This is a genomic window from Sphingobium sp. AP50, from assembly GCF_900109095.1.
Taxonomy (GTDB): Bacteria; Pseudomonadota; Alphaproteobacteria; order Sphingomonadales; family Sphingomonadaceae; genus Sphingobium.
Genome location: NZ_FNYZ01000006.1, coordinates 55,880 through 171,222 on the forward strand (window position 1 = coordinate 55,880; position 115,343 = coordinate 171,222).

The 115,343-nt window shown below is 63.0% G+C and carries 101 protein-coding genes and 4 tRNA genes (2 of these 105 running past the window's edge); 47 read left to right on the top strand and 58 right to left on the bottom strand.

Annotation, left to right across the window (positions count from 1 at the left end):
• From BMY84_RS12170 to mazG, 9 genes are all read left to right on the top strand, one after another.
• Nucleotides 1-38, top strand: partial view of a D-alanyl-D-alanine carboxypeptidase family protein gene (locus BMY84_RS12170; protein ID WP_093084170.1) — the final stretch only. It extends 1,126 nt beyond the left edge of the window; the window shows 38 of its 1,164 coding nt (coding positions 1,127-1,164); its start codon lies beyond the left edge, outside the window; the stop codon is at nucleotides 36-38.
• Nucleotides 35-676 carry a dTMP kinase gene (gene tmk / locus BMY84_RS12175; protein WP_093084171.1) on the top strand — a complete coding sequence of 214 codons (642 nt, stop codon included), beginning with the start codon at nucleotides 35-37 and terminating at the stop codon, nucleotides 674-676. Before BMY84_RS12170 ends, tmk begins: the two co-directional genes overlap by 4 nt.
• Nucleotides 673-1,641, top strand: a complete 969-nt coding sequence (locus BMY84_RS12180; protein WP_093084173.1) for an AAA family ATPase — start codon at nucleotides 673-675, stop codon at nucleotides 1,639-1,641. The genes tmk and BMY84_RS12180 overlap by 4 nt, the downstream gene beginning before the upstream one ends.
• A 102-nt stretch (nucleotides 1,642-1,743) precedes the next feature.
• Entirely contained in the window at nucleotides 1,744-3,312 is a 1,569-nt protein-coding gene (gene metG, locus BMY84_RS12185) for a methionine--tRNA ligase (RefSeq protein ID WP_093084175.1), read from the top strand.
• A gap of 4 nt (nucleotides 3,313-3,316) precedes the next feature.
• Nucleotides 3,317-4,090: a TatD family hydrolase gene (locus BMY84_RS12190; RefSeq protein WP_093084176.1), complete on the top strand. Its 774-nt coding sequence runs from the start codon at nucleotides 3,317-3,319 to the stop codon at nucleotides 4,088-4,090.
• Nucleotides 4,087-4,878: an MBL fold metallo-hydrolase gene (locus BMY84_RS12195; protein WP_093084178.1), complete on the top strand. Its 792-nt coding sequence runs from the start codon at nucleotides 4,087-4,089 to the stop codon at nucleotides 4,876-4,878. Before BMY84_RS12190 ends, BMY84_RS12195 begins: the two co-directional genes overlap by 4 nt.
• Complete coding sequence (locus tag BMY84_RS12200; RefSeq protein ID WP_093084179.1) at nucleotides 4,878-5,504, top strand: retropepsin-like aspartic protease family protein; 627 nt, start codon at nucleotides 4,878-4,880, stop codon at nucleotides 5,502-5,504. Before BMY84_RS12195 ends, BMY84_RS12200 begins: the two co-directional genes overlap by 1 nt.
• A complete protein-coding gene (locus BMY84_RS12205) occupies nucleotides 5,501-6,802 on the top strand; it encodes an MFS transporter (RefSeq protein WP_093084181.1) in 1,302 nt (433 codons plus the stop codon). Before BMY84_RS12200 ends, BMY84_RS12205 begins: the two co-directional genes overlap by 4 nt.
• Before the next feature lie 171 nt (nucleotides 6,803-6,973).
• Nucleotides 6,974-7,753 (top strand): nucleoside triphosphate pyrophosphohydrolase, encoded by a 780-nt coding sequence (gene mazG / locus BMY84_RS12210; protein ID WP_093084182.1) that lies wholly within the window; start codon nucleotides 6,974-6,976, stop codon nucleotides 7,751-7,753.
• Between the two features lies 1 nt (nucleotide 7,754).
• Here mazG and BMY84_RS12215 read toward each other — a convergent pair whose 3' ends face one another.
• From BMY84_RS12215 to dusB, 8 genes are all read right to left on the bottom strand, one after another.
• Complete coding sequence (locus tag BMY84_RS12215) at nucleotides 7,755-8,783, bottom strand: 2-hydroxyacid dehydrogenase (RefSeq protein WP_093084184.1); 1,029 nt, start codon at nucleotides 8,781-8,783, stop codon at nucleotides 7,755-7,757.
• A gap of 57 nt (nucleotides 8,784-8,840) precedes the next feature.
• Nucleotides 8,841-10,157 (bottom strand): GTPase HflX, encoded by a 1,317-nt coding sequence (gene hflX / locus BMY84_RS12220; RefSeq protein WP_093084185.1) that lies wholly within the window; start codon nucleotides 10,155-10,157, stop codon nucleotides 8,841-8,843.
• A 113-nt stretch (nucleotides 10,158-10,270) separates the two neighbouring features.
• Nucleotides 10,271-10,753: an RNA chaperone Hfq gene (hfq, locus tag BMY84_RS12225; RefSeq protein WP_093084187.1), complete on the bottom strand. Its 483-nt coding sequence runs from the start codon at nucleotides 10,751-10,753 to the stop codon at nucleotides 10,271-10,273.
• A gap of 210 nt (nucleotides 10,754-10,963) precedes the next feature.
• A complete protein-coding gene (locus tag BMY84_RS12230) occupies nucleotides 10,964-12,334 on the bottom strand; it encodes a nitrogen assimilation response regulator NtrX (protein ID WP_093011728.1) in 1,371 nt (456 codons plus the stop codon).
• The gene (locus tag BMY84_RS12235) at nucleotides 12,324-14,591 is read right to left on the bottom strand and encodes a sensor histidine kinase (RefSeq protein ID WP_093084188.1); all 2,268 of its coding nucleotides are present in this window, start codon (nucleotides 14,589-14,591) and stop codon (nucleotides 12,324-12,326) included. Before BMY84_RS12235 ends, BMY84_RS12230 begins: the two co-directional genes overlap by 11 nt.
• A 111-nt stretch (nucleotides 14,592-14,702) precedes the next feature.
• Entirely contained in the window at nucleotides 14,703-16,148 is a 1,446-nt protein-coding gene (gene ntrC, locus BMY84_RS12240; RefSeq protein ID WP_093084190.1) for a nitrogen regulation protein NR(I), read from the bottom strand.
• Entirely contained in the window at nucleotides 16,148-17,257 is a 1,110-nt protein-coding gene (locus BMY84_RS12245) for a two-component system sensor histidine kinase NtrB (protein ID WP_093084191.1), read from the bottom strand. The genes ntrC and BMY84_RS12245 overlap by 1 nt, the downstream gene beginning before the upstream one ends.
• Complete coding sequence (dusB, locus tag BMY84_RS12250) at nucleotides 17,254-18,276, bottom strand: tRNA dihydrouridine synthase DusB (protein WP_093084193.1); 1,023 nt, start codon at nucleotides 18,274-18,276, stop codon at nucleotides 17,254-17,256. Before dusB ends, BMY84_RS12245 begins: the two co-directional genes overlap by 4 nt.
• 97 nt (nucleotides 18,277-18,373) lie before the next feature.
• On the opposite strand from dusB, the gene BMY84_RS12255 reads away from it, so the two are divergent.
• Together BMY84_RS12255 and BMY84_RS12260 are read left to right on the top strand one after the other, a co-directional pair.
• Entirely contained in the window at nucleotides 18,374-19,558 is a 1,185-nt protein-coding gene (locus tag BMY84_RS12255) for a bifunctional 2-C-methyl-D-erythritol 4-phosphate cytidylyltransferase/2-C-methyl-D-erythritol 2,4-cyclodiphosphate synthase (RefSeq protein WP_093084194.1), read from the top strand.
• A 4-nt stretch (nucleotides 19,559-19,562) separates the two neighbouring features.
• A complete protein-coding gene (locus tag BMY84_RS12260; protein WP_093084196.1) occupies nucleotides 19,563-20,075 on the top strand; it encodes a CinA family protein in 513 nt (170 codons plus the stop codon).
• On the opposite strand, the gene BMY84_RS12265 is transcribed toward BMY84_RS12260, so the two are convergent.
• Together BMY84_RS12265 and lipA are read right to left on the bottom strand one after the other, a co-directional pair.
• On the bottom strand, nucleotides 20,027-20,497 hold the full coding sequence (locus tag BMY84_RS12265; protein WP_093084197.1) for a type II toxin-antitoxin system RatA family toxin: 471 nt from the start codon (nucleotides 20,495-20,497) through the stop codon (nucleotides 20,027-20,029). The genes BMY84_RS12260 and BMY84_RS12265 overlap by 49 nt on opposite strands.
• A gap of 7 nt (nucleotides 20,498-20,504) precedes the next feature.
• On the bottom strand, nucleotides 20,505-21,503 hold the full coding sequence (gene lipA, locus BMY84_RS12270; RefSeq protein ID WP_177203995.1) for a lipoyl synthase: 999 nt from the start codon (nucleotides 21,501-21,503) through the stop codon (nucleotides 20,505-20,507).
• 8 nt (nucleotides 21,504-21,511) lie between these two features.
• On the opposite strand from lipA, the gene BMY84_RS12275 reads away from it, so the two are divergent.
• The 11 genes from BMY84_RS12275 (at nucleotide 21,512) to BMY84_RS12325 (ending at nucleotide 31,872) form a co-directional block, all read left to right on the top strand.
• Nucleotides 21,512-22,150, top strand: a complete 639-nt coding sequence (locus tag BMY84_RS12275) for a carbonic anhydrase (protein WP_093084200.1) — start codon at nucleotides 21,512-21,514, stop codon at nucleotides 22,148-22,150.
• 17 nt (nucleotides 22,151-22,167) lie between these two features.
• Nucleotides 22,168-22,959 (top strand): NYN domain-containing protein, encoded by a 792-nt coding sequence (locus tag BMY84_RS12280; protein WP_093084201.1) that lies wholly within the window; start codon nucleotides 22,168-22,170, stop codon nucleotides 22,957-22,959.
• Between the two features lie 17 nt (nucleotides 22,960-22,976).
• Nucleotides 22,977-23,234 (top strand): acylphosphatase, encoded by a 258-nt coding sequence (locus BMY84_RS12285; RefSeq protein ID WP_093084392.1) that lies wholly within the window; start codon nucleotides 22,977-22,979, stop codon nucleotides 23,232-23,234.
• A gap of 54 nt (nucleotides 23,235-23,288) precedes the next feature.
• On the top strand, nucleotides 23,289-24,530 hold the full coding sequence (locus tag BMY84_RS12290) for a hydrolase (protein ID WP_093084203.1): 1,242 nt from the start codon (nucleotides 23,289-23,291) through the stop codon (nucleotides 24,528-24,530).
• Complete coding sequence (locus BMY84_RS12295; RefSeq protein WP_177203996.1) at nucleotides 24,527-25,546, top strand: arginine N-succinyltransferase; 1,020 nt, start codon at nucleotides 24,527-24,529, stop codon at nucleotides 25,544-25,546. Before BMY84_RS12290 ends, BMY84_RS12295 begins: the two co-directional genes overlap by 4 nt.
• Nucleotides 25,543-26,802 carry an N-succinylarginine dihydrolase gene (locus BMY84_RS12300; RefSeq protein ID WP_093084204.1) on the top strand — a complete coding sequence of 420 codons (1,260 nt, stop codon included), beginning with the start codon at nucleotides 25,543-25,545 and terminating at the stop codon, nucleotides 26,800-26,802. The genes BMY84_RS12295 and BMY84_RS12300 overlap by 4 nt, the downstream gene beginning before the upstream one ends.
• Before the next feature lie 28 nt (nucleotides 26,803-26,830).
• Entirely contained in the window at nucleotides 26,831-27,046 is a 216-nt protein-coding gene (locus BMY84_RS12305) for a hypothetical protein (protein WP_093084206.1), read from the top strand.
• 155 nt (nucleotides 27,047-27,201) lie between these two features.
• Complete coding sequence (locus BMY84_RS12310; protein WP_093084207.1) at nucleotides 27,202-28,110, top strand: PAS domain-containing protein; 909 nt, start codon at nucleotides 27,202-27,204, stop codon at nucleotides 28,108-28,110.
• Between the two features lie 274 nt (nucleotides 28,111-28,384).
• Entirely contained in the window at nucleotides 28,385-28,753 is a 369-nt protein-coding gene (locus BMY84_RS12315) for a TadE family protein (RefSeq protein WP_256215224.1), read from the top strand.
• Nucleotides 28,750-30,375 (top strand): pilus assembly protein TadG-related protein, encoded by a 1,626-nt coding sequence (locus BMY84_RS12320; RefSeq protein WP_093084210.1) that lies wholly within the window; start codon nucleotides 28,750-28,752, stop codon nucleotides 30,373-30,375. Before BMY84_RS12315 ends, BMY84_RS12320 begins: the two co-directional genes overlap by 4 nt.
• Before the next feature lie 48 nt (nucleotides 30,376-30,423).
• On the top strand, nucleotides 30,424-31,872 hold the full coding sequence (locus tag BMY84_RS12325; RefSeq protein ID WP_093084212.1) for a cobyric acid synthase: 1,449 nt from the start codon (nucleotides 30,424-30,426) through the stop codon (nucleotides 31,870-31,872).
• 57 nt (nucleotides 31,873-31,929) lie between these two features.
• Here the strand turns inward: BMY84_RS12325 and BMY84_RS12330 are convergent.
• The 3 genes from BMY84_RS12330 to BMY84_RS12340 all read right to left on the bottom strand — a co-directional run bounded on the left by BMY84_RS12330 (nucleotide 31,930) and on the right by BMY84_RS12340 (nucleotide 32,268).
• A tRNA-Arg gene (locus BMY84_RS12330) sits at nucleotides 31,930-32,006 on the bottom strand.
• A gap of 54 nt (nucleotides 32,007-32,060) precedes the next feature.
• A tRNA-Arg gene (locus BMY84_RS12335) sits at nucleotides 32,061-32,137 on the bottom strand.
• Nucleotides 32,138-32,191: 54 nt separating this feature from the next.
• Nucleotides 32,192-32,268 (bottom strand) — tRNA-Arg (locus tag BMY84_RS12340).
• A gap of 117 nt (nucleotides 32,269-32,385) precedes the next feature.
• Between BMY84_RS12340 and BMY84_RS12345 the strand changes: the two genes are divergently transcribed.
• Nucleotides 32,386-32,877 carry a hypothetical protein gene (locus tag BMY84_RS12345; RefSeq protein WP_093084213.1) on the top strand — a complete coding sequence of 164 codons (492 nt, stop codon included), beginning with the start codon at nucleotides 32,386-32,388 and terminating at the stop codon, nucleotides 32,875-32,877.
• 52 nt (nucleotides 32,878-32,929) lie between these two features.
• Here the strand turns inward: BMY84_RS12345 and ppdK are convergent, their stop codons facing one another.
• The 3 genes from ppdK to BMY84_RS12360 all read right to left on the bottom strand — a co-directional run bounded on the left by ppdK (nucleotide 32,930) and on the right by BMY84_RS12360 (nucleotide 38,801).
• The gene (ppdK, locus tag BMY84_RS12350; RefSeq protein WP_093084215.1) at nucleotides 32,930-35,629 is read right to left on the bottom strand and encodes a pyruvate, phosphate dikinase; all 2,700 of its coding nucleotides are present in this window, start codon (nucleotides 35,627-35,629) and stop codon (nucleotides 32,930-32,932) included.
• 140 nt (nucleotides 35,630-35,769) lie between these two features.
• Nucleotides 35,770-37,902 (bottom strand): glycine--tRNA ligase subunit beta, encoded by a 2,133-nt coding sequence (gene glyS / locus BMY84_RS12355; RefSeq protein WP_093084216.1) that lies wholly within the window; start codon nucleotides 37,900-37,902, stop codon nucleotides 35,770-35,772.
• Nucleotides 37,902-38,801, bottom strand: coding sequence for a glycine--tRNA ligase subunit alpha (locus BMY84_RS12360; protein WP_093084218.1), 900 nt, complete (start codon nucleotides 38,799-38,801; stop codon nucleotides 37,902-37,904). Before BMY84_RS12360 ends, glyS begins: the two co-directional genes overlap by 1 nt.
• Nucleotides 38,802-38,940: 139 nt before the next feature.
• On the opposite strand from BMY84_RS12360, the gene BMY84_RS12365 reads away from it, so the two are divergent.
• Nucleotides 38,941-39,846, top strand: coding sequence for a TraB/GumN family protein (locus BMY84_RS12365; protein WP_093084219.1), 906 nt, complete (start codon nucleotides 38,941-38,943; stop codon nucleotides 39,844-39,846).
• A gap of 5 nt (nucleotides 39,847-39,851) precedes the next feature.
• Nucleotides 39,852-40,733, top strand: coding sequence for a TraB/GumN family protein (locus BMY84_RS12370; RefSeq protein WP_093084221.1), 882 nt, complete (start codon nucleotides 39,852-39,854; stop codon nucleotides 40,731-40,733).
• Here the strand turns inward: BMY84_RS12370 and BMY84_RS12375 are convergent, their stop codons facing one another.
• Complete coding sequence (locus BMY84_RS12375) at nucleotides 40,734-41,795, bottom strand: hypothetical protein (protein ID WP_093084222.1); 1,062 nt, start codon at nucleotides 41,793-41,795, stop codon at nucleotides 40,734-40,736.
• Between the two features lie 117 nt (nucleotides 41,796-41,912).
• Nucleotides 41,913-42,872: a hypothetical protein gene (locus tag BMY84_RS29720; RefSeq protein WP_177203993.1), complete on the bottom strand. Its 960-nt coding sequence runs from the start codon at nucleotides 42,870-42,872 to the stop codon at nucleotides 41,913-41,915.
• Between the two features lie 183 nt (nucleotides 42,873-43,055).
• On the opposite strand from BMY84_RS29720, the gene argJ reads away from it, so the two are divergent.
• The 3 genes from argJ to BMY84_RS12395 are packed head-to-tail and all read left to right on the top strand — an operon-like array spanning nucleotide 43,056 to nucleotide 45,708.
• Nucleotides 43,056-44,279: a bifunctional glutamate N-acetyltransferase/amino-acid acetyltransferase ArgJ gene (gene argJ, locus BMY84_RS12385; protein ID WP_093084225.1), complete on the top strand. Its 1,224-nt coding sequence runs from the start codon at nucleotides 43,056-43,058 to the stop codon at nucleotides 44,277-44,279.
• A gap of 12 nt (nucleotides 44,280-44,291) precedes the next feature.
• Nucleotides 44,292-45,089, top strand: a complete 798-nt coding sequence (locus BMY84_RS12390) for an inositol monophosphatase family protein (RefSeq protein ID WP_093084227.1) — start codon at nucleotides 44,292-44,294, stop codon at nucleotides 45,087-45,089.
• Between the two features lie 10 nt (nucleotides 45,090-45,099).
• A complete protein-coding gene (locus BMY84_RS12395; protein ID WP_093084228.1) occupies nucleotides 45,100-45,708 on the top strand; it encodes a glutathione S-transferase family protein in 609 nt (202 codons plus the stop codon).
• Nucleotides 45,709-45,726: 18 nt separating this feature from the next.
• Here BMY84_RS12395 and trxA read toward each other — a convergent pair whose 3' ends face one another.
• The 9 genes from trxA to BMY84_RS12440 form a co-directional block, all read right to left on the bottom strand.
• Nucleotides 45,727-46,047, bottom strand: coding sequence for a thioredoxin (gene trxA, locus BMY84_RS12400; RefSeq protein WP_093011650.1), 321 nt, complete (start codon nucleotides 46,045-46,047; stop codon nucleotides 45,727-45,729).
• A gap of 56 nt (nucleotides 46,048-46,103) precedes the next feature.
• Complete coding sequence (gene addA, locus BMY84_RS12405; RefSeq protein ID WP_093084230.1) at nucleotides 46,104-49,505, bottom strand: double-strand break repair helicase AddA; 3,402 nt, start codon at nucleotides 49,503-49,505, stop codon at nucleotides 46,104-46,106.
• Nucleotides 49,486-52,455, bottom strand: coding sequence for a double-strand break repair protein AddB (gene addB, locus BMY84_RS12410; protein ID WP_093084231.1), 2,970 nt, complete (start codon nucleotides 52,453-52,455; stop codon nucleotides 49,486-49,488). Before addB ends, addA begins: the two co-directional genes overlap by 20 nt.
• Nucleotides 52,448-53,158 carry a nucleotidyltransferase family protein gene (locus tag BMY84_RS12415; protein WP_093084233.1) on the bottom strand — a complete coding sequence of 237 codons (711 nt, stop codon included), beginning with the start codon at nucleotides 53,156-53,158 and terminating at the stop codon, nucleotides 52,448-52,450. Before BMY84_RS12415 ends, addB begins: the two co-directional genes overlap by 8 nt.
• Nucleotides 53,155-54,141, bottom strand: coding sequence for an aminoglycoside phosphotransferase family protein (locus BMY84_RS12420; protein ID WP_093084234.1), 987 nt, complete (start codon nucleotides 54,139-54,141; stop codon nucleotides 53,155-53,157). The genes BMY84_RS12415 and BMY84_RS12420 overlap by 4 nt, the downstream gene beginning before the upstream one ends.
• Nucleotides 54,138-54,569 carry a tRNA (adenosine(37)-N6)-threonylcarbamoyltransferase complex ATPase subunit type 1 TsaE gene (tsaE, locus tag BMY84_RS12425; protein ID WP_371262416.1) on the bottom strand — a complete coding sequence of 144 codons (432 nt, stop codon included), beginning with the start codon at nucleotides 54,567-54,569 and terminating at the stop codon, nucleotides 54,138-54,140. The genes BMY84_RS12420 and tsaE overlap by 4 nt, the downstream gene beginning before the upstream one ends.
• 31 nt (nucleotides 54,570-54,600) lie before the next feature.
• Nucleotides 54,601-56,949: a PAS domain-containing sensor histidine kinase gene (locus BMY84_RS12430; protein WP_093084237.1), complete on the bottom strand. Its 2,349-nt coding sequence runs from the start codon at nucleotides 56,947-56,949 to the stop codon at nucleotides 54,601-54,603.
• 347 nt (nucleotides 56,950-57,296) lie between these two features.
• Nucleotides 57,297-58,715 carry an adenosylhomocysteinase gene (gene ahcY, locus BMY84_RS12435; RefSeq protein WP_093084239.1) on the bottom strand — a complete coding sequence of 473 codons (1,419 nt, stop codon included), beginning with the start codon at nucleotides 58,713-58,715 and terminating at the stop codon, nucleotides 57,297-57,299.
• A 133-nt stretch (nucleotides 58,716-58,848) separates the two neighbouring features.
• Entirely contained in the window at nucleotides 58,849-59,409 is a 561-nt protein-coding gene (locus BMY84_RS12440; protein WP_093084240.1) for a YqgE/AlgH family protein, read from the bottom strand.
• 144 nt (nucleotides 59,410-59,553) lie between these two features.
• On the opposite strand from BMY84_RS12440, the gene BMY84_RS12445 reads away from it, so the two are divergent.
• Nucleotides 59,554-60,036, top strand: coding sequence for a peroxiredoxin (locus BMY84_RS12445; protein WP_093084242.1), 483 nt, complete (start codon nucleotides 59,554-59,556; stop codon nucleotides 60,034-60,036).
• 91 nt (nucleotides 60,037-60,127) lie between these two features.
• Nucleotides 60,128-61,582, top strand: coding sequence for an AMP nucleosidase (locus BMY84_RS12450; protein WP_093084244.1), 1,455 nt, complete (start codon nucleotides 60,128-60,130; stop codon nucleotides 61,580-61,582).
• Between the two features lie 166 nt (nucleotides 61,583-61,748).
• Here the strand turns inward: BMY84_RS12450 and BMY84_RS12455 are convergent, their stop codons facing one another.
• From BMY84_RS12455 to BMY84_RS12475, 5 genes are read right to left on the bottom strand one after another with little or no spacing between them, the layout of a single operon-like run.
• Nucleotides 61,749-62,897 carry a GGDEF domain-containing protein gene (locus BMY84_RS12455; protein ID WP_093084245.1) on the bottom strand — a complete coding sequence of 383 codons (1,149 nt, stop codon included), beginning with the start codon at nucleotides 62,895-62,897 and terminating at the stop codon, nucleotides 61,749-61,751.
• A gap of 31 nt (nucleotides 62,898-62,928) precedes the next feature.
• Nucleotides 62,929-64,761, bottom strand: a complete 1,833-nt coding sequence (locus tag BMY84_RS12460; protein ID WP_093084247.1) for a M2 family metallopeptidase — start codon at nucleotides 64,759-64,761, stop codon at nucleotides 62,929-62,931.
• Between the two features lie 52 nt (nucleotides 64,762-64,813).
• Nucleotides 64,814-65,575 (bottom strand): alpha/beta fold hydrolase, encoded by a 762-nt coding sequence (locus BMY84_RS12465; protein ID WP_093084248.1) that lies wholly within the window; start codon nucleotides 65,573-65,575, stop codon nucleotides 64,814-64,816.
• Nucleotides 65,576-65,633: 58 nt separating this feature from the next.
• Nucleotides 65,634-66,272: a DUF2238 domain-containing protein gene (locus BMY84_RS12470; RefSeq protein WP_093084250.1), complete on the bottom strand. Its 639-nt coding sequence runs from the start codon at nucleotides 66,270-66,272 to the stop codon at nucleotides 65,634-65,636.
• Between the two features lie 8 nt (nucleotides 66,273-66,280).
• Nucleotides 66,281-67,306 (bottom strand): aspartate-semialdehyde dehydrogenase, encoded by a 1,026-nt coding sequence (locus tag BMY84_RS12475; protein ID WP_093084252.1) that lies wholly within the window; start codon nucleotides 67,304-67,306, stop codon nucleotides 66,281-66,283.
• Between the two features lie 170 nt (nucleotides 67,307-67,476).
• Between BMY84_RS12475 and BMY84_RS12480 the strand changes: the two genes are divergently transcribed.
• On the top strand, nucleotides 67,477-68,187 hold the full coding sequence (locus tag BMY84_RS12480) for a class I SAM-dependent methyltransferase (RefSeq protein ID WP_093084254.1): 711 nt from the start codon (nucleotides 67,477-67,479) through the stop codon (nucleotides 68,185-68,187).
• A 3-nt stretch (nucleotides 68,188-68,190) separates the two neighbouring features.
• On the opposite strand, the gene BMY84_RS12485 is transcribed toward BMY84_RS12480, so the two are convergent.
• The 3 genes from BMY84_RS12485 to BMY84_RS12495 all read right to left on the bottom strand — a co-directional run bounded on the left by BMY84_RS12485 (nucleotide 68,191) and on the right by BMY84_RS12495 (nucleotide 71,975).
• Nucleotides 68,191-69,513 (bottom strand): DUF418 domain-containing protein, encoded by a 1,323-nt coding sequence (locus BMY84_RS12485; RefSeq protein ID WP_093084256.1) that lies wholly within the window; start codon nucleotides 69,511-69,513, stop codon nucleotides 68,191-68,193.
• A 52-nt stretch (nucleotides 69,514-69,565) separates the two neighbouring features.
• Complete coding sequence (locus BMY84_RS12490; protein WP_093084258.1) at nucleotides 69,566-71,785, bottom strand: S9 family peptidase; 2,220 nt, start codon at nucleotides 71,783-71,785, stop codon at nucleotides 69,566-69,568.
• Nucleotides 71,786-71,900: 115 nt separating this feature from the next.
• Nucleotides 71,901-71,975, bottom strand: a tRNA-Val gene (locus BMY84_RS12495).
• Between the two features lie 136 nt (nucleotides 71,976-72,111).
• Here BMY84_RS12495 and BMY84_RS12500 point away from each other — a divergent pair.
• Nucleotides 72,112-72,240, top strand: coding sequence for an entericidin A/B family lipoprotein (locus tag BMY84_RS12500; protein WP_093011594.1), 129 nt, complete (start codon nucleotides 72,112-72,114; stop codon nucleotides 72,238-72,240).
• An 11-nt stretch (nucleotides 72,241-72,251) separates the two neighbouring features.
• On the opposite strand, the gene BMY84_RS12505 is transcribed toward BMY84_RS12500, so the two are convergent.
• Complete coding sequence (locus BMY84_RS12505) at nucleotides 72,252-72,440, bottom strand: hypothetical protein (RefSeq protein WP_093011591.1); 189 nt, start codon at nucleotides 72,438-72,440, stop codon at nucleotides 72,252-72,254.
• A gap of 202 nt (nucleotides 72,441-72,642) precedes the next feature.
• Here BMY84_RS12505 and hslV point away from each other — a divergent pair, with 202 nt between their 5' ends.
• The 3 genes from hslV to BMY84_RS12520 all read left to right on the top strand — a co-directional run bounded on the left by hslV (nucleotide 72,643) and on the right by BMY84_RS12520 (nucleotide 76,739).
• Nucleotides 72,643-73,185, top strand: coding sequence for an ATP-dependent protease subunit HslV (gene hslV / locus BMY84_RS12510; RefSeq protein WP_177204005.1), 543 nt, complete (start codon nucleotides 72,643-72,645; stop codon nucleotides 73,183-73,185).
• Between the two features lie 16 nt (nucleotides 73,186-73,201).
• Nucleotides 73,202-74,503: an ATP-dependent protease ATPase subunit HslU gene (gene hslU, locus BMY84_RS12515; protein WP_093084262.1), complete on the top strand. Its 1,302-nt coding sequence runs from the start codon at nucleotides 73,202-73,204 to the stop codon at nucleotides 74,501-74,503.
• 112 nt (nucleotides 74,504-74,615) lie between these two features.
• A complete protein-coding gene (locus BMY84_RS12520; RefSeq protein WP_093084263.1) occupies nucleotides 74,616-76,739 on the top strand; it encodes a S9 family peptidase in 2,124 nt (707 codons plus the stop codon).
• Between the two features lie 105 nt (nucleotides 76,740-76,844).
• Here the strand turns inward: BMY84_RS12520 and proS are convergent, their stop codons facing one another.
• The 3 genes from proS to phaR form a co-directional block, all read right to left on the bottom strand.
• Nucleotides 76,845-78,371, bottom strand: a complete 1,527-nt coding sequence (proS, locus tag BMY84_RS12525; protein WP_093084395.1) for a proline--tRNA ligase — start codon at nucleotides 78,369-78,371, stop codon at nucleotides 76,845-76,847.
• Nucleotides 78,372-78,478: 107 nt separating this feature from the next.
• Nucleotides 78,479-78,820, bottom strand: a complete 342-nt coding sequence (locus BMY84_RS12530) for a hypothetical protein (protein ID WP_093084265.1) — start codon at nucleotides 78,818-78,820, stop codon at nucleotides 78,479-78,481.
• A 5-nt stretch (nucleotides 78,821-78,825) separates the two neighbouring features.
• Entirely contained in the window at nucleotides 78,826-79,392 is a 567-nt protein-coding gene (phaR, locus tag BMY84_RS12535; RefSeq protein WP_093084266.1) for a polyhydroxyalkanoate synthesis repressor PhaR, read from the bottom strand.
• Between phaR and BMY84_RS12540 the strand changes: the two genes are divergently transcribed.
• Nucleotides 79,391-80,479: an alpha/beta hydrolase gene (locus BMY84_RS12540; RefSeq protein ID WP_256215225.1), complete on the top strand. Its 1,089-nt coding sequence runs from the start codon at nucleotides 79,391-79,393 to the stop codon at nucleotides 80,477-80,479. The two genes, phaR and BMY84_RS12540, sit on opposite strands and share 2 nt — an antisense overlap.
• Nucleotides 80,480-80,546: 67 nt before the next feature.
• Entirely contained in the window at nucleotides 80,547-81,719 is a 1,173-nt protein-coding gene (locus BMY84_RS12545) for an acetyl-CoA C-acetyltransferase (protein WP_093084398.1), read from the top strand.
• 56 nt (nucleotides 81,720-81,775) lie between these two features.
• On the opposite strand, the gene alr is transcribed toward BMY84_RS12545, so the two are convergent.
• The gene (alr, locus tag BMY84_RS12550; protein ID WP_093084268.1) at nucleotides 81,776-82,822 is read right to left on the bottom strand and encodes an alanine racemase; all 1,047 of its coding nucleotides are present in this window, start codon (nucleotides 82,820-82,822) and stop codon (nucleotides 81,776-81,778) included.
• A gap of 25 nt (nucleotides 82,823-82,847) precedes the next feature.
• On the bottom strand, nucleotides 82,848-84,437 hold the full coding sequence (locus tag BMY84_RS12555; RefSeq protein ID WP_093084269.1) for an MFS transporter: 1,590 nt from the start codon (nucleotides 84,435-84,437) through the stop codon (nucleotides 82,848-82,850).
• Between the two features lie 184 nt (nucleotides 84,438-84,621).
• Between BMY84_RS12555 and BMY84_RS12560 the strand changes: the two genes are divergently transcribed.
• Nucleotides 84,622-85,653, top strand: coding sequence for a M28 family peptidase (locus tag BMY84_RS12560; RefSeq protein ID WP_218146949.1), 1,032 nt, complete (start codon nucleotides 84,622-84,624; stop codon nucleotides 85,651-85,653).
• A gap of 2 nt (nucleotides 85,654-85,655) precedes the next feature.
• Here BMY84_RS12560 and BMY84_RS12565 read toward each other — a convergent pair whose 3' ends face one another.
• The 7 genes from BMY84_RS12565 to BMY84_RS12595 form a co-directional block, all read right to left on the bottom strand.
• The gene (locus tag BMY84_RS12565; RefSeq protein WP_093084271.1) at nucleotides 85,656-86,027 is read right to left on the bottom strand and encodes a tRNA-binding protein; all 372 of its coding nucleotides are present in this window, start codon (nucleotides 86,025-86,027) and stop codon (nucleotides 85,656-85,658) included.
• A gap of 116 nt (nucleotides 86,028-86,143) precedes the next feature.
• The gene (locus BMY84_RS12570; protein ID WP_093084272.1) at nucleotides 86,144-88,144 is read right to left on the bottom strand and encodes an acetyl-CoA carboxylase biotin carboxylase subunit; all 2,001 of its coding nucleotides are present in this window, start codon (nucleotides 88,142-88,144) and stop codon (nucleotides 86,144-86,146) included.
• 253 nt (nucleotides 88,145-88,397) lie between these two features.
• A complete protein-coding gene (bioB, locus tag BMY84_RS12575; RefSeq protein WP_093084274.1) occupies nucleotides 88,398-89,411 on the bottom strand; it encodes a biotin synthase BioB in 1,014 nt (337 codons plus the stop codon).
• The gene (gene scpA, locus BMY84_RS12580; RefSeq protein ID WP_093084275.1) at nucleotides 89,412-91,565 is read right to left on the bottom strand and encodes a methylmalonyl-CoA mutase; all 2,154 of its coding nucleotides are present in this window, start codon (nucleotides 91,563-91,565) and stop codon (nucleotides 89,412-89,414) included.
• A 166-nt stretch (nucleotides 91,566-91,731) separates the two neighbouring features.
• Nucleotides 91,732-92,184 carry a methylmalonyl-CoA epimerase gene (gene mce, locus BMY84_RS12585; protein ID WP_093084277.1) on the bottom strand — a complete coding sequence of 151 codons (453 nt, stop codon included), beginning with the start codon at nucleotides 92,182-92,184 and terminating at the stop codon, nucleotides 91,732-91,734.
• Nucleotides 92,181-92,426 carry a hypothetical protein gene (locus BMY84_RS29725; protein ID WP_093084278.1) on the bottom strand — a complete coding sequence of 82 codons (246 nt, stop codon included), beginning with the start codon at nucleotides 92,424-92,426 and terminating at the stop codon, nucleotides 92,181-92,183. The genes mce and BMY84_RS29725 overlap by 4 nt, the downstream gene beginning before the upstream one ends.
• Nucleotides 92,423-93,955: an acyl-CoA carboxylase subunit beta gene (locus BMY84_RS12595; RefSeq protein WP_093084280.1), complete on the bottom strand. Its 1,533-nt coding sequence runs from the start codon at nucleotides 93,953-93,955 to the stop codon at nucleotides 92,423-92,425. Before BMY84_RS12595 ends, BMY84_RS29725 begins: the two co-directional genes overlap by 4 nt.
• Before the next feature lie 186 nt (nucleotides 93,956-94,141).
• On the opposite strand from BMY84_RS12595, the gene BMY84_RS12600 reads away from it, so the two are divergent.
• Together BMY84_RS12600 and BMY84_RS12605 are read left to right on the top strand one after the other, a co-directional pair.
• Nucleotides 94,142-95,557, top strand: a complete 1,416-nt coding sequence (locus tag BMY84_RS12600; protein WP_093084281.1) for a helix-turn-helix domain-containing protein — start codon at nucleotides 94,142-94,144, stop codon at nucleotides 95,555-95,557.
• 268 nt (nucleotides 95,558-95,825) lie between these two features.
• Nucleotides 95,826-98,282 (top strand): TonB-dependent receptor, encoded by a 2,457-nt coding sequence (locus tag BMY84_RS12605; RefSeq protein ID WP_177203997.1) that lies wholly within the window; start codon nucleotides 95,826-95,828, stop codon nucleotides 98,280-98,282.
• A gap of 44 nt (nucleotides 98,283-98,326) precedes the next feature.
• Here BMY84_RS12605 and BMY84_RS12610 read toward each other — a convergent pair whose 3' ends face one another.
• Nucleotides 98,327-99,298 carry a nucleoside hydrolase gene (locus BMY84_RS12610; protein WP_177203998.1) on the bottom strand — a complete coding sequence of 324 codons (972 nt, stop codon included), beginning with the start codon at nucleotides 99,296-99,298 and terminating at the stop codon, nucleotides 98,327-98,329.
• Nucleotides 99,299-99,439: 141 nt separating this feature from the next.
• Entirely contained in the window at nucleotides 99,440-100,336 is an 897-nt protein-coding gene (locus BMY84_RS12615; RefSeq protein ID WP_093084286.1) for a LysR family transcriptional regulator, read from the bottom strand.
• A gap of 107 nt (nucleotides 100,337-100,443) precedes the next feature.
• Between BMY84_RS12615 and BMY84_RS12620 the strand changes: the two genes are divergently transcribed.
• Complete coding sequence (locus BMY84_RS12620; RefSeq protein ID WP_093084287.1) at nucleotides 100,444-101,223, top strand: SDR family NAD(P)-dependent oxidoreductase; 780 nt, start codon at nucleotides 100,444-100,446, stop codon at nucleotides 101,221-101,223.
• A 186-nt stretch (nucleotides 101,224-101,409) separates the two neighbouring features.
• Nucleotides 101,410-102,120 (top strand): 2OG-Fe dioxygenase family protein, encoded by a 711-nt coding sequence (locus BMY84_RS12625; protein WP_093084401.1) that lies wholly within the window; start codon nucleotides 101,410-101,412, stop codon nucleotides 102,118-102,120.
• Nucleotides 102,121-102,207: 87 nt separating this feature from the next.
• Here BMY84_RS12625 and gor read toward each other — a convergent pair whose 3' ends face one another.
• Nucleotides 102,208-103,554 (bottom strand): glutathione-disulfide reductase, encoded by a 1,347-nt coding sequence (gene gor / locus BMY84_RS12630; RefSeq protein WP_093084289.1) that lies wholly within the window; start codon nucleotides 103,552-103,554, stop codon nucleotides 102,208-102,210.
• A gap of 202 nt (nucleotides 103,555-103,756) precedes the next feature.
• Complete coding sequence (pgi, locus tag BMY84_RS12635; RefSeq protein ID WP_093084290.1) at nucleotides 103,757-105,274, bottom strand: glucose-6-phosphate isomerase; 1,518 nt, start codon at nucleotides 105,272-105,274, stop codon at nucleotides 103,757-103,759.
• A 176-nt stretch (nucleotides 105,275-105,450) separates the two neighbouring features.
• Between pgi and lepB the strand changes: the two genes are divergently transcribed.
• The 4 genes from lepB to BMY84_RS12655 all read left to right on the top strand — a co-directional run bounded on the left by lepB (nucleotide 105,451) and on the right by BMY84_RS12655 (nucleotide 108,993).
• Entirely contained in the window at nucleotides 105,451-106,275 is an 825-nt protein-coding gene (gene lepB / locus BMY84_RS12640; protein WP_093084292.1) for a signal peptidase I, read from the top strand.
• A complete protein-coding gene (gene rnc / locus BMY84_RS12645; protein WP_093084293.1) occupies nucleotides 106,272-106,955 on the top strand; it encodes a ribonuclease III in 684 nt (227 codons plus the stop codon). Before lepB ends, rnc begins: the two co-directional genes overlap by 4 nt.
• 115 nt (nucleotides 106,956-107,070) lie before the next feature.
• Nucleotides 107,071-107,985, top strand: coding sequence for a GTPase Era (era, locus tag BMY84_RS12650; RefSeq protein WP_371262414.1), 915 nt, complete (start codon nucleotides 107,071-107,073; stop codon nucleotides 107,983-107,985).
• 291 nt (nucleotides 107,986-108,276) lie between these two features.
• Nucleotides 108,277-108,993 carry a GGDEF domain-containing protein gene (locus tag BMY84_RS12655; protein WP_177204000.1) on the top strand — a complete coding sequence of 239 codons (717 nt, stop codon included), beginning with the start codon at nucleotides 108,277-108,279 and terminating at the stop codon, nucleotides 108,991-108,993.
• Between the two features lie 5 nt (nucleotides 108,994-108,998).
• On the opposite strand, the gene BMY84_RS12660 is transcribed toward BMY84_RS12655, so the two are convergent.
• The 6 genes from BMY84_RS12660 to BMY84_RS12685 form a co-directional block, all read right to left on the bottom strand.
• Nucleotides 108,999-109,652 carry a hypothetical protein gene (locus BMY84_RS12660; RefSeq protein ID WP_143075035.1) on the bottom strand — a complete coding sequence of 218 codons (654 nt, stop codon included), beginning with the start codon at nucleotides 109,650-109,652 and terminating at the stop codon, nucleotides 108,999-109,001.
• Between the two features lie 23 nt (nucleotides 109,653-109,675).
• Nucleotides 109,676-112,258: a type I DNA topoisomerase gene (gene topA / locus BMY84_RS12665; RefSeq protein ID WP_093084298.1), complete on the bottom strand. Its 2,583-nt coding sequence runs from the start codon at nucleotides 112,256-112,258 to the stop codon at nucleotides 109,676-109,678.
• A 64-nt stretch (nucleotides 112,259-112,322) separates the two neighbouring features.
• Nucleotides 112,323-112,817, bottom strand: coding sequence for a hypothetical protein (locus BMY84_RS12670; RefSeq protein WP_093084299.1), 495 nt, complete (start codon nucleotides 112,815-112,817; stop codon nucleotides 112,323-112,325).
• Nucleotides 112,814-113,896 carry a DNA-processing protein DprA gene (gene dprA / locus BMY84_RS12675; protein ID WP_093084301.1) on the bottom strand — a complete coding sequence of 361 codons (1,083 nt, stop codon included), beginning with the start codon at nucleotides 113,894-113,896 and terminating at the stop codon, nucleotides 112,814-112,816. Before dprA ends, BMY84_RS12670 begins: the two co-directional genes overlap by 4 nt.
• Nucleotides 113,893-114,504 (bottom strand): glycerol-3-phosphate 1-O-acyltransferase PlsY, encoded by a 612-nt coding sequence (plsY, locus tag BMY84_RS12680; protein WP_093084302.1) that lies wholly within the window; start codon nucleotides 114,502-114,504, stop codon nucleotides 113,893-113,895. The genes dprA and plsY overlap by 4 nt, the downstream gene beginning before the upstream one ends.
• Nucleotides 114,505-114,575: 71 nt before the next feature.
• A complete protein-coding gene (locus BMY84_RS12685) occupies nucleotides 114,576-115,118 on the bottom strand; it encodes a sugar O-acetyltransferase (RefSeq protein ID WP_093084404.1) in 543 nt (180 codons plus the stop codon).
• Between the two features lie 97 nt (nucleotides 115,119-115,215).
• Between BMY84_RS12685 and murI the strand changes: the two genes are divergently transcribed.
• Nucleotides 115,216-115,343 carry the 5' end (the start) of a glutamate racemase gene (gene murI, locus BMY84_RS12690; protein WP_093084304.1) on the top strand. The gene runs 676 nt beyond the window's last position, so the window shows 128 of its 804 coding nt (coding positions 1-128); its start codon is at nucleotides 115,216-115,218; its stop codon lies beyond the right edge, outside the window.

Sequence of the window (115,343 nt, forward strand, 5' to 3'; positions counted from 1 at the left end):
GCCGGCTGTGGAATGGCCTGAAGTCGTTGTTCGCTTGACGCCCAAATCACCAGATAGCGGACGGTTCATCACGCTGGAAGGCGGCGAAGGGGCGGGTAAATCGACGCAACTTCGCGCGCTGGCGGCTGCGCTGCGCGCGCGCGGGCTGGATGTAGTCGAGACGCGCGAACCGGGTGGGAGCGAGGGTGCGGAGGCAATCCGCGCCCTGCTGCTGACCGGTGGCGCCGATCGCTGGAGCCCGCGTGCCGAAGCGCTGCTGTTCGCGGCGGCGCGGGCGGATCATATCGAAAAGACGATCCGGCCAGCGCTAGAGCGCGGCGCTTGGGTGTTGTCGGATCGGTTCCTCGATTCGAGCCGGGCCTATCAGGGGCAGGGCACGCTCAGCGATGCGGATATATTGGCGCTGCACCGGATCGGCAGCGCGGACTTTCTGCCTGATCGCACCTTGTTGCTGACCCTGCCCGAAGCGGAAGCGACGGGGCGGGCCAAGGCGCGCGATGGCGATGCGGAGGACCGGATCGGCGGACGGGCCAGCGATTTCCATCGCGCTGTGGCAAATGCCTTTGCCCGTTTTGCCATTGAGGAGCCGGATCGGGTCCGTGCCGTGGATGCATCCGGTACGGCTGATATGGTGACGGCGCGCCTGATCGAAGCGATCGAAGACCTGCTGCCATGACGCTGCTGCTGGGCCATGATGCGCAGGCCCGAACCCTGATCGACGCCGCGCGGAGCGGGCGGATGCATCATGGCTGGATATTGTCCGGGCCGAAGGGCATCGGCAAAGGCAGCTTTGCGCGGGCGCTGGCGCTGCGGTTGCTGGCCGATGCGGCAGGTCCGCCGGTGGAGGGGGAGGGGCTTTCCGTGCCAGAAAGCCATCCCGTCCGTCGCCTGATCGAGGCGGCGGCCCATCCCGACTATGCCGAACTGGCGCCGCTGGAGAAGGAAACCGGCACCGCGCGCAATATCAGCGTGGATCAGGTGCGCGGGCTTGGACGGCTGATCCAGTCGGCGCCTTCGCTGTCGTCACGGCGGGTGGTCGTGATCGACAGTGCCGACGATCTGGAGCGCGGGGCGGCCAATGCGCTGCTCAAGACGCTGGAGGAGCCGCCGGCCGACATGATCTTCCTGCTGGTCAGCCATGCGCCGGGGCGATTGCTGCCGACGATCCGGTCGCGCTGTCGTCTGCTGCGTTTCGATCCGCTGGATAGAGCGACCATGCGCATGGCGCTGAAGGCGGCGGACGAGACGCTGTCACCGCAAGAGGTGGACGCGCTGGTGCGGGCAGGGGATGGATCGCCGGGGCAGGCACTGCGCTATGCGGGGCTGAACCTGTCGGAGATCGAACAGATATTGGGTAGTCTGGCGGCGCAGGGCGATCCCGGCAACCGCCAGCGACTGGCACTGGCCAAGGCGCTGGCGCTGAAATCTGCCAAGCCGCGCTATGAAGCCTTTCTGGAGCGCGCGCCCGCCTTCATCGCGCAGGCGGCGCGGACCCGGCACGGCCCTGCGCTGGGCACGGCGCTGACGCATTGGGAGAAGGCGCGGCATCTGGCCGGCGTCGCGGTAATCCTGTCGCTCGATCCGGCGGCGGTGGTGTTCGAACTGGCGGGGCATGTCGCGGCGCTGGCGCCGGACGCCTGATCCTCTCTGCGTTCTTCGTTTATGGGGAAATGCATCTGCTTCGAAAATGCGTTGGCTGAAAAGCGGCTTTGCGGCGGCGCGAGGAGAGGCTAGGGAAGCGCCATGTCCAAGCCCTTCACCATCACCACCGCCATTTCCTATCCCAATGGCCGTCCGCATATCGGCCATGCCTATGAGGTGATCGCCACCGATGCGGTCGCCCGTTTCCAGCGGATGATGGGCCGCGACGTCTTCTTTCAGACCGGCACCGACGAACATGGCCTTAAAATGGCCCAGACGGCGCGCGGCCGCGGTATCGAGCCGCGCGAACTGGCCGATGAAATGGCCGGCTATTTCAAGCAGATGAATGAGCGGCTGAATATCAGCCATGATCGTTTCATCCGCACCAGCGAAGCGGATCATCACGCCGCCAGTCAGGCGATCTGGAAGGCGATGGAGGCCAATGGCGACCTGTATCTGGGCCGTTATGAAGGCTGGTATTCGGTCCGCGACGAGGCCTTTTACGATGAGAAGGAAATCATCGAGGGGGAAGAGGGCGTCAAGCTGTCACCCCAGGGTACTCCGGTCGAATGGACGATCGAAGAAAGCTGGTTCTTCCGCCTGTCGGCCTATCAGGAGCGGTTGCTGGCGCTCTATGAAAGCCAGCCCGATTTCATCCAGCCTGACAGCCGCCGCAATGAAATCCTGCGCTTTGTCGAAGGCGGCCTGAGCGACCTGAGCATATCGCGCACCAGTTTCGACTGGGGTGTGAAGGTGCCGGGCACGGAAGGCCATGTCATGTATGTTTGGGTCGATGCGCTCACCAACTATCTGACCGGCTGCGGCTATCCCGACGATGCGGAGCGGATGGCGCGCTATTGGGCCGAAGGCGGCGATATCACCCACATCATCGGCAAGGATATCGTGCGGTTTCACACGGTCTACTGGCCGGCCTTCCTGATGAGTGCCAAGCTGCCTTTGCCCAAGCAGGTGTTCGGCCATGGCTTCCTGCTGAACCGGGGCGAGAAAATGTCGAAGTCGGTCGGCAATGTCGCCGATCCGATGGAACTGGCCGATCGTTTTGGTGTCGATCAGCTGCGTTATTTCCTGCTGTCTGAAGTCACCTTCGGCAATGACGGCAGCTATAGCGCGGAGGCGATCGTCCAGCGGGCGAACAGCGATCTGGGCAATGCGTTCGGCAATCTGGCGCAACGGACCCTGAGCTTCATCGCGAAAAATCTGGAAGGCCGCCTGCCCGCGATCCATGGTCATGATGCGGCCGATGACGAGTTGTTCGCGCTGCTGGACAAGACCATCCGTACCGACATGCCCGCCGCCTTCGCTGAACTGGCGCCGAGCGTGGCGATCGAGGCGTGGCTGCGCGCCTGTTTTGCGTGCAACCAGTATATCGATGCACAAGCGCCCTGGGCGCTGCGCAAGACCGATCCCCAGCGGATGGAAACGGTGCTCGCGACCCTGTACATCGCCATCGCCCAACTGGCGGTCGCCATATTGCCGGTCATTCCCGCGAGTGCGACCGCCCTGCTGGACCATATGGGCGTACCGGAAGACAAGCGCAGCTATGATGCGATCGGCGGCCATTGGTATTCACCGCTGGCTGAAAGCGATTTCGTGCTGGCCGCGCCCAAGCCGCTGTTCCCGCGCCTCGAACTGATCGAAGCGGACGCCTGAGCCCATGCTGATCGACAGCCATTGCCACCTGAATTACAAAGGCCTGATCGAAGATCAGGCCAATGTGCTGGACCGGGCGCGGGCGCGGGGCATCGATCTGATGCTCAACATCGCCACTCGCGAGAGCGAGTGGGACGCGGTGCTGGATACTGCCGTGCGCGAGGCGGACGTGTGGGCGACGGTCGGCATCCATCCGCATGAGGCGGACGAGCATCCCCATGTGGATACCGCCAAGCTGGTCGAGCGCGCGGCGCATCCGCGTGTCGTGGGCATCGGCGAAACCGGCCTCGATTATTATTATGACCATAGCGATCGCGAGCGGCAGCAGAAGAGCTTCCGATCGCATATCGCCGCCTGTCGCGAAACCGGACTGCCGCTGATCGTCCACACGCGCGAGGCGGAAGAGGATACGCTGGCGATCATGCGGGACGAGATGGAGAAGGGGCCTTATTCGGGCGTCATCCATTGCTTTACCGCCAGCGGCGCCTTTGCCGATGCGGCGATGGACCTGGGCTTCTATATCAGCATTTCGGGCATCGTGACCTTCAAGAGCGCGAAGGATTTGCAGGAGACGGCGGCGCGCCTGCCGATCGACCGACTGCTGGTGGAGACGGACTCGCCCTTTCTGGCGCCGGTGCCGCACCGGGGCAAAAGCTGCGAGCCGGCCTTCGTGGCGGACACGGCGCAGTTCCTGGCCAATCTACGCGGCGAGAGTGTTGAGGCGCTGGCGGCCGCGACCTCCGCCAATTTCCGCACTCTCTTCGCCAAGGTCGCATGAGCCTGAAGCTCACGATCCTGGGCAGCGGCACATCGTCCGGCGTGCCCCGGATCGGCAATGACTGGGGCGATTGCGATCCCGCCGAGCCGAAGAACCGGCGGACCCGCGTATCGATATTGGTGGAAAGCGCCACGACCCGCATCCTGGTCGATACTTCGCCGGATATGCGGGCGCAATTGCTGGCGGCGGACGTCATCCAGATCGATGCGATCCTGTGGACGCATGACCATGCCGATCACACCCATGGGCTGGACGATGTGCGCCAGCTTTATCATCATCGCCGCACGCCGGTTCCCGGCTATGCACGGGCGCAGACGCTGAAGCTGATGCAGCAGCGCTTCGCCTATGCCTTTGAGGGGCTGAACGGCTATCATCCGACGATCGAGGCGCATGTCCTGCCCGATGGCCTGCGGATCGGCGATATCGACATTGCCTGCGTCGACCAGCCGCATGGCGAGATTTATTCGACCGGTTTTCGCTTCAGTCATGGCGGCCGGTCGATCGGCTATGCGACCGATTTCCATGCGCTGACGCCGGATATGCTGGCGCTTTATGACGGGCTGGATGTCTGGGTTGTGGACGCGCTGCGGCACAAACCGCACCCGACCCATCCGCATCTGGCGCTGACGCTGGACGGGATCGCCGCGACTCGGCCGGGCCGTGCCATCCTGACCCATATGGACCAGAGCATGGATTATGCGACATTGTGCGATACGCTCCCCAAGGGGATAGAGCCGGGCTATGACGGCATGGTGGTGATATTGGACGCAAGCGAGCAGGGGGCCTGATGGACGGCGATCAGACGGCATCGACCATCTGGTATGTGCTGGCGATCGTCTTCGTCGCATCCTCGCTGATCGGCCGTCGACTGGCCTGGGGCAGTGTGCTGAAGATGGCGCTGCTGTGGGTCGCGATCTTTGCCGGGCTGCTCGGCATCTTCAAATTCGCCCAATCTCAAGGCTATCTGACCGGCCGCTGGGCGGAGGAGGGGGAGGCCGTATCGGCGGATGAGGCCCCTGCCTCGCTGCCCAGGGCGCGCGCCGAAGGGGACACGTTGCGGATACCCGTCGCCCCTGATGGCCATTATTGGGTCGAAGGCAGGATCAACGGGTCGCCCGCGCGCTTCCTGATCGATAGCGGGGCGACTTTCACGGCTTTGTCGGAAAATACGGCGCGTGCCGCCGGGCTCAACTATGATGTCGGTGCGCCGGGTGTCGTACTGTCGACCGCCAATGGCAAGGTCGAAGCGCGCCAATCGAGCATCGCCACGCTGGAAATCGGGCCGATACGGGCCAGCGACCTGCCCGTCGTGGTGTCGCCGGCCTTTGGCGAGGTCAATGTGATCGGCATGAACACGCTGTCGCGCCTGAAAAGCTGGGGCGTGCAAAATGGGGAAATGGTGCTGACGCCATGACGACATCAAAGGATGCGGGCGCGCCGACGCAGGCCCAGCGATTGAAGGCGATTATCGGCGGATCCACTGGTAATCTGGTCGAATGGTATGACTGGTATGCCTATGCCGCCTTCACCCTCTATTTCGCGCCGCATTTCTTCCCGAGTGAGGATCGCACGGCCCAATTGCTGAGCGCGGCGGGTATCTTTGCCGTCGGTTTCCTGATGCGACCGATCGGCGCCTGGCTCATGGGCGTCTATGCCGACCGGCATGGGCGCAAGAGCGGCCTGACGCTGTCGGTAGCGTTGATGTGTGCCGGGTCGCTGCTGATCGCGGTGACGCCGGGTTATGAAACGATCGGTGTCGGCGCGCCGCTGTTGCTGGTGCTGGCGCGACTGATGCAGGGCCTGTCGATCGGCGGCGAATATGGTGCGAGTGCGACCTATTTGTCGGAAATGGCGGGCAAGAGCCGGCGCGGTTTCTTCTCCAGTTTCCAATATGTCACGCTGATTGCCGGGCAGTTGGTGGCGATCTGTGTCCTGCTGTTGTTGCAGGCGACTTTGAGCGAGGCGCAACTGGACGCCTGGGGATGGCGCATTCCCTTTTTCATCGGCGGAGCGCTGGCCGTCATCGTCTTCTGGCTGCGGCGCGGGCTGGCGGAGACGCAGAGCTTTACGGTGGCCAAGGCGCAGGGAGCCCCCAAGTCAGGCTTCGTCGAACTGATCACAAACCATCCGCGCGAGACGCTGACGGTGATGCTGCTGACGGCGGGCGGGACCATCGCCTTCTATGCCTACAGTATCTACATGCAGAAATTCCTGGTGAATACGAGCGGCCTTAGCCGGGAGACGGCGTCGCAGATCAATGCGGTGACATTGTTCCTGTTCATGCTGTTGCAGCCGGTGGCGGGCGCGCTGTCCGACCGGATCGGGCGCAAGCCGTTGATGGTCGGCTTCGGTGTGCTGGGGATGCTTTGCACCTATCCGATCTTCGCGACGCTGGCGACGACCAAGAACCCGGTGATTGCCGGCATATTGGTGATGGTCGGGCTGGTGATCGTGACCGGCTATACGTCGATCAATGCTGTGGTGAAGGCCGAACTCTTTCCCGCGCATATCCGCGCGCTGGGCGTTGCGCTACCTTATGCGCTGGCCAATACCTTGTTCGGTGGGACGGCGGAGTTTGTCGCGTTGTGGTTCAAGCAGGCCGGGATGGAACAGGCCTTCTACATCTATGTCACGGTGATGATCGCGATTTCGCTGACGGTCTATGTGAAGATGCGCGATACGGCGAAAAACAGCCTGATTAGCGAGGATTGAGGCAGTTGCTGTGACAGGGAGTGAGACACATGTTTGCGATTGCGCGATGATGATTGATTTAACATAATCCTTATTATCGAACTTATTAATATGGTTGGCGATAGGGGCTGTTCAGCGTTTCGCGCAGCCCCTATCGGATTGGCATAGCTTTTCCTCTGTTCGGATTTTCCTATGTCCAAAGCCAGTCCCGCCGATATCATGCCGCTTGCCAATGTCATGGCGCGGTTGCGCGATTCGGATACAGGGTGCCCCTGGGATATCGAACAGGATTTCGCATCGATCGCGCCCTATACGATCGAGGAAGCCTATGAGGTTGCCGACGCGATCGAGCGTAACGATATTGCGGCGCTGCGCGACGAACTGGGTGATTTGCTGCTTCAGGTTGCCTTCCACAGCCGTATTGCTGAACAGGAAGGCCATTTCGCCTTGCAGGATGTAATCGACGCAATCACGCAGAAGATGATCCGTCGTCATCCCCATGTCTTTGGCGAAGGCGCACGGCGCGAGGATGGCCACGCCGAATGGGAGCACATCAAGGCGGCCGAGCGGGCTGAGAAGGAACCCGACCCGAGTGCGCTGGCCGGTGTCGCGGCAGCTTTGCCCGCGCTGCTGCGCGCGGAGAAGTTGCAGAAGCGCGCTGCGCGGACCGGGTTCGACTGGCCGGACACGGTCCGCGTGATCGACAAGATCGTCGAGGAACTGGACGAAGTGCGCGAGGCCGAAGGCCAGGAGCATCGCGAGGAAGAGATTGGCGACTTGCTCTTTGCCGTGGTTAACCTCTCACGCCATCTGAAGATCGATCCGGAAACGGCTTTGCGCAAGGGAAATGCCAAGTTCGAACGGCGCTTCCGGACGATGGAAGCCTTGGCTGGAGATGCTTTTGCCGGCTTGTCTCTCGATGCCCAGGAAGAGTTGTGGCAGGAAGCCAAGAGGCTGGAGAAGAAGGGCTGACCTACCCTGCCTCTTGGCTTCCTGCCCTTGGCACGGATACCGGATAGAGCGGCGCGCCATGCGCTTCAAAGGCGGCGATATTGGCGATGGTGGTTTCGGCGATCGCGGTCAGCGCTTCACGGGTGAAGAAGGCCTGATGCCCGGTGATCAGGACATTGGGGAAGGTCAGCAGCCGGGCGAAAAGGTCGTCGCGGATCGGCTGATCGGACATGTCGTTGAAGAACAGTCCCTCTTCTTCCTCATAGACGTCCAGCCCGACATAGCCGATGCGGCCAGCCTTCAAGCCTTCGACCAGGGCACGGGTATCGACCACGGCGCCGCGACTGGTGTTGATCAACATGACGTCGGACTTCATCCGTGCGATGGCATCGACATCGATCAGATGGCGCGTAGCGGGCGTCAGCGGGCAATGCAATGAGATGATGTCGGACCGTTCCAGCAATTCGGGCCAGTCGACATAGGTGCCGCCGATCGCGGTGAGGCCTGCCGGATCGGGAAAGGGATCATGCGCGATGACGCTACAGTCGAAGCCGCGCATGATGCGCGCGACGTTGAGGCCGATCTTGCCGGTGCCGACGATACCGACCGTGCGGCCGCGCAGGTCGAAACCCAGCAGACCGTCCAGCGCGAAATTGCCTTCGCGGACCCGGTTATAGGCTTTGTGGATCTTGCGGTTCAGGGTCAGGATCATCGCGACCGTATGTTCAGCGATCGCGTCCGGCGAATAAGCGGGCACCCGCGCGACGGACAGGTCCAGTTCCGCCGCGGCGGCCAGATCGACATGGTTGAAGCCCGCACTGCGCAGCGCCAGCAGGCGGACACCCTGCCCCGCCAATATCTCCAGCGTCGCCCGATCGAGCCGGTCGTTGACGAAGGCGCAAATCGACTGATGACCGGCAGCGAGCGGCGCGGAGACGCTATCCAGTCGGGCTTCCAGATAGGTCAGTTGCTGTTTCGGCTCCGTCCCTTCATTGGCGGCATCGAAGAAGCGGCGATCGAACGGATGCGTACTGAAAACAGCAACTTTCATGGCATGGCTCCCATGGACCGGGAGCCATGTTAGCCGCTGACGGCTGCGATTTATAGCCTAAGCGCGGCCGCGCTTGGAAAAGCGGGCGAAGGCGGCGTCCGACAGGCGGGCTTCGACGCGGGTTTCCTCATCCTCGACGATGGTCGACAGGACTTCGCCATGTTCGTGCAGCCAGGCGAGGGTCGCACCGTCCGATACCGGGATGCGCAGGCCATAGACTTTGGCACCACGGGTCATGCGGTCGCTGACGGTGCGCTGGAGCGTATCGACGCCCTCCCCGGTCAAAGCCGAAAGGATGACGACATCGTCGCGGCGCGCGGCCTGTTCACGGACGAGCGCTGCGTCTTCATCCTCCAGCAGGTCGAGCTTGTTCCACGCCTCGATGATCGGCGGCGCGTCTTCGTCCGCATTTTCGCCGACGACATTGAGTTCGCCCAGCACGTCGAGCACATCGTCGCGCTGCGCTTCCGTATCGGGATGGGCGATGTCGCGCACATGGACGATCAAGTCGGCCGACAGCACTTCTTCCAGCGTCGCACGGAAGGCCGCGATAAGCTGGGTCGGCAGGTCGGATACGAAGCCCACCGTGTCTGACAGGATTGCCTTGTCGAGGCCGGGGAGCGCGATCTGGCGCATGGTCGGGTCCAGCGTGGCGAACAGCAAATCTTCCGCCATGACGTCAGCGCCGGTCATCCGGTTGAAAAGCGTCGATTTTCCGGCGTTGGTATAGCCGACCAGTGCGATCACCGGCCATGGCGCGCGCTGGCGCCGGGCACGATGCAGCCCACGGGTGCGCGTTACCTGATCCAGTTCGCGACGGATTTTCGCCATGCGATCGCGGATCATGCGTCGGTCCGCCTCGATCTGGGTTTCGCCGGGGCCACCAAGGAAGCCGAAGCCGCCGCGTTGCCGCTCAAGATGGGTCCAACTGCGTACCAGCCGCCCGGCCTGATAATCCAGATGGGCGAGTTCGACCTGCAACCGACCTTCATTGGTGGCGGCGCGTTCGCCGAAGATTTCCAGGATCAGGCCGGTCCGATCAATGACTTTGGCCTCGCAGGATTTTTCCAGATTGCTTTGCTGCACCGGCGACAGGCTGTTGTCGACGATGATGAGTTCGGCCTCTTCCTGCCGGGCCAGCGTGGCGATCTGGTCCACCTGCCCGCTGCCGAACAGGGTGGCGGGCTTGCGGTCGCGCACACGAAAGGCCTGGGCTGCGCGCACGTCTATGTCGATGGCGAGGGCCAGGCCGCGCGCTTCCTCCAGCCGGGCATCACTGTCGCGACGGTCTGCATTATGGGTTTCGGCATGAACGACGACAGCGCGCGCGCCGCGCGCCACTTCGTCATCGGAGTCGCGGTTGAATATGGCCATGGCGGCTTAAAGCATTGGAGGGATGAGAGGTCCACATAATCCACACCTGCGTTCGCGCGCGTGCTTCGACAAGCTCAGCACGAACGGAGGTGGGATTGGCCTACTCCAACCGATCAGTCGTCCTGTTCGTTCTCGCCGGTCAGGTCGAGCGCATGGAGCGGCTGGACCGTGGAAATGGCGTGCTTGTAGACGAGTTGGACCATGCCATCGCGTTCGAGCAGCATGCAGAACAGGTCGAAGGCGGCGATTTCGCCCTGAAGCATCACGCCATTGACCAGAAACATGGTGACGGGGCTGCCCGATTTGCGGACGGCCGACAGGAAGATTTCCTGCAACAGCTTCGACTTGCTATTGCCGTCGCTGGCCTTGCGCAGGTCAGTGAGGTCCATCGGCTGGGCCGGCATTACCGTGGAAATGGCGTGCTTGTAGACGAGCTGCGACTGGCCATCGCGGCGCAGCAGCACGGAAAAATTGTCGAACCAGGTGATGATGCCCTGAAGCTTCACGCCCTTGACCAGGAACATGGTCACCGGGGTCTTGCTCTTGCGCAGGCTGTTCAGGAAGATGTCCTGAAGATTATTCGCTTTATCGGCCATGGATTACGCCGTCCTATATTCTTGGCGGGACGTTACCCGCTCGCGCGCCCTTAAGCAGGGTGTCTTGCCTGTTCCCGCGGACCGGGAACAGGGAAAGTCCTACCGCAATTGCGAAGAGGCGTCCATGGCCGAGAAAGGATTGGGCAAAATTCTGCAAACACCCGTTCGGAAAAGGCCAGTGGCACAATTCCGAACAGGCCGTAGCGGCTGCTATTCCTTGCCCTCGGTGATGCCGAGCAGCTTGAGCTTGCGATGCAGCGCCGATCGCTCCATGCCGATGAAGGTCGCCGTGCGCGAGATATTGCCGGAGAAGCGGCGGATCTGAATACGCAGATATTCGCGCTCGAAACTTTCCCGCGCTTCCCGCAACGGCGCGCCCATGATGGCGGACTGGCCGATCCCCTCCCCGCCGCCGCCGCTCGTCAGTTCGGATGGCAGCATGTCCAGTTCGATCCGACCAATCCTGTCGCCCGGCGCCAGGATCATGGTGCGCTCGATGACGTTGCGAAGCTGGCGCACATTGCCTGGCCATTCATTGGCCTGAAGCGCGGCCATCGCATCGCTCGCAATCTCGGGCGGCGCGACGCGGCGGTCGGCGGCGAAGCGGGCGAGATAATGTTCGACCAGCGGGGGAATATCATCGCGCCGTTCCGACAGCGGCGGGATGGCGAGCGGGACGACATTCAGGCGATAGAAGAGATCCTCGCGGAAACGGCGTTCCTCAATCTCACCCGACAGATCGAGCGCGGTGGAGGATATGACGCGCACATCGACTTTCACCTGCCGCTGGCCGCCCACGCGGGTAAAACTCTGGTCGGTCAGCACGCGCAGGATCTTGCCCTGCGTCGTCAACGGCATGTCGGCAATTTCGTCCAGATAGAGCGTGCCGCCATGCGACTGTTCCAGGAAGCCGGGGCGAACGAGGCCGCTGGGGTCCTCAACACCGAACAGCTCTTCCTCGACACGGTCGGGGTCCATGCGTGCAGCGGCAACGATGATGAAGGGCGAATCCGCGCGGCCGCTCCAGCTATGCAGCATGCGGGCGGCAATTTCTTTACCGACGCCCGCAGGCCCGGAAATGAGGACGCGGCTGCCGGTGCCGGCGACCTTCTTGATCGTGGCACGGACGCTGTTGATCGACGCAGAGGTGCCGGTCAGTTCGTCATCCTGCCCGAAGCGAGCGCGAAGCACCTGATTTTCGCGCCGCAGCCTTTCCGTTTCGGTCGCGCGGGATACGAGGTGGAGCAGTCGGTCGGCTTCGAACGGCTTTTCGATGAAGTCAGCCGCGCCCTTGCGGATGGCTGCAACGGCCGTGTCGATATTGCCATGGCCGGAAATCATCAGCACCGGGATGCTGGGATCACGTCGCTTGATTTCATCCAGCAACTCCAGCCCGTCCATCCGCGAGCCCTGGAGCCAGACGTCCAGCAGCACCAGCGATGGTCGTCGCGCATCCAGTGCATCGATCGCGCTGTCGCTGTTGGCGGCGGTGCGGGTGGTGAAGCCTTCATCCTCAAGAACACCCGCGACCAGATCACGAATATCCTCTTCATCGTCGACTATCAGAATATCAAGCGCCATTGGCCGTCACTTTTCCCGTCATTTTACCCTGGGGCATGGCGATTACCTGCCCCTCTTCCATTTTTTCCAGTGCCCCCGCCGCAAAGCGGAGGGTTACGCATGCGCCGCCACCCACGGCGTCGTCGAAGCGGATCTCTCCCAGATGCTCCTCGACAATCTTCTTGACGATGGCCAAGCCAAGACCCGTCCCCTTGGTCCGTGTCGTCATATAAGGTTCCAATATCCGGTCGCGTTCGGGCGGCAGGCCGATACCGTCGTCGCGCACGGTAATGATCAGGTCGTCAGCATTCTGCGCCATGGTCATGCTGACATGACCGCGAAGCGCGCCTTCCGATGGCGGCCCTTTTGGTTCAATGGCTTCCACCGCATTCTTGACGATGTTCGTCAACGCTTGCCCCAACTGGCGGCGGTCGCAGATCAGTTCCGCATCGGGCGTCTCGGTATGATATTCGAAACGGATATCGGGATGCGCGACTTCGTGTAGAAACAGCGCATGACGGGCGATGTCGCCGATCGCTTCCCGGCGGAAAACAGGCTTGGGCATTCGCGCGAAGGAGGAGAATTCATCGACGATACGACGCAGATCGCCGACCTGCCGGACGATGGTACCGGTCAGGCGGGTGAAGGTCGCCTTGTCGCTGGTGATTTCCTCGGCATAGCGGCGTTGCAGCCGTTCGGCCGCAAGCTGGATCGGGGTCAGCGGGTTTTTGATCTCATGCGCGATGCGGCGCGCGACATCGGACCAGGCAGCACGGCGTTGGTCGGACAGTTGCTGGGTGATGTCGTCGAAGGTCAGGATGTGGCGGGAAGCGTCCTGCGCCACCTTCACTGCCAGCGTGCGCAGGTCGCCATGAGCGCGGACCTGTACGATGCCGGAATCCTCTGCCGATGCCACGAATTCCGCCAGTTCGGGCGAAACTTCCGCGAGCGGACGACCGACCGGATCGTCCCCCTCCTCCACCAAAATTGCTGCCGCAGAGCTGTTGAGCAGCAAGATCATGCCCTGAAGGTCGACTGACAGCACGCCCGCGCTGACGCCGGACAGGATTGCTTCGATGAAGGCGCGGCGTTCGCCCAACTGGCTGTTGGCCGCGACCAGTGCTCCAGTCTGCGCTTCCAGCCGCTGGGTCATGCGGTTGAAGGCGGAAGCAAGCGTTCCGATTTCATCGCGCGATTGCGGGCTGGTGACGCGCGCGGACAGATCGCCAGCGGTGATCCTGCGCGCTGCGGTAACCAGTTCGTTGACCGGACGCACCATCCAGTCGGCGACGGCAAGCGCGATATAAACGGCAATGCCGACCAGCAGCAGCGACCCCAGGAACAGCGCGATATTGAACCGCAACTGGAGCGCGCGGGACTGGGCGGCGAACACGTCATAGTCGGCGATCACCTTCTGCGCGCGCGCGACATTGCTGAAGGAAGATGTGTCAGCGCTGCGGGTGACATAGAGATAGATTTTGCTGCTGGGGTAAAGCAGCGTCACCGCCTCGATCTGGTTCGGCCGTGCCTGTACGACGGCGGCTTCACCCCGGCCCAGGCGGCGGATGATTTCCGGCGTCAATATGTCCGATGCGGCCCGCTTGTCCGGTTCGACCGCGGCGGCGGTGCGAGCGATACCGTCCTTGCCCACCTCTATGATGGAGGAGCGGTTCAGCTTGCGAGTTACGACCTGATAGAGATAGCCCTCCGCGAATTTCGGGCTGGAGACGGGCGACTGGTTCAAATAGGCGCGCAGGTCGCCCGCCATGGTGATAGTTTCGTCCTGAACCTCACTCAAATTCTGCTCATAATAGCCGCGCGCCAGATCGCTGGCGTTCTGGAGCATGCCGCGCGCGCTGTCCGAGGCCCAAAACTGGACGCCATATTGAAACAGCAGGGACGCAAAGATCACGACCAGAAGCGTCGGCACGCTGGCGGCGATCGAGAAGATGGCAACCAGGCGCACATGCAACTGGCCGTCGCTGCCGATCGCTGACTGCGCCGCGCGTCGTTTGGCGACGCGCCGCCCGACCAGCATCAACAGCGCAATGGCGGGAACCAGATTCGCGACGAGCAACAGTGCGACGATCGGCGGCGTCAGCAGCGTGTCCGACTGTCTTCCGCCTGACAGCAGATGGTAGGTCAGGCCTGCCATCGCCAGCAATATGGCCAGTGTCACCGCTTCGACCAGCACCGCCAGCCGCCCCTTGCGCAGGAAAGCCGGCAGATGTCTCCGCCATGCCGATGCCCGCCTTGGGAGTGTCGTTGCGCCGCTCATAGTGGCTTTGTTACAACAACCCAGTGCCCGTTCAAACACAGTAATTGCAGATGTGTGATGCTGTTGGTCGACGCAGCCCGTCGGTTCGTCCTGAATTGCGACGGATCGCGATCAGTCATTCAGGCGCAGTTGCAAGGGGTCTAGGCCATAGTCGGTCAGCTTCTTGCGCAGCGTGTTGCGATTAATGCCCAAAAGGCCAGCCGCCCGGATCTGGTTCCCGTCGACGCTGGCCAGCACCTCCTGCAACAATATTGGTTCGACGACGGCCAGCAGATCGTCATGCAGACTGCGCTGCGGCTGGCCAAGGCCGATGCCGACCTGCCGCTTGGCCCAGTCGCGCACGGCATGGGCCAGATGATCGGCCGGCACGACATAGTCGGCGGGCACGGCGTCGATCGGCAGCATGTTCCGCAGCATGTCGGCGGTGATGACATTTTCGCGGCTGAGCACCGACAGGCGCTGCATCATATTCTGCAATTCGCGGACATTGCCGGGCCAGTGCCACACCATCAGCAGTTGGGCGGCATCATCGGCAAGCGCCTTGCGCGGCAGGCCTTCCTGCGCGGCACGCTCCAGGAAATGGCGGGCGAGCAGGATGACGTCCTCACGCCGTTCCCGCAGGGCAGGCAAGGCGATTGGCACGACATTCAGGCGATAATAGAGATCCTGCCGGAAGCGCCCTTCCTCGATGAGTTGGGGCAAATCCTTGTTGGTCGCCGCGATGATGCGGACGTTGACGCGGACCGGCTTGGAGCCGCCGACCGTCGTTACCTCGCCCGACTGGAGGACGCGCAACAGGCGGGTCTGCGCCTCCATCGGCATGTCGCCGATTTCGTCGAGGAAGAGCGTGCCGCCCTGCGCCTGTTCGAACTTGCCGGCGGTGCGGACATGAGCCCCCGTAAAGGCCCCCTTTTCATAGCCGAACAGCTCCGCCTCGATCAGTTCGCGCGGGATGGCAGCCATGTTGATCGGTACGAAGGGCTTGGTGCGGCGCTGGCCCAGGCTGTGGATTGCTTCGGCCACCAGTTCCTTGCCGGTGCCCGATTCGCCCAGCACCAGGATCGACAGGTCGTTGGACAGGACGCGAGCGATGGTGCGATAGACTTCCTGCATCGCCGGTGATCGGCCGACCAGAGGCAGGCCATCATGGGGCAGGCCCGCCTCCCCGCCCGCTTCTTCTGCGCTTTGGCGAGTGCCGAGCGCATCGGCGACGGCGCGGGTCAGTTCGTTAAGGTCGAAGGGCTTTGGCAGATATTCGAACGCGCCCTTTTCGGTCGCACGGATCGCAGTGTTGAGCGTGTTCTGTGCAGACAGGACGATGACGTTGAGGTCGGGCCGGGTCGCAAGGATATCGGCGACCCCGTCCAATCCGTCGCCATCAGGCAGCATGACATCGGTGATCAGCACGTCGGGCGTGAAACTGTCCATCAGCGAGGCACGCTCGCGGATCGACGCGGCGGTCTTCACCTTGTGCCCCTGTCGGCGGAGCGCTTCCCCCACCACCACGCAGATGGCCGGATCGTCATCGACGACCAATATTGTGCCGATCGCTGCCATTATATCGCTCCCATCGGCAGCAGGATGCGGAAGGTGGATTCGCCCGCTTCGACATCGCGCGAATATTGGACGAAGCCGCTCATATCGCGGACCAGCTTGTCCACCAGTGCCAGGCCCAGCCCCTGCCCGTCCCGCTTACCGGTGATGAAGGGATTGAACAGATGATCCAGAATATGTTCGGGCACACCGGGTCCATTATCGACGACGAGAATTTCGATCGGCAGCACGGCGCTGCCTTTGCCATCGCCGACCAACACGGAGACGCCATGGCGAAAGGCCGTTTCCACGCGGATGCGTGGTTTGTCCGTATGATCAAGGGCTTCTGCCGCATTCTTGAGAAGATTTATCATAACCTGCACCAGAGCATCATCATTGATGTTGGGAAATGGCAATGATGGATCATAATGTTTTGTAATTTTTATATTTCTTGCAAATCCAGCGGCGGCAATGCCTACTGCTCGGTCGATCAGTGGATAGATGTTGCCGGGATGGCATTCCAATGTGCGATCGGTGGTGAAATCCTGCATCCGGTCGATCAGCGCGGCGATCCGGTCGACCTCGTTGCAGATGAGCTGGGTCAGTGCAGCGTCACGGCCGCCGTGGCTGGATTCCAGAAGTTGCGCGGCGCCACGAATGCCCGACAGCGGGTTCTTGATTTCATGAGCCAAAATAGCGGCGGCGCCCATGGCTGAGCGAGCACCACCGGCGGAACCGCGATGGCCGATCTTGCGCGCCTGGCTTTGTGCGTGAAGCGACACCACGCGCCAGCCGTCATGATCCACAATCGGCGCAATCATCAGGTCGACTTCCATTTCGGCGGTGCGACCGGCATGGACCTTGATATCATAGGCGGCGATCGGCTTGTTATTGTGCCAGATATCGAAACGCGCCCCCGCCTCCGCGATGCGGATGGTACGGGAAACATCGCTGCCGATGATCGCCGACCGCGCCATGTTGAGCAGGGTTTCGGCCCGAACATTGGCATCTGCGATGCTGTTGTCCGGCTTCACGATCAGCGTTGCCACGGGCAGCGCCGTCATCTGTTCACCCAGCGATGGTCCATCCTGCTGCATACGGTGCGGCGGGATGGACGTCAGCATGCTGGTCATGCAGCCCTGCGCAGCTCCGCCGGCTGGAGGCCGGTAGCGATCAGCGGTTCATAGAAGCGGGCGAGCATGTCGAGCACTGTCGCCGCATCCGGCTCCTGATTGACGCTGTGGCGAAACTCGGCGGAACCGGGCAACCCCTTGGTATACCAGCCGATATGCTTGCGGGCCATATTGACGCCGGTATAGTTGTCATAATGTTCAAGCATTGCGTTATAATGCCCTATGATCGCCTGATATTGTTCCGCCAGCGTCGGATCCGGGAGGCGGGTACCGTCGGTCAGCCAGGCCATGACCTGACCGATCAGCCAGGGGCGGCCATAGGCGCCGCGACCGATCATCACGCCGTCCGCGCCGCTCTGTTCCAGCGCCGTGTCGGCATCCTCGATCGAGCAGATGTCGCCATTGACGATAACGGGCAGCTTGACCGCGTCCTTGACCGTGCGAACGAAGGCCCAGTCGGCCGACCCCTTGTACATCTGGTTGCGCGTGCGGCCATGGACGGTGATCAGCTTGGCACCCAGATCCTCGGCGATATGGGCGAGTTCCGGGGCGTTGAGGCTGCTATGGTCCCAGCCCATGCGCATCTTCACGGTGACGGGCACCTCGACCGCCTCCACCGTCGCCTTGATCAGCGAGGCGGCAAGCGGCAGGTCGCGCATCAGCGCGCTACCAGCGTCGCCATTGACGACCTTCTTCACCGGGCAGCCCATGTTGATGTCGATGATCGCCGCGCCGCGATCGGCATTCAGCTTGGCGGCTTCGGCCATTTCCGTGGGTGAGCAGCCGGCAAGCTGCATTGACACCGGCTCTTCCAGCGGATGCCAGGCGGCCTTTTGCAAGGACTGGCGGGTTTCCCGGATCATCGCAGCCGACGCGATCATTTCCGTCACATTGAGGCCGCAGCCATAGCGACGGACGAGCGTGCGGAACGGCATGTCGGTAACGCCTGTCATCGGGGCGAGGACAACCGGCATATCGATGGTGATCGGGCCGATGGAGATGGGAGCAAGTGTGCGCATGGTCTGAATAAAGATACTGCCTAAAAAACAGGCAGCCCTTAGCGGAAAATGGGCGGAACGGCAAGCGAGGGGCTGGCGGTGCCCGACGCCCTCGTCTATGCGGCGGCGCATGACATCGGCAAAGCCTCGCATCGTCGCGCTGATCGTCGCCGCAGGCCAGGGTAGCCGGGCGGGCGGCGAGATCCCCAAACAATTTCGAATGATCGCCGGTAAGGCCGTGCTGGCCCATGCTTATGATGCCTTGATGGCGCATGGCGCGATCGATGCGATCCATATTGTTCTGGCGGATGGGCAGGACGCCGTTGCGCGCAGCCTGCTGGGCGATCGGGCGGCGAGCCTCGTGACCGGCGCGGACAGCCGGCGCGGTTCGGTGCAGGCCGGATTGGAAGCGATCGCGGCTGCTGGCGGCGCGAATATTATATTGGTCCATGACGCGGCGCGGCCCTTTCTGCCGGGGTTGGTGGTCGACCGACTGCTGTTAGCGCTTGAAGGCGCTGAGGGCGCGATCCCTGCCCTGCCCGTTGCCGATACGCTGGTGCGGGGCACGGCGGATGTGATGAGCGGCGGCGTGGATCGCGCTGACCTCTACCGGGTGCAGACGCCGCAGGCTTTCCGTTTCGACACGATCCTGGCGGCGCATCGGGGCTGGGACGAGCGCCTTGAAGCGACCGACGATGCGCAGATTTTGCGGGCATGGGGCCATGACGTCATATTGGTGCAAGGCGATGAAAGGCTTGAGAAATTGACCTATCCGCAGGATTTTGCCCGCGCCGAAATGCAGCAGGCGACGCCGCGATCGACGCGGGTCGGCATGGGCTATGATGTGCATCGCCTCGCGCCCAATGAGGAATTGTGGCTGGCGGGCATATTGGTGCCGCATGATCGCGGCCTTGCCGGGCACAGCGATGCCGACGTGGCGCTGCATGCCATTGTCGATGCCATGCTCGGCGCGCTGGCGGAGGGGGATATCGGCAGTCATTTCCCGCCGTCCGACGCGCAATGGCGCGGCGCATCGTCCGATCGCTTTCTGGCCTATGCGCGGGATCGGGTGGTGGCGCGGGACGGCCGGATCGAGCATATCGACCTCACCATCATCTGCGAGGCGCCCAAGATCGGGCCGCATCGGGACGCCATGCGCACGCGGATTGCGGAGATATTGGCGGTGCCGGTCGACCGGGTGAGCGTGAAGGCCACAACTACCGAACGGCTGGGCTTTGCCGGACGGCGCGAAGGCATTGCCGCGCAGGCGGTTGCCACCCTGTCCCTCCCCGCGCTATCCTGATTCCATGCCCGATACCATTTTACCGGCCGAACTGGTCGAACTCGCCGAAAAGGTCATTATCGCCAACCGCCGTGCCGGCCGCACGATATCGGTTGCGGAAAGCTGCACCGGGGGATTGGTGTCGGCGGCGCTTACTGAGATTGCTGGATCATCCGACGTATTCGACGCCGGTTTCATCACCTATTCCAATGATATGAAGGCGGAACTTCTGAAAGTTTCGCATGATGTGCTGGATACGTTCGGGGCGGTGTCCATCGCCACCGCCTGGGCCATGGCGCAGGGCGCGCTCAAGAAAAGCCATTCCCATGTCGCGGTCGCCATCACCGGCATTGCCGGGCCGGGCGGCGGCAGCGAGCAGAAGCCGGTCGGCACCGTCGTCTTTGCCCGCGCCGAACGTGGTGCCAGCCCCGACAAGGTCGTGGCCGATATGCATCATTTCGAAAATAACGGCCGGGGCGGCGTACGCCTTCAGGCGGCGCTGTGCGCGCTGGAACTGCTGCTGCCGGACGGAGCGTAAAGCTGGGCGGCGCGGTTTTCGAACGCGCCGATCATCTTGCGCAGGGCCTTGTCGAAAAACTGACCGGCCAGCATTTCGAACAGCCGGTTCTTGAATTCGAACTCGACCTCGAAATCTACCAGCACGCCGCCCTGCCCGTCGTCGCGGAAGCCCCACTCATTGTGGAGATGTTTCAGCGGACCATCGAGATAGTCGACACGCACGCGGTCCGGCCGGTGCTTGTGGACACGCGAGGTGAAGCTTTCCGACACGCCCTTGAAACCGACGATCATGTCGGCGACCATTTCCGTATCGCTATCGGACCTTACCCGGATCGCGCTGACCCAGGGCAGGAATTCCGGATAGGCCGCGACGTTCGACACCAGGTCGAACATCTGGGCAGGCGTATAGGGCAGATGGCGCGTTTCGTTATGTCTGGGCATCGAGCAATCAGGCCTTCGCCGCCGCCTTGGCCAGCTTGGCTTCGCGCGCGGCACGCATTTCCGCGAAATCCTTGCCGGCATGATAGCTGGAACGGGTCAGTGGGCTGGACGCGACCTGAAGGAAGCCCTTGGCCCGTGCGATGCCCGCATAGGCGTTGAAAGCGGCCGGGGTGACGAATTCCATCACCTTCGCATGCTTGGGCGTGGGCTGGAGATACTGGCCCATGGTCAGGAAGTCGATGTCGGCCGAGCGCATGTCGTCCATCACCTGATGTACTTCCAGACGCTCTTCGCCCAGACCCAGCATGATGCCCGACTTGGTGAAGATCGACGGATCGAGTTTCTTTACCGATTCGAGCAGGCGCAGCGACGCATAATAGCGCGCGCCGGGACGAATGGTGGGATAGAGACGCGGCACGGTTTCGAGATTGTGATTATAGACGTCCGGCCGGGCAGCAACGATCATCTCGACCGCGCGCTCATGCTTGTTGCGGAAGTCGGGCGTCAGGATTTCGATCGTGGTCTTCGGCGTGGTGCGGCGCAGCGCCTCGATCACCTTGACGAATTGCGACGCGCCGCCATCGGGCAGGTCATCGCGGTCGACCGAGGTGATGACGATATGCTCCAGACCCATTTCCGCCGACGCATCGGCCAGATTCTGCGGTTCGTTGACATCGACCTTTCGCGGCATGCCGGTCTTGACGTTGCAGAAGGCGCAGGCGCGGGTGCACACATCGCCTAGGATCATGACGGTGGCGTGCTTCTTAGTCCAGCATTCGCCGATATTGGGACAGGCCGCTTCCTCGCATACCGTGTTGAGGCCCTTGTCACGCATCAGCTTGCGCGTCTCATGATAAGCGGGGCTCGTCGGCGCCTTGACGCGAATCCAGTCGGGCTTGCGGGCGCGTTCGGGCTTTTCGGGCGCGGGGATCGGAACGATATCGGTCATGCGCCCCAGATAGCGATGCGCGGCCACTCTTGCCAGCCCCCTATTTGTGCGGCACATCGCGAACCATGACTGATTTTGCCGACATGCTTCAGGGCTATCGCCGTTTCCGCAACACCGGCTGGAGCCAGCAGCGCGAGCGATGGGACGAACTGAACGAAGGTCAGAGCCCCGGCGTGATGGTGATCGCCTGCTCCGACAGCCGAGTCGATCCGGCGCAGATTTTCGATACCAGCCCCGGCGAGATTTTCGTCGTTCGTAACGTAGCGGCGCTGGTGCCGCCGTTCGAGACGACGCCCGGCCTGCATGGCGTGTCGGCGGCGCTGGAATTTGCGGTTCAGGTTCTGGGCGTCGGTGAAATCGTGGTGATGGGTCACGGCAAATGCGGCGGTTGCAAGGCGGCGCTCAGCCATGACCTGAAGGATGCGCCTCCGGGTGAAGGCGGGTTCGTGCATAATTGGATCAGCCTGCTGGACGGTGCGCGCGAAGTGGTGATCGATCGCCATGGTGATGATCGCAGCCGTGACGTGGAACGCGCGATGGAACAGGAAGGCGTGAAGGTCAGCCTGGCTAATCTGCGCAGTTTCCCCTGCGTGCGCACCAAGGAGAAGGCCGGCACGCTCAAGCTGGTCGGCGCTTTCTTTGCGATTTCCGACGGGCAACTGCATCTGCTGGATGAAGAAACGGGCGTCTTCGCGCCCGCTTAAAAATAGGAAAATAGCCGATGGCGACACGACAGGAAGGCCGCGGCAATATCGCCCTGCTGATCGATGCGGACAATGCGTCGGCAGCGCATTTCGACTCGGTGATGACTGTGCTGGCGGAATTAGGCACGGTGAATATTCGCCGTGCCTATGGCAATTGGAGCAAGGCTACGCTCAAGACCTGGGCGGCGCTCTCCATCGCGCAGGCGATCGAGCCGCAGCAGCAGTTCGACCTGACCAAAGGCAAGAACGCCACGGACATGAAGATGACGATCGACGCGATGGACCTGCTGGCCAGCGGTCGTGTCGACGGCTTCGGCCTCATGTCGAGCGACAGCGATTTTACGCCGCTGGTGACGCGGCTGCGGCAGGATGGCATTCCGGTCTATGGCTTTGGCTTGGCTAGTACGCCGGAAGGATTTCGCAGGGCGTGCACGCGCTTCATCGATGTGGCGGCTTTGAAAGCGGCTGAAGTTCCTGTGGTAAAGAAGCCGGCGGCAAGCGCCGGCAAGGCGAAGGCGCCAGCCGCCAAGGCGCCGACGGCCCCTGCCCCGGTGCCGCCAGCAGCACCGCAGGGCAAGGCGGTCGATCCCGAAGTCGTGCGCCTGCTGATCGACGCCTATGACGAAGCGAAGCGGGACGAGCGCGGTTTCGTGGCGCTGGGTCCGGTGGGACAGCGGGTGGGCAATCGCTCCAGCTTTGACGTGCGCAATTATGGCTTCAAGCGCCTGTCCGATCTGGTCGCCGCCATCCCCAATTTCATTACCGAAGTGCGCGAAGGCGGCCAGACCTGGATCAAGCGGATCAAGTGACCGTCGCCCGCCATCTGATGATCCATGGCCGGGTACAGGGCGTCTGGTATCGCGGCTGGACGGTGGCGACGGCGCGCGAACTGGGCTTGGTCGGCTGGGTCCGCAATCGCATGGATGGGCGTGTCGAGGCGCTGGTGCAGGGAGAAGGCGCCGCGATCGATCGCTTTTTGGCCCTGGCGCAGGATGGCCCGCCTGCGGCCCAGGTTGTGGGGATCGATATGCAGGATGCGCTGGTGGAGGATCTGCACGCCTTCGAACAGCGGGCGACCGCCTGATTGCCCCTCTCGCAGGGGGTGGAGGCGCGGGCCGGGCTCTGATAGACCCTTGGGATGACTCTCTTGTCCCCCGCCGAACACAGGATATTGGAAAACGCAGCCGCTGCGCCGATGTTGGATCAGGTGCAGGATTGGGCGGCGATCAACAGCGGATCGCGCAATCTGGATGGGCTGGCACGGATGGCTGATCGGCTGGCCGACGCCTTTTCCATCCTGCCTGGCACCCTACGCCTGATCGATGCCGCGCCGGTGGACAGTGTGTTGCCCGATGGCCGTATCCAGCCGATCGCCCATGGCCGTCACCTGCATCTGTCGGTGCGGCCCGATGCGCCGATCCGGCTGCTGCTGACGGGGCATATGGATACGGTCTTTCCAGTCGACCACCCTTTCCAAAAGCAGACATGGCTGGAGCCGGGCGTGCTGAACGGGCCGGGCGTAGCCGACATGAAAGGCGGGATCGCGGTCATGCTGGCTGCGTTGAATGCGATCGAGGCGTCGGGCGCGGCCACCCAGCTTGGCTATGATGTCGTGATCAACAGCGATGAGGAAGTTGGCAGCGCCTCCTCTGCCTTGTTGTTGCGGGAGATGGCAGCCGGCAAGATCGCCGCCTTCACTTATGAGCCTGCCTTGCCGGACGGTACGCTGGCGGGGGCACGGGCGGGCAGTGGCAATTTTTCGATCACCGTCACCGGGCGCAGTGCCCATGCCGGGCGAAACCCGGATGAAGGGCGCAATGCGCTGCTCGCCGCGGCCGATCTGGCGTTGCGGTTGAAAGCAGGGAGCGGCGTCGGCTTTTCCTGTAATCCGGCGAAGATCGACGGTGGCGGCCCGAACAATGTGGTGCCGGACCATGCGATATTGCGGGTCAATTTTCGGCCCCGCACGCCGGAAGATGAAATCATCGCCCGTGCGCTGATCGACCGCGAGATGGCAGACGTGGCGCGCCGTCATGACGTCAGCCTGCATCTACACGGTAGCTTCGGCCGTCCGCCCAAGCCGATGGATAAGAAGGCCGAGCGATTATTCGGGCTGGTCCGCCAATGTGGCGCGGATCTGGGCTTGTCGATCGGCTGGCGGGACACGGGTGGCGTGTGCGACGGCAATAATATTGCGGCCTGCGGCGTAGCCGTGGTGGACACGATGGGCGTGCGCGGCGGCAGCATCCATAGCGACGCCGAATTTCTGCTGGCCGACAGCCTGTCCGAACGGGCGCAATTGTCGGCGCTGGCGATCTGGCGGATCACGCAGGGGCAATTTCAACCAGAACAGAAACAGGTGGAAGGGAATATCGCTTGAGCTTCATCATGCGCATCGCGCGCGCGGACGATTTGCAGACGCTGTATGAAATGGCGAAGCTGACCGGGGGTGGGTTCACCAATTTGCCGCCCGATCGCACGGCGCTGGCGGCGAAGCTGGAGCGGACCGAAAAGGCGCTGGCGCGGCAGGGCGACGGTATTGAAGACGAACTGATCGTCATGGTGCTGGAAAATGTCGAGACGGGGCAGGTGCGCGGCACATGCCAGATATTCTCGACCGTGGGGCAAAGCTGGCCTTTCTATAGCTATCGGCTGGGCGTACTGACCCAGCATAGCCGGGAACTGGGCCGCACTTTCCGAGCGCAGATGCTCTCGCTCACCACCGATCTGGAAGGATCGGCTGAGGTTGGCGGGCTGTTCCTGCATCCGCGCGAACGGGCCGAGGGGTTGGGCCTGTTGCTGGCCCGCAGCCGCTATCTCTATATCCGCGCCCATCGCAGCCGCTTTGGTGACAAGGTGCTGGCCGAACTGCGCGGCGTGATCGACGAAGCGGGCGGATCGCCCTTCTGGGATGGTCTGGCCGGGCGTTTCTTCGGCATGAGTTTTCAGGAGGCGGACGAGTTTAATGCGGTGAACGGTAACCAGTTCATCGCCGATCTGATGCCCAAGACGCCGATCTATACCGCGATGCTGACCGACAGTGCGCGCGCCGTCATCGGCCTGCCCCACCCCAATGGTCGGGCGGCGATGCGGATGCTGGAGACGGAGGGCTTCGACAATGCCGGTTATGTCGATATTTTCGACGGCGGGCCGACGATGGTGGGCCAGATCGACCAGTTGAAGACGATCGCGGCGGCGCGTGACGTCACTCTGTCTGCAACGCATGACAAGGGGGGCGACCGGATGCTGATCGCGACGGGCACTTTGGCCGATTATCGCTGCACCTGGGGATTCGTGCAGGAGGGCGTTGATGGCGCGGTGTCGCTCGACGCGGCGAGCGCGGCGCGGCTGAAGATCGAAATCGGGGACAGCTTCACCATGGCGGGACGGGCATGAGCGTCAGGGAAATCAATTTCGACGGGATCATCGGTCCCAGCCATAATTATGCAGGGCTGAGCCTGGGCAATCTAGCCTCGGCGCGCAATGCCGGGGCGCTCTCCTATCCGCGTGCCGCCGCCTTGCAGGGCTTGGAGAAGATGCGGGGCAACGTCCGGCTGGGGCTGACGCAGGGTATTTTCCTGCCGCAATGGCGGCCGGACGTCGCCTGGCTCGGCAAGCTGGGCACCGATGTCGGCAATGCGGAGCCGCATATCCGCGCAGCGGCCATGTCCGCCTCCTCCATGTGGGCGGCCAATGCAGCGACCGTATCGCCTGCCAGCGATACGGTGGACGGGCGAACCCATCTGACTGTCGCCAATCTCGTCACCATGTCGCACCGTAGCCATGAATGGCCACAGACGCTGGCGCAACTCCGCATCGCCTTTTCCGACGAGAAGGCCTTTGTCGTGCATGATCCGATCCCCGCACCCTTTGGCGATGAAGGCGCGGCCAACCATATGCGGCTGACGCAGAGCCATGGCGAGGCCGGTGTAGAGGTGTTCGTCTATGGCCGGTCGGGCGGGGCCTTCCCGGCGCGCCAGCATGTCGAGGCAAGCAAGGCGATTGCGCGCATCCACGGCCTCGATCCGGCCCGCACCCTGTTTGTCGAGCAATCGGAAGAAGCGATCGCGGCAGGCGCTTTTCATAACGATGTTGTCGCGGTGGCGAACGAGCATGTGCTGTTCACCCATGAACTGGCCTTCGCCGACAAGGCGGCTTTCTATGCCGAATTGCGTGCCGCCCTGCCCTGCGTCGAGATCGTCGAAGTGCCGGCCAGTGCGGTCAGCCTGACCGATGCGATCAAATCCTATCTGTTCAACGCCCAGCTTGTGACGTTGCCGGACGGTGGCATGGCGCTGATCCTGCCGACGGAGGCGCGCGAGACGCCTTCCGTCTGGACATGGCTGGAGCAGATGATCGCGGGCAATGGCCCGATCCGGCAACTGGTGCCCGTTGACGTGCGCCAGTCCATGGCCAATGGTGGTGGCCCCGCCTGCCTTCGCCTCCGGGTCGTGGCCGATCCCAGAGACATCGACCCGCGTTTTCTGGTCGATGAGGCGCAATTGGATGCAATTGCACAAATTGTGTCCGATTACTGGCCAGAATCGATCGCACCGGATGATCTTGGCGACACCAGATTGATTGCACGTATCGAGCAATCATGGTTAACTCTTGTTGACCATTTGCAGCTTTCGGGCGACCTGCTTCCCTGACGTCGGGGATGCGCCAAACGGAATGACCATGAACCGGATCAAGAGCCTCTTCATTATCAAGACCAAGTTTGAGGCTTTCATGGTCATTTATGCGCTTGCGCTCGGCGCGACCGAGCGCGGCGCGGTATATATGCATCAATATCCCGGTGTTGGTGGCCAATTGCTGGCGCTGGCCTGTTCAGGCGCCGTCTTCATGGCGGGCGGCAAGATTCTCGACGCGCTGGAATATCAGCGCAGTTTCTGATTCTGTGCATCGGAGTCGCTTGGCTCCGCAATGGATGCAACCAAAGTTGTAGCTTAGGCGTTCAACAGCGATAGCTGTTGTCCGTCATGCGATGGGTTGACAGCGAATCTCTTTAAGATGTTAATATAGATCAAGAAACGAGAAGAGGATTCCGCATGCCGAACTCTCGAGGAGGTCGAAGCGTAACCGCCGCCGAACTGGTGCGCAATTTCGCGCACTGGCGGGAGGTTGGGGCCAAGGAGCCCGTACTCGTTACCCATCATGGCCGCGAAACCCATATTTTAATGGGTATCGAACCCTATAGCCGACTGACAGGGGCAAAGGGGGCAGCGGACCTTCCGGATCGCACACAGGAACTCGCAAACCATATTCATCAGGGACTTTTCCTGTGCCGGGGTGACCTCTGCCTCGATTTCGTCAACCCCGTCGCCCTGTCGATGACCAAGCGTTGGGATCGGCAACTGGAAGGCAAACCGCTGTTCGAGGCACTGCCCGAATTTGCGGGCGCAGTAACGGAAGCGCATATCCGGCATACACTCGCGTCGGGTGAAGCCAGCGCCGCCGACATCCCTTCTCCCTTCCGCAAGGATAGCTGGCTGCATTTCGAGACATTTCCCTTCGGTTCCGGGATCGCGATCCTGCTGCGCGATATTACGGACGATATGCAGCATCACCGACTCGCTGATATAAAATCAGCCATTCTCAAGGCAATGGGCCTGCATGATGGTATCAGTTATCTGCGTGTATCGATGCGGGGCTTCATCGAGGTCGTGGACGACAGCTTCTGCACCATGATGGGTCTGCCGTGCGAAAAACTGATCGGGGTGCCGCTGCACGACCTGATCGCCATGCCGGTGCGTCGGATACTGCGGGAGGATTTGGAGCAGGTGCTCAATGGGCAGGGCGATCGCCGAACAACCACCCAGTTCCTGAGCAATCGGGGCAATGTCGTCCCGGTCGATGTCAGTCTGGTAAGGCTGCACGGTACATATGGTACGGAGGGCGCGGTCATGGTGATTGCGCCAGAAGGACGGGGTCTGTCCGGTACAGCCGCCCAGCATTGAGTGGGCCGTAATTAATATGGCTATTTACACATAAAATATGTAGTCTGATGACAATATGGGGCGTCGACTGACAGATTTGCATGCAATGACGCGCTTTATTTCCAGCGATTAGCGGCGATAACTACATATATTGCGCAGCGCCTTTCGGTAGGTCGAACACCCTTTATTGGCCGGCGAGAAGTAATCTGGGGACATGGCAGATCATGTCCCTTTTCGCTTCAAGGCCCTTGTCCGCCGGCTTTCGCTATTGCCCGCTGATCGGCGTGGCAGTTCATTGATCGAGGCGGCCTTTGCCCTCCCAATCCTGATCACCATGCTTATGGGCATAATGGGTTTTGGCAGTTGGTTCATGACCGCGCACAGCCTGCAACAGGCGGCCAATGATGCAGCACGCGCGTCGGTCGCTGGCCTGAGCACCACGGAACGCCGATCTCTGGTGGATCAGAGTGTCACCGCCAGTCGCAGCGCTTTCCCGGTGCCGGGAGCGCAGTCGATCGTCACGGCTACCACCGAAAACGGCGGCTATTACACCGTGACGCTCAGCTATAATCTGTCGAATGCGCCGTTATTTTCTGCCATTCCGATCAAATTACCGGGCGGCGTTTTGCAGCGCAGTGCCGTCGTGCGGATTACCACCCAATGAGATTTTTCAGGCGCAAAAGGCTTGCCACCGATCGGCGTGGCGGCGCAACCGTGCTGCTGGCCGGCTCCCTGTTCATGCTGGCGGGTGCCGCAACGGTGGCTGTCGATCTGGGATCGGTTTATCTCGCCCGCCGCCAATTGCAGGGTATCGCCGATGCGGCAGCGCTTGCCGCCGCGCAGGGCGGGCGGTCCGCCGCCGAACAACTGGTTACACAAAGCGGAGTTAATGGTGTTACGCTGTCGACGCTGGAAAATGGCGCTTACACTGCGGATTCATCCGTCGCTGTGGCCGACCGCTTTCGGGTCGGCGATGCCAGTGGCGGCGCAACACGGGTTGTGGTGACGCGGCGCACCCCCCTCTTCTTCGGACGGCTGCTGGTGGGGCGTGATGGCGTCGATCTGGCGGCGCGGGCTGTTGCTGCTCGCAGCGATGCTGCCGCCTTTTCGCTCGGTACCGGCCTGGCCTCGCTAAGCGGCGGCCTGCCTAATATGCTGTTGTCCAGTCTGGCAGGGACCGAACTCAATCTGTCTGTCATGGACTATAACGGGCTGGTCAGTGCCAATGTCGACCTGCTGCGCTTTGCCGATGCGCTGAAGGTACGGACGGGACGCAATGATGATAGCTATGCCACGCTGTTCGACCGACAGATCCCGATATCCGACCTGCTGGGGGCGATGGGGGACAGTATCGCAGGCAGTCAGGCAGCGACGACGCTGCTGACGCTGGCGAGCCGTATACCTGGTCGATCGGTCCGGCTGAGCGACATCGTCGACCTGGGTCCGGCACGCAATGCCACCAACGCGACGGGGCAGCCCAACATTCTGCTGGATGCTTTTTCCATGTTACGCATGGTGCTGAGCCCTGCGTCGGGAACGTCGGTACCCATGGATTTGAAGGTCGCTGTCCCGGGCCTTACCAGCACACGGTTGATGGTCGTGACCGGCGAGGGGCAGACCCGAACGCCGCTCGTCAGTATTACTTCCAAGAAAGATGTCGTGTTGCGGACGGCGCAGACGCGCATCTATCTGGAAAGCACCGTGGCGTCAGTCCTGGCAGGCATCGCGACCATCAGGATACCCCTTTATATCGAACTGGCGGCGGCCGAAGCGCGCCTGTCCGATATCCAGTGCGGCGACAATGGCGGCGTCACGCTGGCGGTCACGCCATCGGTCGGTACGGCTGCGCTCGCCGATATCGATGTCGATGCGCTGACCAATTTCTCGACGCCTGCCAATCCTCGTTCTGCCCTGCTGGCGCAGACGCTGCTGGGAACCAAGATTAGTGCCTACACCAACATTTCGCTGGGCGGCACGCACGCGCAGAATGTCTTCTTCTCCCCCAGCGAAATCAGCGCGCAACAGGTCAAGACCGTCAGCACGCGCGATGTGACGCAGGGGATTGCCGCCAGCCTGACCAACCAGACGCAGGTGCAGGTGTCGGTGCTGGGCATCACCATCAGCAATAGCCCGCTCAGCCCGCTGGTCGGCGCGGTGCTGGGGACGACCGCGCCGCTGCTGGATGGCATATTGAACAGCGTCACCGCCACGCTGGGCGTGCGTATCGGCACGGCCGACGTGCGGGTGCATCAGCGGCGCTGCGGTATAGCCTCCGTCGTCGCCTGATCACCCTCCCCTCTTGCCTTGTGGCGCCTGCCCCGTCAGGAGCAGGGCATGGGCGCTATCATGTTGCAGGGAACCGGATCGGACGTTGGCAAATCGGTGCTGGTCGCCGGACTGTGCCGAGCGCTGGTACGCCGGGGCTACCGGGTCCGGCCGTTCAAGCCGCAGAATATGTCGAACAACGCCGCTGTCACCAGCGATGGCGGGGAGATCGGTCGGGCACAAGCGTTGCAGGCGATCGCCTGTGGCGTGGCCCCGCATACCGATATGAACCCCGTGCTGCTGAAACCCCAGGCCGACCGGACATCGCAATTGATCGTCCATGGCCGGGTGCGCGGTGCGTTGGGATCAGGCAATTTCCGGTCGGCGCGCGGGCAATTGCTGGGTGCGGTGGTCGAAAGCTATGAACGGTTAAGGGCTGACTGCGACATCGTCGTGGTGGAAGGCGCGGGGTCGCCTGCCGAGATCAACCTACGCGCCGGCGACATCGCCAATATGGGCTTTGCCCGCGTGGCCAATGTGCCGGTGATACTGGTCGGTGACATCGACCGGGGCGGCGTGATCGCGGCCGTGGTGGGAACGCGGGCGGTGATCGATCCCAACGATGCCGCGATGATCCGGGGCTTCCTGATCAACAAATTCCGGGGCGATCCGGCGCTGTTCGAGGATGGCTATCGCCAGATCGAGGCGCTGTCGGGCTGGCGCGGCTTTGGCGTGGTGCCTTGGCTGGATGCGGTCGCGCGACTGCCGAGCGAGGATGCGGTCGTGCTGGAGCGGCGTTCCTTTTCCGTCGAGGCGCCGCTGATCATCGCCTGTCCGGTGCTGCCGCGCATTTCCAATTTCGACGATCTTGATCCGTTGAAGCTGGAGCCGGGTGTCGACCTGCGCATGATCGGACCGGGGCAGCCGATCCCGGCGGATGCGGCGCTGGTGATCCTGCCCGGCTCCAAGGCGACGATTGCCGATATGCGGGCGATGGTGGCGCAGGGCTGGGATATCGACATTCGGGCGCATCATCGGCGTGGCGGCGCGGTGCTGGGCATTTGCGGCGGCTATCAGATGCTGGGGCGGACGATCGCCGACCCTGACGGACTGGAAGGCCCAGCAGGTGCGATCGACGGACTGGGGCTGTTGGAGGTCGATACGGTGCTGAGCGGCACCAAGACGCTGGAGGCCATTCGGGGACGCGCGCTTGAGGCGGATTTCGGCGGCTATGAGATGCATATGGGCCGAACGGCGGGGCCGGACTGCGCGCAACCTTTCGCGCTGTTGGATGGACGCCCGGATGGGGCAATCAGTCGCGATGGGCATGTGATGGGCAGCTATGTCCATGGTATGCTCGCCAGCACGGATTTGCGGGATGCGCTGTTGCGCCGGGTTGGCGGCGAATCGGCTGGGGCGGATTATGATCGCTCGGTCGAGGATGCGTTGGACGAGATTGCCGCGCTGCTGGAACAGCATATCGATATCGACGCCATGGTGGCGCTGGCGACTGGATGAAGGGCAAAGAAAAAGGCAGCCAAAGCTGCCCTGCCTTTTTGCTGTATTCAGGAGAAATGGTGCACCCGGAACGATTCGAACGTCCGACCCTCAGATTCGTAGTCTGATGCTCTATCCAGCTGAGCTACGGGTGCATATTTCTTGCTAGAAGCAAAGGCCTAAGCCCTGTTTTCCAACAATATTTTTAATGGTGCACCCGGAGCGATTCGAACGCCCGACCCTCAGATTCGTAGTCTGATGCTCTATCCAGCTGAGCTACGGGTGCATATTTTGTTCAAGAATAAAGGCTTTAAGCCTCATTCTCCAACAATGTTTCCAATGGTGCACCCGGAACGATTCGAACGTCCGACCCTCAGATTCGTAGTCTGATGCTCTATCCAGCTGAGCTACGGGTGCGTTGGAGACGCGCTGATAGAAGCGACCGGACGATTGGGCAAGCTCCTTTTTGCACTTTTTCGACACCGCAACTTTTATCGCCCTTTCAACGTTCAATCGGTCAGGAGGACGCGGAAAATGAGCTTCACCCTGAACCAACTGGCTCTGTTGCTGATCGCGCTAGCGGTTGGCTGGTTGCTGGGCCTGATAATGAGCGGACGCGGCAAATATCGGCGGCTGTGGCGCGACGAGCAGATCGCCCATCATGCGGCCATCAAGGAGCGCGATGCCCGGGTCGAAGCGGCCAATGCGCGAATCGCCGAACTAGAGCGGCAATCCGGGCCGATCGGTTCGGGCACCGCTACTGCCGTGGGTGGCGCCGTACATGGTCGTGATGACCTGAGCCGCATCAATGGCATAAGCCAGGCGCAGGAGGTTGCGCTGAACGAGGCAGGCTATCATCGCTATGGCCAGATCGCGGCGCTCAATGGCGAGCAGGAAGCGACGCTGGAGGCGCGGCTGGGCCTGAAACCCGGCACGATCACGCAGGAGGACTGGCGCGGTCAGGCAACCGAACTGGAGCGCGGCCACAAGCCAGGCCTGTTCAGTCGGCTTACCGGATCGGCCTGAACCAATAGTCCCCGAACGAAGAAGGGCGGGAGTTGCCTCCCGCCCTTTTCTGTTATTTCTTTGCCAGAGCGGCCTGTGCCGCCGCCAGACGGGCAATCGGCACGCGATAAGGCGAGGCCGAGACATAATCGAGGCCGGTCTGCTCGCAGAAGGCGATCGAGGCCGGATCACCACCATGTTCGCCACAGATGCCCAGCTTGATGCCAGGGCGGGTCGCACGGCCGCGTTCGGCCGCCAGTTCGATGAGTTCGCCAACGCCTTCCACATCGATGCTGACGAACGGATCGCGGGCGAAGATACCCTTGTCGACATATTGCGTCAGGAAACGGCCAGCGTCGTCACGGCTGATGCCGATCGTCGTCTGCGTCAGGTCGTTGGTGCCAAAGGAGAAGAATTCGCCGACTTCGGCGATCTCGCCAGCCTTCAACGCCGCGCGCGGCAGTTCGATCATCGTGCCGACCAGATAGTCGACCGAGGCGCCCTGCTCGGCGAAGACGTCCTTGGCGACCTGATCGACGATCGCCTTCATCAGTTCCAGTTCCTTGCGGGTCGCAACGAGCGGGATCATGACTTCGGGGATCGGCGCTTCACCGCTGCGCTGCTTCACGATCAGTGCGGCTTCGAAGATGGCGCGAGCCTGCATCTCATAGATTTCAGGATAGGTGACGCCAAGGCGGCACCCGCGATGGCCCAGCATCGGGTTGAATTCATGCAGTTCGGCGGCGCGACGCTTGAGGGTGTCGACGCTGACACCTGCGCCCTTGGCCACTTCCTCGAACTCCGCTTCACCATGCGGCAGGAATTCGTGAAGCGGCGGATCGAGCAGGCGGATGGTCACGGGCAGGCCGGCCATCACCATGAAGATCTGCGCGAAATCGTCCCGCTGTTCGGGTAGCAGCTTGTCGAGCGCAGCGCGCCGGCCCTTCTCGCTGTCGGCCAGGATCATCTCGCGGACCGCCGTGATGCGGGCCGCGTCGAAGAACATATGTTCGGTACGACACAGGCCCACGCCCTCGGCACCGAATTCGCGTGCGACCTTGCAGTCCTGTGGCGTTTCGGCGTTGGCGCGAACCTTGAGGCGACGGACCTTGTCGGCCCAGCCCATCAGGATGCCGAAATCGCCGGCCAGTTCGGGCTGCACGGTCGGCACTTCACCCGCCATGACTTCGCCGGTGGCGCCGTCGATGGTCAGGATATCGCCTTCCTTCAGTTCCCGGCTGCCGATGCGCAGGATTTTCGCCTTGTTGTCGATCGACAGGCTGCCCGCACCGGAGACGCAGGGGCGGCCCATGCCGCGTGCCACCACGGCCGCGTGCGACGTCATGCCGCCGCGCGCGGTCAGGATGCCCTTGGCCGCGTGCATGCCGTGAATGTCTTCCGGGCTGGTTTCGACACGGACGAGGATGACCGAATCGCCCAGTTCGTTGCGACGCTCGGCGGTGTCGGCATCGAACACGATCGCGCCACTGGCCGCACCCGGCGAGGCGGGCAGGCCCTTGGTCAGCACATCGCGCGGAGCCTTGGGATCGAGGGTCGGATGGAGCAACTGGTCGAGCGCGGCGGGATCGACGCGGGCGACGGCTTCCTCCTCGCTGATCAGGCCTTCATTCGCCATTTCGACCGCGATCTTCAATGCGGCCTTGGCGGTGCGCTTGCCAGAACGGGTCTGGAGCATCCAGAGCTTGCCCTGCTGCACCGTGAATTCGATGTCCTGCATGTCGCGATAATGGGTTTCGAGGATCTGGAACACCTTCGCCAGTTCGGCATAGGTTTCCGGCATCGCCTCTTCCATCGACAGCGGCTTGGCCCCTGCCCGCTCGCGCGCCTGAAGGGTCAGATATTGCGGCGTGCGGATGCCTGCCACAACGTCCTCACCCTGGGCGTTGATCAGATATTCGCCATAATAGGCATTTTCGCCGGTGGCCGGATCGCGGGTGAAGGCCACGCCGGTCGCCGACGTGTCGCCCATATTGCCGAACACCATCGCCTGCACATTGACGGCGGTGCCCCAGTCACCGGGGATCGAGTTCAGGCGGCGATAGACCTTCGCACGGTCGGCCTGCCAGGAACCGAACACGGCCGAAATCGCGCCCCAGAGCTGATCATGCACGTCCTGCGGGAAAGGCTTGTCCCACAGCTTGGCAACCAGCGCCTTATATTCGGTGACCAGCGCCTTCCAGTCGTCGGCGGTCATTTCGGTGTCGAGGGTATAGCCCTGATCTTCCTTGGCGATTTCGAGGGCTTCCTCGAACGCGCCATGATCGAGTTCGAGCACCACGTCGCAATACATCTGGATGAAGCGGCGATAGCTGTCCCAGGCGAAACGCTCGTCGCCCGACGCCGTGGCAAGGCCGAGCACGGTTTCGTCGTTGAGGCCGAGGTTGAGGACGGTGTCCATCATGCCGGGCATGGAGATGCGCGCGCCCGAACGGACCGACACCAGCAGCGGATCGGCCGCGTCGCCGAACTTCTTGCCGGTGATGCCCTCGATATGGGCGATGCCGTTGGCGACTTCCGCCTTCAGGCTGTCGGGATAGACGCCGCCATCGGTATAATAGCGGGTGCACATTTCGGTGGTGATGGTGAAGCCCGGCGGAACCGGCAGGCCGATGGCGGCCATGCCGTCCAGATTCGCGCCCTTGCCGCCCAGCAGGTTCTTGTCACCCTTGCCCCCATCATTCACGCCGCCGCCGAAACGATAGACATAGCGTGTCGAAGTGGTGCTCATCTGGGCCTCATCCGTCATTACCATAGTAGCGGCTCTCCCTGCACTGATTGCCGTGGTTGTGCGTTGCAATAATAATGCCGCAATTAGCGGCGTAAAGTCTTGGACGATAGGATTTATCGCGCTTAACTTCGCATATTTCCCGTAAATATCAGAATATTCTTACCTCACCCGGCAATTTTCGAAAAGTCTGCAACATTGTGCACTGCATCACGAACCCGCGCCAGCAATGCGAGGCGAGTCGTGCGCTTCGCCGGATCGGTGTCATTGACCATGACGGTATCGAAGAAGGCGTCGATCGGCGCCCGCAATGTCGCCAGTGCGGCCATGGCGCCTTCGAAGGCTTCGTCCGCCACCGCCTGCGCCGCGCGCGGTTCCGCCGCGTCCAGCGCCGCGATCAGGTCAGCTTCTGCTTTTTCGGGGGTGTAGGACAGTTCCGAAAAGCTCACCCCAGCATCCGCTGGCATGACGGAATTAGGTGCTTCCTTCTTCAGGATGTTCGCGGCGCGCTTGTAGCCGGCGAGCAGATTGGCGCCGTCGTCGGTCGCGACGAAGGACTGAAGCGCCTTCACGCGGGCGAGCAGGCGGACAAGATCATCCTCTCCGCCAAGCGCAAACACCGCGTCGATCAGGTCGTGACGAACACCGGCTTCCTTCTGCTGGACCTTGAGGCGGTCGGCGAAGAAATTGTTCAAATCAGCCGTTGCCTGCGACGAAAAGATAGGCCTTTCCGCCCAAAGTCGCAAAGTTTCGAGCGAAAATCGAAGATTGTTCCGAGTGATGAGCTGAATGACGCCCAGTACGGCACGACGAAGAGCAAACGGATCCTTGGAACCCGTGGGCTTTTCGTCGATGTCGAAAAAGCTCCAAATGCTATCAAGCTTGTCCGCAAGGCTTACCGCGACCGTTACCGGCGCAACCGGCACATCATCGCCTTGTCCGGCGGGCTTATAATGATCCCGGATGGCATCAGCGACGGCATCGGGAAGGCCTTCCGCGCGCGTATAATAGCCCCCCATAATTCCCTGCAACTCAGGAAATTCGCCAACCATTTCGGTAACGAGATCGGCTTTAGAGAGGCGAGCAGCGGTTGAGACGCTGTTGAAAAGCTCGGTTTCGGAGCCCCCAGATACTGGCTTCACTATTTTGGTATCAACCAACAAGCGAGCCAATTTGACGACCCGCTCCACCTTGTCGGCGACGGTACCCAGCTTTTCGTGGAAGGTGATGCGTTCCAGCTTCTGGGCATGTTCGGCCAGCGTCTTGCGGGTCGAGCGGCGGCGTGCGGCCCCCGTGCCCTCATGATGCCACTGATCCTCTTCCCAGAAATGGCGCGCGTCGCTGAGGCGGGCAGCCAGCACCTTGCGGTTGCCCTCCACGATCGCCACGCCGCCATCGATCGCGTCGATATTGGCGGTGCAGATGAAGGCGGGCGCCAGTTTCCCCGCTGCGTCGCGCAGCACGAAATATTTCTGGTTGATCCGCAGGGTTAGCTGAATGACTTCGGGCGGCACCTCAAGGAAGGCCGGGTCGAAATCGCCCAGCAGCGGCACCGGCCATTCGGTCAGACCCGCATTTTCCGCGACGAGCCCCTTGTCCTCGATCACGCTATAGCCCTGCGCGGCGGCGGCTTCACTGGCCTTTGCCTCGATGATCGCCTGCCGTTCCTGATGGCTGGCGATGACATAGGCGGCGCGCAGCTTTGCGGCATAATCGTCGGCGCCGTCGATGGTGACGGGGCCGGTCGAATGGAAGCGATGGCCCACGGTTTCGCGACCGGCGACGATGCCGTCAATCTCGATCGCGATCACCTCGCCACCCAGCAGCGCGACGATGCCCTGCAAGGGGCGGACCCAGCGCAGGCTTTCGGTGGTCTGGCTGGCGGTGCCCCAGCGCATCGACTTGGGCCAGGGGAAGGCGCGCACGACGGCGGGCACGGCCTGCGCCAGCACATCGGCGGTGGCGCGGCCGGGCTTGTTCACCACGGCGAACCAGACGCCGTCGCGATCCTCCAGTTGATCCTGGGTCAGGCCGGTCTTGCGCAGGAAGCCGTCCAGCGCCTGCGCGGGAGCGCTGGTGCGGGGGCCTTTGAATTCCTCGCTGACTGCCGCGGTTTCCAGCGGCAGGCCGCGCGCGATCAGCGCAAGGCGGCGGGGCGTGACGAAACTGTCGATCGCGGCGGGCTTCAGCCCGGCCTTCGCCAGTTCTTCGGCAAAGAGGCGGGCAAGATCGTCCGACGCCTTCAATTGCATGCGCGCGGGGATTTCTTCGCAGCGCAGTTCGAGGAGGAAATCGGTCATTAGGCAGTCCACCCCGGAAATTTCGCGGCCCATTCTTCGGCGTTGGTGGCGATCCATGCTTCGCAGCTGCCCTTGGCCATGTCGCGCACCTGGCCCATATAGCTGGCGCGTTCCTGCACGGAGATGACGCCGCGCGCCTGGAGCAGGTTGAACACATGGCTGGCCTTGATCGCCTGATCATAGGCGGCGAGCGGGACGCCATTGTCGATGCACTGGCGCCATTCGGACTGGCAATCCTTGAACCAGCGGAACAGCTTTTCGGTGTCGGCGACCTCGAAATTCCATTTCGACATCTGCTGTTCATTGGCCAGGAACACGTCGCCATAGGTGACGCCGGCATCATTGAACTTCAGGTCATAGACGCTGTCGACGCCCTGAATATACATGGCGAGGCGTTCGAGGCCATAGGTCAGTTCGCCCGCGACCGGCTTGCAGTCATAGCCGCCCATCTGCTGGAAATAGGTGAACTGGGTGACTTCCATCCCGTCGCACCAGACTTCCCAGCCAAGGCCCCAGGCGCCCAGCGTCGGGCTTTCCCAGTCATCCTCGACGAAACGGATGTCATGCACCAGCGGATCGATGCCGATTTCCTTCAGCGATCCCAGATAGAGATCCTGAAGGTTCGCCGGCGACGGCTTCATGATCACCTGATATTGGTAATAATGCTGGAGCCGGTTGGGGTTTTCGCCATAGCGGCCGTCGGTCGGGCGGCGGCTGGGCTGGACATAGGCGGCGTTCCAGGGCTGAGGCCCCAGCGCGCGCAGCGTGGTCGCCGGGTGGAAGGTGCCTGCGCCGACTTCCATGTCATAGGGTTGCAGGATGACGCAGCCCTGCTTCCCCCAATAGGCATGGAGGGTCAGGATCAGGTCCTGGAAGGAAAGCACTTTGCCTTCGGCCACGGATAGTCCTTTTATACGCTATATGCTGATTTTTGTGGCTCGCGCCTTGGCCCATGCCATTGTTACGGTCAAGGGAAAGCGGCGGCAAACAGGGTTAAGCCGCTTGCCGGAACGCAGCATGCACCCCATTGAAGGGGATATGAAGATATTCCCCACCCTGCTGCGCCTGATCGGCCCGGCCCTGCTGCTGGTCGGCGGCACGGCGCAGGCCCGTGCGCCAATCTCCAAAAGCGTCGTCGCCACCCCTGCCCTGTGGCAGGTGAAGGATGCCGATACGACCATCTGGCTGTTCGGCACCGTCCATGTGATGAAGCCGGATATCGACTGGTTCGGCGGCAGGGTGAAGAAGGCGTTCGACGGGTCCGACCAGCTGGTGCTGGAGATTATCGAGCCGGACGATCCGCAGGCGCTGAGCGCGACCATGGCGCAGATGGCGATCGCGAAGGACGGGGTGAAGCTGTCCGACCGGCTGACGCCGGAGGCGCGGACGACATATCAGGCGGCGATGGAGGCCAATGGCCTGCCCTGGCAGACATTCGACATGTTCAACCCGTGGATGAGCGGCATGGCTCTGTCCGTCGCGCCGCTGGAGAAGCTGGGATACAAGAGCGATATCGGCGCGGAGAAGATATTGCGCGCCGCCGCACAGGATGCGGGCAAGAAGGTCGACGCGCTGGAGACGGTGGAGCAGCAGGTTGGCTTCTTTGCGGGTCTGCCGATGGACCAGCAGGTGCAGTTCCTGAACGCCACGGTCGATGGCTTGCCGGAGATGGAGACGGAGTTCGCTAGCCTGCTGCGCTATTGGCAGGCAGGGCAGCCGGACAAGCTGGCCAAGTCCATGAACGAGTCGCTGGAGGCGACGCCGGAACTGGCGCAGGTGCTGCTGACCGGGCGCAACGCCAATTGGGCGAAATGGATCAAAGCGCGTCTGGACCAGCCGGGCACTGTGTTCGTCGCGGTGGGCGCGGGCCATCTGGCCGGCAAGGGCAGCGTGCAGGATCAGTTGAAGGCGCTCGGCATCGCCACGCGCCGCGTCAAGGAGTGACATAGATGCGCAGGATGAGCCGCCTTCTCGCCCTCTTCGCCCTGACGCTGGCCGCCGCTTGCAGCAAGGCGCCGGAAGCACCGCCACCGCAGGGTGGCCCGGCGCTGTGGCAGGTGCAGCGCGGCGCCTTCAAGGGCTGGCTGTTCGGGACCATCCATGTGCTGCCCCATGACGTGGCGTGGGATACGCCGACGATCAAGGAAGCGATGGCCGGCGCGGACCGTTTAATTCTGGAGGCGGCGGACCTTCAGGATGAACAGAAGACGCTGGGCCTGTTTGAGAAGATGGGGCGTAGCCCCGGCCTGCCACCGCTGGAGCAGCGTGTTCCGGCGGAGGAAAAGGCGGCGCTGGACAAGGCGATGCGCGATGGCGGCACCAACACGCAATTGCTGTCTGGTTATGAAAGCTGGGCGGCGGCGATGCTGTTGTCGGCCGCCAGCCAGCAGGATCTGGGCGTCAGCCAGAGTGACGGCGTCGAGCCGGTGCTGATCGACACGTTCAAGAAGGCGAAGAAGCCGATCGGCGGGCTGGAGACGGTGGAGCGGCAGTTCGGCGCCTTCGATACGCTGCCCGAAGCGGCGCAATCCCGGCTGCTGGTGCAGACCGTGCATGAGGCCAAGGGGATGAAGGCGCTCTATGACCGCATCCTCAAGGCCTGGCTGAAGGGCGATATGGAGGCGATCGCCAAGGAAGATGAAGTCGGCGAGCAACCCGACCCGATGGTCGAGGAAGCGATATTGGTGCAGCGCAACCGGGACTGGGTAAAGGCGATCGAGCCGATGACGGGCAAGCCGTTCATCGCGGTGGGCGCGGGGCATCTGACGGGTCGCGAAAATCTGATCGACCTGCTGGAGGCGCGGGGCTTTACCGTCACCCGTATCCAGTGATCAGGGCGCTGGCGGGCGGGCGGAGACTTCATCCAGCACTGCCCTCCAGCACTCCGCCACATGGCGGCGGCCATAATGGCGGTCCAGATGATCGCGGGCCTGCGCCAGCAACGGCTGTTCGCTCTCCCAGCCATGGGCATAGCGAGCGAGGCCCGCCTGCCAGTCATCCAGCGCGATGAAGGGGCGCAATTCCTCATAGGATTCGATCGAATCCGCGATCACGCCCAGCCCGGCCATGATCGCCGTCGCCGGGCGATTGATCGACTTGCCCAGCGTATAGTCGTTGCGCGCCACGGGGATGATCGCGACCCGATGCTGGCGCAGCGCCAACGGGAAGCTGGCGAGCGACCAGGGCATGAAGAAGCTGGGAATGCCCCAGCCGGGCGCAGCGGCGCGATAGCTTTTGGGCTGGTTGTTGATGATCGTCAGCGTGACCGGATGGTCCGCAGCAAAGGCGCGCAACTGCGCCATGGCATCGTCCAGCAGGCCGACGCCGGACACGCCCGCCATATTATTGCCGAACCACACGCAATGGAGCGTGCCGGGATGCGCCGCCAGAAAGGCGCGCAACCGCGACAGGCGGTGGCGTTCGATCAGCGACAGGCGCAGCGTACCGAGGCTGGACAGATCCTCCAGCATGTCGGGCACCACCCGCACCCGCCCCGCAATCTGCGGGGTGGAGGCCAGCAGCAACTGCCCCATCCGTTCGGTCGGCACCGTCACCAGATCGGCCTGCGACAACAGGCTGCTGGTGCGCTGGCCGTGGTGCGGCGCGTTCTTCACCCGGTTATTGGCGAAGCGATTGTCGCATATGTCGAAGATCAGCCCGCATCCGGCCTGCCGCGCGGCCTTGATCGCCTTGCGCGCGCCGCGGCCGAAAGCCTTGGAGATGATCACCGCGTCATAGCCGTCTGGGCTTTTGAGCCGGGGATAGCGACCGACATCCACCCCGGCTTCGCGCAGCGCCAGGATCGGCTCCAGCACGCGCAGGCGGATGCTGGCCTTCTTCTTCGAATAGCGCTTGGCGTAGAAGGCGAAACGGCGACCGTTTATGGCTGTCATGGGCTGGATATACTCGCGAAGTTGCCGTCTGATGCCACTGACGCCGACGGGGAGGCAAGGCCGTCCCCGTCAGGAGCGAACTAGGTGCTCCTCAGCGCATCCGTTCGCGACGGGCCATTACCGCTTCCCGGCCACGGAACCGAAGAACGCCAGATCAAACTGCCCCGCCTGATCATAATGCCAATAGTTGAGCGTATAGGCCATTTCCTGCCCTTGCGGCCCGAAAAAACCACCAGCCAGAGAGAGCGGCCCCAAGCCAGATTCAGGGTTATAGGCCGACCCGGTGAACCCAGCCGTTTCCTGGTCGATACCGCCGGTCCATATGAACGGGCCGATATGAACGGTAGTACCGGTTTCAGACCGCCCGTCCAGCGTCACCTCACCGCTGATCCTGCCCGTGAGCAGGCTGACACTCATGGTCGCGCTCACGGATTCGATATTGTAGCGCACCGCCTGAGCGCTCGATCGACGATCATAAATCACCCCGGTTGCAGCAAACTGGGTAAAGTTGACCGTCGTCTGGGTGGGCGCGTCGTTGAGCCGGGTCGGAACGCCCATGAAACAATGTTCCTGGAAGTTCGTAGTCGGCGTGCCATCGATCGATGTTTCAATGCGGAGCGCGGTCTGACGAACATAGTCCAGACTGAGCGGACGAATGATGCTCAAATAGGCGCGACGGCCAGATCCAATGTCCGCTTCGAAACTGCTGCTGACGTTCGTTTCCGAAACGCGCGAAGATGGCAAAAAGGATAGGTATGGCGGCAGCCCAAGAGCGCCGCTGGGTACAGCGCGATACTCCTGCGTAGCGGCCACGTAGCTTCTTGAGCCTTCGCGCTCGTAGATTGCACCGGCCTCAAGCGTTGGCATCCCGTTGGCCACCAGAACACCCAGTGAATTGCAGGCAGTCGCGAAACGATAATCCTCCGTCAGGCCGGCGATCTTGGGATAAGAGGATGTGGGAGTAGGCGTTGGGGTTGGGGTCGGCGTAGGTGTTGGTGTCGGAGCGGGGGTGATCGTACCGCCGGAATCGGAATCCCCACCGCCACAGGCCGCAAGTGCGCAAAATGCCACCATCATCAGATGGCTTCGGAAACGATGCATAAATCCCCCACATAGATGTTCGACCCGATGCGATTTCGGTTCCCCAACCAGGAATCGCATAATGGAAGTGCTTTTGAATTCATGTTGTTACCCAAGCAAGGCGTTTATTTACTTCGACCGGGTTGGCCCCGGACCGGAAATTGGATAATCGCGCAGACTATGGAAAAATCCCCCCTCGCTCCCGCCGCCTTCCCGTTCCTTCCCGCCATTGACGGCGTGACGCTGCGAACGGCGCGTGCGGGCTATAAGGCGTGGGAGCGGTGCGACCTGACCTATGTCGAACTGGACGCGGGAACGGCCGTCGCGGGCGTCACCACCCAGAGCAAATGCCCTTCTCCTGAAGTCGAATGGTGCCGGGATGCCATTCCGCTGGGGTCGGCGCGCGCGCTGGTGGTCAATGCGGGCAATGCCAATGCCTTTACTGGCCATCGTGGTCGCGCCGCCGTGGAGGCGATCGCTGCCAAGGTGGCCAATCACCTGTCCTGCTTGCCGTCGGACATCTTCGTCTCCTCGACCGGGGTGATCGGCGTGCCGCTGCCGGTCGACAAGGCCGAAGCGGGGCTGGAAGCCGCGTTCACCGCTACGCCCTGCGACTGGGAAGATGCCGCCGTCACCATCGGGACGACCGACACCTATCCCAAGGGCGCGTCAGCCTCCGCGATGATCGGTGGCGTTCGGGTCGAACTGGTGGGCATCATCAAGGGATCGGGCATGATCGCGCCGGATATGGCGACGATGCTCGGCTATATCTTCACCGATGCGGCGATCGATCCGGCGCTGTTGCAACAGATGCTGTCGGCCGCGAACAAGCGGACTTTTTCCTGCATCACGGTGGATAGCGACACGTCCACCAGCGACACGGTGCTGGCCTTCGCCACCGGCAAGGCGGGCAACGCGCCGCTGACATCGATGGACGATGCGGGAGCCGATGCCTTCCATGCGGCGCTGAGCGATCTGTGCCGTCAGCTTGCGCATCTGGTGGTGCGCGACGGCGAAGGCGCGACCAAGTTCGTCGAGATCACCGTCGAGGGCGCGGAAAGCGACGAGAGCGCCCATCGCATCGGCCTGTCGATCGCCAATTCGCCGCTGGTGAAGACCGCTATCGCTGGCGAGGATGCCAATTGGGGGCGCGTGGTCGCCGCCATCGGCAAGGCGGGAGAACCGGCCGACCGCGACAAGCTGTCCATCCGCTTCGGCGCCACGCAAGTCGCGACCGGCGGCCTGGCGGTCGAAGGCTATGACGAGGCGCCGGTGGCCGCGCACCTGAAAGGGCAGGATATCGTCATCGGTGTCGATCTGGGGCTGGGCAATGGCCGGGCGACGATCTGGACCTGCGATCTGACCCATGGCTATATCTCGATCAACGCGGATTATCGCAGTTAAGGGTCGGGGCTGATGCTGCTGGAACTCCATGATCCCGTCGTCGCGCTGATGCGGCAGGTGGGGCGCGATATCGTCATGCCGCGCTACCGCAACCTGTCCGCCGACGAGATCAGCGAGAAGGCGGCCAACGACTTCGTCACCATCGCCGACAAGGAAAGCGAGTTGCGGTTGTCCGAAGGGCTGGCCGATATCCTGCCCGAAGCCGGGGTGGTCGGCGAAGAGGCTTGCGCCGCCGATCCCAGTATCTTGGAGCGGGCTGGCGAAGGGTTGAACTGGATCATCGATCCGATCGACGGCACCGGCAATTTCGCGTCGGGCAACCCGCCCTTCGGCATCATGGTGGCGCTGGCCGATGGCGGCACGACGCTGGCGGGGTGGATACTCGATCCGCTGACCGGACGGCTGTGCCATGCGATGCTGGGCGGTGGCAGCCATATCGACGGAGAGCAGGTGACGGCGCGGGAAAGCGGCGGCGAATTGCCGATCGCGGCGCTGGCGGTCTACTTCATGGACCCGCAGGAGCGCGCGGACATTCAGCGCCGGTCGCAGGCCAGCTTTGCGCTGGTGGATATTCCCCGCTGTGCCGCCGAACAATATCCCCGGCTGGTACTGGGGCAGAATGACGTGTCGGTCTTCGCGCGCACTTTGCCCTGGGATCATGCGGCGGGCACTTTGTTCGTCAATGAGGCGGGCGGTTGCTGCCAGCGGATCGATGGCACGCCCTTCCGGGTGGGCGATACCCGCCGTGGATTGATGGGCGCCTCCTCCCCGCGTTTGTGGGACAGGGCGGCGGAGACGTTGTTCGGATAAGGAAATATCGATGCTGACGATCTGGGGCCGGCTCAACTCGCACAATGTGAAGAAGGTTGCCTGGTTCGCCGACGAAATCGGCCTGCCCTATATCCGCCATGATGTGGGCGGCAAGTTCGGCATGGATGACGCCTATCTGGCGAAGAACCCCAATGCGCTGATCCCCACGATCGAGGATGGTGACCTGATCCTGTGGGAATCCAACGCGATCCTGCGTTATCTGGCCGCGCGCTATGCGCCGCAGATGTGGCCCGCCGATCCGGCCGGGCGGGCGCAGGGCGACAAATGGATGGACTGGCAATTCGCCTTTGCCGATGCGCAGCGCGACGCCTTCCTGCAACTGGTGCGGACGGCGCCCGATCAGCGAAATGCACAGGTGATTGCGCAATCGGCCGAGGCGAGCGGCAAGGCCATGCTGATCCTGGACCGAGCACTAGCGAAACAGCCCTGGCTGTCAGGTGTCGATTTCGGTGTCGCGGATGTGCCGATGGGCGTCTATGCCCATACTTATTTCACGCTGGATATGGCGCGGCCCGATCTGCCGCATCTGCGCGGTTGGTATGACCGGCTGTGCGGACGGCCGGGCTATGCGAAATCGGTGATGATCCCGCTCACATAACCCGGCCGCTCCATCAGTTCACAGGACGCTTTCGATCCAGCCCTTGAGCGCGCTCTTGGGGGCGGCGCCGACCTTGGTCGCGGCGGCTTCGCCATTCTTGAACAGGATCATGGTCGGGATGCCGCGCACGCCATATTGACCCGGCGCATCGGGATTTTCGTCGATATTGATCTTGGCGATAACCAGCTTGTCGGCCAGTTCCTCGGAGATTTCCTCCAGAGCCGGGCCGATCATCTTGCACGGGCCGCACCATTCGGCCCAGAAATCGACAAGCACGGGCTTGTCGGAATCGATCACGTCTTCCTTGAAGCTGATATCGGTAACTGCCTTGGTGGCCATGAATGTCTCCTTTAGTTGAGGCGTATCTAGGGTGAGTGCACGTCCGGCTCAACGGGTCAGAGCGGCAAATTCTCCTGCGCGGGGACAAAGCCGGGCTTGTGCGCCGTCAGCAAGGCGGGCGGCAGGGTGATGAGGCGCGGCGCGCTGGTGTAGAGCAATCCCGCCTCGATCGCGCGATCGGGGAAGATCACCGCCAGCGCGGCGGCGTAGGCGGCCATCTGCCGGACATGCGCGCCCGGCACGTCGGCCAAAGTCAGTGGCGCGATCCGGCCGGTCTTGAAATCGGCGAACTGCACGCGGTCCGGGCCGATGCACAGGCGATCGACCGTGCCGGCGATCACCGCTTCACCGACCACTGCGGCGATCGGCGCTTCGGCGAGCGCGTCTGGCCCAAAGAGCGCGGCATAGTCGGGCGCTTCGATCACGCGAAGTGCCTGTTCGATGACGTCTTGACGTTGCGCGGCGTCCTCTGCCCCCTGCTGCACCAGCCAGCGATCGGCGGCGTCGCGCCGGCGATCGACCGGGACGGCGGGCAGGCGCTCGAACAATGCGTGGAGCCAGCGGCCGCGCTCGGCCGCCTGCCGCATCGCTGGAGTTGGCGGCGGATAGGGCACGTCATCCTCGACCTGCGCGGAAGGGGCAAGCGGGCGCGGCGGCCGGGCTTCGGCGGGCGCAGCCTGTCGCAGCCAGCCCGGCTCGGTCAGTGCGGTTCGTTCGGCGACCGTCTCCGGCTCGGCCTTTCTGGGCGGCAATATCTCGCTGCCCCGCCAGCGGCGGGTCGCGCCCCAAAGCGGATCGGCATCCCAGTCCGCGCCCAACGAAACCATCGCGCCTTCGACGGCGGCGAACCAGCTTTCGGGCTTCACTTCGCCCTTTGCGCGCGGCCCCAGCGATCCGGCGACGATCAGCCTCTCCTCTGCGCGGGTAAGGGCGACATAGAGCAGCCGCCAGTGCTCTTCGCGATCGACCTGTGCGGCGGCGGCGGCGACATCGCCGATCGGCCCCTGTTTCTCCGCCTTGCGCGGGGGCAGGATGGGCAGGCCGTTCCATTCCAGCGAATCCGACCGATTGCCGGCATCTGGATCGATACAGGCGTCGGCCAGTATGACGATCGGCGCCTGCAGGCCCTTTGCGCCGTGCACGGTCAGCAGCCGCAGCATGTCGCCGGCCGCCGCCGCATCGCGCACGATCTCCACTTCGCCCCGGTCGAACCAGTCGATGAAGCGCTGAAGCGAGGGATGATCGTCGTTTTCGAAGGCGAGCGCGGCGTTCAGCAATTCCTCGATCGGGTCGGCGGCTTCGGCGCCCAGCCGCGCGATCAGCCTGCGCCGTCCGTCCATCGGCCCGGACAGGATCGCCTCCAGATAGCGATAGGGGGTGGTGAAGTCCGCCACGCCCAGCAGGTCGCGCAGCGGCTGGAGCAGGGCGTCGGGCTGCGTCTGGTTGAGGTGGCGCCACAGGCCGGTCCTGCGCCCGATCAGCCGGGTCATCAATTCGTCCTGGGTCCAGCCGATCAGCGGCGACACCAGCAGCGCGGCAAGGTTCAGCTCATCCTCCGGCTGTACGGCGAAGCGCAGCGCGGCCAGCAGATCGCGCACGGCCAGCGGGGCGTTCAGGCGCAGCCGGTCGATCCCGGCGACGGCCACCTGCTCTTCATACAGGCGCGCGACGATCAGGCGGGCCAGTTCGCTGCGGCGGCGGACAAGGATCATGATGTCACCGGCGCGCACCGGGCGGCCCCGGCTTTCCAGCATCAGGCCATCGTCGATCCACTGCTTGATCTGTCGGGCGATCCGTTGGGCGAGAACACGTTCCTGATCCTCGGCCCAATCCTCCTCGCCCTCTGCTTCTTCGGACAGGTTGGCGACGACGGGCTTCCAAAGCAGCACTTCGCCGGGGTGGCGGTTGGCGCTGATATGATGGACTTCGCCGCTTTCCAGCCCCAGCCGTTCGCCGCGCAGCGTAGCAATGGTGCGGTCCACCACGTCCAGCACCGCCGGGGTCGAGCGGAAGCTGCGATCGAGCGAGAGATTGAAGAAGTCATGGCCGGACTGGTCTGCGTCGCGCTTGAACAGCAGACGGGCGGCTTCGAAATTGGCGGGGCTGGTGCCCTGAAAGCCGAAGATCGCCTGTTTGAAATCGCCCACGGTGAAGATGGTCCGGACTTTCTGTTCCGGCGACCATTCGACTGCGAAAAACTCCTCGGCCAGCGTGCGGACGATCCGCCATTGCGCGGCATTGGTGTCCTGCGCCTCATCGACCAGGATGTGGTCGATCCGCTGGTCCAGCTTGTAACGGATCCATTCGGCGATGCCCGGCTGTTCGAGCAGGCTGGCAGTGCGCGCGATCAGATCATCGAAATCCACCGCGCCGGCCAGTCGCTTGGCCTGCGCGTAGCCGCGTGCATAGGCGCGGCCGGCATGGAGCGCCTGCGCCAGCAGCGCTGCATAATCGGCGCGCAGCTTCATCGCGATCAGCGCGCCGCAGCGCTCATAGAGGCGCATCGCCATGTCGGCATAGCCATCGACCGCCGGGACGAAGCCCTTGCTCTCCAGAAAATCGCCATCCGCCTTCGCCCAGGCGCGATGCAGGTCGGTCAGCGTCGCCGCCCGGCCTGCGGGATCGAGCACGCGCCATGCGGCGATCCGATCGCATCGCTCCAATGCGCGGGTCTTGCCCCAGTTAACATTGGCCCGCACCACCCAGTCGAGCGCACGCATGTCGAAGATATCATCGGAACATTGGTCGGCAAGCCATTGATCGATATCGCCATCGGGCAGGCCGAGCTGCTCCGCCACATAGGGTGCGATCGCTTCGGGCAGGTCGCTCAGCGCATCGCTCCGCGCGGCGCAGCGCAGCAGGAATTGCTCCGCCCCGCCCTCGCCCAGCCGCAGGCTCAGCGACTGGAGCGCCTCCATCAGCGCGGCATCGCCCTGCTCCTGTGCCGTCACGACAAGGTCGGCCAGCGTCTGCCGCGCCAGGCTCGATTGTTCACGCTGGTCGAGCGGGCGGAAGCCCGGCGCAAGATCGGCCTCCAGCGGGAAGGCGGTCAGCAATTGCTGGCAGAAGCCATGGATGGTCTGGATTCGCAGGCCCCCGCCGGTGGACTCCAGCACTTCGGCAAAGAGGCGGCGGGCATGGTCCTGCATCGCCGGGCCGAAATCCTCGCCCAGCGCCATCAGGTCCGTCGCCAGCGCAGTCCTGTCCATCTGCACCCAGGCGGCGAGGCGATCATGGATACGATCGGCCATTTCCGCCGCGCCTGCCTTGGTAAAGGTGAGGCACAGGATATTTTCCGGCCGCACCCCCTGCAACAGCAGGCGGAAGACGCGCGCGGTCAGCACATGGGTCTTGCCCGTGCCGGCGGAGGCCGACAGCCAGACATGGGCATCGGGCGCGGCGGCGCGGGCCTGATCGCCCAGCAATTTCTGGAGCGCCTTAGCCATCGTCGCGGCCATACCATTCCTCCAGCCGCATCAGCTGGTCATAATCGCCATAATTAGCCACTTCGGGGTTGATCTCTGCCCGGAACGGCGCTGCCCCCAGCAGATAGTCGTTGGCGACCGCCTCGAAATGCTCATGGGCATGGGCGGTGAAACTGTCGGTGACGATCTTGTCGCGCTTGCCCATGGGGTCGACCGGCCGTTCGCGATAGCCGAACTGGTCGCCCTTCTTGGCGAGCGACCAATATTCGAAATCGCCCGCCTGCACGCGCGTTCCAAGACCTTCAAACCCGCCCAGTTCGGCGATCACGCCCAGCAGGCCGAGTTGCAGCGTATAGCCGGCCTTCACCTGCCGCGCGCTGGGTGGCTTGCCGGTCTTGTAATCGATGATGCCGATGCGGCCGTCCGCCAGCCGGTCAATCCGGTCGGCCTTGCCCATCAGGGTGACGCCGGCGATCTCCGCCCGCCCCTCCTGCTCGACCGCCAATATGGTGCGGCCTTCGGCCTTGTCCTTGGCCACTTCGGCCGCGATCCAGCGGATCGCCTCTATCAGGCGGGGTTGCCACAGGGCCTTGAGCAACGGATGCACTTCGGGCTGGTCGAACATGGCGCGGGCGCGCGCTTCCAGATCGGCGGGGTCGAGCGTGCCCGCTTCGGCCCAGCGTTGCAGCACGTCATGCACCGCCGTTCCGCGCCAGGCCGGACCAGCATCGGCATCGACCGGATCAAGCCGGGTGAGGCGCAACACGCGCTTGGCGTAGAAGGCGAAGGGATCGGCCTTCAGCCGGTCGACATCGGTGACGGGAATGACGGTCGGCCGCGCCACAATGGGCGGCACCGGCGCGGGGCGTTTGGCCGGGTGATAGGCGGCGGGCGCATCGATCGCGCGGGCGAAACCGGCATAGCGTTCCGCCGATTTCCATTGCGATCCGGCCATAGCCTTCAATCGCAGCCAGAAGCGAGAGGCGACCGCCGGGCCGCCGCTGCCGCGACGGGCACGGGTGATGAGGACATGCGGGGCACCAAGCGCGCTCGCGAAATCATGGGCGGCAAGGCCGATGCGCGTTTCCAGCCCCGGCAGGCCGAGTTCGCGCCGGATGCGCGGGGCGAGCCAGGGATCGGGCGCGGGCAAGCCCGGCCAGGTGCCTTCGTTGAGGCCGCCCAGAATCATCAGGTCGGCCTGCATCAGCCGCGCTTCGATCAGGCCCAATATGGCGATGCGCGGATGGCCGCCCTGTGGCGGGCGGACGGAAACGCCGCCCAGCATATGATCGAGCAGGGCGGGCAATGCGCGCGGATCGGCCTGACGCGGACCTTCGGGCGCGGCAGCCTCCATCTCCGCGAACAGATCGGCGGCGGCATGGCCCTGATGCCCGGCCCAGACGGTGTCGCCGGTCAGCATGCTCGCCTGTTCGCGCAGCACCGCCAGTTGGGCCGCCAGATCGGTGGCCGTGGCGAAGCCTGTCTCCAGCGGTTCCAATAGCGCGCGCGCCGTTGGCCACCAGTCGTTCACCTGCGCGCGCAACACCCGCTGACGATCATCGGCACGAGGATGCATCAGCAGGTCGATGCCTATCAGGCCCGCCTGCGGTCGTGGCCCGCGCAGCAGCAGGTCCAGCGCGCGGACGCCCTCCAGCCAGGACAGGCGCCCCTCCCCCTTCATCACCAGCGGATGTTTGAGCAGGGTCAGCAGCGAGACCGGGGCGAAGCGTTCCGATACCGCTTCGGCCATGGCGATCAGCAGTGTGCCGGGCAGCAGGCGGGAGAGCGGCGAACCGGCGCTGTCGTCCGCCTCTATCCCCCAGCGGCGCAGATGCGCGGACACGCGCGTCGCCAGTTGCCGGTCGGGCGTCACCAGCGCAGCGGTGCGTTCCGGTGTTTCCAGCGCCTCGCGCAGGGCGATGGCGATGGCTTGCGCCTCCTCGCCCGGTGTCGCCACCTCCAGCGCCTCGACCCCGGCCAGCGATCGATCTGCTGTCTTCAGGTCACGCCAGCGACTGGTGAGTTTGGGCGGCAGCATCGCGTTGGAGATATTGCGCCCGCGCACCGCCCGCGCATCATGCTCGCTGCCCCAGCGCCAGTTCGCGACATCCTCACGCGTGGCGCTCATGCCGTCCAGCAGGCGCTTCAACGCATATTGGGGATGGCTTTCATGGCCTGGCTTGCGCTGGCCGGTCAGCGGGTCGGCATCGAACGGGCCGATCGCGTCCCATGCCTCCGGGTCCATATGCTGGTCGAGGCCGGCGAACACCACCGAGCCGTCTGGCATCAGGCCGATCCGGCGCAGCAGCCGGGCAACGGCGGGGGCCGTGGTGGAGATGCCGGCCGCCACGACGAAGCCCGCAGGCGGATGCGCCGCCCAACGGGCCGCAAGCCGATCGAACAGCCGGTTGCGGCGGTCGGCCAGATCGATGCAGCCGGTCCGTGCCAGCTCATCGGGCCATCGGGCAATCAATATCTCGAATATTTTCAAGGAAGTCTGCCAATGTTTTGACAGTTCTTCCGAAAGCGTCAGATCGCGCAGCGCGGTCAGCGGCACGCGCTCCACCTGCATCTGGTCCAGCACCACGCCCAGCGCCTGCCCCAGCAGCAGCGCCTGCCCGGCATCGACCTCCGGCTTGGCCTGTTGCACCATGCGGGCCAGGATCATCTGCCGCCGCATCGGGGCGATGGCGGGCGGGATCGTCTCTTCTTCGCCCAGCGGGTCGAGCGCGCCGCCCACCTGTTCGCCAAGGTCGGGATCGCCGATCGCCACCAGTCGCGGCAAGAGCAACCCGCCGCCCGATTGCCGGACGAAGGCATCGCTGACCGCCCGGATCGCGCGGTTGTTGGGCAGCAGGACCATGCCCTGCGCCAGCGCCATCGGATCGCCGCGATGCTGGGCCAGCAGGCCCGCGACCAGCGCGTCGGCGAAAGCGCGGTGCGCCGGGATGGTGAACAGCGCCGGATGCGTCCGATCACCCATGGGCGATCATCGACTCCACGACCGGGATGGCCTTTGGCGTGCCGACGTCGAACCACAGCCCCTGGTGCGACACGCCGTAGAGGCGGCCCTTTTCGATCGCGCGGTTCCAGAAGATGTTGGTCGAAAACACGTCCGCCGGGGGATCGACCAGCAGATCGGACGAGATGATCTGGATACCGATATAGACGAAGGGCGCGACATGACCCTGCTTGCGGCGGGTCAGGCGACCATTGGCGTCCATATGGAAATCGCCCTGCCCGGAATGGCACATGGCGCGGGCCTGCGGGATGAGCAGCAGCAGCGCATCCATCTTTGCCGGGTCCCATATCCGCCGCATCATCGCGAATGTCTCACTGGGGCCGTCGACCCAATAATTGTCGCTGTTGACGCAAAAGATGGGGCCATCGCCCAATAGGGGCTTGGCCTTGATGAGGCCCCCCCCGGTTTCCAGCAGCTTGGCCCGCTCGTCCGAAACGGCGAATTCCAGCCCGCATTTGCGCGATTTGAGATGCGCTTCCACCGTGTCGGCCAGATAATGGACGTTGACGACCACTTTCCTGATGCCGCCCGCTTCCAGCCGGTCGAGCGCATGGTCCATCAGCGGCTTGCCCGCCACCTTGACCAGCGGCTTGGGCCGGGTCGCGGTGAGCGGACGCATCCGCTTGCCCAGCCCTGCGGCCATCAGCATGGCGGTGTCGATCATGCGGGGGCATACTCCTCTGGGGCATGATGGCGCTGATCGGCCGGGATATTCGCGTCGAACCAGGCGGCGACGGGCGCCAGCGCCGGATGCGCAAGGTCGCGTTCCAGCAGGCTCCACATGCGCGGCAGGAAGGACAAATAACGCGGCTTGCCATCGCGCTTCCACAGGCGGGTGAAGATGCCGATAATCTTGGCATTACGCTGCGCGCCGAGCACCGCATAGGCGGCGTCGAAATCGGCGGGCGGATTGGCGACGGCCTTATAATGGGCCAGCATCGCGGCCTCGACTTCGACCGGCACATCGCGCCGGGCATCCTGCAACAGGGACACCAGATCATAAGCGGGGTGGCCCGCCAGCGCGTCCTGAAAATCGAGCAGGCCAAGACCATGGGAGGCCGTCCGGTCGATCAGCATGATATTTTCGGCATGATAGTCGCGCAGCACCGTCACGGTCGGGCTGGCCGATCCTTCGACCAGCGGCAACACCGCGTCCCAGGCGGCGACATAGGCGTCGACATCCACCGGCAAGCCGATCGCCGGGCAATACCATTCGGTCAGCAGGCCGACTTCCCGCTGATAGACCGCCCGATCATAGGGCGGCAGGTCGGCGGGCGGCAGGCGATGCAGGTCGGCGATCAGGTCGACCGCGCGGGCGTAGAGCGAGAGTTCGTCGGCCGGATCGGCCTCCAGATGCTCCTTGATCCGCAGATCGCCGAAATCCTCGATCAGGACCAGACCTTCCTTCAGGTCGCGCGCCAATATGCGCGGCGCGGCGAAACCGTCGGCCAGCAGATGTTCGGCGATGGCGATGAAGGGGCGTGGGTCTTCATGCGGCGGCGGCGCGTCCATCAGCACGGCGCGGCGTCCGCCGTTCAGTACGCGGAAATAGCGACGGAAGGAGGCATCGCCGGCAAGCGGGACGATGGCGGCGCCATCCCAGCCAGCATCGGCAAGAAAGGCGGGCGCCGAAACGGGCGGGATCATATCTGTGACCATCGATCCGTCCAAGCGTCCGGCACGTCCGCTGTCAAGCGCCGCGCGTTATCTCCCGCGCCATCTTGGACAAAGTCGATGGTAAGCCGCAGGGCGTGGGACCATAGCCCGCTGCCCAACCGGTCGGGCCATTCGATGATCAGCAGGCTGTCCATCAGATAATCGCCCAGTGCCAGTTCCTCTACCTCGTCCGGGCCATCCAGCCGATAGAGATCGACATGGGCCACCGGCAGGCGGACTTCGGGCACATCATAAGGCTGGACGATGGCGAAGCTGGGACTGGGCGCTTCGCCCTCCAGCCCCAGCGCTTCGAGCAGGCCGCGCGCCAGCGTCGTCTTGCCCGCGCCCAGTCCACCTTCGAGTGTGATCACATCGCCAATGCGGACATGGGTGGCGATGCGTCGGCCAAGATCCAGCATCGCCGCTTCACCATTCAGGTCCAGTACCGTCTCAGCCACGGGGCAGCTCAATCGTTGCCATCGTGCCCTGTCCGGGGCGCGACAGGAGGGTCAGGCTGCCGCCATGTGCCTCCGCCAACTGGCGGGCGAGCGGCAGGCCGATGCCGGCGCGACCGCCGTTGCGGGCCTGATCCGCGCGAGCGGCGGGATCGAAGATCGCCTTTTGCTGGGCAGCCGAAATGCCGGGGCCATTGTCCGACACGACGATCCGGGCCTTGTCCCCCGTGCCGTCGCCATGCAGCAGGATGCGGGCATCCTTGCCGCAATAGCGGATCGCATTTTCGAGCAGATGCTCGATCGCCTGCCCGATCCGGCGGGCATCGCCCTGCACCATGCCCAGGCTGCCCTGAAGCGAGGTGGCGAGTTCCATGCCCTTGGCTGTCGCCTGCCCCTTCAGCCGCTCGGCGCTCTCGCGCGCTACGACCGTCAGGTCGACCGGCGCGCGCTCGATCGGCAGGGTGCCGACCTCACCCTGGGTCAGGTCCAGCACATTGTCGATCAGCATCGACAGGCGGGCCGTGCTTTGCAGGATGCCGTCGACATAGCCCCGCGCAGATTCGCTCAATTCCCCGGCATAGCCAGCGCTCATCATCTCGGCGAAACCGGAGATAGTGGTGAGCGGGGTGCGCAACTCATAGCTCATATTGGTGACGAAGGCGGTCTTGACCTTATCCGCCTGTTCCAGCGCCTCGTTCCGATCGCGCAGCACCTGTTCGACCCGGCGGCTGTCGGTCACATCCAGCATGGTGAACAGCGCATTGCCGTCCGGCAGCGGCATGGCGGCAAATTCGAAGATGCGCCCATCGGCAAAGCCGACATGGCCGGCACGCTGCTTGCGTTCCACCGTGGCGGCGCGCACCAGTTCGCGGACCAGATTGCTCTGCTGCGGCTTGGCAAGCTGGGTCTGCACCGCGCGCATCAGATCATCGATGCGGGGATGGGAGGCAAGCAGATCCTCGCTGGCACCCCAGATGGTGCGGAAACGGCTGTTCCACATTTGCAGTCGGCCGTCGGAGGAGAAGACGCCGATCGATTCGAACAGATTGTCGAAGGTCGCGGTGCGCACCCGCAGCAGCGTGTCGCGCGCGCTGGAAAGCTGAACCTGCTCTGTGCGGTCCTCGAAGATCAGCAGCAGGCCGCCATCGGGGAGCGGCTGGGCATAGACACGCAAATGGGTGCCGTCCTGCAACAGCCAGTTTTCCTCCTGCGGGTCGGGAGAGAGGAACCAGTTGCGCCGTTCGGTGCGCCATGCCGGAAAATCGCGATGTTCGGGCAGGCGACGCGCGTCGCGCATCTGGTCCAGCACCCTTTCGAACAGGGGTGCGTCGTTGAGCGCATCCTGTCGCAGGCCGAACAGGCTGATGAAGGGCTGGTTCCAGAAGCGCAGCGCCCGGTCGGGGCCGAAGCGGGCCACACCGGCGGACAGGCGATCGAGCAGGTCGCGCTGCGCCGCTTCCAGCCGTCGCTGTTCGACCCGCGCGGTTTCCAGTTCATGCTGGTCGACGGCATAGCCCGCCACGCCTGCCGGGCCGAGCGGCACATCGACCACGCGCATGGTGCGGCGTTCGCCATCGATCGTCGCGGGGACCATGCGTTCGATCGGAGCATCCTGCGCCACGGCATCAGCGGCGGCGGCTTGAGGGCTGACGCCACCGGCCATTTCGACCAGTTCGATGCCGTTGGCGATCACTTCACCGGCATCGTCGCCATCGACCGCGCGGACATAGGCGCTGTTGACCAGGCTGAGACGCAGGTCGGGCGTGCGATGCCACATCGGGAAAGGCGCTGCCTCGACCAGTCCGGCCAGCGCCTCCAGCGCCTCCCGCAACTGTTCCACATGGCTCTTCAAATCCTGAATTTCGGCCTGACTGTCGGTCGCATCGAAAATCCACAGCACCACGCCGCCGCTTTCGGCAAGGCCCGGCCCGGCAGGCGCGCCGCGCACCAGCAACAGGCGAGAAGACCCTACGCCGCGCACCGGCAGAGCAAAGCTCTTGCCCGCGCGCTGGGCCGAGGCGATTTCGCGGGCCAGCGCGGCGCCATCATCCGGCTCCAGCCCGCTATCGGCATCGGTCAGTTCCGATACGAAGGTCGGCACCCGCGCCTTGCCCAGCCATTTGGCGAGGCGATCGGCGGCCTCCAGCCGGCCATCGGGATGGATGATGATCGGGGCAGCGGGGGCAGACGCCAGCAGCACCGCCAGCCGATCCAGTTTGCCCTGCGCTTGCGTACCTTCGCGCCGCATCCGCTGGCCACTGACCAGCGCCCACACGGCCGCGCCCAGCCAAGCAGCCAGCACCACGCCGAAGATGATTGCGGCATAGGGGGACAAGGTCGTCATGACCCCTGCCCTCCGACCCGCCGAACCTGCCTGTCCCTGTCCATAAGCCGACTGGGCCTAAACCAGTTCGGCGATGGCGGGAAGTAGCCGATGGGCAAAATTCCTGTCCGAAAGGCAGGGCATTGAAAATTATGGGGCCTCTCAATTTCCGTCATCCCCGCGCAGGCGGGGATCCATCTCCCGCCTTTTCACCTTGATGAAAGGTTGGGAGATGGGTTCCCGCCTACGCGGGAATGACGAGTGAATGATTTCGCAGCCCTGCCTTCAAGGGGAATAACTTATGTTTGCGCCAACAAAAAAGGGAGGCGTTTCCGCCTCCCTTCGATCCGCTTTGCGGTGTCGCTATCTTAGTAGCGGTAATGGTCCGGCTTGAACGGGCCTTCCACCGGCACGCCGATATAGTCGGCCTGACGCTGGCTGAGCTGGGTGAGCTTCACGCCCAGCTTTTCCAGGTGCAGCGCGGCGACCTTCTCGTCCAGATGCTTGGGCAGGACATAGACGTCGTTCTTGTACGTCTCGCTCTTGGTCCACAGTTCGATCTGCGCCAGCGTCTGGTTGGTGAAGCTGGCCGACATGACGAAGCTGGGGTGACCGGTGGCGTTGCCGAGGTTGACCAGACGGCCCTTCGACAGGACGATGATCTTCTTGCCGTCGGGGAATTCGACTTCATCGACCTGCGGCTTGATCTCGGTCCACTTCATGTTGGCGAGGCCCGCAATCTCGATCTCGCTGTCGAAATGGCCGATGTTCGACACGATCGCCATATTCTTCATGGCGCGCATGTGATCGACGGTCAGGACGCCTTCATTGCCGGTCGCGGTGACGAAGATGTCGGCGCGGGGCGCGGCTTCTTCCATCGTCACGACTTCATAGCCTTCCATCGCGGCCTGCAACGCGCAGATCGGATCGACTTCGGTCACAAGCACGCGGGCGCCGCCATTGCGCAGCGATGCGGCCGAACCCTTGCCGACGTCACCGAAGCCGGCGACGCAGGCGACCTTGCCGGCCAGCATGACGTCGGTGCCCCGGCGGATCGCGTCGACCAGCGATTCCTTGCAGCCATAGAGGTTGTCGAACTTCGACTTGGTGACGCTGTCGTTCACGTTGATCGCCGGGAAGGGCAGCTTGCCCTTCTTCGACAGTTCATACAGGCGATGAACGCCGGTGGTGGTTTCTTCCGACACGCCCTTGATCGACTGGACGGTCTTGGTCAGGAAACCGGGGCGTTCGGCCAGAACGCGCTTCAGCACCGAACAGAAGATTTCCTCTTCCTCGTTCGACGGCGTGAACAGTTCTTCACCGGCTTCGACGCGGGCGCCCCACAAGGCGAACATGGTGGCGTCGCCGCCATCGTCCAGGATCAGGTTGCAGACGCCGCTGTCGTCATTGTGCCAGTCGAAGATGCGTTCGACATAGTCCCAATATTCCTGAAGGCTCTCACCCTTGATCGCGAAGACCGGCACGCCCGACGCGGCGATCGCGGCGGCGGCATGGTCCTGCGTCGAATAGATGTTGCAAGTCGCCCAGCGCACCTGCGCGCCCAGCGCGGTCAGCGTTTCGATCAGCACGGCGGTCTGGATCGTCATGTGCAGCGAACCGGTGATGCGCGCGCCCTTGAGCGGCTGCGACGCACCGAATTCGGCGCGCAGGGCCATCAGGCCGGGCATTTCGGTTTCGGCAATCTCGATTTCCTTGCGGCCAAAGGCGGCAAGGGCGATATCGGCGATAACATAATCCTGCGCCTGGGTGGCGGGTGCGGTGGCCACGAGCGTATCTCCGTCAGCTAAGAATTGTGCCCTGACCGATACAGGCCGGACGGGGCGATATGCTGCGCCTTACCAACCGCCAGCGATGCTGACAACCCAATATAAAGATTTCTTTATGTAGCCGGTCGCAGGATCAGGCCGATCCGGCGCCGCTCACCAGATGGCTCGAATCGATGCCGGACGCGGCAAAAATGGTCGACCATTTGCCGCGCGTGGGCGTGTCGAACAGCAGATTTCCGGTGGCGGGCGCCAGGAACCAGCTTTCGCCGGTCATCTCCACTTCCAGCTGCCCCGCACCCCATCCGGCATAGCCCAGCGCGACCAGATAGCGGCTGGGGCCCCTCCCCTCCGCAATCGCCTTCAATATGTCGAGCGATCCGGACAGACCCCATTGCTTGTCGACCTGCACCATGTCCTGCCCCGCCCAGTCGAGCGAATGCAGCACGAATCCGCGGCGCGGCTCTACCGGCCCGCCACGCAGCACGGGGACATCGCCGACTTTGCTGCCATCGATATCGAAACTTTCGAGCAGGTCGCGCAGGCGCACGCCCTCCATCTCTTCATGCACGGCGATACCCAGCGCGCCCTGCGCATCATGCACGCACATGGCGATGACCGAATGATCGAAGCGCGTGTCCTGCATCCCCGGCAGGGCGAGCAGGAAATGGCCACCATAGAAGCGCGTCTGGTTCATGCTTCGAATATAGCCTCTCGCAGGCCCTTGCCAAGAACGGGTGACCTTAAGGGCAGGGCAGAATGACATATTCCTGCCAGCGTCTTGACAGGCGGGCCGCCAGCGCCGACCTCCGCCGCCGGTTCACAGGCCAGGAGAATAAGCATGACGATCACCAAGGGCGAACGCCTTCCCTCCACCACCTTCACCAAGATGACCGAAAACGGCCCCGAAGCCGTGGCGTCGGAAGAGTTTTTCGCTGGCAAGACGGTTGCCATCTTCTCCGTCCCCGGCGCCTTCACGCCGACCTGCTCGGCCAAGCATCTGCCCGGCTTCATCGACAAGGCCGAAGCGCTCAAGGCCAAGGGCGTCGATGAGATCGCCTGCACCGCCGTCAACGACGCCTTCGTCATGGGCGCCTGGGGCAAGTCCGCCGGCGCCGAGGGCAAGGTGACGCTGCTGGCCGACGGCAATGCCGATTTCGCCAAGGCCGTGGGCCTCACCATGGACGGCAGCAAGTTTGGCCTGGGCACGCGCGGCCAGCGTTTCTCGATGATCGTCAAGGACGGCGTGGTCGAGGAACTGAATGTCGAGGCACCGGGCGACTTCAAGGTGTCGTCGGCCGACTTCATGCTGGAACAGCTCTGATCTGATAGAATTTGCGCGCCGGATCGATTATCCGGCGCGCAATATTACAGCCGGTCTTCCTTCCGTCATGCAAAGGCGGTAACAGGAGGCGATGACACAAAGCATCGGCACCGCGACGGTCGCGCAACTCGACCAAATCTACCAGACGTCCATCGAAACCCTGCGCGAGGCGATGCGCGCCTACGCCCGCGATGGCAGCATCCCGCCAGCCGAGGCGCGGGCGGATCGGCGTTTCTGCTATCCCGAACTGCGGATCACCTATCGGGATGATAATCAGGCGCCGCCTCCCGGTCGCTCCTTCGCCCGGCTTTCCAAGCCCGGCCGCTATGTCACCACCATCACCCGCCCCGCCATGTTCGCCGATTATCTGGCCGAGCAGATCGACCTGCTGGTGCGCGATTATGGGGTCGAGGTGGAAGTTGGGCTGAGCGATCAGCAGATCCCCTTCCCCTATGTGCTGGACGGATTGGATATCAATGCCTTGGACGGCACGCCGCCGACGGAACTGGCGCGCTATTTCCCCGCGACAGAGCTGGCAGAGATTGGCGACGAGATTGCCGACGGCCTGTTCACGCCGGATATCGATGGCGATCGGCCGCTGGCCCTGTTCGACGGGTTGCGCACCGACTTTTCGCTGGCGCGGCTGAAACATTATACCGGCACGCCGGCCGAACATGTGCAGCGCTATATCCTGTTCACCAACTATCATCGCTATGTCGACGAATTCGTGGACTGGGCCTGCAAGGAATTGCAGCGTCCCGGCAGTCGCTTCACCGCCCTGTCCGGCGCCGGTGGTGTCTATGTGACGCCCGAGACGGCCGATCCGGCGCAGATGATTGCCGACAGCGCCTGGCGCAAGCATCAGATGCCGGCCTATCACCTGATCGCGCCCGACCGCAGCGGCATCACGCTGGTCAATATCGGCGTCGGCCCCTCCAACGCGAAGACGATCTGCGACCATCTGGCCGTCGTCCGTCCCGAAGCCTGGCTGATGATCGGCCATTGCGGCGGCCTGCGCCCCAGCCAGCGGATCGGCGACTATGTGCTAGCGCACGCCTATCTGCGCGACGACCATGTGCTGAACGAGATGCTGCCGCCCGAAATCCCGGTGCCGGCGATCGCCGAAGTGCAGGTGGCGATGGCCAGCGCGGCCGAGGCCGTGCTGGGCGGCGGCGATCCGGAAGATTTCAAGCGGCGGCTGCGCACCGGAACGGTAGTCACGACCGACGACCGCAACTGGGAATTGCGCTATTCCAGTTCGGCGCTGCGCTTCAGCCTGTCGCGCGCCGTGGGCATCGACATGGAATCGGCGACGATCGCGGCGCAGGGCTATCGCTTCCGTGTGCCCTACGGCACGCTGCTCTGCGTGTCGGACAAGCCCATTCATGGCGAGTTGAAGCTGCCGGGTCAGGCCAACCGCTTCTATGAGGAAGCAATTGCGGGCCATTTGCGTGTCGGCCTGATGACCTGCGAATTGCTGCGACAGGAAGGGGCGAAGCTGCACAGCCGCAAGCTGCGCGCCTTCAACGAACCGCCTTTCCGCTAAATTGCGCAGTGCCAAATCCGAAACACCCGCCGTTCGCCCAGAGTAGGGACTGAGCGAAGTCGAAGGCCCGTATCGAAGGGGCTGGCGTGCCCTATCCTTCGATACGCCGCTTCGACAAGCTCAGCGGCTACTCAGGACGAACGGATCAGATTTAGCGCACGCTGCTCTAAGCGGCTTCGGTCCAGATGGTGATGCGATCCTTACCGTCCTTCTTGGCGGAATAGAGGGCCGCATCCGCGCGGGCGAACATGTCTTCCAGGCACATGTCGGTGTCGGTCAGTTCGGTCACCCCGAAACTGGCGCGAAGTCCGGTGACGGGCACGTCCGCTAGTGCCAGATGGGTGACCTCGGCGCGTACCCGTTCCATGACTTCAGCGGCGCACACGGCTGCCGAGTCCAGCAGCAGCAGGCCAAATTCGTCGCCGCCCAGACGCCCAACTACGTCACCGCGACGCACCGCGCTGACCAGCAGGGCTGCAAAGCCCCGCAGCGCCTGATCCCCGGCAATATGGCCGTGACCGTCATTCAGCGCCTTGAACCCGTCCAGATCGCAAACGACCAGCGCCAGCCGCCGTTTGTGCCGCCGTGCCTGCGCAATCGCCTGCGCCGCTGCTTCGTCCAGCCCGCGCCGGTTGAGCACCTGCGTCAGGGGATCATGGCGGATCTGCTTGCGCAATTGCTGGGCCAGATCGCCAGCCACCACCAGCACGGCGGTAACGGCGGTGGCGACATAGATGGTCGGCATGAAGATGCTGAAGATCAGGCGGTAGAGATCCTTGCCGATCTCCGGCCCACGGATCAGCAACGCCGATCCCGCCAGGGCAAGCTGAACCAGCGCGAAGGCAAGCAGGGCGACGAAGAAGACCAGTTCGGGCGGGGTGAAGCGCCGATCCCTTGGCCAGAGAGAAATCGCGCTGACTGCCAGCAAGACGCCGACATAGGTCGGAATGATCAGGCCCTGCATGATCTGACTGCCGACCGGGCCAATGGCCAGTCCCATCCCAAGCGTTGCCAGTGCGGCGGGTATGACGAAGGCGGTCAGGCGCAGCGGCTTGCCGGATCGCTGTCGCACGCCGATGGCGAGCAGCGATCCGCTGATGATCAGCCCGACGCCGGTCACGATGAACCAGCCGGGGCTTTTCAGGAAATAGCCGCCGGCATTGGCCATCCACTGCAGCATCCCCACTGCATAGGAGGCCGTCCAGGTCAGGACGTGCCTTTGCCGACCGAAGTGAAGCCAGGCCACGGTCAGCGCCACCGTCATTACGGTGGCGGTACCAAAAAGCAGGGATAAAAGAATGGCTGCCGCGTTCATGCGGCAGCCGTTTACCAAGATTTACTCCGGCTTACCAGCCGCAGGACTTGCCTTTATTCTGCGCAATCAACCACTTCTGGAGTGGCGCGAAATAATTGACCAATGCCTTGCCCGACATTTCACGGCTGCCGGTGAAGGCTTGCAGCGCGTCGGGCCAGGGTTTTGATGCGCCCATTTCCAACATGGCGTTAAGTTTGGCCCCTACTTCCTTGTTTCCATAGAAGGAACAGCGATGCAGCGGGCCGGTCCAGCCGGCCTGCTTGCACGCCGCTTCATAGAATTGGAATTGCAGAACGCGGGCCAGGAAGTAACGCGCATAAGGCGTGTTGCCCGGAATATGGAACTTGCCGCCCGCGTCAAACTTCGTCTCGTCACGTGACACCGGTGGGACGATGCCCTGATATTGGGTGCGAAGGTCGGTCCAGGCCTTTTCATACTGGCTTTCGGGAATCGAACCGTCGAATACGCCCCAGCGCCATTTGTCGATCAACAGGCCGAAGGGCAGGAAGGCGACCTTGTCCATCGCCTGTCGCAGCAACAGGCCCAGATCCTTGTCGGCGCCCGGCACCTTGGCCGGATCGAGCAGGCCGATCTTCACCAGATAATCGGGCGTGATCGACAGCGCGATGAAGTCCCCGATGGCCTCATGGAAGCCGTCATTGGCGCCATCCAGATAGAGTGGCTTCTGGATCTGGTAGGCGCGCTGATAATAATTGTGACCGAGTTCGTGGTGAATGGTGACGAAATCGTCGCCATTGACCTTCGTGCACATCTTGATGCGAATATCATTCTTGTTGTCGAGATCCCAGGCCGAGGCATGGCACACGACTTCGCGGTCGCGCGGCTTCACGATCTGCGAACGATCCCAGAAGCTCTGCGGCAGCTTTTCAAAGCCAAGCGAACTGTAGAAGCCCTCGCCCGCCTTCACCATGCGGGTCTGGTCATAATCCTTGGCCGTCAGCAGATCGGTGACGTCATAGCCCAGATCACCCGCGCCTTCTGGTGCGACGATCTTGTAGATATTGCCCCATTCCTGCGCCCACATATTGCCCAGCAGGTCAGCTCTGATCGGCCCGGTCTTGGGCTGGACCGCATCGCCATATTTCTCGTTCAGCTTGGTGCGGGTATAGCAGTGAAGCTGATCATAGAGCGGCTTCACCTCGCCCCAGATCTTGTCCGTCAGCTTGGCGAAATCGGCGGCGGGCATGTCATATTTTGAGCGCCACATTGCGCCGGTGTCAGCAAAGCCCAGTTCCTTCGACCCGGCATTGGCGATGCTCACCAGCTTGGCATAGTCCTGCCGCATCGGTGCGCCGACATTGTCATGCCAACTGACCCACATTTCCTTGAGCTCTTCGGGATTGCGGTCCGTGCCCATCTTCTCTTCGATATCGCTGCCGTTGATCGGCTGGCCGTTCAGCGTACCCTTCCCCTTGCCATAGGCGGACTGGAGCCGGGTCGCGAGATCGTTCAGTTCCTCGGCAGCGCCCGGCGTCGTCGGAGCGGGCAGAGTGAGCGCGGTGCGCAGCAGCGTCAGCCGGCGCTTCGTCTCTTCGCTCAGCCCCGGCGCCGTCGCATATTTCGCCGCGTCCAGCGCATAGTCGACCCGCATCTTGGTATCGATCGCGCCGAAATAGGATGCCATCGCATCGGTATCGTCGGTGATATAGGTGGCGTTGATCCACGCGGCCCGACCACTGACGATCGACTGGTCGAACAATGTCTGTTCGGCTTTGGCCAGGAAGGCCTCCGCGTCGGCAGCGGTGGGCGTGGCCGACTGCGTAGCAGCGGGCGCTTGCTGCGCCAGTACCGGCGAAGCAACGAGGGCAGCCGCAAGCGCGGCCATGGAAATTGCGATTTTCACGGGGTTCCCCTTATCGGTTATAAAGGGAAGGTGGCTTGCCGCGGCGATACAGTCAAGCGGTCAGGAAATCGACCATCGCCTGCCCCAGTTCCTTGCGGGTGACGGCGTTCATATGATTGCCCGGCACCTCGACATAACGACCGTTCGGCAATATTTCGACCAGTTCCTGCGCAATGCCATTATCCTGATCGTCCGCGCCGCAAATCACCTCGGTCGGCTGTTGGAAGCCGGCGATGACCTGTTCGGGCGTGTCGACGAAGGTGTTCAGGATGTTGAGCATGGCTACCGGATCACCCTTGGTGGTCTTGAGAAATGCCTCGGTCATCCATTCGGAGGTGCCGCGTTCGAACGTGCCCAGATTGGTGAGGACATTCTTGTAATAGCCGCCCTTGTCCAGCGTCTTGACCAGACCGCGCAGCCCCATGCCGGCCAGGATCACGCGCCGCGGTGTCGCGCCACGAGCCAGCATGCGGACCGTCGTGCGCGCGCCCAGCGAATAGCCGCCAAGGTCATAGTCGGTCAGGCCCATCTGCTCGACCAGCGCCAGATTATCGTCGGTCAGTGCGTCGGGCGGATAGGCAGCGGCATCATGCGGCTTGGCGCTTTCGCCATGGCCGCGCAGGTCCGGCAGGATCAGCCGGAAACCCGCGTCCACCAGCTTTTGCGCATGACCATAGCGAATCCAGTTGGTCCAGGCGTTGGAGAAATAGCCGTGGATCAGCACCAGATCGCGCCCCTGCCCCACGACATGCACTGCGATCGGCAATCCATCCCGACCCTTGATATCATGGCGTTCGATCTGAAGGTCGGTCATCTGGGGCAATTCCTTGTAGCGGCAGGCTGACGGGCGGGGATTGCCCGCCGATATGGCGTCAGCCCCTGCGGCGCAAGAGGGCGATGACCGCGATGGTCGCGCCAATCTGTGCGGACGCCATATCTTTTTGCGCGTCCCAGACATCGCCTTGCTGGCCATTATAATAGTCGGCTGTGTCGTCAGCGGCGATGATGGTCAGCAACCATTCGAAAATTTCATATAGCGCGCTGCCAAGGCCGATGGCAGCAAAGGCAAAGATCAGGCTCCAGCGCCAGCGCAATGTGCCGTATCGATGCGCGACTTCGGCGATGGGGAGGGTCAGCAGAGCACCGAAGGCGAAATGCACCAGCCGGTCGTAACCATTACGTTTCATGCCGAAGAGACTGGAAATATCATGCCCGCTGATTGCCCGCGCCCAATCATCATAGGGAACGTAGGAGTAGATCCAGCGCGCGCCCAGAGTGTGGAGCAGCAGGAACAGCCAGATACAGGCGATTGCCGATGCAGGAAGAGGCCAGCGTCGCAACAGCCACGGCGCAGTCAGGATCAGGGCAACCGTGGGTCCGTGCTGGAGCGGCGCGAGATCGGGATAGGGTTGCGCAATATTGGCGAGGCCGATCGCGGCCATCAGAAGAAGGATCATCCGGCGCTGCGCGAGCGGAAGGGCTTTCCACATCGCGACAGCGCCGGAGATCATAAGGGAGCTTAGCCCTTCTTGAGGTGGCGACGGCCGAGCAGTTCGGCGATCTGGACCGCATTCAGCGCTGCGCCCTTGCGCAGGTTATCGCTGACGCACCATAGGTTGATGCCGTTCTCGATCGTCGAGTCTTCCCGCACGCGACTGATGAAAGTCGCGAAATCGCCGACGCATTCGATCGGGGTGATGTAGCCGCCGTCTTCGCGCTTATCGACCAGCATGATGCCCGGCGCTTCGCGCAGAATGTCCTGCGCTTCCTTGGCCGAAATCTCGTTTTCGAATTCGATGTTGATCGATTCCGAATGGCCGACGAACACGGGCACGCGCACGCAGGTCGCCGTGACCTTCACCTTGGGATCGAGGATCTTCTTGGTTTCCGCGACCATCTTCCATTCTTCCTTGGTCGAACCATCGTCCAGGAAAACGTCGATATGCGGGATCACGTTGAAGGCGATCTGCTTGGTGAACTTCTTGGCCTCCGCCGGATCGCCGACGAAGATGTTGCGGCTCTGTTCGAACAGCTCATCCATGCCCGCCTTGCCCGCGCCGGACACCGACTGATAGGTCGACACGACGACGCGCTTGATCTTCGCAGCGTCATGCAGGGGCTTCAAGGCCACGACCATCTGCGCGGTCGAGCAGTTCGGGTTCGCGATGATGTTCTTCTTGGTATAGCCGTCGATCGCGTCCGGGTTCACTTCGGGCACGATCAGCGGCACGTCCGGGTCCATGCGGTAGAGCGACGAGTTGTCGATCACGACGCAGCCGGCCGCCGCCGCCTTGGGCGCATACTCAGCCGTCGGGCCGGAACCTGCGGCGAACAGGGCGATATCCCAGCCGGTGAAATCGAAATGTTCAATATTTTTGCATTTGAGAATCTTGCCAGTGTCACCGAACTCGACGTCGGTGCCCTGCGACCGGGGCGATGCAACCGCCGCGATCTCGTCAATAGGGAACTCGCGTTCGGCGAGAATGGTCAGCATCTCGCGGCCCACATTACCGGTGGCACCCACGACGACGACCTTGTAACCCATGACTAAAGTCTCCACTCAATATGCATTATTGCAGCGGGGGCGGCATAGCGATACTGCGGCGTTTGTCCAGAAAGAAGGGCTTGGTCAGGAAAAAGCGCACGCATTGCCATTATGGCCCTGCGTCAGTACGAAAACCGCCCTCTCCCCCATGATACGGAAATATTCTTCTGATGCAGTCCGACTTGCTGCCGCCCCAGCCCGACCAATGGTTTCACAGTTTCGCCTTTCCCGATGGCGAACGGGTCAATGGCATCAAGCCGCTGGAATCGCTTCAGGAGGAAGCGGACCTGATCTTTCCCGCGCCGCTTGCGGGCAAGAGCGTGCTCGACATCGGGGCTTGGGATGGCTTCTTCTCCTTCCAGGCGGAACGGCGCGGCGCCGCCAGCGTACTGTCGACCGATCATTTCTGCTGGTCAGGCGAAGGCTGGGGCAACAAGCAGGGGTTCGATCATGCTCATGCCCGTTTCGGATCGAAAGTCCGGTCGCTGGATCTGGACGTGGCCGATCACCGGGTGGAGGAACTGGGCCAGTTCGACATGGTGCTGCTGCTGGGCGTGCTCTATCATGTTACCGATCCCTATCGCACGCTGGAGGCCGCCGCCGCGATGAGCCGCGATCATCTGGTGATCGAGACGGTGACGTCGCTGCGCCATGAGCCGGTGCCGGCGATGCGGCTGTTCACCGAACTGGAACTGGACCGCGATTCCACCAATTATTGGGCGCCCAACATATTGGCGCTGCGCGAGATGTGCCGGCGCTTCGGCTTTACCCGCTTTCAGGTCGTGCCCGAAGCGCTCGACAATCAGGGCTGGCGCAAATGGGCGATGCACTTCCGCAAGAAGGACCGTTATCGCCGGGCGATCTTCCACGCCTGGCGATAACCCTCATTCCGGTATCCGGCGAAAGGGCTGGCGCCGCCAGTAAGCGAGCGAGCGCCACGCCCATTCCATCGGCCCGCTGATGAAAAAGCGGGTCCAGATATTCGCCACCAGCAACAGCAGCAAGGCGATGCCGGTGGCCCAGACCCAGAGCGTCGCCCAGCCGAACACGCCCTTCAATCCCACAGCAGCGGGCGAGAAGAGGATGTTGATGCCGATGATCTGCTCCAGGAAATAGAGCGAGAAGGCAACCTGCCCGGCTGCCACGAACGGCTTCAATATCGCATGGCTGACGCGGAACCGCACCAGCAGGTTGACCAGCGCGACATGGCCCAGCGACACCGCGATCCGCGCATATTCGCCGGTGATCCAGATGGTCTTGGGAATGGGCTGGAACGCCAGCATCTCCATCACGCCCAGCGCGCGGGCGCCAAGGCCGAAGCCATAGGTCATCAGCGCCATGATCAGGTAGAAGCGGGTCGATCGCTGCCCCTGAATGATGCCCATCTTCCATAAGGCAATGCCGATCAGCATCGCGCAAAAGGCTTCGGCCACGCCAATATAGATGGCACCCTTGGCCGCGAAAGTCAGCCAGGCGCCCCAGAGATAGGTCGCATAGCCGACATAGCTGCCGCTGCGCGCCTTGCTTTCCGCCTCAGCCTTTTCTTTGGTTTCCTTGTCGATCCTGAAGCGGTCCAGTTTCTTCTTCCACGCCTCCAGCGCGGCCTTGTCCGCCTTGTCCAGCGGCTTGCCCTGCGCCTGATGCTGCTGCGCCGTCTGGACGCTGGCGACGAGTGATACGCGCTCGACATATTGGACGGTGGCAAAGATGCCGATGGCCGTGGCGAAGAGCAGGCCCAGCGGGATCAGCGACCGCGGCCGCAAATGGCGGAAAGGAAAGAGGAACAGCGCGGCCAGCGCATAGACATGCAAGATATCGCCCGGCCAGAGCAGCAGGAAGACGTCGATCAGTCCGAACAACAGCAGCCATAATGCCCGGCGGATATAGAGGTCGGCAACCGCGACCGGCCCGTCCGGCTTCATCGCCTTGGCCGCCAACACCATCAGCGCCGCGCCGAACAGGAATTCCAGCAGGCCGCGCTGTGTCCCTTCCCAGAATATCTGGATGATGCTCCAGGCGGTACGGTCGGCCGGCGCCCAGCCGATCTGGCGGAAATCGCGCAGCATCAATTCGCTGGGCCCCGCCATGAAGGGCAGGTTCATCGTGAAGATGCCCAGGATCGCAATGCCGCGTAATATGTCGAGAACCTCGATACGCGCCTTGCCGCGCACCGGATTGAGCAGGACTTCCCCCGTCGTCGTCGCCATGCATGCCTCCCCCCGGAAGATGGAGGGAGGCTATGCCTGTTGCGTCATGACGTCAATCGGCAGGACCACCGGCATGTTCGGCCAGGAAATGCTCGATCGTCTTCCACAGATGGACGCTGATGCCGGGGCCGCCGACGCGGTGGGTCTGGCCCGGATAGGCCATCATCTCGAACGGCACGGCCGCGCCCTGCATCTTCGCCATCAGCGCGGTGGCATTGTCGAACACGACATTGTCGTCGGACATGCCATGGATCAACAGCAGCGGATCGGCGATCTTCACCGCCTCATCCACCGCGCCCGACGCTGGGTAAGCGCTGGCCTTGTCCTGCGGCTGGCCCAGATAGCGTTCGGTATAATGGGTGTCGTACAACTGCCATTTCGTCACCGGTGCACCCGCGACGGCCGCGGCAAAGACGCCCGGCGCTTTTTCCAGCAGCTTGAGCGACATGTAACCGCCATAGGACCAGCCATAGGTGGCGATGCGCTTGGGATCGACAAAGGGCTGGGCCTTCAGCCATTCCACGCCCTTCAACTGGTCATCGACTTCCACCGTGCCCATGGCGTGATAGATGTGGTCCTCGAACGCCTTGCCGCGATCGGGCGTACCGCGATTATCGATCGCGAAGACGATCCAGCCGCGATCAACCAGATATTGGTTGAGCGCGCCCGACCATGTGTTCGTCACCTGCCGTCCGCCGCCGGGGCCGCCATAATGGATCATGAACACCGGATAGCGCTTCCCCGGTTCCATCTTCGGCGTCATGATCTTGGTATAGAGGGTCGTGCCGTCCGCCGCCTTCACCGTGCCGAACGTCGTCTTCACATGATCGGCGACATAGGGGGCATAGGGATGGCTGCCCGCCAGCGCATTTTGCGACAGCCATTGCAACTGCTTGCCGCCATTGTCCGCCAGATAGACCTGCTTGGGCTGGTCCACATTCTGGCGCGTCACCACGACGCGGGTCGCCGCGCCGTCCATCACGGCGTCATTCCACCAGCCCTGCTGCGTCAGCGCGCTGGCCTTGCCCGCTTTGCCAAGCGGCGCGACGTAGAGTTGCTGTTCCAGCGGTGTTTCGCGATTGCCGGTGAAGTAGACCAGCCCTTTGGCCTCATCCACGCCCACGACATCGCGCACTTCCCAATCGCCGCTGGTCAGCGCGGTCCATTGCGCGCCCTTGACGCGATAAAGATGGCCATGGCCGCTCTTTTCCGACCACCAGAGGAGGCTGCCGTCTTTCAGCGGATGGAAATTGTTCGACAGATTGATCCAGCTTTTCGCCGTTTCGGTCAGGGCGACGGTCGCCTTGCCCGTCGTCGGATCGACCGCCAGCAGATCGAGCTTTTTCTGGTCGCGGCTCTCGCGCTGGACATAGAGCGTCCGGCCATCCTTCGACCAGTCGACGCGGGCGAGGTAGATATCCTTGTCCGCGCCCAGATCGACCTGCACCTGTCCTGAGCCGTCCGGCTTCATGACATAAAGATCGACAATGGCATTGGGCGTACCGGCAGCGGGATAACGCTGCTGATAGACCTTGGTCCCCTCCCCGCCGATCGCGGTGCGGGTGACGATACCGACGGGGCTTTCATCGACGCGGGCGACGGCAATGCGCGCATCATCCGGCGACCACCAGTAGCCGGTGCGCCGGTCCATTTCTTCCTGCGCGACGAACTCGGCCGTGCCCCAGCTAACCGTGTCGCTGGCGCCCTGCGTCAGTTGCCGTTCAGCGCCGCCCATGGCCTGCACGAAAAGATTGCCGCCACGCACGAAGGAAACGAAGCCACCCTTCGGACTGACGACGCCATTGAGTTCGCCATCGGGCGTGTCGGTCAAGCGGGTGACCTTGCCATCCAGACCCGCCAGATAGAGATCACCATCCACCGGGACCAGGATGCTCTTGCCGTCAGGCGACCAGTCATAGCTGGTGATGCCGGTGCTGCCCGCGACGGAACGATCGCGCTCCCGCTGCATCTTTTCCGCTTCGCTGAGGTCCGCGCCGCTACCGGTTTTCTTCGAATCGACCAGCATCCGTTCCGCCCCGGTCTTGCTGTCGATCGCCCACAGGTCCAGCCGCTCCTTTTCGTCCGCGCGCGGCTTCAGCAGCGTCACCAGCGAACCGTCCGGCGACAATTTCAGCGCGCGGGGCTGCGGCCCGGCCAGATCGGGACTGGCGAAGACGCGCTCCAGCGTGAGCTTTTCCTGCGCATGGGCGGATATAGTGGGGGTCAGCAACAGCGCGCCAAGGGCTGCACCGGCTTTCAGATAGGGGGGCATGGTCGTCCTTTCCGGTCGGCGCGCGAACGCACCGCTTCATGGCGCAGGCTTAGCGCGTTGCAGAAGAAAAGATCAATGCCGGGAAATAATCTATCCTGCCATCCTCTCTGGAGGATGGTGGGCGCGACAGGGATTGAACCTGTGACCCCACCCGTGTGAAGGGTGTGCTCTACCGCTGAGCTACGCGCCCCCTGTAAGGAGGAGGCGGCCTTTGGCATCGGCGGCGCAGCCTGTCAACATGCTCTTATCGATTTGATGCAAAATGCTTTCCCGTTTATCCGACCGGCGCCTATAAACGGGCATCAAATCTGGAAAGTGGAATCTCTATGCGTCAAATCCTTGCCCTGCTGATCGGTAGCCTGATGCTGACGGCGCTCGCCGCCTGCAATACGGTGCAGGGCGTTGGCCGCGATATCGAATCGGTGGGACGTGCCGGCAAAGATGCCATGCACTAAATAGCGACGCGTTACTGGAGGACGCGGCCGATGGCGGTCGCGTTCTTGCGCAGACGAACGCCGTCACATTCCGGTTCGCCACATTCGCAGGCCTCGATCGTGTAGCGGTTGCCGCACATGACCAATATGTCCTGATCGAAGGAATAGTTGGAAATCCCGGCGCGCTCCACCTTTTCCTGTGCTCTGGCCTTGAGAGACATATATGGGCGGCTCCTTCCGGAATTCGGTCAGTCATCATTGATATTGCAATGCACAATGTCAAACGAATAGCATTTGTTCCTGAACATATTGTAAGAATATTGTCGCCGAAATGACACGTTTGATCGCGCTTACCGGGGCGACTTGCACGCAGCGACACTGCGTCCCATATGCCGGCTCATGAACGACCAACGCAGCTCTTCCATGCCGGTCTGGCATGGCACCACTATCATGTCCGTCCGCAAGAATGGGAAAGTCGTCGTCGCCGGCGATGGCCAGGTTTCCATGGGCCAGACGGTGATGAAGCCCAATGCCCGCAAGGTGCGTCGCCTGCATGATGGCAGCGTCATCGGCGGTTTCGCCGGCGCCACCGCCGATGCCTTTACGCTGTTCGAGCGGCTGGAGGCCAAGCTGGAGCGCCATAATGGCCAGTTGATGCGGGCCGCCGTGGAATTGGCGAAGGACTGGCGCACCGACAAATATCTGCGCAATCTGGAAGCGATGATGATCGTCGCCGACAAGGATGTGACGCTGATCCTGACCGGCAATGGCGATGTGCTGGAGCCTTTGGGCGGCGTCGCGGCGATAGGTTCGGGCGGCAATTACGCCCTCGCCGCCGCCCGCGCGCTGGTGGAATATGAGGAGGACGCCGAAACCCTCGCCCGCAAGGCGATGGGCGTCGCGGCGGACATCTGCGTCTACACCAACGACCAGCTGACGATCGAAACGCTCGACAGCGCGAACTGAGATTTCAAGAGAAGATATGAACGACAACCTGACACCCAAAGCCATCGTTGCCGCGCTCGATGCGCATATCATCGGCCAGCATGACGCCAAGCGCGCCGTAGCCGTTGCGCTCCGCAACCGCTGGCGCCGCCAGCATCTCCCCGCTGATCTGCGCGACGAGGTGACGCCGAAGAATATCCTGATGATCGGGCCGACGGGCTGCGGCAAGACGGAGATCAGCCGTCGGCTCGCCAAGCTGGCCGACGCCCCCTTCGTCAAGGTCGAAGCCACGAAGTTCACCGAGGTCGGCTATGTCGGCCGCGACGTCGAACAGATCGTCCGCGATCTGGTGGAAGAAGCCGTGCGCCTGGAGAAGGACCGCCGCCGCGAGGCTGTGCGCGAAGCTGCCTCCGAAGCGGCCATGGCCCGCCTGCTCGACGCGTTGACCGGCAAGGAAGCGAGCGAGGCCACCCGCCTCTCCTTCCGCCAGAAGATCGAGAACGACCAGATGAACGATGTGGAGGTCGAGGTGGAAGTCGCCGACACCCCCTCCATGCCGATGGAAATCCCCGGCATGGGCGGTCAGGTTGGCATGATCAACCTGTCCGACATGATGTCCAAAGCGTTTGGCCAGCAGCAGAAGAAGCGCCGCAAGATGCGCGTCGCCGAAGCCTGGGACAAGCTGGTCGAGGAAGAGCAGGACAAGCGCCTGGATCAGGACGACGTCGCCCGCGTCGCCATCACCAGCGCCGAACAGAATGGCATCGTCTTCCTGGACGAGATCGACAAGATCGCCGTCAGCGACGTGCGCGGTGGTTCGGTCAGCCGCGAAGGCGTGCAGCGCGACCTGCTCCCGCTGATCGAGGGCACGACCGTCTCGACCAAATATGGCCCGCTCAAGACCGACCATATCCTGTTCATCGCGTCCGGTGCCTTCCATGTCGCCAAGCCAAGCGATCTGCTGCCGGAGTTGCAGGGGCGCCTGCCGATCCGTGTCGAACTCAAGGCGCTGACCGAGGAGGATTTCGTCGCGATCCTCTCCGACACTAAGGCCAGTCTCGTCGCGCAATATCGCGCCCTGCTGGCGACCGAGGAAGTGACGATCGACCTGACGCCCGAAGGCATCCGCGCCGTCGCCAAGATCGCGGCCGATGTGAACAGCGAGATCGAGAATATCGGCGCCCGCCGCCTCCAGACCGTCATGGAAAAGCTGCTGGAGGATGTCAGCTTCGAAGCGGAAGATCGCCGCGGCGAAACGCTGGTGATCGACCGCGCCTATGTCGACAAGCAATTGTCGGCGGTGGCGCATGACACAGACCTCAGCAAATATGTGCTGTAACTGACCGGATGACCTAAGTCCGGGCCTGCCGCTTCCTATGGCAGGCCCGGATTATCTTCCCCCCTGCCCGCCATCATGCCAGCCTCCCTTCAGCGATTCGCAGGGAGGAAATATGATCCGCACTTCGGCTTGGCTCTTCGCGGGCCTCGGTATGGCCGCACTGTCTGCCGGGCAGGCACAGGAAGCCCCCAAACCACCCGTCGCGGCGAAGAAGCCGCATGAAGTAAAGGCCCCCTTTGGGGTGACCCGACAGGACCCCTATTATTGGCTGCGCGACGATACGCGCAAAGACCCGGAGATGCTGGCCTATCTGGCGGCGGAAAATGCCTATGCCGATACGCTGCTGGCGCCGACCAAGCCGTTGCAGGACAAGCTCTACACCGAAATTACCGGCCGCATTAAGCAGGACGACAGCAGCGTCCCGTACAGGAAGGACGGCTATTATTATTACAGCCGCTTCGAAACCGGCGGCGACTATCCCATCGTCGCCCGGCGCAAGGGCAGCATGGACGCGCCCGAACAAATCCTTCTCGATCAGCCGAAAATGGGCGCAGGCAAGGGCTATTTTGCGATCAGCGGCAAGGAGGTCAGCCCCGACGACAGACTGCTCGCCTATGCCGAGGATCTGGTCGGCCGCCGCCAATATGTGATCCGCGTCAAGGGACTCGCCGACGGCAAGTTGCTGGCCGACGAAATTCCCAATGTCGAACCCGATTTCGCCTGGGCCGACGACAGCAAGACCATCTTTTATGTCGAAAAAGACCCGACCACCCTGCTCGGCAAGCGGGTGAAGGCGCATGTGCTGGGCACCCCCGTCAGCGCGGACCGGCTGGTCTATGAGGAGAAGGACGATACCTTCTACATGGGCCTCAGGAAGACGACGTCGGACAAATATATCTGCATTGTCCTGCAATCGACCGTCAGCAATGAGGAGCGTTGCGCGCCCTCTGCCAATCCGGTGACCTTTACGCCCCTCGCCCCGCGCGAGCGGGAGTTCCTCTACAGCAGCGACAATGTCGGCGGGCAATGGACGATCCGCACCAATTGGCAGGCGCCCAATTACCGGCTGATGACCGTGTCGGACACCGACGCCGTAAAAGGCCGCGCCGCGTGGAAGGATATCGTGCCGACCAGTGCCGATGTCTTCATCGAGAATTTCCAGCCCTTCGACAGCTTCCTCGCGATCGAGGAGCGGTCAGGCGGCAACAAGCGTCTGCGCCTGCTGACCAAGACCGGCAAGAGCAGTTTCGTGGAGGCGGACGAGCCGGCCTATGCCATGGCGCTCAACGTCAATGCCGAAAGCGGTACGCCCTGGGTCCGCTACACCTATGACAGCCTGCGCACGCCGCAGACCACCTATGAGGTGAATGTCGATACCGGTGAGCGCAAGGTGCTGAAGGTTCAGGAAGTGAAGGGCTATGATCCCGAAAAATATGTGACCGAGCGCGTCTGGGCGACTGCGCGCGACGGGACGAAGGTGCCGGTATCGCTCATCTATGCGAAGGGCTTCGGGAAGGACGGCAGCGCCCCGCTCTACCAATATGCCTATGGCAGCTATGGCTATTCGACCGATCCGGCCTTCACGCCGCTCCTGCCCAGCCTGCTGGATCGCGGCGTCGTCTATGCCATCGCCCATATTCGCGGCGGGCAGGAAATGGGCCGGAAATGGTACGATGATGGGCATCTCAAGAACAAGATGAACAGCTTCACCGACTTCATCGACGTGACCCGCGCACTGGTGGATCAGGGCTATGCGAAGAAGGGCCGTGTCGCGGCCATGGGGGGCAGCGCGGGCGGCCTGTTGATGGGCGCGGTCGCGAACATGGCGCCGCAGGATTATAAGCTGATCATCGCGCAGGTGCCGTTCGTGGACGTGGTGACGACCATGCTCGATCCCACCATCCCGCTCACCACCGGCGAATATGATGAATGGGGCAATCCTGAGCAGAAGCAGTGGTATGATGTGATGCTGGCCTATTCGCCCTACGACCATGTCGAGGCGAAAGCCTATCCCAGCCTGTTCGTTGGCACCGGCCTGTGGGACAGCCAGGTCCAATATTATGAGCCGACCAAATGGGTGGCCAAGCTGCGCGCGACCAAGACCGACAACAATCCGCTGGTCTTCCGCATCAATATGGAAGCCGGCCATGGCGGCAAATCCGGCCGCTTCCGTCGCTATCGCGATCAGGCCGAATATAGCGCCTTCGCGCTGGAGCAGTTGGGGGTGGCGCAATAGCCACCTAGACCGTTCGCTTCGAGCGAAGTCGAGAAGCCGAAAGCGCAGCGCTCGAGTTTCTCGACACGCTCGAAACGAACGGACAACTGATTAAAAGTCAGTAGGTCAGTAGCTGCGTCCCACCAGCACCCGCTCGACCGCCGCACTGCCGGTGAAGATGCATACCCCGTCGGCCGCTTCCGCGTCGGTGGGCACATTGCGCAGGGTTAGCTTCTCACCCTTCAGCCACTGCACAACCTTTTCCAGTGCCTCGCCGGTCGGCTTGGACCACTGGACCAGAGCCCAACCGGGAGTCTTGCCGGCCTTGAAATAGGCCTTGAGCGCATCGAGATCAGTGATCGACTTGTCGATATTGCCATCGAGCCGCGCCTTGGCATCGGCGAACAGCGATGCCTGGATATCTTCCAGCATTGCGATTGCGCCGACGACGAAATCGCCCTTGGCGACGATCTGGCTGTCGAGCTTGCCATCCTCGCGATAGAGGCGATCGCGGCGGATGACCGAGACATTGCCGCCGGCCACGTCGCGGCCGCCCACCTCGATCACGATCGGCGCGCCCTTCTTGACCCAGCCCCAGCGCTTGGTCGCGGCCTTGGACGGACGCTTGTCGAGCAGCGCGCGGACCGGCTCGCGGAACACGTCCAGACCATTGAGCTGGTTCACCAGATCGGTGCAATATTCGACGATCGCGGCGTCTTCCTCACTATCGCGCAGCATTGGCACAACCACGACCTGATAGGGCGCGACGCGCGGCGGGACGCGCAAGCCATCATCGTCGCCATGCACCATGATCAGGCCGCCGATCATCCGGGTCGACATGCCCCAGCTGGTGGTCTGGGCCAGTTCCTGCTGCCCTTCGGCATTCTGGAACTTGATATTCTGCGCCTGACTGAAGGTCGTGCCCAGGAAGTGCGAGGTGCCGGCCTGCAACGCCTTGCCATCCTGCATCATCGCCTCGATCGAATAGGTCGCGACGGCGCCGGGGAAACGCTCATTCTCCGGCTTCTCGCCCGCCACCACCGGCAGGCCGACGCAGTCCTCGGCGAAGCTGCGATAGACTTCGAGCATCTTCATCGTTTCTTCCATCGCCTCATCGACGGTGGCGTGCGCGGTATGACCTTCCTGCCACAGGAACTCGCTGGTGCGCAGGAACATGCGGGTGCGCATTTCCCAGCGGACAACATTGGCCCACTGGTTGATCAGCACCGGCAGGTCGCGCCAGCTCTGGACCCAGCGGCTGAAAGCAGCGCCGATCACGGTTTCCGATGTCGGGCGCACGACCAGCGGCTCTTCCAGCTTCGCTTCGGGATCGGGCACCAGCTTGCCGTCCTGCTGGATCAGGCGATGATGGGTGACGACCGCCATTTCCTTGGCGAAGCCGTCGACATGCTCGGCTTCCTTCTCGAAATAGCTGAGCGGAATGAAGAGCGGGAAATAGCAATTTTCATGGCCGGTCGCCTTGATGCGGGCATCGAGCAGGGTCTGGATGCGTTCCCAGATGCCATAGCCCCACGGCCGGATGACCATGCAGCCGCGCACGCCGCTTTCCTCGGCCATGTCGGCTTCGGTGATGACGGCCTGATACCAGGCGGCGAAATCCTTTTCGCGGGTGACGTTGAGAGCGTGCTTCACGGGATACGGACCTTGGCTAGCAAAGAAGAATGGCGCGCCATAGGACAAGCGCGCCGTTCCTGTCGACCCCCTGAACGATCAGGCTGAACGATCAGCCTGCGCAGCAATCAGGCGGCTGCGTCCATCCGCTCCAGCCAGGCTTTCGCCTGTTTCGGTTCGCCCACCGCATCGGCCGCCGCCGGGCCGCGCGCCGCCATGAAATCATGATGTAGTGCGAACGGCTCCAGACCCAGCGTATCGCGCATGGCGTCGATCTCGTCCGCCAGTTCGGACAGGGCCGCAATTACGGGTGCCGTGCGGGCCCTGGCAGCCTTGTCCTTCTGATGATCGAACAGGCCCCAGCGACCGGCAGCCGTATCCCGCAACGCCGCGATCAACGCCGCGCGATACTCTTCTTCCACTTCGCCCCGACGGGTGTCGAGGCGTTCCAGCCGGTCCGCCTTTGCCATGATTGTCAGCTCAGCTTGTCGATCTTCGCGTTGAGCGCCGCGAGTTGGGCCTTGAGATCGTTGATCTCTTCATCCTTGCTGCCTTCCGCCGATGGCGTGGCAGGCGGCGTAGCGCCCGGCACGCTGTTGCCGAACGCGCTGGTGGCGGCTTCGAACATTTGCATGTTCCGCTTGGCGATATCGGCCAGCGGGCCGCCGCCGAACGCACCCTTCATCGCTTCCTGAAACTGCTGCTGGTTCTTGCGAAAGGCGTCCATCGACGATTCCAGATATTGCGGAACCATCGACTGCATCGAATCGCCATACATGGAAATGAGCTGGCGCAGGAAGTTGACCGGCAGCATATTCTTGCCGCGCTGTTCCTCTTCCATGATGATCTGCGTCAGCACATTATGCGTGATATCCTCGCCCGTCTTGGCATCGACCACGACGAACTCGCGCCCATCCCGCGTCATCTGCGACAACAGGTCGAGCGTGATATAACTGGAAGTTTCGGTATTATAGAGTCGCCTGTTGGCGTACTTCTTGATGACGACCGGCTCCGATTCATTGACGGTCTTGGATTTGGTCATGGATTCCTCTCCCACACCTGAGCATATCGCATTAGCACAAGGCGTTGCCGCACCGCAACATGGCCCGCGCCCTTTACCCCTTTTTCTCAATATTTTATGGCGCGAAACGCAGGACGACCCGGAACTGCGCCGCCGGGCCTTCATCGGCCTGCGCAAATATCAGGAGGCAAAGCGGCCGCCGCCAGCGCCGCGCGGTCGATGCGTAGCGACCGCCGGCCCAGCCCGTCTGCTGCAATATGGCGCAGCAACGAGCCGTAATCCGGTGGTTTTCATGCCATCGCTGATCAATCCGCCGCAGGTGCTGGACCTGTCTGGAAGCCGATCCATGCTGCGCCACATGGCCGCAGCAGGACATGAAGCCTATCTGGTCGACTGGGGTGCGCCGTCAGCGCAGGATGCGGCGCTGGGGCTGGACGGCCATATCATGGACCGCCTGCTGCCGATGCTGGCCGCGTTGCCCCGGCCGCCGATATTGGTCGGCTATTGTTTGGGCGGAACACTGGCATTAGGCGCAGCGGCGATGCAGCGCTTTCCGGCGGTGGCGACGATCGCGGCGCCCTGGCGGTTCGATGCCTTCCCAGCCGCAGACCTCGACCTGATCGCCAATATGTGGGGCAATGCAAAAACGATGTGCGAACGGATCGGCTATGTGCCGATGGAGGTGCTGCAATCGGGTTTCTGGGCAATGGACCCCGCGCGGACCATCGCCAAATATGCGGCCTTTGCCGATGCACCGGCCGGATCGGACGCGGAGCGCGCCTTTCTGGCGGTGGAGGATTGGGCCAATGGCGGCGCGCCGCTCAGCTTCGCGGCCGGGCGCGACCTGTTTGAATCCCTCTATGCCGGTAATGCCAGTGGCGCGGGACGCTGGAGGATCGGGGGCCGCGCGGTCGACATCGCGGCGCTCGATTGCCCGACCCTGTCGATCGTCTCGACCAGCGACCGCATCGTTCCGGCCCTTGCCGGACCCCGCCTGAGCGAAGAGCACAGCCTGCATCTGGGCCATGTCGGCATGGTCGTGGGCGGCCGCGCGCGCGAAATATTGTGGGAGCCGCTTTCTGACTGGATTTCCGATCATGGCGGTTGAAGCCCGTTGATCGCTGATGCTATGTGCAGATGCGAAAAAATATTCACTACCAATGAGGATCAAGGCATTGTCAGACATCGTCATTACCGCCGCCAAGCGTACGCCTGTCGGCAGCTTCCTGGGGGCTTTCGGTTCGGTCCCCGCGCATGAACTGGGGCGTCAGGCAATTCTTGCCGCGCTTGCTCAGGCCGCCGTCGCACCCGAAGAAGTGGATGAAGTGATCCTGGGTCAGGTATTGGCTGCCGCGCAAGGCCAGAACCCTGCCCGTCAGGCTGCTGTCAATGCCGGCATCCCGGTCGAGCGGACCGCGATCGGCCTCAACCAGCTATGCGGATCAGGCCTGCGCGCCGTTGCGCTGGCGGCGCAGGCGATCCGGGCCGGCGACGCCGACATCATGGTCGCGGGTGGTCAGGAAAGCATGTCGATGGCGCCCCATGCCCAGTTGCTGCGCCCCGGCGCGAAAATGGGGCCGGTAACGCTGGTCGACACGATGGTTCATGACGGCCTGACCGACGCCTTCAACAATTATCATATGGGCATCACCGCCGAAAATCTGGCCGAGAAGTACCAGATCAGCCGTGAAGCGCAGGACGAATTCGCCGTCGCCAGCCAGAACAAGGCGGAAGCCGCGCGGGCATCCGGCCGCTTCGTTGATGAAATCGTGCCGGTGACGATCAAGGGGCGGAAGGGCGACGTCATCGTCGAGCATGACGAATATATCCGCGCTGGCGCGACGATCGAAGCGATGCAGGCGCTGCGTCCGGCCTTCAAGAAGGATGGCACCGTGACCGCCGGCAATGCCAGCGGCCTGAACGACGGCGCCGCCGCGCTGGTGCTGATGACCGCCGATGCCGCCGCCAAGCGTGGCGCGACGGTGCTGGGCCGCATCGCGGGCTTCGGCACCGCCGGCGTCGACCCGGCGATCATGGGCATCGGCCCGGCCCCGGCCAGCCGCAAGGCGCTGGCCAAGGCGGGCTGGTCGGTCGCCGACCTCGACCTGATCGAAGCCAATGAAGCCTTTGCCGCGCAGGCGCTGTCGGTCGGTCAGGAACTGGGCTTCGATCCCGAAAAGCTGAACGTCAATGGTGGCGCGATCGCCATCGGCCATCCGATCGGTGCGTCGGGCGCGCGCGTGCTGACGACGCTGCTCTATGAAATGGCCAAGCGCGACGCGAAGAAGGGCCTTGCCACCCTGTGCATCGGCGGCGGCATGGGCGTAGCCATGTGCATCGAGCGCTGAGTCGCTGCAAATGACGCAAAGGGTCGCCGGTCGAAAGATCGGCGGCCCTCTTCATTTTAGTCCCAATGCCGGTCGTAGCGCGCGCCAAGTCCGGTCAGCAGTTCATATTGCGACAGGCCCGACGCCGTGGATGCCACGCCCAGATCATAGGCGATGTCCAGCCAGTCGCCTTCCGCCAGATCGGGCTTTGCGCTGACATCGACCGCCAGCAGGTCCATCGATACGCGGCCCAGCACGGGCAGGCTTTCGCCATCGACAATCACTGCACCCCGCCCCGAAAAGCCGCGCAGATAGCCATCGGCATAGCCCAGGTTCAGCACCGCCACCTCATGATCGCGCTGCGCCGTGAAGGTGGTGTTGTAGCCGATGCTGTCGCCCGCGATCAGTCGGCGACGCTGCAATAGCTGCGCCTGCGGTTGTACCACGGGGCGGATATGGCCCGTCGCCCGATCGCTCGGGATGCCGCCATAGAGCGCCAGTCCCGGCCGGGTCAGATCGAATTGATAATCGCTGCCAAGGCAGATGCCCGCGCTGTTGGCTAGGCTGTAGCGCGGGGCCGACACCTGCCCGCGTAAAGCCATGAAGCGCTCCAACTGGGTCGGGTTGAACGGCGTTTCCTCGTCCGCCGAGGCGAGATGGCTGAGCAGCGTGACGATCTCCAGCCCCTCGACCGTCGCGGCGACATCGGCGCGCCAGTCCAGCCCCAGCCGGTTCATGCCGGTATCGACCATCACGTCGCAGGCGCCGCCGCCCGCCGTCCGCCAGCGGGCCACCTGCGCCGGCGTACACAGCACCGGTCGCGCGCGCGATGCCAGCGCCTGCGCCATATCCTCCGCGCGCACGCCATGCAGCACGGACAGGCTGATGCCATCCTCCAGCAACGGTTCCACTGCTGCCGCCTCGCCCCAGTTGGACACGAAGAAATCCCGGCAGCCCGCCTGCATCAGCCGCCGCATCACCTCGACCGAGCCGAGGCCATAGCCATTGGCCTTGATCGCCGCGCCGCAGGCCGCACTACCGCTCATGGCCGACAGCCAGCGCCAGTTAGAGACGAGCGCGTCACCATCAAGGCGCAGCCGCAGCGGGGCGATATAGCTTTGCATGGCTTTGCCGATAGCGCCCGGCGGCTCAGGCGTCGAGGGGGCGATCCTTCGTTTCGGGCAATCCGATCAGGCAGGTGACCAGCGCCAGCGCCACGACCGCCAGCGTGTACCACAGGCCCGCATAGGGATCGCCAGTCCGCGCCACGATATATTGGCTGACCAGCGGCAGGAACCCGCCGAAATAGCCGGTGCCGATATGATAGGGGATGGACAGCGAACTATAGCGGATGCGGGCCGGGAAATATTCCGACAATAGCGCTGCCACCGGCCCATAGGTCGCGCCGGAGAGCGTCCAGAGCAGCAGCAGCGCGCCGAACAGGGCCAGCGCGCGGGGCCAGTCCGGCGTCACCGTGCCGAAATCATAGCCCCCCGCCGTCAGCGCCGCGTCCAGCCCCTTCGAACTGAGATCGCCGACCGCCGTGCCGCCGATCGTCACCGCCGGGGCAGCGCCCTGTTGCTTGTCATAGGGGATGCCGCGCTTGGAAAAATGATCGAGCAGCTTACCGCAGGCGGTGGGCTGCACCTTCGCAAAGGGATCGAAGCGGCAGTCGGGGCCGCTCACCACCACGGGCGCGCGGGCGGCGGCTGTTTCCAGCGCCGGGTTCGCCGTGCGCCCCATGAATTGATAGAGCGGCAGCGCCAGTAGCAGCACCAGCGCATAGCCGATCAGGATCGGCTTGCGGCGCCCGATCCGGTCCGACAGCCAGCCGAAAAAGATGAAGCTCGCCACGCCGAAAAAGGCGCTGCCGCCCACCAGCAACTGCGCCAGCCCCGGCGCGACATGCAGGCCGCTTTGCAGGAAATAGAGCGCCTGAAACATCACCGTATAGGCGATGACGGTGAAGCCCGCCGCAATGCCGATCATGGCGACGAACATCCGCTTCTTGTTGCCCGGCGCGGTGAAGGCTTCCTTCAGCGGGTTCTTCGCCTGTGCGCCCGCCTTTTTCATCGCCAGAAACACCGGGCTTTCGCGCAGCATCAGCCGCATCCACAATGATATGCCCAGCAACGCCAGCGACAGGATGAAGGGGATGCGCCATCCCCATGCATCCCACACCGCCTTGCCCACGATCGCCTGCGTGCCGACAACCACGATGAGCGACAGGATGAAGCCACCTATCACCCCGGCCTGAATGAAGCTGGTGTAGAAGCCGCGCTTTCCGGGCGGCGCATGTTCCGCGACATAGATGGCCGCTCCGCCATATTCGCCGCCCAGCGCCAGTCCCTGCGCGATCCGCAGCGCGATCAGGATAACCGGCGCCGCCACGCCGATGCTGGCGGCGGAAGGGGTTAGGCCGACGCCCGCCGTTGCCAACCCCATCAGGATGATCGTGGCGAGGAAGGTATATTTGCGCCCCAGCCGGTCGCCCAGATAGCCGAACAGCATCGCCCCGATCGGCCGGAAGGCAAAGCCGATCGCGAAACCGGCCAGCGTGTAAAGCAATTCGACGGTCGGATTGTCGGTCGGGAAGAAGGTGCGCCCGATGATCGGCGCCAGCACGCCATAGATATAAAAATCATACCATTCGAACACAGTGCCCAGCGCCGACGCGGTGATGACCAACCGGTCCCGCCGCGCGTCCATGACATAATTTGTCCCCACCGACTCCGGCATCCATCCCCCTTAACTTCGCATATTTCCCGTGAGTTTTGGCATTTTAGAACAGAAGTTGGAAATGATCTTTCCTATTCCCGCCTTGCCAATTGCAGGACGATCCTATCACCCCGGTCCGCCAATAGGACAGGTGCGGAAACGGCAAAGCCGCGCTATTGTCGCGGCAAGGATTGGGGGAGGCAGCATGGAAAGCGAGCGGAGCGGCTGGAACGGGCATTGGCAACGCATCCTGTTTCTGGCCGGAATAGCTTTGTTGTTCTCCGCGCCCTTATGGCTCCTGCTCTGGATGACCGCCGTGCCGGGGCGATCCTATCAGGGGCCGTTGCCACGGATCACGCAGCAGCAGAGGGAGACGGCCGCACGGCTGAAGGCCGATGTCGCCATCATCGCGCGCAAGCCGCACAACAGCGTCCATCTGCGCGAGATGGAGAGTGTCGCCCGCCATATCGAGACGCAGCTTCGGCAGGTGGGCTATGTGCCGCGTCGTCAGCCCATTGCCGCCGTGCCCGGCGCCTTCAACATAGGGACAAGTCTGGAGCCGACCGATCCGGCCGCGCCGACGCTGGTGATCGGCGCCCATTATGACAGCTATGGCACGACGCCCGGCGCCAATGACAATGGATCGGGCACGGCGGCCACGCTGGAACTGGCGCGCAAACTGGCACCGCTGCGTGGACGGGCGAAGTTGCGGCTGCGCTTCGCCTTCTTTGCCAATGAAGAGCCGCCCTATTTCCAGACAGAGCATATGGGCAGTCTGGTCTATGCCAGGGCGCTGGCGGCGCGTGGCGAAAAGATGATCGGCATGCTGTCTCTGGAGACGCTGGGTTTCTACAGCGATGGGAAGGGCAGCCAGCATTATCCCTTTCCCCTGTCGCTGCTCTATCCCGACACCGGCAATTTCGTCGCCTTCGTGGGCATGACGTCTTCCCGTAGCTTCGTTCGATCGACGGTCGGCGCGTTTCGCCGTGAAGTCGCCTTCCCCAGCGTCGGCGGCAGCGCACCCGCCTTCGTGCAGGGGATCGACTGGTCGGATCATTGGGCGTTCGCGCAGATTGGCGTGCCGGCGCTGATGATTACCGACACCGCCCCTTTCCGCTACCGTTACTATCATAGCGAAGCCGATACGCCTGACCGGATCGACTATGATCGGCTGGCGCGGGTGGTGAGCGGGATGGAGCGGGTCGTGCGAGACTGGACGCTGGACGGGGCGCTATAGGCTCAGAACAGGCGCGATCCGTTCGGCACTGCCCGGTCCGGCGCGAACAGCATGACCGCGCCGTTCGCATCGGCGAAGCCCAGTGTCAGCACTTGCGACATGAATTTGCCGATCTGGCGCGGGGGGAAATTGACCACGGCGGCGACCTGTCGGCCGGGCAGGTCCGCCAGTGCGTGGTTCTCGGTGATCTGGGCGCTGGATGTCTTCCGGCCGATCGCCGGGCCGAAATCGATCAGCAGCTTGTAGGCGGGCTTGCGTGCCTCTGGATAGGGTTCCGCCGAGACGATCGTGCCGACGCGGATGTCGACCTTCAGGAAATCGTCGAAGCTGATCGGGTCGGCGGCGGGGGCGCTGGGGTCGTGGGTCAGGTGCATGACATATTCACACCATAACCGTCATCCCGGCGAAAGCCGGGATCCCGCTTTTCTTTTGCAACGGTCGCAAAGAAGCGGGATCTCGGATCAAGTCCGGGATGACAAAGGCTGATATCTTAGGCCAGTTCCAGGATCACCGCGTCCACCGGCAGGCTTTCGCCTTGTGCTGCCGACACGCTCTTGACCGTGCCTGCCTTGCCGGCGCGCAGGATATTTTCCATCTTCATCGCCTCGATCACGGCGAGCGGCTGGCCGATTTCGACCTTGTCGCCTTCCTTGACGTTGAGCGCGACCAGCAGGCCGGGCATCGGGCAGATCAGGAAGCGCGACAGATCGGGCGGGATCTTTTCAATCATGTGGGCGGCATAGGGCGCGGCGTGCGCGGGCAGAATGCGCAGCTTGTGGCTCGCCCCATGCGCTGTCAGCACGAAGCCCGACCGGACCGGCGTAATCCGCACCGCCAGTTGCTCCTCGCCAAATTCCGCCTCGATCAGGCGATCGCCGGGCGTATATTCCAGCGCCATGTCGAGGCTCTCGCCATCGACAGTCACTTCGTCGCCATCGATCACGACATCATGGATCGCGTCCCCGATCTTCACCTGCCAGCCGGTCGGCGGCGACAGGCGGCGGCCCAGTTGTCCGTCGATCCGGCGGGCGCGGTCGGCCTGCGCCATCGCGGCGAAGGCGCCGATCGCCGACAGGCGCTGGAGCAGTTGCGGCGACGCGGGCGCACCATGGAAGCCCTCGGGATATTCCTCGGCGATGAAGCCGGTGGTGATGTTGCCGGAGCGGAAGCGCTCATGCTGCATCAGCGCGGACACGAAATCGATATTATGGCCCGGCCCTTCGATCTCGAACTTGTCGAGCGCCTCGATCTGCTTGTCGATCGCCTCCAGACGGGTCGGCGCCCAGGTGATCAGCTTGGCGATCATCGGATCGTAGAAGATCGACACCTCGCCGCCTTCCTGCACGCCGTCATCCACGCGGATCAGCGCGCCGGTCTCATCCGTGCCGGTTTCGGGCGGGTTGTAGCGGATCAGGCGACCTGTCGACGGCAGGAAGCCGCGATAGGGGTCTTCGGCATAGACGCGGTTTTCGATCGACCAGCCGTTGATCTTCACGTCCGCCTGACCGAAGCTCAGCGCCTCGCCATTGGCGACGCGGATCATCTGTTCGACCAGGTCGACGCCGGTAATCTCTTCGGTGACGGGATGTTCCACCTGAAGGCGGGTGTTCATTTCGAGGAAGTAGAAGCCGTCGCCGGTCTTGTCCTCGCCGCTGACGATCAGTTCGACCGTACCGGCGCTGAAATAGCCGACCGCGCGGGCGAGCGCGACGCACTGCTCGCCCATCTTCCTGCGCATTTCGGGGCTGACGAACGGCGACGGCGCTTCCTCGACCACCTTCTGATGGCGGCGCTGGATCGAACATTCGCGTTCGTTGAGGTAGACGATATTGCCATGCTGGTCGCCCAGCACCTGAATTTCGATATGGCGCGGGCTTTCGATGAACTTCTCGATGAACACGCGATCGTCGCCGAAGCTGTTCAGCCCCTCGCGCTTGGTCGCTTCGAAGCCTTCGCGGACATCCTGTTCGGAGTAGGCGAGGCGCATGCCCTTGCCGCCGCCGCCGGCCGATGCCTTCATCATGACCGGATAGCCGATCTCGTTGGAAATCTTTACGGCATGTTCGGTGTCCTCGATCACGCCGACGAAGCCGGGAACGACGTTGACGCCCGCTTCCAGCGCCAGTTTCTTGGATTCGATCTTGTCGCCCATCGCCGCGATGGCATTGGCGGGCGGGCCGACGAAGATGATGCCCTCAGCATCGAGCGCCTTGCGGAAGCTCTCGCGCTCGGACAGGAAGCCATAGCCCGGATGCACGGCGTCGGCGCCGGTGGCCTTGCAGGCTTCGATGATCTTGTCCGCAATCAGATAGGACTGGGCGGCAGGCGACGGGCCGATATGCACGGCCTCGTCCGCCATCAGCACATGCGGCGCGCGCGCGTCGGCATCGGAATAGACCGCGACGGTCTTGATGCCCATCTTCTTCGCGGTCCGCATAACCCGGCACGCAATTTCGCCACGGTTCGCGATCAGGATCTTGGTGATTGCCATATTATTCCCTGTCCCAGTCCTACATTAACCGTTCGCCCTGAGTAGGGCCTGAGCGAAGTCGAAGACCCGTATCGAAGGGTCGGCGCTTAGCTCGATCCTTCGATACGCCACTTCGACAAGCTCAGTGGCTACTCAGGACGAACGGAGTGATTTCAATCGCCGTGCATGAACATGCCCAAATCGACCATCATCCAAAAAACCGCTGCCAGAACTGCGATGGCGACCGCCAAGCACCCCAAAAAGCGGATCATCCTTATTCAGCCGCCTCCATAGCAACCTTCACCTCAGCCTGCATCGGCACGAAGCCAAGCTTCGCGAACAACGCGGCATCCGCATTGTCGCCCGCGTTCGCCGTGGTCAGCAGCTTGTCGCCGGTAAAGATGCTGTTCGCCCCCGCCATAAAGCAAAGCGCCTGGCAGCTATCCGACATGCTCTCGCGGCCCGCAGACAGGCGCACCATGCTCTCCGGCATCACGATCCGCGCGACCGCAACCGTGCGCACAAACTCGATCTCATCGATCTTGGCGAGCGGGGTGTCGGCCAGCATATTGCCCAGCACCGTGCCCTTGACCGGCACCAGCGCGTTGATCGGCACGCTTTGCGGATGGACCGGCAGCACGGCCAGCGCGTGCAGGAAGCCGACGCGATCCTCGCGCGCCTCACCCATGCCCACGATCCCGCCGCTGCACACATTGATGCCCGAATTGCGGACATTTTCCAGCGTCACCAGACGATCGTCAAAGGTCCGGGTGGTGATGACCTTCTCATAATGTTCGGGCGAAGTGTCGATATTATGGTTGTAATAATCGAGGCCGGCTTCCGCGAGCATATCGGCCTGGCTTTCGCTCAGCATCCCCAGCGTCATGCAGGTTTCCATGCCCATCTGGCGCACGCCCTTCACCATCTCGACGATGGCGGGCATGTCGCGTTCCTTGGGGTTGCGCCAGGCTGCACCCATGCAGAAACGCGAAGACCCTGCGTCCTTCGCCTGCGCCGCCGCCTGCATCACCGCCTGCACGCTCATCAGCTTCTCGGCCTTCAGGCCGCTTTCCGCCGATGCCGACTGGTTGCAGTAACCGCAATCCTCCGGGCAACCGCCGGTCTTGATCGACAGCAAGGTGGACAGTTGCACTTCATTACGCGGGAAGTTCGCGCGGTGGATCGACTGCGCCTCAAACATCAGGTCGTTGAACGGCAGGTCGAACAGCGCGGCGATTTCCTCGCGCGTCCAGTCGTTGCGGGCGGTCAGGGTGCAGGGGGTATTCATCTACGCAGCTTCCTCTAGCCCCGCCGGGGGCATGTTGTGGCCGAGCAGGCGCAGCACATCGGCGGCGCACTCCACGACATTGGAACCCGGCCCATAAATGCCCTGAACCCCTGCGTCACGAAGATAGTCATAATCCTGCGGCGGGATGACCCCGCCGGCGATCACCTTGATGTCGCTACGGCCGTGGTCGCGCAGCCGGTTGATCAGTTCCGGGATCAGCGTCTTGTGCCCGGCGGCGAGCGACGACGCGCCGACCACATCGACCCCGGTATCGAGCGCCAGCAACACCGTTTCCTCCGGCGTCTGGAACAGCGGGCCGGACACCACGTCGAACCCCATGTCGCCAAAGGCGGATGCGATGATGTTGGCGCCCCGGTCGTGTCCATCCTGGCCCATCTTCGCAACAAGAAGCTTGGGTTTACGACCGAGGCGCCGTTCGACGGCCTGCACGCCGTCGAGAACCTGTTGCCAGCGGCTGTCCCCTGCATAGGGGGCGGCATAGACGCCCTTCACGGGCGTCGGCTGGGTGCCATAGCGGTTGAAGCTGTCCTCCATGGCGGCGGAGATTTCGCCCAGCGTGGCGCGGGCGCGGGCGGCTTCGACCGCATGGGCGAGGAGATTGTTCTCGATCGATTGCGGACCGGCGGCGGCGTCACGCAGCGATTGCAGCGCGGCCTGGCACTTGTCCTCGTCACGCTCGGCCTTCACCCGGTTGATGCGGGCGATCTGGCCTTCGCGGACCTTGGCATTGTCGACTTCCAGCGTTTCCAGAAGGTCTTCATTGGCGAGGCGATATTTGTTCACCCCCACGATCACGTCGTCGCCGCGATCGACGCGGGCCTGACGGGCGGCGGCAGCGGTTTCGATCATCGCCTTGGGCCAGCCAGCGCCAACCGCCTTCGCCATGCCGCCTTCGGCTTCCACGCGGTCGATGATCTCCTGCGCGGCGTCGACCAGTTGCTGGGTCAGCGCCTCGACATAGTAGCTGCCGCCCAGCGGATCGACGACATTGCACATGCCCGTCTCTTCCTGAATGACGATCTGCGTATTGCGGGCGATGCGGGCGGAAAAGTCCGTCGGCAGGGCGATCGCCTCGTCCAGCGCGTTGGTGTGGAGCGACTGGGTGCCGCCCAGCATCGCCGCCATCGCCTCGATCGTGGTGCGCATGACATTGTTATAGGGGTCTTGCTCGGTCAGCGACACGCCGCTGGTCTGGCAATGGGTGCGCAGCATCTTGCTGCGCTCATCCTGCGCCCCCAGCTTGGTCATGACGCGATGCCACAGCACGCGCGCGGCGCGCAGCTTGGCGATCTCCATGAAGAAATTCATGCCGATCGCGAAGAAGAAGCTCAGCCGCCCGGCAAACTTGTCGATGTCGAGGCCGCTCGCCACGCCATAGCGCACATATTCCGCGCCGTCGGCGATGGTGAAGGCCAGTTCCTGCACCTGCGTCGCGCCGGCTTCCTGCATGTGATAGCCGGAAATGGAGATGCTGTTGAACTTGGGCATTTCCCGCGACGTATAGCCGAAAATGTCGCTGATGATCCGCATCGAGGGTTCGGGCGGGTAGATATAGGTGTTGCGGACCATGAACTCCTTGAGAATGTCGTTCTGGATGGTCCCGTCGAGCAGCTTGCGCTCGACCCCCTGCTCCTCGCCCGCGACGATGAAGAAGGCCAGGATCGGGATAACCGCGCCGTTCATGGTCATCGACACGCTCATCTTGTCGAGCGGGATGCCATCGAACAGGATCTTCATATCCTCGATCGTGTCGATCGCCACGCCGGCCTTGCCGACATCGCCGGTCACGCGGGGATGATCGCTGTCATAGCCGCGATGGGTGGCGAGATCGAACGCGACGGACAGCCCCTTCTGCCCGGCGGCGAGGTTGCGGCGATAGAAGGCGTTGGATTCCTCGGCGGTGGAGAAGCCCGCATATTGGCGGATGGTCCAGGGGCGGCCCGCATACATGGAAGCGCGCACGCCGCGCGTGAATGGCGCGAAGCCGGGCAGGCCGGGATCGACGGTCACATCCTCGGCGGTGTAGAGCGGCTTCACCACGATACCTTCGGGGGTATCCCAGTTCAGATCCTTGCCCTTCACTTCCTTGGCGGCAGCGGCGGCCCACTGGTCCAGCGTCGGCTTCTCGGTCATTCGTTCCTACCCTTCACTCCTCTCCCGGAGGCGGGAGAGGATATGCAGGCTTAGCAGCTTGCTGCTTAGCCGGAGTTGGAGTGGGCTGTTCCGTGCCCACCCCGCTGCGACCAGGCGGCAGAGCCGCCAAGTCTCGCCACCCCTCCCGCTTGCAGGAGGGGGGATGTCAGTGCGCGCCGTCCTTCGGCGTCTCCATAATCTCGGTCAGCACCCCGTTCATATCCCTGGGATGCACGAAGAAGATCGGCGTGCCATGGGCGCCGATGCGCGGTTCACCCAGTATCTTCTTGCCCAGCCCCTCGAACCACGCCTTCGCCTCGTGAATATCGGCCACTTCATAGCACATATGATGCTGCCCCCCGGCCGGGTTCTTGGCGATGAAGCCGTGGATCGGGCTGTTCTCGCCCAGCGGCTCGATCAATTCGATCTGCGTGCCCACAGTTGGTCCATTCGGGCCATTCTCACCCGGCGTATCGACGAAACACACCTTCACCCCCTGCTCGGGCAGATCGAACGGCTCGTGCATCAGGGTGGCGCCCATGATGTCGCGATAATAAGCAAGGCTCGCCTCCAGCGAAGGCGTGGCGATGCCGATATGGTTGAGACGGCCGAGTTTCATTTCAACATTCCCAAACTTGCAATGAATATAAGGCCGGCAAAAACAGCCCCGAATATCAGTTGCACCACGACAACATTGAAGGCGCGTGGCGATATGCTTCGATCTGCGCCGTCATCAAAGAGATGGCTTCTGGCGACACCGGTTCGAAATGCGCTGACAAGCAGCCACAACGCACTGGCAAAGCCTACACCGACAATGCTCAGCCAAATGAAAATCAGCGTGTTTGCGGACTCCTGGTTCACAGCGGAATATTGTCATGCTTCTTCCACGGGTTCTCCAGCGCCTTGTTGCGCAGCTTGCGCAGGCCCAGCGCGATACGCCGCCGCGTCGAATGCGGCTGGATCACCTCGTCGATGAAGCCCTTGCTTGCTGCCACGAAGGGGTTGGCGAAGCGGTCTTCATATTCCTTGGTCTTCTGTGCAATCTCTTCGGGCGTCTTGCCGCGGAAGATGATCTCGACCGCGCCCTTGGCGCCCATCACCGCGATTTCGGCCGTCGGCCAGGCATAGTTCAAGTCGCCCCGCAGATGCTTGGAACTCATCACGTCATAGGCGCCACCATAGGCCTTGCGGGTGATGACGGTGATCTTCGGCACGGTCGCTTCGGCATAGGCGAACAGCAGCTTGGCGCCATGTTTGATGATGCCGCTATGTTCCTGCGCGGTGCCCGGCAGGAAGCCCGGCACGTCGACGAAGGTGACGATCGGGATTTCGAATGCATCGCAGAAGCGGACGAACCGCCCGGCCTTCTTGGATGAATTGATGTCCAGCACGCCCGCCAGCACCATAGGCTGGTTGGCGATGATGCCCACGGTCTTGCCCTCAATCCGGCCGAAGCCGCACAGGATATTGCCCGCATGGGCGGGCTGCACTTCGAAGAAGTCGCCCTCGTCCACCACCTTGCGAATGACTTCGTGCATGTCATAGGGCTGGTTGGCGTTGGCCGGGATGACCGTGTCGAGACTCTCCTCGATCCGGTCCCACGGGTCCGCGCTCGGCCGTTCCGGCACCGGCTCCTTGTTGGACGCAGGCAGGAAGTCGACGAAATCGCGCACCGCCAGCAGCGCCTCGATATCATTGTCGAACGCGACGTCCGCCACGCCGGACTTGGTCGTGTGCGTCACCGCGCCGCCCAGTTCCTCCTGCGTGACGACTTCGTTCGTCACCGTCTTGACCACGTCCGGCCCGGTCACGAACATGAAACTGCTGTCCTTCACCATGAAGATGAAGTCGGTCATCGCCGGCGAATAGACCGCGCCGCCCGCGCACGGCCCCATGATGACGCTGATCTGCGGCACCACGCCCGACGCCAGCACATTGCGCTGGAAAATCTCGGCATAGCCGCCCAGCGAGGCCACGCCTTCCTGAATGCGCGCGCCGCCGCTGTCGTTGAGGCCGATCACGGGCGCGCCGACCTTCAGCGCCATGTCCATGATCTTGCAGATTTTCATCGCGTGCCGTTCCGACACCGCGCCGCCATAGACGGTGAAATCCTGCGAGAAGACGAACACCAGCCGACCATTGATCGTGCCCGATCCGGTGACGACGCCGTCGCCCGGAATATGCTGCTCATCCATGCCGAAATCGATGCAATTATGCTCGACATACATGTCCAGCTCTTCAAAGCTGTCCTCGTCCAGCAGAACCTCCAGCCGCTCGCGTGCGGTCAGCTTGCCCTTGGCATGCTGGGCGTCGATGCGGCGCTGACCGCCGCCCATCCGCGCGGCCTCCCGCTTGGCTTCCAGCTGTTCGATGATGGCGAGCTTCGACATGTAAGGCTTCTCTCCGGTTCAGGCGAACGGTTGTTATGCCCTTCCCCTACCCAGCCTCAGGCAAAGTTCGCAAATGTAAATTTGCTAATTTGCAAATCGCGACTTCGCAATTAAGGTCCGCCTTTGCTGCATCATCACACTTTTAGCGAAGTGATGGGGGCATAGGGAAAGACTGGGTAGACAGATATGGCACGCGGCAACCGCATCTTCGCAGGTCCTCGCCTGCGCCAGCTTCGACTGGACCATCGGATGGACCAGGCGACGATGGCGCAGGCACTGGGCATATCCGTATCCTATCTTTCCCAGATGGAAAATGACGATCGCCCCCTGACTGCCAAGGTCAAGGCGGCGCTCGCCAGCGCCTTCCCCACCGACTGGGCCAGTTTCGACAGCCGGGAGGAGGAGCAACTCCTCGGCGCCTTCACCTATGCGCTGGGCCATCCCGAACTGCCCGGCACCCAGATGGAGCCGGAACGGATCGAGAAACTGCACCTGCAATTTCCCGAATTCGCGGCGCGCTATGTGGACCTGTACAACGCTCATATGCGTGCCAATGAACGGATCAACATGATCGAGGAGGCGATCGCCAACGATCATGAGGTGCAGGCCCGTCTGCCTTGGGAGGCTGCGCGCGACTGGTTCCACGAAAGCGGCAATTATGTCCACGCGCTCGATTGCCTGGCGGAGGAGATGGCGGAAAGCTTCACCCAGGGGCAGGTGCTGGACGAAGGGATGCTGGTCGAAGCACTCGCCCGCCGTCACGGCATCGAAACGCTGATCGCCGATACGCCTGACAGCGCGCTGCGGGCCTATCGCGCGGCCGAACGCAAGCTGTTCATCAATGCGGCTCTGCCGACCGAAAGCCGCAAGTTCATGCTCGCGCACCAGTTGATGATGCTGGAGGGGCAGGCGGTGATTGCCGACGTGGTGAAGAAGGCGGCCCTCCCCGTCCAGGGCGCGGACCGGCTGCTGATGATCGGCCTTGGCAATTATGCCGCCGGCGCGCTGCTGCTACCCTATGCCGCCTTTCGGGAAGCGGCGCGGGCGATGCGCCATGATATCGACCGGCTTGCCCGCACCTTCGGCGTCAGTTTCGAACAGGCCTGCCACCGGTTGTCGACGCTCCAGCGGCCGGGCCTGCGCGGCATCCCCTTCTTCTTTTGCCGGGTCGACATGGCCGGCAACATCACCAAACGGCACAGCGCCACCCGCCTGCAATTCGCCCGCTTTGGCGGCGCCTGCCCACTGTGGAATGTGCATGAGGCGGTGGCCGTGCCGGACCGGATCAATGTGCAGCTTGGCGAGACGCCGGACGGGGTGCGCTATGTTTCCATGGCCAAGGGGCTGGTGAAGCCATCGGGCAGCTACAAGCGGACCCCGCGCCGTTATGCGGTGGTACTGGGGTGCGAAACCGCCCATGCCGCCAATTTCGTCTATGCCGATGGCCTGCATCTGGCGGAGGAAGGTGCGGCCACGCCGATCGGCATCACCTGCCGCCTGTGCCCGCGCCAAAGTTGCGACCAGCGCGCCTTCCCGCCAGCCGACCGACCGATCCATGTCGATCCGGACAATCGCCAGATCGTACCCTATTGGATTGGATAAGCATTATAAATTTGGCTAATTTTTCATTTTTATTATTACTAATTGACTTATTCATCCTGAATTATTTCTAGTTATATTTTTATTATACTTCATTTGAAATGAAGTGAAATGTCTCGACATAACATTTCACTTTAATTTCGCGTGATTTTTAACAAAAATGTCATGCCCAGACCGCAGTTGCGTCGCCGCGGCTGTCACCGACAGCGCAGCGCCGCAAGACAACAGAACAGGCGCGTCGCAGGCACACTGGAAAAGGGAATTCGGGTCAATGAAGAGATTTTTGATGTGCAGCGCCGCCATGGCGGCGGTGGCTGCGCCGTCGATGGCGTTCGCCCAGTCGACCGGCTCACAGGATTTCGAGGACAGCATCGTCGTCACCGGCGCACGCACCGACCAGAGCGTCGGCGGCGTGAAGATCCCGGAGACACCGAAGGCAAAGGTGACGCTGGATCAGGAAATCATCGCCCGCCAGCGCCCCGGTCAGGCGATCAACGAAACGCTGAACCTGGTGCCGGGCGTCAGCTTCTCCAACCAAGACCCCTGGGGGTCGCTGGGCGGCAGCTTTACTGTGCGCGGCTTCAGCGCGGATCGCGTGTCGCAGACGATCGACGGCATTCCGCTGAATGATTCCGGCAATTACGCGCTCTACACCAACCAGCAGCTTGACCCGGAGATCATCGAATCCGCGACAGTCAGCCTGGGGTCGACCGATGTCGACAGCCCGACCGCGTCGGCCGCCGGCGGCACGATCAACATCCGCTCGCTGACCCCGTCGGACGAGATGGGCGCGATGATCAGCGCCAGCTATGGAAACATCGTCGCGCGCGGCAATGATGACGACCGCGCCTATCACCGCATCTTCGGCATGTTCCAGACCGGCGTCTTCACGCCCTTCGGCACCAAGGCCTGGTTCTCTGCCTCCAACGCGACCAACAAATCGACCTACACCAATTATGGCGGCGTCGATAAGCAGCAATATAATGGGAAGATCTATCAGCCGATCGGCAGCAGCGGCGACTTCATCTCGATCGCGGGCCATTACAATGAGAACCGCAATACGTTCAACGGCTCGACCTACACCACCGCGACCTTCCCCGGCACGACCGACAGCCGTTTCTACGACACCGCCACCTGTTCGGTGGATACGGCCGAAGCAGGCGTTACCGACTATGCCAATAGCTGCGGCTCCGCGTTCGAGCGCCGCTACAACCCGTCCAACACGGGCAATGTCCGCCTGAATTCGCGCTTCACGCTGGCGAGCGGCCTGACCCTGACGGTGGATCCCAGCTTCCAATATACCAAGGCCAATGGCGGCGGCACATCCTATGCCTATGAAGGCTCCAGCGCGGACGGCAATACGGGCGGCTCTTACACGAAGGACAGCCGCAACACCGCATCCAGCAGCACGACCCAATATTATTATGTCGGCGGCGTGGACCTGAATGGCGATGGCGATACGCAGGATTTCGTCCGCGTCCTTTCCCCAAGCCAGACGGTGACGAAGCGCTATGGTGTGATCGCCAACCTTTCCTATGAGGTCGATCCCAACAACCGCCTGCGCTTGTCCTATACCTATGACCGCGCGCGCCATCGCCAGACCGGCGAGGCGGGCTATCTGACACTGGACGGCAGCCCGGTCGACGTCTTCCCGTCCAACAACCCGATCGTCGATGCCGACGGCAATGTCGTGCAGAAGCGCAACCGCCTGTCCTATGCCACGCTGAACCAGATTTCGGGCGAGTATCGTGGCGCCTATCTGGACGATCAGGTCATCCTGTTGCTGGGCGCGCGCATGCCCTTCTTCAGCCGCGACCTGAACCAATATTGCGTGACCACCGATGCGTCGGGCAACGTCAACTGCCCCGCCACGCAGGCTGGGGTCGACACATTGCTGGCGTCGAACAGCGCCTATGCCGCGCCGCAATCGCGCAAGTTCGACTATAACAAGCTGCTGCCCAATCTTGGCGTCACCTACAAGCTGAATGGCAAGGCCAGCGTCTTCACCAGCTATGCCAAGAACCTGTCGGTGCCGGGTACCGATGCCCTTTATGGCGCGATCTACTTCGATGAAGGCTCCAGCTCGGGCAATCCCAAGCCAGAAACATCAGATGCCTTTGATCTGGGCTTCCGCTATCAGTCGGGCATCATTCAGGCGCAGCTTTCGACCTGGTACACCCGCTACAACAACCGTCTGGCCAGCGCCTATGACGCCGATTGCGATTGCACCGTCACCCGCAATCTGGGCCGGGTCGACAAATATGGCGTCGACGGCAGCTTTGCGGTGCGCCCGGTCAAGGATCTGATGGTCTATGTCTTCGGCTCTTACCTCAAGTCGAAGATCAAGGACGATATCCAGACCAGTGCGACCGCCTATGCCGCGACCGCCGGCAAGCGGGAGGCCGGCGCCCCGGTCTATACGCTGGGCAGCCGCATTCAGGGCACGCTCGGCCCTGTCGACCTTGGTCTTCAAATCAAACGGACCGGCGAACGCTATATCAACGACATCAACACGGTGAAGCTGCCCGGCTATACGCTGGTCGATCTGGATGCCCGCTTCTCGCTGGAGCAATGGGGCCTCAAGAAGACCTTCTTCCAGTTGAATGTCAGCAACCTGTTTGACAAGGTCTATATCGGCTATGCCGGCACGGGCCTGACCAGCACCGCCACCACCGCCTATCTCGGCTCGCCCCGCGCGATCAGCGGGTCGATGGTGGTCGCTTTCTGACCGGATGAAGGGGCGCCCTGCTGACGGGGCGCCCCTTCATCCCGTTACCCCGCCGCCGCGTGTATCCGCATCAGCGACAGGAAATCCTCGAAGGTCAGGCGAGCGTCCAGCATTTCATAGACGCGGATCATGCGCCCGTTGCCTACGGGATCGCCATAGCTGCCATCCGGCTTGATGCGCAGCGCCGGGCGGTCAACATATTGGCTGCTTTCGCCGGAAATGGCGCTCAGCAAGACCGTCGGGCTGTCGCCCAGCGGCCAGCTTCCGCCGACATCGACAAATTCGGGCGGCGTGGTGAATTTGTCATAGAGCCAGGCGCCAAAGTCCGAGATCGGCCGCATCCGATCCTGCAATTCCGCCACGGAAAACTGCATCTGCCGATAGGCGTTCTGCGGTATCTGCCAGATCGGGATCGCGGATTGCTCGATCACGATCCGCGCTGCCGCCAGATCGGCCGAGAGATTATATTCCCAGCCGCCCTGCGGATAGCGCCCGCCGCCGATCCAGATCAGCGTCATCCGCCCGGCAATTTCCGGCTTCAGACGGATCGCCGCCGCGACATTGGTCAGCGGGCCGCCGCAGGTGATGTAGAGCGGCAGTTTGTCGTTGCGCATCGCCTCCGCCACGATCGCCCTCGCCGCCGGGCTGGCTTCGGGGGCATCCAGATTGAGATGCTCGGACCCGGCCTCCACCGGTGGGGCAGCGACAATCTTCGCGCGGCGGATCAGGTCCAATGCGATATCCTTGCCGATCGCGGCCGAGCGGTCCGCCGGTACGTTGCCGACCAGTTTGCGATCCAGCGCCGAGGAGGTGCACAGAACCGTGCGCGTCTTGGGGGTTAGCAATTGATGCGCCAGCGCCACCAGGCCGTCGGGATCGCCGGAAAAGTCATTATCCACGATGACACGGGCGGAAGCGCGCTGCGGTATGGTGCGGAAGGGGGCGGCCCATGCCGGGCCGGACAGCAAAGCCGCCGATCCGCCCAACGCTTTCCCGAACTGGCGGCGCGTCAACATGCCACTCCCCTCCATAATAGAATAACTGTTCTGATATAACCGGATTTGACGATCAGACAATGGCGTCATGCCCACAGGAGTCCATGCGGTAAAATAAGATTATCATGCCCTGCCATAGCCCCTCACTATGGAAGGCCCACATCACCCTTCTATGACCATCGCCTCATCCAGGAAGTCGAGAAAGGCCCGCACCCGTGCCGCCGCCCGGTCTTCCGCTGCATAGAGGGCGTGGATATCCTCCCCATCCCCGGCATTATAGTCCGCCAATATCTCGACCAGCCGCCCTTCGCGCAGGTCGCTGGCCACATGGAAGCGGCCGTGCCGGGCTATGCCGCCGCCCGCGATCGCCATGCGCCGCACCACTTCGCCCGAATTGCCGAAGAAGCGCCCCTGCACCGGTCGCTGGACCGGCTTGCCGTTGATCCGGAAGGGCCAGCTATCCACCGACCGGCGGAAGCTGAAGCGCAGGCAATCATGCGTGGCCAGATCGTCAGGCGTCACCGGCGTCCCGCGTCGCGCCAGATAGCCGGGGCTGGCCACCAGGACCATGCGGCTATGCCCCAGCTTCTTTGCGCGCAGTCGCGTGTCGCGCAGCGGGCCGATGCGGATGGCGATGTCCGCCCGCTCCTCCACCAGATCGACGATCGCGTCGGTCAGGGTCAGGTCCACGACGATCGCGGGATGAAGTTCGGAGAAACGCGGCAGGATCGGGATCAGGCATTCGATCCCGAAGGAGGGCGAGGCGTTGATCCGCAGCAGCCCGCGCGGCCCCTGCCCGCTGTCGCTCAGGCTGTTTTCCACCTCGGCCATGTCGCTCAATATCGCCACCATCCGGTCGCGATAGGCCACCCCCTCCCGCGTCAGCGCCAGCGATCGCGTCGTCCGCCGGATCAGCGACACGCTAAGCCGCTGTTCCAGCCGGGCGATCGAGCGACTGACGGCCGAAGGGGTGAGCCGCAGGGATTTGGCCGCGGCCGCGAAACTGCCCTCGCTGGAGACCATCAGGAAATTTTCGACATCGGCGAAATGGTTATTCATGCGCTGGATTCACTTCTGAAGTGATGATGTTCCATCTAATCATCAATCAGCAAAAATCTATCTACTGTCTCATTCGCTGTATCAATCATGCTTGAGGGAGTAGCCCCATGGACCTGAAACTGACCAACAAGAGCGCCATCGTCACCGGATCGACCGCCGGCATCGGCCTTGCCATCGCCAAACGCCTTGCCGAAGAAGGCGTGGCCGTCACCATCACCGGCCGCAGCCAGGCCAAGCTGGACGCCGCCGCCGCCGAAATCGGCCTGCCGGTCAACGCCGTGCTCGCCGACCCCGCCACCGCGGAAGGCGCCGCCGCGCTGATCGCGGCCGTTCCCAGCACCGACATCCTCGTTAACAATCTGGGCATCTATGAGGCCAAGGACTTCGCCGACATCAGCGATGAAGACTGGCACCATCTGTTCGAGGTGAATGTGGTGAGCGGCGCGCGCCTGTCCCGCCATTATTTCCCCAGGATGCTGGAGCAGAATTGGGGGCGCGTGATCTTCATCGCCAGCGAAAGCGGCCTGCTGCCGCCTGCCGAGATGATCCATTATGGCATGACCAAATCGGCCCAGCTTTCCATCTCGCGTGGCCTGGCCGAACATACGCGCGGCACCGGCGTCACGGTCAACAGCGTGCTGCCCGGCCCGACCCGGTCGGAAGGCATTGTCGAGTTCATCCGCTCCGTCGTCGAGAACAAGGATGCGCCCGAAGCCGAGCGGGAAGCGGAATTCTTCACCAAACTGCGCCCGCTGTCGCTGATCAAGCGGCTGATCGAAGCGGATGAGGTTGGCGCGATGGTCGCCTATCTCGCCAGCCCGCTCGCCGCCGCGACCAACGGCGCCGCGCTGCGGGTGGAAGGCGGCATGGTGCCGACGATCGCGTAATTCACCCTACCGCCGTTCGCCCTGAGTAGCCATTGAGCTTGTCGAAATGGCGTATCGAAGGATCAGTGCTTCGATACGGGTCTTCGACTTTGCTCAGACCCTACTCAGCACGAACGGGGTCGTGACAATCCGCCTTGCGGAAACTGGCCCTGTCGCTCGTCTGTTGCCTCCACTAGAGGAATGAAGATGAGCGACACGGACAGCCTTTCCCCAATCGAAGACGCCCTGACAAAGGACGGCTATGCTCGCTTGTCCGGCGCGGCATTGTTCGATCAGCTTGGCATCGCCCCGCAGGACTGGGATCGTTTCGCCGCAAGCTGGAACGATCTTGGCCCCGATCTCTACATGGCCGATGGCGGGCGATATCGCCGCCGCCGCCATGCCGCCTTTGCTCTGGAAGCCGGGCATTATAGCCGCAAGCCGCACCAGCCCCATTATCAGAGCCGCGACTATAACCCGCTCAACGGCGACGTGCAGCGCTGGTTCGATCCGGTACAGCCGGAGACGGTGGACAGCCCCGTCCTGCAATCCATTTTCGCCTTCGCCGCCGAGAGTTTCGATCCAGCGCGCAAGGGCGACTGGCATGTCGAACTGCACCAGTTCCGGATCGAAGCGAAGCCGGGCGAGAATGGCCGTCCCACGCCCGAAGGCATGCACCGCGACGGCGTGGACCATGTGCTGGTGATGCTGGTGGAGCGCCGCAATGTGCGCGAAGGTGTCACCCGGATCGGCGCGCCGGACGGCACGGCGCTGGGCGAATTCACGCTTACTCAGGCCGGCGACACGATGCTGATCGACGATCACCGCATCCTCCACGGCGTGACGGAAATCCACGCGGTGGACCCTGCGCAACCGGCCTGGCGCGATGCGCTGGTAGTGACTTTCGCTGCCGTGTGAAACTGCTCCTGCGAAAGCAGGAGCCCAGGGTTTAACGCGAAGCGCCTGACCGCCCTGGGTTCCTGCTTTCGCAGGAACACCGTTGGCTTATTTCAGCAGTACCAGTTCCTCGGCCATGCTGGGGTGCAGCGCGACGGTGTCGTCGAAATCCTGCTTGGTCAGGCCCGCCTTCACCGCGATCGCGGCGGCTTGCAGGATTTCCGGCGCGTCCGGGCCGATCATGTGCAGGCCGACCACCTTGTTGGTCGTGGCGTCCACGATCATCTTGTAGAGCGCCCGTTCCTCACGCCCCGCCAGCACATTCTTCATCGGCCGGAAATCGGACGTGTAGACCTTCACCGTGCCATATTGGTTCTTAGCCTCCGCCTCTGTCAGGCCCACGCCCGCCAGCGGCGGATGGCTGAACACGGCGGAAGGGACGCAACTATAGTCGACCTTCCGCTTGTTATCGCCGAACACCGTGTCGGCAAAGGCATGGCCTTCGCGGATCGCCACCGGGGTCAGTTGCAGACGGTCGGTAACGTCGCCCACCGCATAGATGCTCTCGCATGTGGTCTGGCTATAATCGTCGACCTTGATCGCGCCCTTCTCGGTCAGGTCCACCCCGGCTGTCTCCAGCCCCAGCCCGCCGACATGTGGCTTGCGCCCGGTGGCAAACAGCACCACGTCCGCCGCGACCGGATCGCCATCCTTGAAATGGACGCACAGCGTGCCGTCGTCATTCTTCTCGATCCGCTCCATCTTCGCATTGAAGCGGAAATTGATCCCCTTCGTCATGCTGATCTGGAGGAGCCGGTCGCGAATCTGCGCATCATAGCCGCGCAGCAGGTCGCTGCCGCGATTGACCATCGTCACGTGGCTGCCGAACTGATGGAAGATGCCGGCAAATTCATTGGCGATATAGCCGCCGCCGACGATCACGATCCGCTTGGGGCATTCGTCCAGATGGAAGACTTCGTTGCTGGTGATGCCATGTTCGGCGCCCTCCACTTCCGGCACCACCGGCCAGGCGCCGGTCGCGACCAATATGACCTTGGCCGTCACCTCGCGCCCGCTCGCCAGCTTGATGCCATGCGGCCCGGTGATGGTCGCGCGCTCGCGGATCACCTCGACCTTGTGGCTGCTCAGCGTATTGCCATACAGCCCTTCCAGCCGGTCGACATCGGCCAGCACATTGTCGCGCAGCGTGGTCCATTCAAAGCCGCATTCCGGCACGTCCCAGCCGAAACGGCGGGCGTCCTTCAGATCCTCGGCGAAATGCGCACCATAGATGAGCAGCTTCTTGGGCACGCAGCCGCGAATGACGCAGGTGCCGCCGACCCGGAATTCCTCGGCCACGGCCACCTTCGCGCCATGCGCCGCCGCGACGCGGGAGGCGCGCACGCCGCCCGATCCGGCGCCAATGACGAAAAGGTCGAAATCAAACTCGCTCATGCATGGCCTCCGCTCGGCGCATCACGGGTTGGGCGACGCGCCATCAAACTTGGGGGCGGATATGGCGGCTGGGGCGCGGAGTTACAAATGGGAATCTTCTTGCTGGTAGACAAACCACCTCCGTTCGCTTCGAGCGAAGTCGAGAAGCGGGAAGCGCTGTGCCCGCGTTTCTCGACACGCTCGAAACGAACGGCTGTCGTGGTTACTCCCCGCCCAGCGCGAGGTCGATCAGCGCCATCGTCGACGGGTCGAAGCCGGTCGGCCCGTTGGCCTCGATCGACTTGGCGATTTCCTTGCCCAGTTCCACGCCGAACTGGTCGAACGGGTTGATGCCCATCAGCACCGCATTGGCGAAGGTGCGATGTTCGTAGAAGGCGATCAGTGCGCCCAGCGCTTCGGGCGTCACATCGTCCATCAGGATCGTGGTCGACGGCCGGTTGCCGGGATAGGCGCGCGCCGGATCGTCCGCATTCTCCTTGCCGCGCATCAGCGCCGCACCCTGTGCGAAGCAGTTGACCAGCAGCGCGCGATGATGCGCCGGGTCCAGCGCATGGCCTGGCTCGATCGAGGCGATGAACTCGACCGGCGAGACGATCGTGCCCTGATGCAGCAACTGAAACACGGCATGCTGCGCATCGGTGCCCACGCCGCCCCATGTGATCGGCGCGCTCGGTCCTTCGACCGGTTGCCCGTCGCGGGTCACGCTCTTGCCGTTGCTCTCCATCTCCAGTTGCTGGAGGTAGAAGGGCAGCAGCGCCAGCCGCTCGTCATAGGCAAACAGCGCGCGGGTCTGGAGGCCCAGCACGCGGGTATAATATTGGTCGACGAAGGCAGCGATCAGCGGGGCATTCTCGCTGGGGTCGGACAGGCGGAAATGACGGTCCATCGCCGCCGCGCCCTCCAGCAGGCTTTCGAATGCATCCCAGCCCAGCGCCAGCGCGGCGGGGAAACCGATCGACGACCAGAGCGAATAGCGGCCGCCCACCGACTCCGCGAAAGGCAGGATGCGGGTTTCATCGACACCCCATTCCATCGCCTTTTCCGGCGCGGCGGTCAGCGCGATCACCTTGCCATAGGGGTCTTCGACGCCGGCCTCGACCATCCAGTTGATCGCGCTCGCCGCGTTCAGCATGGTTTCGCTGGTGGTGAAGGTCTTGGAGGCGATGGCGATCAGCGTGGTGTGCGGATCGAACCCCTCGATCGCCCGCTCCAGCGCGGTGCCATCGACATTGGACACGATGCCCACATCATAGCGCACGCCGTCGCCATCCAGCGCATCGACGATCAGCTTGGGGCCAAGCGCCGACCCGCCGATGCCGATATGCAGGATATGGCGAACCTCACCCAGCGCGCCCGCCTCGATTGCGTCGATCAGCGCGCGCATGCGGTTGTGCAGCGCCTTCGCCATGGCGACGCTTTCCGCATTGCCCTCGCCCCGTTCGGCGGGATGCTCGGCCGCGCGGCCTTCACTGTTGTTGACCGCTTCACCCGCGAACAGCGCGTCGCGCCAGGCGGTGAAATCCTGTTCCTTGGCCAGCGCCTGAAAAGCGGCCAGCAGATCGTCGGTCAAATGGGTTTTCGACCAGTCGAACCGCAATCCTCCCTGCGTCAGCACCAGCTTGGACAAACGGTCGGGATCGGTCGTGAAAATGGACTTGAGTTCGGCTTGCGGCAGCGCGGCAATGGCCGCCAAGGAACCTGACAGTGCAGGGCTGGTCATGCAGTTGTCCTCTTATGATGTTGGTCGATATCGACGCTGCACCGGTCGATTCTGTCTCTGCTTAAACGGGTCCGGCGTGCAATGCACCATGTCGCGTGCTTGACGCGGCCTTTACGACGCCGCAAAAGCCGCGACGGCCCCTTTTCGGGCCAGAGCGAAGGAAAAGACGAACGTCCATGACTGCCAAATCCGAAACGCGGGATTTCCTCTGGTTTCTCGCCAAGCTGGGGCTGTTCGTCTTCATCCTGCGCAGCTTCATCATCTCGCCCTTCAACATCCCGTCGGAATCGATGCAGCCGCGCCTGCTGATCGGCGATTATCTGCTGGTCGCCAAATGGCCCTATGGCTATTCGCGCTATTCGCTGCCCTTCTCGGTCCCGCTGATCCCCGGCCGCATCCTGGCCTCCACGCCCCAGCGCGGCGACGTGGTCGTGTTCAAGGCGCCGCCAAACCAGAAGAACGACTATATCAAGCGCGTTATCGGCCTGCCCGGTGACATGATCGCGGTACGCGGCGGCACGGTCTATCTGAACGGTCAGGCCATCCCCAAGCAAAAGGTCGCCGACCTCGTTATCCCGGTGACGCCGAACATGGAGGACGCCGCTGCCAAGGAAGGCGCCGCTTCCCCCTGCTACCGCCCGGAATTCGAACAGGCCGCGCCCGGTGGCGGCAAGCAGTGCCGTTATCCGCAATTCCGCGAAACGCTGCCCGGTGGCAAGAGCTACAACGTCCTCGATCTGGTGCCCGATGGCGCGGCGGATGATCGCGATACGGTGCTGGTGCCCGAAGGCCATCTGTTCATGATGGGCGACAATCGCGATCGCAGCGCCGACAGCCGCTTCCCGGCGGTCGAAGGCGGCGGCATCGGTCTGGTCCCGGAAAAGAATCTGGTCGGCAAGGCGATGATCTCGATCTTTTCCACCGACGGCAGCGCCAACTGGCTGCTCCCCTGGACCTGGTTCACCGCCGCCCGCTGGAGCCGTATCGGGGAAGGCTTTTGAAAGTGAGTTCGCATGGGCCCGATACAGATAGCTGGCTGAAGGAACTGATCGGTCGCGCGCCCAAAAACCGGGCTGCGTTCGAACAGGCGTTGACTCATGGCAGCGCCAAGGCGGTCAATTATGAGCGGCTGGAATTTCTGGGCGACCGCATATTGGGCCTGCTGATCGGCGAATGGGTCTATGAGCGCTTTACCGAAGAGCCGGAGGGCAAGCTGTCGCGCCGCTATAATGCGCTGGTGTCGGGCGAAACCTGCGCCGAGATCGCGCGCGGGGCCGGCGTGCCCAAGCATCTGATCCTGGGCAAGCAGGCGCGCGACGATGGCGCGGCCGACAGTGACAATGTGCTGGGCGACGTGATGGAGGCGCTGATCGGCGCGCTCTATCTGGAGGCCGGGCTGGAGGAAGCGCGTGCGCTCGTCCGCCGCCTGTGGGGCAGCCGGGTCGACACCCAGACCAGCGCCCCGCGCCACCCCAAATCCTATCTTCAGGAATGGGCCGCCGCCAACAAGCGCAAGCCCCCCGAATATGTGATGACCGACCGGTCGGGACCGCAACATTCGCTGCGCTTCACCGTGACGGTGTCGATCAAGGGCGCGGGCGAAGCGAGCGCGACCGGCGCATCGAAGCAGGAAGCCGAAACGGCAGCCGCCAAGGCGCTGCTGGAGAAATTGGCGGGATAAGCGCAATCTGTGCTAAGCGAGTGCTCCTGCGAAAGCAGGAGCCCAGGGTCGTCGGACATGACCTGCATCCTGGGCTCCTGCTTTCGCAGGAGCACTGCCTATTTGAATGGATGGAATGAATTTGACGGCTGATATGGAATCCCAGCGCTGCGGCGTCGTTGCGATCGTGGGCGCGCCCAATGCGGGCAAGTCTACGCTGGTAAACGCGCTGGTGGGGCAGAAGGTAGCGATCACCAGCCCCAAGGCGCAGACTACCCGGACCCGCGTGATGGGCGTCGCGATCGAGGGCGACGCGCAGATCGTGCTGGTCGACACGCCCGGCATCTTTGCGCCCAAGCGCCGGCTGGACCGTGCGATGGTGCAGGCCGCCTGGGGCGGTGCGCAGGGATCGGACCTGATCGCGCTGGTCGTCGATGGCAAGGCCGGACTTGGTCCCAAGATGGAGCCGATCATCGAAGCGCTGGTCCATCGCCCGGAGCGCAAATGGCTGATCCTCAACAAGGTCGATATTTCCATCAAGGAAAAGCTGCTGGTCCATACCCAGAGGCTGTATGAGCGGGTCGGTTTCGAGGAAACCTTCTTCATTTCCGCGCAGACCGGCGACGGCCTGGCCGAACTCAAGACCGCGTTCGCCAACGCCATGCCCGAAGGCCCGTGGCATTTCCCCGAAGATCAGGTGTCGGACGCCACCGACCGGATGCTGGCGGCGGAAATCACGCGCGAGCAACTCTATCACCAGTTGCACGCCGAACTTCCCTATGCCGCTGCGGTCGACACCGAGCAGTATAAGGAACGCGACGACGGGTCGGTCGAAATCCACCAGCAAATCCTGGTCGCCCGCCCGACCCAGCGCGCCATCGTGCTGGGCAAGGGCGGCCAGCGCCTGAAGGAAATCGGGTCGAAGGCCCGCGCCGAACTGGCCAGCATGCTGGGTGTGAAGGTTCACCTCTACCTGCACGTCAAGGTGAAGGAAGACTGGGAGGATGATCGTTTCATCTATCGCGACATCGGCCTCGACTGGGTGGACTGAAGCGAGATATTCAGGCTAAATCGTCATTGCGAGCGCAGCGAAGCAATCCATTGTCGCACCATGGATTGCTTCGCTGCGCTCGCAATGACGGCATGAATCATGGCAAAGCCATCCAAGTCCAGAGCCACAAATTGCATCCACCACATCCGTTCGGTTCGAGCTTGTCGAGAACGCAAGCGCCGACTTTTCGACAAGCTCGAAGTGAACGGAGCAGATGATTGGCGTAAGCCTGTAAAATCTGGCCATTCGGGTAAATTCATCATTTACCTTATGCCGTTACGGCTCCGTTCCATGGGTCCGAAACAGAAAATCGCCTGTGCCGTGGGCATATCCGTGTTCGGGACGGTGGTCATTATGACCGTCGTTTCGCTGATACCCGGCATGTTCATTCCGCTGCGCTATTTCAGCGTCGGCATCTTCTGTTCCGGCAGCATTTCCACACCCGTCTGCGTCCTCCTCGTCCGACAGAGCGAGGAGAACCGGCGGCTGCGACAGGAACTGGAATTGCGGGTGGCCGAACTGGCGCGACTGGCACAGATCGATGGCCTGACCGGCCTGCTCAGCCGTAACGCCTTTTTCGATCGGGCCGAGCAGGTCCACCGCCAGCCGGGCAACTGGTATCTGCTGATCGATATCGATCATTTTAAACGCTTCAACGACGATCATGGGCATCAGACCGGCGACGCCGTGCTGCATGCCGTGGCGACGGCGATCGCGCAGGCGCTGCGCCCGGTCGATCTATGCGGCCGACTGGGCGGCGAGGAATTTGCCGTATGCCTGATCGATTGCGATGAAGATCAGGCTACACGCCGCGCCGAACATGTCCGCGCGTCGATCCAGGCTCTGCGGGTACGCGCAACGAACGGCCGCATGATGCGCGTCACCGCCAGCATCGGCCTGAGCCGTGGCGAACCGGCCCAACCGATCGAGGCGAGCCTCCATCGCGCCGACATCGCCATGTATGCGGCCAAGACCGGCGGCCGCAACCAGGTGCGGCGCGCCGCCTGACGGCCTTATGGGGTCGGCGCCTCGTTTTCGGCGATGATCGACTGCGCCAGTTCCGTGGCCCGGCTGAGCAGTGCCTTTACCGTCTCCGGACCCTGATAATTGTCATAGGCATAGGTGGACAGGACCTTCCCATCGACCGCCGTGACGCAACCGCCCAATCCAACATGCGTCGCGACAGTGCCGAGCTTGAACTGCATGGCGCCGCCAACAAGCCCACAATTGTCGTTGATCCCCATGGGAACGACCGTGCCCGTCGCCTCAGCACTCGTCCCGAATAGCGACGACATCCGCTTTTCCAGATCGGCGCTCAAGCTGTTACCCTCAAGAAACTGCTTTAATTCCGGCTTGTCGAACTCGGCGCCTATCATGGTCAGCAGTTGCTTGCGCGGTATGCTGGCGGCCAGTGCCGATACCGGCGCTTTCACCAATATATAGCGATCAATCTTCTCTGCGTCCGCATCGCAAGGGAACAGGGTGAGCAGCGTGAGATTTTGCTGATCCACCGAGGAAATCATCTGGGCGACGGTGGATAGCGTGCCTTTGGGCAGGCAATAGCCATCGGGCAAGGTCCAGGACAATTCCCGCTCACCTACCGAAAAGCGCGCCACCTGCCGCTCCGCCGCCATAACCGGGGCGGCGGACATCAGGCTAATGGTCATGATCCATCGTAAGATCATGGGCCTTACTCCGCCGCAGCCTTCTTCTTTACCGAGGCTTTCTTGGCGGCAGGCTTCTTCTCGCCCGCTTCCTTCTTTGCCGCCGGCTTTTTCGCCGCGGCCTTCTTGGCAGGCGCCTTCTTGCCCTTCTTCGCCGGGGCGGCCGCAGCGCGCGCGTCGATCAATTGCGCGGCTTCCTCCAGCGTCAACTGGTCCTTGTCCACCGTCTTGGGCAGCGTCGCATTGGTCGTGCCGTCGGTGACATAGGCGCCATAACGGCCTTCCATCAGCTTGATCTCGGCATCGGTACGTGGATGGGCGCCCAGAACCTTCAGCGGCTCGCGACCGCCGCTCGACCGGCCACCCCGGTTCGCGGCTTCCGCCAGCTTCACCACGGCGCTGTTCATGCCGACCTCGAAAATCTCGGCCGTATTTGCCAACCGCCCATATTTGCCGTCATGCAGCAGATAGGGACCAAAGCGGCCGATATTCGCCACGATCGGCTTGCCCGTTTCCGGGTGCAGGCCGACTTCGCGCGGCAGGCTGAGCAGCTTCACCGCCCAGTCCAGCGTCATCTCGCCATCGGGCAGATCCTTGGGGATCGATCCACGCTTGGCCTCCTTGCCCTCACCCATTTCGATATAGGGACCAAAGCGCCCGGATTTCTTGACGATATCCTGCCCGGTTTCGGGATGTTGGCCAAGGATTTCCGGTCCGGTATCCTCGCCATCCTTGCCGCCGGGCTGGCCGAACTTGCGGGTATATTTGCACTCGGGATAGTTGGAGCAGGCGATGAACGCGCCGAACCGGCCGCCCCGCAGCGATAATTGCCCGTCGCCGCACATCGGGCAGGCGCGTGGATTGCTGCCGTCCGCTCGTGGAGGGAACAGCATCGGCTCCAGAAACTTGTCCAGCTCCGCCGTGATGTCCGACGGCTTCTGTTCCATGACCTCGGCCGTCTTGGGCTTGAAGTCCCGCCAGAAGGCCTCCAGCACAGCCTGCCACTGGGCACGGCCGCCGCTGATGTCATCCAGTTCGTCTTCCAGCCCCGCGGTGAAGTCGTAGGATACGTACCGTTCGAAGAAGCGTTCGAGGAAGGCTGTCACCAGCCGCCCGCTCTCCTCGGCGAAGAAGCGGTTTTTCTCGATCCGCACATAGTCGCGGTCCTTGAGCACCTGAAGCGTGGAGGCATAAGTGGACGGACGACCGATCCCCAGTTCTTCCAGACGCTTCACCAGCGACGCTTCAGAATAGCGCGGCGGCGGCTGGGTGAAATGCTGTTCGGCCGTCACCTTCTTCTTGGCCGGAGCATCGCCCTGCGCCATGCGCGGCAGGATCTTGCTGTCGTCGTCGTCGCTGTCGTCCCGCCCCTCTTCATAGAGCGCAAGGAAGCCGGGGAAGATCACCACCTGCCCCGTGGCGCGCAGCGTGTGGCTGCCGCTGCCATCGACCAGATCGATCGTCGTGCGCTCCAGCCGTGCCGAGGCCATCTGGCTCGCCAGCGCGCGCTTGAAAATCAGGTCATAGAGGCGCGCATGATCGCCCGAACCCACCTTGTCGCGATGGAATTCGGTCGGGCGGATGGCTTCATGCGCTTCCTGCGCATTCTTCGCCTTGGTCTGATATTGGCGCGGCTTTTCGGGCAGGTAGCCGCCGTCATAGCGTTCCGCAATCGCCTTGCGCGCGGCGGAAATGGCGCTGCCGTCCATCTGCACGCCGTCGGTACGCATATAGGTGATCGCGCCGTCCTCGTAGAGTTGCTGCGCGATCCGCATCGTGTGGCTGGCCGAAAAGCCCAGCTTGCGCGCGGCTTCCTGTTGCAATGTCGAGGTGGTGAACGGCGCGGGAGGATTGCGGCTGAGCGGCTTCGTCTCGACCTTGTCGACGGTGAAGCGACCGGCCTCCACATCGGCTTTCGCGGCCATGGCGTCGCCTTCCTTGCCGATGGTCAGGCGGTCGATCTTCTCGCCCTTCCAGCGGACGAGGCGCGCGGTAAAGCCCTGCCCGCCCTGCTCCATCTCGGCCGCGACCGACCAATATTCCTGCGGCGTGAAGCTTTCGATCTCCCGCTCGCGCTCCACCACCAGACGCAGCGCGACCGACTGGACGCGGCCCGCCGACTTGGCGCCGGGCAGCTTGCGCCACAGCACCGGCGACAAAGTGAAGCCCACCAGATAGTCGAGCGCGCGGCGCGCCCGGTATGCGTCGATCAGATCCTCGTCCAGTGCGCGCGGCTTGGCCATCGCGTCCAGCACCGCCGCCTTGGTGATGGCGTTGAACGTCACCCGCTCTACCGTCTGCGGCAGCGCCTTCTTGGCGCGCAGCACTTCCTGCACATGCCAGCTGATCGCTTCCCCTTCGCGATCAGGGTCAGTCGCGAGGATCAATCGCGTCGCCTGCTTGGAAGCGTCGGCAATGGCCTTGAGCTGCTTGCCCTTGTCGCCATAATTTTCCCACGACATGGCAAAGCCGTCGTCAGGATCGACCGACCCATCCTTGGCCGGCAGGTCGCGGATATGGCCATAGCTGGCGAGGACGTGGAAATCGCCGCCCAGATATTTCTCGATGGTCTTCGCCTTGGCCGGCGATTCGACAATGACAAGCTGCATTCAGGCCCCGGTAGAAAAGTCTCTCACGTATACGCGCGAGTGTGGATGGTCGAAACGGACGGCGTCAAGCGGTGGCGTCAATCCCGCTGCAAAGATGGGTTGCCTGCCGCCGATACTCAAATCCTCTGCCGTCGTCAGCGGTTATGTGAAGCATATCGAGATTTCGCTCTTCATGGGTGTAATAGGCTTTATCTCCGGATCGCACGACGAATGGATAGTTTCGACCGGAACCGCCCGGTGTCTGCACAAATCTGTAGCCGCTGGCTGTGCGTTTTAAATTGATGGGATCATCAATGTTCAGGACAATTCCAATCTTCGCATTTTCCAGCCGAAATGGAGTCGGCGGCACTTCTGCTCCAAAAATCGCACCTTTGGCTGCAAGCCGAAAAGACGGCCCGTCGGGCGCTTTATAGCAACCAAACACCAGGTCGTTTTTCGGTGAGGGTTTGGGAGATGCGCCGAAAAATAGAAAGCCCAGAAATCCAGCTACCACCGCCAGACGCAGACCATGGAAAAACCAGCGAAACTCCTTGTCGGGATCAGAAATGCCATATGTCATGCCAAGCTGACTCGCCCTCCAGCCTGCCGCTCCAGTCCGCCCGCCAGCTCCAATTCCAGCAATATCGTCTGCACCACCGCCGGCGACAAGCCCGACTGGCGAATGACTTCATCCACTGCGACCGCCACTGGCCCCAGCAGCGCGATCACCGCCGTCCGCTCGCCCTCCGCCACATCGCTCGACACCGGCTCGCCGATGAAGTCGAAGCTGCCCTGACGGACCATCCGGGGGTCGAAGCCGCCGATCGCCTCCATAATGTCCGTGCCATTCTGGATCAGGATCGCGCCCTCGCGGATCAGCGAATTACAGCCCTGCGCGCGCGGATCGAGCGGCGATCCTGGCACCGCCATCACTTCGCGCCCCGCCTCACCCGCCAGTCGCGCGGTGATGAGCGATCCGGACTTTGGCGCGGCCTCGACCACCACCGTACCCAGCGCCAGGCCGGCGATGATCCGGTTGCGCGCGGGGAAATGGCGGGCGAGCGGCTGGACGCCCGGCGGATGCTCCGTCACCAGCAGACCTTGGCTTCCCACCTGCGCCTGCAAATCCCGGTTCTCCGGTGGGAAAGCGATGTCGATGCCGCTGGCGATCACACCGATCGTACCGCTGTCGATCGACCCGCGATGCGCCTCCGTATCGATGCCGCGCGCGAGGCCCGACACGACCACCGCGCCCCGTTGCCCCAAATCCTGCGCCAGGCTGCGCGCAAAGCGGCAAGCCGCTGCCGATGCGTTGCGCGCGCCGACCATCGCGACACAAGGTTTTGCCGCCAGCGTCACATCGCCCCGCACGATCAGCGCCGGCGGCGCGCCCTCCATCTGATCGAGCAGCACCGGATAATCCGCATCACCCATCAACAGGTATCGCGCGCCCAGCGCCCGCGTCGCGGCAATCTCCCGCTCTACGGTGCTCGCATCGGCGACGCTGGCCTTGCCCCCGCCACGCGCGGCAAGATCGGGAATGGCGCGCAGCGCTTCGCCCGCGGAACCGAACCGCGCGAGCAATTGCCGATAACTGACCGGACCGATCCGGGGGGAGCGGATGAGCCGCAGCCTCTCGAACCGGTCCCGCTCGCTCATTGCGGGGATGCGTCCTTGGATTTGCCGATTTTCGGCTCCTCGCCCTTCGTCAGCCGGGCGATATTGGCGCGGTGCCGCCATAGCACGATGAGGGCGAGCGCCAGCGCCACCGGCACCAGATCAAGCCGACCGAACGCCCACATGGCAACCGGCGCGCTGATCGCCGCCGCCATGCCGCCGACCGACGACCATTTCGTCCCGAACAGCGCCGCCAGCCATACCGCCGCGAAAATGCAGCCCGCCGGCCAGAACATCGCCGTCACCACGCCCATCATCGTCGCCACGCCCTTGCCCCCGGCAAAGCGCAGCCAGACCGGATAGCAATGGCCAATGAATGCCATCGCGCCTGCCATCGGCCCACCGCCATCGATCAGCCATGCGCCGATCAGCACCGCCGCCGCGCCCTTCAGCAGATCCAGCAGCAATGTCGCCGCCGCCAGCCCCTTGCGCCCGGTACGCAGCACATTGGTCGCGCCGATATTGCCCGACCCGATCTGCCGCAGGTCGCCCGCACCGGTAAAGCGCGTCAGCAACAGGCCAAAGGGGATGGAGCCGAGCAGATAGCCGAGCGCCAGAACGAAAGCAGGAAGAAGCCAGGGAGGTGTCATGAAAATCGCCAGTATAAGTTGCGCGCGACCATAGCGTGACAGGCGCGCGGGGCAATGGGGTTAGGATGCTCTTAACGTATCCGCGCAGGATTGCCGACCACGGTCGCGCCCGCCGGCACATCGCGCGTCACCACGCTCCCGGCCCCGATCAGCGCATCGTCGCCAATCTTTACGCCCGGCAGGATGATCGCCCCGGCGCCGATCCATACATTGCAGCCGATGCGGATCGGCCTGCCCCATTCGATGCCGGTTGCCCGTTCGGCCGGATCGCGCGGATGGTCGGCGGTCAATATCTGTACGCCCGTGCCGATCTGCGTCCCGTCCCCTATCGATACTTCTACCACGTCCAGGATCACGCAGTTGAAGTTCAGGAACACGCCGTCGCCCAGAAAGATGTTGAAGCCATAGTCGCAATGGAAGGGCGGCCGGATGGTTGATCCCGCACCCAAAGCGCCCAGCCTTTCGCGCAGCAAGGCCTCCCGCTCCGGCGGCAGGGTGGCGTTGAACCGCTGCATCCATTCCGCAGCTGCCAGCTGATCGGCGATGATTTCCGGATCATTGGCATGATAGGGTTCGCCCGCGATCATCTTCTGCTTCATGGTGCGGTCGGTCATCCTGATCTCCTTCTTGGCCCGGCGAGGTGGCAGCGGGCGGCCCGCTTTGCAAGCGCTGCCGTTGACAGCTTCGCCCCATGCCGCGACACAGGCGCGCATGACGGTCGCGCCAGATGCTCCCATCCTTTTCTTCGATTCCGGTGTGGGGGGCTTGTCCATCCTTGCCCCGGCGCGCGCCGCACTGCCGACGGCGCGCATCATCTATGCCGCCGACAGCGCCGGTTT

Coding starts and splice junctions, on each gene's coding strand:
- mce (WP_093084277.1), bottom strand. CDS start 92,184: ATGAAACTCGGCCGTCTCAACCATATCGGCATCGCCACGCCTTCGCTG.
- dprA (WP_093084301.1), bottom strand. CDS start 113,896: ATGAGCGAGCGGGACCGGTTCGAGAGGCTGCGGCTCATCCGCTCCCCC.
- BMY84_RS12395 (WP_093084228.1), top strand. CDS start 45,100: ATGCTGACGATCTGGGGCCGGCTCAACTCGCACAATGTGAAGAAGGTT.
- BMY84_RS12670 (WP_093084299.1), bottom strand. CDS start 112,817: ATGACATATGGCATTTCTGATCCCGACAAGGAGTTTCGCTGGTTTTTC.
- dusB (WP_093084193.1), bottom strand. CDS start 18,276: ATGCGCACACTTGCTCCCATCTCCATCGGCCCGATCACCATCGATATG.
- BMY84_RS12290 (WP_093084203.1), top strand. CDS start 23,289: ATGACTCTCTTGTCCCCCGCCGAACACAGGATATTGGAAAACGCAGCC.
- BMY84_RS12305 (WP_093084206.1), top strand. CDS start 26,831: ATGAACCGGATCAAGAGCCTCTTCATTATCAAGACCAAGTTTGAGGCT.
- BMY84_RS12375 (WP_093084222.1), bottom strand. CDS start 41,795: ATGACAGCCATAAACGGTCGCCGTTTCGCCTTCTACGCCAAGCGCTAT.
- BMY84_RS12280 (WP_093084201.1), top strand. CDS start 22,168: ATGGCGACACGACAGGAAGGCCGCGGCAATATCGCCCTGCTGATCGAT.
- BMY84_RS12325 (WP_093084212.1), top strand. CDS start 30,424: ATGGGCGCTATCATGTTGCAGGGAACCGGATCGGACGTTGGCAAATCG.
- BMY84_RS12265 (WP_093084197.1), bottom strand. CDS start 20,497: ATGCCCAGACATAACGAAACGCGCCATCTGCCCTATACGCCTGCCCAG.
- BMY84_RS12180 (WP_093084173.1), top strand. CDS start 673: ATGACGCTGCTGCTGGGCCATGATGCGCAGGCCCGAACCCTGATCGAC.
- BMY84_RS12190 (WP_093084176.1), top strand. CDS start 3,317: ATGCTGATCGACAGCCATTGCCACCTGAATTACAAAGGCCTGATCGAA.
- BMY84_RS12300 (WP_093084204.1), top strand. CDS start 25,543: ATGAGCGTCAGGGAAATCAATTTCGACGGGATCATCGGTCCCAGCCAT.
- bioB (WP_093084274.1), bottom strand. CDS start 89,411: ATGAATACCCCCTGCACCCTGACCGCCCGCAACGACTGGACGCGCGAG.
- hflX (WP_093084185.1), bottom strand. CDS start 10,157: ATGGCCATATTCAACCGCGACTCCGATGACGAAGTGGCGCGCGGCGCG.
- BMY84_RS12445 (WP_093084242.1), top strand. CDS start 59,554: ATGACGATCACCAAGGGCGAACGCCTTCCCTCCACCACCTTCACCAAG.
- BMY84_RS12470 (WP_093084250.1), bottom strand. CDS start 66,272: ATGATCTCCGGCGCTGTCGCGATGTGGAAAGCCCTTCCGCTCGCGCAG.
- BMY84_RS12565 (WP_093084271.1), bottom strand. CDS start 86,027: ATGCACCTGACCCACGACCCCAGCGCCCCCGCCGCCGACCCGATCAGC.
- plsY (WP_093084302.1), bottom strand. CDS start 114,504: ATGACACCTCCCTGGCTTCTTCCTGCTTTCGTTCTGGCGCTCGGCTAT.
- phaR (WP_093084266.1), bottom strand. CDS start 79,392: ATGACCAAATCCAAGACCGTCAATGAATCGGAGCCGGTCGTCATCAAG.
- BMY84_RS12205 (WP_093084181.1), top strand. CDS start 5,501: ATGACGACATCAAAGGATGCGGGCGCGCCGACGCAGGCCCAGCGATTG.
- BMY84_RS12490 (WP_093084258.1), bottom strand. CDS start 71,785: ATGCCCCCCTATCTGAAAGCCGGTGCAGCCCTTGGCGCGCTGTTGCTG.
- BMY84_RS12520 (WP_093084263.1), top strand. CDS start 74,616: ATGATCCGCACTTCGGCTTGGCTCTTCGCGGGCCTCGGTATGGCCGCA.
- trxA (WP_093011650.1), bottom strand. CDS start 46,047: ATGGCCACCAAGGCAGTTACCGATATCAGCTTCAAGGAAGACGTGATC.
- BMY84_RS12420 (WP_093084234.1), bottom strand. CDS start 54,141: ATGATCCCGCCCGTTTCGGCGCCCGCCTTTCTTGCCGATGCTGGCTGG.
- addB (WP_093084231.1), bottom strand. CDS start 52,455: ATGGGTGATCGGACGCATCCGGCGCTGTTCACCATCCCGGCGCACCGC.
- BMY84_RS12480 (WP_093084254.1), top strand. CDS start 67,477: ATGCAGTCCGACTTGCTGCCGCCCCAGCCCGACCAATGGTTTCACAGT.
- lepB (WP_093084292.1), top strand. CDS start 105,451: ATGACTGCCAAATCCGAAACGCGGGATTTCCTCTGGTTTCTCGCCAAG.
- hslU (WP_093084262.1), top strand. CDS start 73,202: ATGAACGACAACCTGACACCCAAAGCCATCGTTGCCGCGCTCGATGCG.
- ppdK (WP_093084215.1), bottom strand. CDS start 35,629: ATGGTAATGACGGATGAGGCCCAGATGAGCACCACTTCGACACGCTAT.
- BMY84_RS12255 (WP_093084194.1), top strand. CDS start 18,374: ATGCGGCGGCGCATGACATCGGCAAAGCCTCGCATCGTCGCGCTGATC.
- BMY84_RS12610 (WP_177203998.1), bottom strand. CDS start 99,298: ATGTTGACGCGCCGCCAGTTCGGGAAAGCGTTGGGCGGATCGGCGGCT.
- BMY84_RS12365 (WP_093084219.1), top strand. CDS start 38,941: ATGAAGATATTCCCCACCCTGCTGCGCCTGATCGGCCCGGCCCTGCTG.
- BMY84_RS12505 (WP_093011591.1), bottom strand. CDS start 72,440: ATGTCTCTCAAGGCCAGAGCACAGGAAAAGGTGGAGCGCGCCGGGATT.
- argJ (WP_093084225.1), top strand. CDS start 43,056: ATGGAAAAATCCCCCCTCGCTCCCGCCGCCTTCCCGTTCCTTCCCGCC.
- scpA (WP_093084275.1), bottom strand. CDS start 91,565: ATGACCGAGAAGCCGACGCTGGACCAGTGGGCCGCCGCTGCCGCCAAG.
- BMY84_RS12600 (WP_093084281.1), top strand. CDS start 94,142: ATGGCACGCGGCAACCGCATCTTCGCAGGTCCTCGCCTGCGCCAGCTT.
- ntrC (WP_093084190.1), bottom strand. CDS start 16,148: ATGGCAGCGATCGGCACAATATTGGTCGTCGATGACGATCCGGCCATC.
- BMY84_RS12260 (WP_093084196.1), top strand. CDS start 19,563: ATGCCCGATACCATTTTACCGGCCGAACTGGTCGAACTCGCCGAAAAG.
- BMY84_RS12475 (WP_093084252.1), bottom strand. CDS start 67,306: ATGGGTTACAAGGTCGTCGTCGTGGGTGCCACCGGTAATGTGGGCCGC.
- BMY84_RS12555 (WP_093084269.1), bottom strand. CDS start 84,437: ATGCCGGAGTCGGTGGGGACAAATTATGTCATGGACGCGCGGCGGGAC.
- BMY84_RS12500 (WP_093011594.1), top strand. CDS start 72,112: ATGCGTCAAATCCTTGCCCTGCTGATCGGTAGCCTGATGCTGACGGCG.
- BMY84_RS12595 (WP_093084280.1), bottom strand. CDS start 93,955: ATGTCGAAGCTCGCCATCATCGAACAGCTGGAAGCCAAGCGGGAGGCC.
- BMY84_RS12570 (WP_093084272.1), bottom strand. CDS start 88,144: ATGGCAATCACCAAGATCCTGATCGCGAACCGTGGCGAAATTGCGTGC.
- BMY84_RS12345 (WP_093084213.1), top strand. CDS start 32,386: ATGAGCTTCACCCTGAACCAACTGGCTCTGTTGCTGATCGCGCTAGCG.
- BMY84_RS12390 (WP_093084227.1), top strand. CDS start 44,292: ATGCTGCTGGAACTCCATGATCCCGTCGTCGCGCTGATGCGGCAGGTG.
- BMY84_RS12530 (WP_093084265.1), bottom strand. CDS start 78,820: ATGGCAAAGGCGGACCGGCTGGAACGCCTCGACACCCGTCGGGGCGAA.
- BMY84_RS12320 (WP_093084210.1), top strand. CDS start 28,750: ATGAGATTTTTCAGGCGCAAAAGGCTTGCCACCGATCGGCGTGGCGGC.
- BMY84_RS12605 (WP_177203997.1), top strand. CDS start 95,826: ATGAAGAGATTTTTGATGTGCAGCGCCGCCATGGCGGCGGTGGCTGCG.
- BMY84_RS12540 (WP_256215225.1), top strand. CDS start 79,391: ATGGATTCCTCTCCCACACCTGAGCATATCGCATTAGCACAAGGCGTT.
- BMY84_RS12625 (WP_093084401.1), top strand. CDS start 101,410: ATGAGCGACACGGACAGCCTTTCCCCAATCGAAGACGCCCTGACAAAG.
- BMY84_RS12440 (WP_093084240.1), bottom strand. CDS start 59,409: ATGAACCAGACGCGCTTCTATGGTGGCCATTTCCTGCTCGCCCTGCCG.
- BMY84_RS12655 (WP_177204000.1), top strand. CDS start 108,277: ATGGGTCCGAAACAGAAAATCGCCTGTGCCGTGGGCATATCCGTGTTC.
- metG (WP_093084175.1), top strand. CDS start 1,744: ATGTCCAAGCCCTTCACCATCACCACCGCCATTTCCTATCCCAATGGC.
- BMY84_RS12560 (WP_218146949.1), top strand. CDS start 84,622: ATGGAAAGCGAGCGGAGCGGCTGGAACGGGCATTGGCAACGCATCCTG.
- BMY84_RS12235 (WP_093084188.1), bottom strand. CDS start 14,591: ATGAGCGGCGCAACGACACTCCCAAGGCGGGCATCGGCATGGCGGAGA.
- BMY84_RS12465 (WP_093084248.1), bottom strand. CDS start 65,575: ATGACCGACCTTCAGATCGAACGCCATGATATCAAGGGTCGGGATGGA.
- mazG (WP_093084182.1), top strand. CDS start 6,974: ATGTCCAAAGCCAGTCCCGCCGATATCATGCCGCTTGCCAATGTCATG.
- pgi (WP_093084290.1), bottom strand. CDS start 105,274: ATGACCAGCCCTGCACTGTCAGGTTCCTTGGCGGCCATTGCCGCGCTG.
- BMY84_RS12430 (WP_093084237.1), bottom strand. CDS start 56,949: ATGACGACCTTGTCCCCCTATGCCGCAATCATCTTCGGCGTGGTGCTG.
- BMY84_RS12215 (WP_093084184.1), bottom strand. CDS start 8,783: ATGAAAGTTGCTGTTTTCAGTACGCATCCGTTCGATCGCCGCTTCTTC.
- gor (WP_093084289.1), bottom strand. CDS start 103,554: ATGAGCGAGTTTGATTTCGACCTTTTCGTCATTGGCGCCGGATCGGGC.
- BMY84_RS12370 (WP_093084221.1), top strand. CDS start 39,852: ATGCGCAGGATGAGCCGCCTTCTCGCCCTCTTCGCCCTGACGCTGGCC.
- BMY84_RS12455 (WP_093084245.1), bottom strand. CDS start 62,897: ATGAACGCGGCAGCCATTCTTTTATCCCTGCTTTTTGGTACCGCCACC.
- BMY84_RS12660 (WP_143075035.1), bottom strand. CDS start 109,652: ATGACCATTAGCCTGATGTCCGCCGCCCCGGTTATGGCGGCGGAGCGG.
- BMY84_RS12230 (WP_093011728.1), bottom strand. CDS start 12,334: ATGGCGCTTGATATTCTGATAGTCGACGATGAAGAGGATATTCGTGAT.
- topA (WP_093084298.1), bottom strand. CDS start 112,258: ATGCAGCTTGTCATTGTCGAATCGCCGGCCAAGGCGAAGACCATCGAG.
- alr (WP_093084268.1), bottom strand. CDS start 82,822: ATGCAAAGCTATATCGCCCCGCTGCGGCTGCGCCTTGATGGTGACGCG.
- era (WP_371262414.1), top strand. CDS start 107,071: ATGAATTTGACGGCTGATATGGAATCCCAGCGCTGCGGCGTCGTTGCG.
- BMY84_RS12285 (WP_093084392.1), top strand. CDS start 22,977: ATGATCCATGGCCGGGTACAGGGCGTCTGGTATCGCGGCTGGACGGTG.
- lipA (WP_177203995.1), bottom strand. CDS start 21,503: ATGTGCCGCACAAATAGGGGGCTGGCAAGAGTGGCCGCGCATCGCTAT.
- BMY84_RS12195 (WP_093084178.1), top strand. CDS start 4,087: ATGAGCCTGAAGCTCACGATCCTGGGCAGCGGCACATCGTCCGGCGTG.
- BMY84_RS12450 (WP_093084244.1), top strand. CDS start 60,128: ATGACACAAAGCATCGGCACCGCGACGGTCGCGCAACTCGACCAAATC.
- BMY84_RS12245 (WP_093084191.1), bottom strand. CDS start 17,257: ATGACCAGCATGCTGACGTCCATCCCGCCGCACCGTATGCAGCAGGAT.
- BMY84_RS12200 (WP_093084179.1), top strand. CDS start 4,878: ATGGACGGCGATCAGACGGCATCGACCATCTGGTATGTGCTGGCGATC.
- glyS (WP_093084216.1), bottom strand. CDS start 37,902: ATGACCGATTTCCTCCTCGAACTGCGCTGCGAAGAAATCCCCGCGCGC.
- BMY84_RS12415 (WP_093084233.1), bottom strand. CDS start 53,158: ATGATCGACACCGCCATGCTGATGGCCGCAGGGCTGGGCAAGCGGATG.
- BMY84_RS12685 (WP_093084404.1), bottom strand. CDS start 115,118: ATGACCGACCGCACCATGAAGCAGAAGATGATCGCGGGCGAACCCTAT.
- BMY84_RS12620 (WP_093084287.1), top strand. CDS start 100,444: ATGGACCTGAAACTGACCAACAAGAGCGCCATCGTCACCGGATCGACC.
- hfq (WP_093084187.1), bottom strand. CDS start 10,753: ATGGCCGATAAAGCGAATAATCTTCAGGACATCTTCCTGAACAGCCTG.
- BMY84_RS12310 (WP_093084207.1), top strand. CDS start 27,202: ATGCCGAACTCTCGAGGAGGTCGAAGCGTAACCGCCGCCGAACTGGTG.
- BMY84_RS12485 (WP_093084256.1), bottom strand. CDS start 69,513: ATGGCGACGACGACGGGGGAAGTCCTGCTCAATCCGGTGCGCGGCAAG.
- hslV (WP_177204005.1), top strand. CDS start 72,643: ATGCCGGTCTGGCATGGCACCACTATCATGTCCGTCCGCAAGAATGGG.
- addA (WP_093084230.1), bottom strand. CDS start 49,505: ATGGCCGCGACGATGGCTAAGGCGCTCCAGAAATTGCTGGGCGATCAG.
- BMY84_RS12615 (WP_093084286.1), bottom strand. CDS start 100,336: ATGAATAACCATTTCGCCGATGTCGAAAATTTCCTGATGGTCTCCAGC.
- tsaE (WP_371262416.1), bottom strand. CDS start 54,569: ATGCTGGATCTTGGCCGACGCATCGCCACCCATGTCCGCATTGGCGAT.
- BMY84_RS12275 (WP_093084200.1), top strand. CDS start 21,512: ATGACTGATTTTGCCGACATGCTTCAGGGCTATCGCCGTTTCCGCAAC.
- BMY84_RS29720 (WP_177203993.1), bottom strand. CDS start 42,872: ATGATGGTGGCATTTTGCGCACTTGCGGCCTGTGGCGGTGGGGATTCC.